At 72.5% G+C, this 95,194-nt stretch carries 73 protein-coding genes and 5 pseudogenes; 46 read left to right on the forward strand and 32 right to left on the reverse strand.

Going from position 1 to position 95,194, the window contains the following annotated elements; genetic code table 11:
* The 10 genes and pseudogenes from BBK14_RS15095 to BBK14_RS15140 form a co-directional block, all read right to left on the reverse strand.
* Positions 1-239: pseudogene (locus BBK14_RS15095) on the reverse strand (acyl-CoA dehydrogenase family protein); the annotation flags it as partial.
* Positions 240-241: 2 nt separating this feature from the next.
* Positions 242-1,339 carry an acyl-CoA dehydrogenase family protein gene (locus BBK14_RS15100; RefSeq protein ID WP_071063052.1) on the reverse strand — a complete coding sequence of 366 codons (1,098 nt, stop codon included), beginning with the start codon at positions 1,337-1,339 and terminating at the stop codon, positions 242-244.
* Positions 1,336-1,746, reverse strand: a complete 411-nt coding sequence (locus BBK14_RS15105; protein ID WP_071063054.1) for a nuclear transport factor 2 family protein — start codon at positions 1,744-1,746, stop codon at positions 1,336-1,338. The genes BBK14_RS15100 and BBK14_RS15105 overlap by 4 nt, the downstream gene beginning before the upstream one ends.
* Positions 1,736-2,944 carry a metal-dependent hydrolase family protein gene (locus BBK14_RS15110; protein WP_071063057.1) on the reverse strand — a complete coding sequence of 403 codons (1,209 nt, stop codon included), beginning with the start codon at positions 2,942-2,944 and terminating at the stop codon, positions 1,736-1,738. The genes BBK14_RS15105 and BBK14_RS15110 overlap by 11 nt, the downstream gene beginning before the upstream one ends.
* 1 nt (position 2,945) lies before the next feature.
* Positions 2,946-3,269: a hypothetical protein gene (locus BBK14_RS15115; protein ID WP_020461807.1), complete on the reverse strand. Its 324-nt coding sequence runs from the start codon at positions 3,267-3,269 to the stop codon at positions 2,946-2,948.
* The gene (locus BBK14_RS15120) at positions 3,253-4,524 is read right to left on the reverse strand and encodes an aromatic ring-hydroxylating oxygenase subunit alpha (protein WP_071063059.1); all 1,272 of its coding nucleotides are present in this window, start codon (positions 4,522-4,524) and stop codon (positions 3,253-3,255) included. Before BBK14_RS15120 ends, BBK14_RS15115 begins: the two co-directional genes overlap by 17 nt.
* Positions 4,525-5,133: 609 nt before the next feature.
* Positions 5,134-5,994 carry an NAD(P)-dependent oxidoreductase gene (locus tag BBK14_RS15125; RefSeq protein ID WP_071063061.1) on the reverse strand — a complete coding sequence of 287 codons (861 nt, stop codon included), beginning with the start codon at positions 5,992-5,994 and terminating at the stop codon, positions 5,134-5,136.
* Complete coding sequence (locus tag BBK14_RS15130) at positions 5,991-6,374, reverse strand: carboxymuconolactone decarboxylase family protein (protein ID WP_020461804.1); 384 nt, start codon at positions 6,372-6,374, stop codon at positions 5,991-5,993. Before BBK14_RS15130 ends, BBK14_RS15125 begins: the two co-directional genes overlap by 4 nt.
* 15 nt (positions 6,375-6,389) lie before the next feature.
* Positions 6,390-7,811 (reverse strand): aldehyde dehydrogenase family protein, encoded by a 1,422-nt coding sequence (locus BBK14_RS15135; RefSeq protein ID WP_071063064.1) that lies wholly within the window; start codon positions 7,809-7,811, stop codon positions 6,390-6,392.
* Positions 7,812-7,865: 54 nt separating this feature from the next.
* Positions 7,866-9,005 (reverse strand): acyl-CoA dehydrogenase family protein, encoded by a 1,140-nt coding sequence (locus BBK14_RS15140; RefSeq protein ID WP_071063066.1) that lies wholly within the window; start codon positions 9,003-9,005, stop codon positions 7,866-7,868.
* A 959-nt stretch (positions 9,006-9,964) separates the two neighbouring features.
* Between BBK14_RS15140 and BBK14_RS15145 the strand changes: the two genes are divergently transcribed.
* Positions 9,965-10,708 (forward strand): CoA transferase subunit A, encoded by a 744-nt coding sequence (locus BBK14_RS15145; protein WP_071063147.1) that lies wholly within the window; start codon positions 9,965-9,967, stop codon positions 10,706-10,708.
* Position 10,709: 1 nt separating this feature from the next.
* Positions 10,710-11,357: a CoA transferase subunit B gene (locus BBK14_RS15150; RefSeq protein ID WP_071063068.1), complete on the forward strand. Its 648-nt coding sequence runs from the start codon at positions 10,710-10,712 to the stop codon at positions 11,355-11,357.
* A 160-nt stretch (positions 11,358-11,517) separates the two neighbouring features.
* Here the strand turns inward: BBK14_RS15150 and BBK14_RS15155 are convergent, their stop codons facing one another.
* The gene (locus tag BBK14_RS15155; RefSeq protein ID WP_071063070.1) at positions 11,518-11,859 is read right to left on the reverse strand and encodes a MerR family transcriptional regulator; all 342 of its coding nucleotides are present in this window, start codon (positions 11,857-11,859) and stop codon (positions 11,518-11,520) included.
* A 150-nt stretch (positions 11,860-12,009) separates the two neighbouring features.
* Here BBK14_RS15155 and BBK14_RS15160 point away from each other — a divergent pair, with 150 nt between their 5' ends.
* Positions 12,010-12,888, forward strand: a complete 879-nt coding sequence (locus tag BBK14_RS15160) for an LLM class F420-dependent oxidoreductase (protein ID WP_071063072.1) — start codon at positions 12,010-12,012, stop codon at positions 12,886-12,888.
* A 104-nt stretch (positions 12,889-12,992) separates the two neighbouring features.
* Positions 12,993-13,217 (forward strand): annotated as a pseudogene (locus tag BBK14_RS40120) (amidohydrolase family protein); the annotation flags it as partial.
* 262 nt (positions 13,218-13,479) lie between these two features.
* Here the strand turns inward: BBK14_RS40120 and BBK14_RS15170 are convergent.
* Positions 13,480-14,601: a glycoside hydrolase family 43 protein gene (locus tag BBK14_RS15170; protein WP_071063076.1), complete on the reverse strand. Its 1,122-nt coding sequence runs from the start codon at positions 14,599-14,601 to the stop codon at positions 13,480-13,482.
* 497 nt (positions 14,602-15,098) lie between these two features.
* Between BBK14_RS15170 and BBK14_RS15175 the strand changes: the two genes are divergently transcribed.
* Positions 15,099-16,493, forward strand: coding sequence for a lamin tail domain-containing protein (locus BBK14_RS15175; RefSeq protein ID WP_198541295.1), 1,395 nt, complete (start codon positions 15,099-15,101; stop codon positions 16,491-16,493).
* 40 nt (positions 16,494-16,533) lie between these two features.
* Here the strand turns inward: BBK14_RS15175 and BBK14_RS15180 are convergent, their stop codons facing one another.
* The 3 genes from BBK14_RS15180 to BBK14_RS15190 all read right to left on the reverse strand — a co-directional run bounded on the left by BBK14_RS15180 (position 16,534) and on the right by BBK14_RS15190 (position 19,576).
* Positions 16,534-17,823 carry a sensor domain-containing phosphodiesterase gene (locus BBK14_RS15180; protein ID WP_071063078.1) on the reverse strand — a complete coding sequence of 430 codons (1,290 nt, stop codon included), beginning with the start codon at positions 17,821-17,823 and terminating at the stop codon, positions 16,534-16,536.
* Between the two features lie 98 nt (positions 17,824-17,921).
* Positions 17,922-19,166, reverse strand: coding sequence for a pentapeptide repeat-containing protein (locus tag BBK14_RS41310; RefSeq protein ID WP_083390969.1), 1,245 nt, complete (start codon positions 19,164-19,166; stop codon positions 17,922-17,924).
* A 23-nt stretch (positions 19,167-19,189) separates the two neighbouring features.
* Positions 19,190-19,576, reverse strand: coding sequence for a VOC family protein (locus BBK14_RS15190; RefSeq protein WP_071063080.1), 387 nt, complete (start codon positions 19,574-19,576; stop codon positions 19,190-19,192).
* Positions 19,577-19,840: 264 nt separating this feature from the next.
* On the opposite strand from BBK14_RS15190, the gene BBK14_RS15195 reads away from it, so the two are divergent.
* The 3 genes from BBK14_RS15195 (at position 19,841) to BBK14_RS15205 (ending at position 26,975) form a co-directional block, all read left to right on the forward strand.
* Positions 19,841-23,425 (forward strand): bifunctional proline dehydrogenase/L-glutamate gamma-semialdehyde dehydrogenase, encoded by a 3,585-nt coding sequence (locus BBK14_RS15195; protein WP_071063082.1) that lies wholly within the window; start codon positions 19,841-19,843, stop codon positions 23,423-23,425.
* 211 nt (positions 23,426-23,636) lie between these two features.
* The gene (locus BBK14_RS15200) at positions 23,637-24,524 is read left to right on the forward strand and encodes a siderophore-interacting protein (RefSeq protein WP_071063084.1); all 888 of its coding nucleotides are present in this window, start codon (positions 23,637-23,639) and stop codon (positions 24,522-24,524) included.
* Positions 24,525-24,755: 231 nt separating this feature from the next.
* The gene (locus tag BBK14_RS15205; RefSeq protein WP_071063086.1) at positions 24,756-26,975 is read left to right on the forward strand and encodes an NADP-dependent isocitrate dehydrogenase; all 2,220 of its coding nucleotides are present in this window, start codon (positions 24,756-24,758) and stop codon (positions 26,973-26,975) included.
* Between the two features lie 190 nt (positions 26,976-27,165).
* Here BBK14_RS15205 and BBK14_RS15210 read toward each other — a convergent pair whose 3' ends face one another.
* Positions 27,166-28,236 (reverse strand): aromatic ring-hydroxylating oxygenase subunit alpha, encoded by a 1,071-nt coding sequence (locus BBK14_RS15210; protein WP_071063088.1) that lies wholly within the window; start codon positions 28,234-28,236, stop codon positions 27,166-27,168.
* A 784-nt stretch (positions 28,237-29,020) separates the two neighbouring features.
* On the opposite strand from BBK14_RS15210, the gene BBK14_RS15215 reads away from it, so the two are divergent.
* Positions 29,021-29,260 (forward strand): hypothetical protein, encoded by a 240-nt coding sequence (locus BBK14_RS15215; protein WP_020461788.1) that lies wholly within the window; start codon positions 29,021-29,023, stop codon positions 29,258-29,260.
* A 103-nt stretch (positions 29,261-29,363) separates the two neighbouring features.
* On the opposite strand, the gene BBK14_RS15220 is transcribed toward BBK14_RS15215, so the two are convergent.
* Positions 29,364-30,389, reverse strand: coding sequence for an alpha/beta hydrolase fold domain-containing protein (locus BBK14_RS15220; RefSeq protein WP_071063090.1), 1,026 nt, complete (start codon positions 30,387-30,389; stop codon positions 29,364-29,366).
* A gap of 313 nt (positions 30,390-30,702) precedes the next feature.
* The gene (locus tag BBK14_RS15225; protein ID WP_071063092.1) at positions 30,703-32,139 is read right to left on the reverse strand and encodes a P-loop ATPase, Sll1717 family; all 1,437 of its coding nucleotides are present in this window, start codon (positions 32,137-32,139) and stop codon (positions 30,703-30,705) included.
* A 425-nt stretch (positions 32,140-32,564) separates the two neighbouring features.
* Between BBK14_RS15225 and BBK14_RS15230 the strand changes: the two genes are divergently transcribed.
* A complete protein-coding gene (locus tag BBK14_RS15230) occupies positions 32,565-33,611 on the forward strand; it encodes an NAD(P)H-dependent amine dehydrogenase family protein (protein WP_071063094.1) in 1,047 nt (348 codons plus the stop codon).
* 103 nt (positions 33,612-33,714) lie between these two features.
* Here the strand turns inward: BBK14_RS15230 and BBK14_RS15235 are convergent, their stop codons facing one another.
* A complete protein-coding gene (locus tag BBK14_RS15235; protein ID WP_071063096.1) occupies positions 33,715-39,795 on the reverse strand; it encodes a type I polyketide synthase in 6,081 nt (2,026 codons plus the stop codon).
* Positions 39,796-40,434: 639 nt separating this feature from the next.
* Between BBK14_RS15235 and BBK14_RS38940 the strand changes: the two genes are divergently transcribed.
* From BBK14_RS38940 to BBK14_RS41315, 7 genes and pseudogenes are all read left to right on the forward strand, one after another.
* Positions 40,435-40,956: a hypothetical protein gene (locus BBK14_RS38940; RefSeq protein WP_071063098.1), complete on the forward strand. Its 522-nt coding sequence runs from the start codon at positions 40,435-40,437 to the stop codon at positions 40,954-40,956.
* Positions 40,957-41,154: 198 nt separating this feature from the next.
* The gene (locus tag BBK14_RS15245; RefSeq protein ID WP_020461782.1) at positions 41,155-42,027 is read left to right on the forward strand and encodes a vWA domain-containing protein; all 873 of its coding nucleotides are present in this window, start codon (positions 41,155-41,157) and stop codon (positions 42,025-42,027) included.
* On the forward strand, positions 42,024-42,857 hold the full coding sequence (locus tag BBK14_RS15250; protein ID WP_071063100.1) for a protein phosphatase 2C domain-containing protein: 834 nt from the start codon (positions 42,024-42,026) through the stop codon (positions 42,855-42,857). The genes BBK14_RS15245 and BBK14_RS15250 overlap by 4 nt, the downstream gene beginning before the upstream one ends.
* 26 nt (positions 42,858-42,883) lie before the next feature.
* On the forward strand, positions 42,884-44,803 hold the full coding sequence (locus BBK14_RS40135; protein ID WP_071063102.1) for a protein kinase family protein: 1,920 nt from the start codon (positions 42,884-42,886) through the stop codon (positions 44,801-44,803).
* Between the two features lie 223 nt (positions 44,804-45,026).
* Positions 45,027-45,212 carry a hypothetical protein gene (locus BBK14_RS37800; protein WP_131802326.1) on the forward strand — a complete coding sequence of 62 codons (186 nt, stop codon included), beginning with the start codon at positions 45,027-45,029 and terminating at the stop codon, positions 45,210-45,212.
* 8 nt (positions 45,213-45,220) lie between these two features.
* Positions 45,221-46,417, forward strand: coding sequence for an FAD-dependent oxidoreductase (locus tag BBK14_RS15260; RefSeq protein WP_071063104.1), 1,197 nt, complete (start codon positions 45,221-45,223; stop codon positions 46,415-46,417).
* A gap of 1 nt (position 46,418) precedes the next feature.
* Positions 46,419-46,517: pseudogene (locus tag BBK14_RS41315) on the forward strand (hypothetical protein); the annotation flags it as partial.
* 42 nt (positions 46,518-46,559) lie between these two features.
* Here BBK14_RS41315 and BBK14_RS15265 read toward each other — a convergent pair.
* On the reverse strand, positions 46,560-47,837 hold the full coding sequence (locus BBK14_RS15265; RefSeq protein ID WP_071063106.1) for an MFS transporter: 1,278 nt from the start codon (positions 47,835-47,837) through the stop codon (positions 46,560-46,562).
* Between the two features lie 111 nt (positions 47,838-47,948).
* Complete coding sequence (locus BBK14_RS15270; protein WP_071063107.1) at positions 47,949-48,536, reverse strand: pyridoxamine 5'-phosphate oxidase family protein; 588 nt, start codon at positions 48,534-48,536, stop codon at positions 47,949-47,951.
* Positions 48,537-48,873: 337 nt separating this feature from the next.
* Between BBK14_RS15270 and BBK14_RS40145 the strand changes: the two genes are divergently transcribed.
* Positions 48,874-50,499 (forward strand): serine/threonine-protein kinase, encoded by a 1,626-nt coding sequence (locus BBK14_RS40145; RefSeq protein ID WP_071063109.1) that lies wholly within the window; start codon positions 48,874-48,876, stop codon positions 50,497-50,499.
* A gap of 215 nt (positions 50,500-50,714) precedes the next feature.
* On the forward strand, positions 50,715-53,234 hold the full coding sequence (locus tag BBK14_RS15280) for a TIR domain-containing protein (protein WP_071063111.1): 2,520 nt from the start codon (positions 50,715-50,717) through the stop codon (positions 53,232-53,234).
* Between the two features lie 63 nt (positions 53,235-53,297).
* Here BBK14_RS15280 and BBK14_RS15285 read toward each other — a convergent pair whose 3' ends face one another.
* Both BBK14_RS15285 and BBK14_RS15290 read right to left on the reverse strand, forming a co-directional pair.
* A complete protein-coding gene (locus BBK14_RS15285) occupies positions 53,298-54,704 on the reverse strand; it encodes a bifunctional o-acetylhomoserine/o-acetylserine sulfhydrylase (protein ID WP_083390972.1) in 1,407 nt (468 codons plus the stop codon).
* A complete protein-coding gene (locus tag BBK14_RS15290) occupies positions 54,701-55,906 on the reverse strand; it encodes an isopenicillin N synthase family dioxygenase (RefSeq protein ID WP_071063113.1) in 1,206 nt (401 codons plus the stop codon). Before BBK14_RS15290 ends, BBK14_RS15285 begins: the two co-directional genes overlap by 4 nt.
* Positions 55,907-56,103: 197 nt before the next feature.
* Between BBK14_RS15290 and BBK14_RS41690 the strand changes: the two genes are divergently transcribed.
* From BBK14_RS41690 to metX, 3 genes are all read left to right on the forward strand, one after another.
* Positions 56,104-56,196, forward strand: a complete 93-nt coding sequence (locus BBK14_RS41690) for a putative leader peptide (RefSeq protein WP_338045467.1) — start codon at positions 56,104-56,106, stop codon at positions 56,194-56,196.
* Between the two features lie 444 nt (positions 56,197-56,640).
* On the forward strand, positions 56,641-57,936 hold the full coding sequence (locus tag BBK14_RS15295) for a bifunctional o-acetylhomoserine/o-acetylserine sulfhydrylase (protein WP_071063115.1): 1,296 nt from the start codon (positions 56,641-56,643) through the stop codon (positions 57,934-57,936).
* The gene (gene metX / locus BBK14_RS15300; protein WP_071063117.1) at positions 57,933-59,162 is read left to right on the forward strand and encodes a homoserine O-acetyltransferase MetX; all 1,230 of its coding nucleotides are present in this window, start codon (positions 57,933-57,935) and stop codon (positions 59,160-59,162) included. Before BBK14_RS15295 ends, metX begins: the two co-directional genes overlap by 4 nt.
* A gap of 24 nt (positions 59,163-59,186) precedes the next feature.
* Here metX and BBK14_RS15305 read toward each other — a convergent pair whose 3' ends face one another.
* Entirely contained in the window at positions 59,187-60,293 is a 1,107-nt protein-coding gene (locus BBK14_RS15305; protein ID WP_071063119.1) for a cation diffusion facilitator family transporter, read from the reverse strand.
* Positions 60,294-60,577: 284 nt separating this feature from the next.
* Between BBK14_RS15305 and BBK14_RS15310 the strand changes: the two genes are divergently transcribed.
* From BBK14_RS15310 to BBK14_RS41320, 3 genes are read left to right on the forward strand one after another with little or no spacing between them, the layout of a single operon-like run.
* A complete protein-coding gene (locus BBK14_RS15310) occupies positions 60,578-61,519 on the forward strand; it encodes a histidine kinase (protein WP_241831499.1) in 942 nt (313 codons plus the stop codon).
* A 59-nt stretch (positions 61,520-61,578) separates the two neighbouring features.
* Positions 61,579-61,968: a hypothetical protein gene (locus tag BBK14_RS40150; RefSeq protein WP_241831501.1), complete on the forward strand. Its 390-nt coding sequence runs from the start codon at positions 61,579-61,581 to the stop codon at positions 61,966-61,968.
* Entirely contained in the window at positions 61,938-62,981 is a 1,044-nt protein-coding gene (locus BBK14_RS41320; RefSeq protein ID WP_275078490.1) for a histidine kinase, read from the forward strand. The genes BBK14_RS40150 and BBK14_RS41320 overlap by 31 nt, the downstream gene beginning before the upstream one ends.
* 68 nt (positions 62,982-63,049) lie before the next feature.
* Here BBK14_RS41320 and BBK14_RS15320 read toward each other — a convergent pair whose 3' ends face one another.
* A complete protein-coding gene (locus BBK14_RS15320; protein ID WP_071063121.1) occupies positions 63,050-64,564 on the reverse strand; it encodes an MFS transporter in 1,515 nt (504 codons plus the stop codon).
* Between the two features lie 152 nt (positions 64,565-64,716).
* Here BBK14_RS15320 and BBK14_RS15325 point away from each other — a divergent pair, with 152 nt between their 5' ends.
* The gene (locus tag BBK14_RS15325; RefSeq protein WP_071063123.1) at positions 64,717-65,235 is read left to right on the forward strand and encodes a MarR family winged helix-turn-helix transcriptional regulator; all 519 of its coding nucleotides are present in this window, start codon (positions 64,717-64,719) and stop codon (positions 65,233-65,235) included.
* Positions 65,236-65,270: 35 nt separating this feature from the next.
* Here BBK14_RS15325 and BBK14_RS15330 read toward each other — a convergent pair whose 3' ends face one another.
* Complete coding sequence (locus BBK14_RS15330) at positions 65,271-66,383, reverse strand: DUF2637 domain-containing protein (RefSeq protein ID WP_071063155.1); 1,113 nt, start codon at positions 66,381-66,383, stop codon at positions 65,271-65,273.
* 640 nt (positions 66,384-67,023) lie between these two features.
* On the opposite strand from BBK14_RS15330, the gene BBK14_RS42855 reads away from it, so the two are divergent.
* From BBK14_RS42855 to BBK14_RS15350, 5 genes are all read left to right on the forward strand, one after another.
* Positions 67,024-67,656 (forward strand): amidase family protein, encoded by a 633-nt coding sequence (locus BBK14_RS42855; RefSeq protein WP_275078491.1) that lies wholly within the window; start codon positions 67,024-67,026, stop codon positions 67,654-67,656.
* A complete protein-coding gene (locus BBK14_RS42860) occupies positions 67,635-68,444 on the forward strand; it encodes an amidase (RefSeq protein ID WP_275078492.1) in 810 nt (269 codons plus the stop codon). The genes BBK14_RS42855 and BBK14_RS42860 overlap by 22 nt, the downstream gene beginning before the upstream one ends.
* Positions 68,445-68,578: 134 nt before the next feature.
* Positions 68,579-69,850 carry an amidohydrolase gene (locus BBK14_RS15340; RefSeq protein ID WP_083390974.1) on the forward strand — a complete coding sequence of 424 codons (1,272 nt, stop codon included), beginning with the start codon at positions 68,579-68,581 and terminating at the stop codon, positions 69,848-69,850.
* A 26-nt stretch (positions 69,851-69,876) separates the two neighbouring features.
* A complete protein-coding gene (locus BBK14_RS15345) occupies positions 69,877-70,953 on the forward strand; it encodes an ArsR/SmtB family transcription factor (protein WP_071063125.1) in 1,077 nt (358 codons plus the stop codon).
* A gap of 164 nt (positions 70,954-71,117) precedes the next feature.
* Positions 71,118-71,264, forward strand: a complete 147-nt coding sequence (locus BBK14_RS15350) for a DUF1059 domain-containing protein (RefSeq protein WP_018500697.1) — start codon at positions 71,118-71,120, stop codon at positions 71,262-71,264.
* A gap of 32 nt (positions 71,265-71,296) precedes the next feature.
* Here the strand turns inward: BBK14_RS15350 and BBK14_RS15355 are convergent, their stop codons facing one another.
* Positions 71,297-71,656 carry a hypothetical protein gene (locus BBK14_RS15355; protein ID WP_071063127.1) on the reverse strand — a complete coding sequence of 120 codons (360 nt, stop codon included), beginning with the start codon at positions 71,654-71,656 and terminating at the stop codon, positions 71,297-71,299.
* A gap of 56 nt (positions 71,657-71,712) precedes the next feature.
* On the opposite strand from BBK14_RS15355, the gene BBK14_RS15360 reads away from it, so the two are divergent.
* From BBK14_RS15360 to BBK14_RS15370, 3 genes are all read left to right on the forward strand, one after another.
* Positions 71,713-72,957 carry a YihY/virulence factor BrkB family protein gene (locus tag BBK14_RS15360; protein WP_071063129.1) on the forward strand — a complete coding sequence of 415 codons (1,245 nt, stop codon included), beginning with the start codon at positions 71,713-71,715 and terminating at the stop codon, positions 72,955-72,957.
* Between the two features lie 329 nt (positions 72,958-73,286).
* Complete coding sequence (locus tag BBK14_RS15365; protein ID WP_241831507.1) at positions 73,287-74,672, forward strand: glycosyltransferase 87 family protein; 1,386 nt, start codon at positions 73,287-73,289, stop codon at positions 74,670-74,672.
* Between the two features lie 94 nt (positions 74,673-74,766).
* Positions 74,767-75,759 carry a ParA family protein gene (locus tag BBK14_RS15370; RefSeq protein WP_020461750.1) on the forward strand — a complete coding sequence of 331 codons (993 nt, stop codon included), beginning with the start codon at positions 74,767-74,769 and terminating at the stop codon, positions 75,757-75,759.
* Between the two features lie 52 nt (positions 75,760-75,811).
* On the opposite strand, the pseudogene BBK14_RS15375 reads toward BBK14_RS15370, so the two are convergent.
* A pseudogene (locus tag BBK14_RS15375) lies at positions 75,812-76,467 on the reverse strand (aldo/keto reductase); the annotation flags it as partial.
* Between the two features lie 323 nt (positions 76,468-76,790).
* Between BBK14_RS15375 and BBK14_RS15380 the strand changes: the two are divergent.
* From BBK14_RS15380 to BBK14_RS15425, 10 genes are all read left to right on the forward strand, one after another.
* Complete coding sequence (locus tag BBK14_RS15380; protein ID WP_071063131.1) at positions 76,791-77,597, forward strand: SDR family NAD(P)-dependent oxidoreductase; 807 nt, start codon at positions 76,791-76,793, stop codon at positions 77,595-77,597.
* Positions 77,588-78,859, forward strand: a complete 1,272-nt coding sequence (locus tag BBK14_RS15385; RefSeq protein ID WP_071063133.1) for a sulfotransferase family protein — start codon at positions 77,588-77,590, stop codon at positions 78,857-78,859. The genes BBK14_RS15380 and BBK14_RS15385 overlap by 10 nt, the downstream gene beginning before the upstream one ends.
* The gene (locus BBK14_RS15390) at positions 78,856-80,082 is read left to right on the forward strand and encodes an MBL fold metallo-hydrolase (protein WP_071063135.1); all 1,227 of its coding nucleotides are present in this window, start codon (positions 78,856-78,858) and stop codon (positions 80,080-80,082) included. The genes BBK14_RS15385 and BBK14_RS15390 overlap by 4 nt, the downstream gene beginning before the upstream one ends.
* Positions 80,079-80,885 carry a sugar phosphate isomerase/epimerase family protein gene (locus BBK14_RS15395; RefSeq protein WP_071063137.1) on the forward strand — a complete coding sequence of 269 codons (807 nt, stop codon included), beginning with the start codon at positions 80,079-80,081 and terminating at the stop codon, positions 80,883-80,885. The genes BBK14_RS15390 and BBK14_RS15395 overlap by 4 nt, the downstream gene beginning before the upstream one ends.
* Complete coding sequence (locus BBK14_RS15400; protein ID WP_071063139.1) at positions 80,882-81,916, forward strand: zinc-dependent alcohol dehydrogenase; 1,035 nt, start codon at positions 80,882-80,884, stop codon at positions 81,914-81,916. The genes BBK14_RS15395 and BBK14_RS15400 overlap by 4 nt, the downstream gene beginning before the upstream one ends.
* 67 nt (positions 81,917-81,983) lie before the next feature.
* The gene (gene cysD / locus BBK14_RS15405; RefSeq protein WP_071063140.1) at positions 81,984-82,886 is read left to right on the forward strand and encodes a sulfate adenylyltransferase subunit CysD; all 903 of its coding nucleotides are present in this window, start codon (positions 81,984-81,986) and stop codon (positions 82,884-82,886) included.
* Positions 82,886-84,829 carry a sulfate adenylyltransferase subunit CysN gene (cysN, locus tag BBK14_RS15410; protein ID WP_071063141.1) on the forward strand — a complete coding sequence of 648 codons (1,944 nt, stop codon included), beginning with the start codon at positions 82,886-82,888 and terminating at the stop codon, positions 84,827-84,829. The genes cysD and cysN overlap by 1 nt, the downstream gene beginning before the upstream one ends.
* A gap of 5 nt (positions 84,830-84,834) precedes the next feature.
* Positions 84,835-85,548 carry a 3'(2'),5'-bisphosphate nucleotidase CysQ gene (locus BBK14_RS15415; protein WP_071063142.1) on the forward strand — a complete coding sequence of 238 codons (714 nt, stop codon included), beginning with the start codon at positions 84,835-84,837 and terminating at the stop codon, positions 85,546-85,548.
* A gap of 65 nt (positions 85,549-85,613) precedes the next feature.
* Complete coding sequence (locus BBK14_RS15420; protein WP_083390976.1) at positions 85,614-87,179, forward strand: ABC transporter substrate-binding protein; 1,566 nt, start codon at positions 85,614-85,616, stop codon at positions 87,177-87,179.
* A 36-nt stretch (positions 87,180-87,215) separates the two neighbouring features.
* The gene (locus BBK14_RS15425; protein WP_241831508.1) at positions 87,216-88,139 is read left to right on the forward strand and encodes an NAD(P)-dependent oxidoreductase; all 924 of its coding nucleotides are present in this window, start codon (positions 87,216-87,218) and stop codon (positions 88,137-88,139) included.
* A 43-nt stretch (positions 88,140-88,182) separates the two neighbouring features.
* On the opposite strand, the gene BBK14_RS15430 is transcribed toward BBK14_RS15425, so the two are convergent.
* A complete protein-coding gene (locus tag BBK14_RS15430) occupies positions 88,183-89,103 on the reverse strand; it encodes an IclR family transcriptional regulator (RefSeq protein WP_071063143.1) in 921 nt (306 codons plus the stop codon).
* Between the two features lie 393 nt (positions 89,104-89,496).
* On the opposite strand from BBK14_RS15430, the gene BBK14_RS15435 reads away from it, so the two are divergent.
* The gene (locus BBK14_RS15435; protein ID WP_071063144.1) at positions 89,497-90,216 is read left to right on the forward strand and encodes a carboxymuconolactone decarboxylase family protein; all 720 of its coding nucleotides are present in this window, start codon (positions 89,497-89,499) and stop codon (positions 90,214-90,216) included.
* 125 nt (positions 90,217-90,341) lie between these two features.
* Here the strand turns inward: BBK14_RS15435 and BBK14_RS15440 are convergent, their stop codons facing one another.
* The 3 genes from BBK14_RS15440 to BBK14_RS41695 form a co-directional block, all read right to left on the reverse strand.
* Positions 90,342-91,529, reverse strand: coding sequence for a cytochrome P450 (locus BBK14_RS15440; RefSeq protein ID WP_071063145.1), 1,188 nt, complete (start codon positions 91,527-91,529; stop codon positions 90,342-90,344).
* 58 nt (positions 91,530-91,587) lie between these two features.
* The gene (locus BBK14_RS15445) at positions 91,588-92,637 is read right to left on the reverse strand and encodes a LacI family DNA-binding transcriptional regulator (protein ID WP_071063146.1); all 1,050 of its coding nucleotides are present in this window, start codon (positions 92,635-92,637) and stop codon (positions 91,588-91,590) included.
* Positions 92,638-92,743: 106 nt separating this feature from the next.
* The gene (locus tag BBK14_RS41695; RefSeq protein ID WP_083390978.1) at positions 92,744-93,238 is read right to left on the reverse strand and encodes an SDR family oxidoreductase; all 495 of its coding nucleotides are present in this window, start codon (positions 93,236-93,238) and stop codon (positions 92,744-92,746) included.
* A gap of 636 nt (positions 93,239-93,874) precedes the next feature.
* Here BBK14_RS41695 and BBK14_RS15450 point away from each other — a divergent pair.
* Positions 93,875-94,795, forward strand: a pseudogene (locus tag BBK14_RS15450) (ABC transporter substrate-binding protein); the annotation flags it as partial.
* Between the last annotated feature and the right edge of the window lie 399 nt (positions 94,796-95,194).

The following is a 95,194-nucleotide window of genomic DNA, read 5'->3' on the forward strand; positions in this document are numbered from 1 at the left end:
GGGAGGGTGCCACCGAGGGGTTGTCCGGTGGCGTGCAGGAGGACGTCGTTGAGGATGGGGGCGTGTGCGCCGGTTTCGCCGAGGAGGGTGAACACGACGGGGATGGCGGTGTCGGGTTCCTCGGTGAGGAGTTCGGGCCAGCCGAGGTCGGTGAGGGCGGTGTCGAGGGCGGCGCCGGTGGTGCCGGTCATGGCCTTGCGGAAGGTCTCGGTGAGGAGTTCGCGTTCGGCGGCGTCCATGGTTATTCCTTGCCGAGGTCGAGGAGTCGGCGGGCGATGATGTTCCGCTGGATCTCGGCGGTTCCGCCGTAGATGGTGGCGGCGCGGGAGTAGAGGTACTCGGAGCGCCAGCGGGTGTCGGTGAGTTCGATGGTGCCCGGGAGCAGGTCGCGGGCGGTGTCGTACAGGCGTTGCTCGGCGGTGGCGAGCAGCACCTTGTCGATCGACGTCTCCGGGCCTATCCGCCCGCCCTCGCCGAGACGGCGCTGGGTGGCGTGGGAGCGGCAGCGGATGGTGTGCAGCGCCAGGTAGGCCGCACCCAGATCCGCGTCGTCCGTGCTGTCCCTGCTGGTCGTCTCGTCCAGCAGGCGCTCGAGCCGTTCGTAGAGGAACGCGATCCGGTGCCAGAAGCAGGTGGAGCGCTCGTGGGGGAGCAGGTCCATCGCGAGCTGCCAGCCGTCGCCGGGCTTTCCGAGCATGCGGTCGCCGGGGACGACGACGTCGTCGAAGAACACCTCGGCGAACTCGTCGATGCCGTGCATGGTGCGCAGCGGGCGGACGGTGATGCCGGGGGTGTCCATGTCGACGAAGAACGCCGTGATCCCGCCGTGGCCCGGCGCGGTGCGGGTGAGCAGCACGCAGCGCTGGGAGTACTGGGCCAGGCTCGTCCAGACCTTCTGCCCGTTGACCACCCAGTCGTCGCCGCGGGGCTCCGCCCGGGTGGACAGCGACGCCAGGTCACTGCCCGACCCCGGCTCGGAGAACCCCTGGCACCACTGCTCGGCGCCGGACAGCAGCAGCGGCACCATCTCGGCCGCCAGCGCCGGGGGCGCGTACGAGATCATGGTCGGTGCCAGGACCTCGATCATCGAGTAGATGCCGGGCTCGGCGAGGTCCCGGGACGCGACCTCCTCGCCGAGCACGGCGCGCAGCACCGCCGGGCCGCCGAGGCCGCCGACCTCGGCGGGCCAGCCGTGACGCATCCAGCCCGCCTCGTACAGAGCTCGGCGCACCCGCGCGAGCTGGGCCACCTGCCCGTCAAGGGAGTGGTCGGGCCCCGGGGTCAGGTCGTTCTCGGCCAGCCAGGCCTGCACGTCCGACCGGAACTCCGCGATGTTCACGGGGTCGGTTCGTAGGCGTGCGGCCGCCCCGAGTCGTGCGCCCCGCTGCGCCGGATGAAGGTCATCTTGCGCGTGCGCAGCCGCCAGCCGTCCGGCGTGCGGCGGTAGGTGTCCGAGTAGTACCCGATCCGCATGTCGTGCTTCGAGTGCTCGATGAAGCACAGCGGCTGTGTTCCGGTCGCCTCGTCGCCGTCGATCTCGACGAGCGCCGTCCCGGTCAGGAACAGGCCCTTCGGCGCGGCCGCGACCATCTTCGGGAACAGGTCGAGGGTGAACACGTCACCGAAGGCGCTGTAGGTGCCGTCCGGAGTGAAGACCGAGAGCAGCCCCTCGACGTCACCCTGGGTGATGGTCACGGCGTACTTGGCCAGCATCTGCTGGATCGCGACGACGTCGTCAGTGGACAAAGGTCTTGCCGCCCTTCATCACGAATTTCACGTTCTGCAGCGTGCTGATGTCCCGCAGCGGATCTCCGGCGACGGCGATGACGTCGGCCAGCAGGCCCTCGGCGAGCCGGCCCCGGTCCGTGACGGCCAGCAGCTCGGCCCCGGTGGTGGTCGCCGCCCGGATCGCGCCGAGCGGGGTCATGCCGCGTTCGACCAGGGTCACCAGCTCGATCGCGTTCCTGCCGTGCGGGATCGCCGGGGCGTCGGTACCGACAGCGATCTTAACTCCGGCGGCCATCGCCTCCCGGATCGAGTTGCGGGCCCGGGGGAAGATCTGGCCCGCCTTCTCCCTCAGCTCGGGCGGCGCGTGGGAGACGTCCATGCCCTCGGTCAGGGCCTGGGTCGCCACGAGGAACGTCCCGTGCTTGACCATGAGCTCGATCGCCTCGTCGTCGATGAGGAAACCGTGCTCGATGCAGTCGATACCCGCCTCGACGGCCGAGCGCACCGCCTGGGCGCCGTGGGTGTGCGCGGCGACCCGCAGGCCGTGGCGGTGCGCCTCGTCGACGATCGCGCGCAGCTCCTCGTCGGAGTAGTGCTGCGCCCCGGGCAGGCCGGTGTGCGACATGACCCCACCCGACGCGCACACCTTGATCAGCTGGGCGCCGTGCTTGATCTGGTAGCGCACCGCCCTGCGCACCTCGGCGACGCCGTTGGCGATGCCCTCCTCGACCGTCAGGTCGAGGACGTGCGGGGCGAACGCGCCGAACATCGTCGGGTCGAGGTGGCCGCCGGTCGGGGTGATCGCGTGCCCGGCCGGCACGATCCGCGGGCCGTCGACCCAGCCGGCGTCGATCGCCTTCATCAGCGCGACGTCCAGCAGGTAACCGCCGGTCTTGCAGAACAGGCCGAGGTTGCGGACGGTGGTGAACCCCGCCCGCAACGTCCGGCGGGCGTTGCCGACGGCGCGCAGCATCCGCAGCGGGGGGTCGTCCCGGACGGGAGAGGTCACGGCATGCTCGCCGCGGCCGCCCATCAGCAGGTTGACCTCCATGTCCATGAGGCCGGGCAGGAGGACCAGATCGCCGAGGTCGATGATCTCGCCCTCCGGCGAGCCACCGACACCGACGATCCGGTCTCCGTCGATCTGGAGGATGCCGGGCCTGACGACCTCACCGAGGTCGACGTCGACAAGCCCGGCAGCCCTGATCGTGAGCACGTCAGACGACGGGCTCGACGATCACATCCAGGTAGGCCGCGCCGCTGTCGGGGACGCGGGGCTGCTTCCAGACCTCGACCGGGAAGGACACCATGACCAGGGACTGCATCAGGTGCATCAGGGTGCGGGCGTCCTCGGGCAGGTCGTCGATCGGGAACTTGTCGCAGTAGGCGATCGCGTCCTCGAGGAGCGGGAAGGCGACGTCGTAGAACTCCTGCATCTCGTCCATCGTGGACGCGAGGCGGCGGGCGTAGCGCTCGGGCTCGGTGGCCAGGTCCCAGGCCAGGTACGGCTCGAGGGCGGCGAACTCAGACGGCAGCGGCATCGCTGAACTCCTTCACGCGGTCGGCAACGGTCTTGTGCAGGTGCCGGAGCAGGATTTCCTGGTCGCACAGGGGGAACTCGGTGACCGTACGGGTACCGATCATCGTCTGGGTGGCCTCGAGGGTGTTGGCGTCCTGGAGCGCGTACTCCTTGAACGTCACCGCCGCCAGCTCCTGGGCCAGTCGCTCGCGGGCGTTCTTCGGCGGGGCGAAGTAGAGGCTCGCCTCGAACGTGTGCTTGTTCACCGCGGTCGGCCAGTAGTGGTACGTCAGGTACCAGCCCGGCTTCCAGAACAGCAGYGTGAAGTTGGGGAAGATCTCGAACGAGTCGGTGCCCCAGGACTTGTGCTTCACGGGGTTGATCCCGGTCGGGAGCTTCTCGACCTCAAGGCCGTCGATCTCGGGCGTGTCCCAGGGGCCGAACAGGCCGCTGCGCAGCACGCGCTCGATCGGCTTGACCATCGACGGGTCCTTCGGCGGGGCCATGCCGCCCCAGGAGGACACCATCGAGTGCGGGCTGAACAACTGGTAGTGCAGCGCCTCGAACCCGTAGCCGATGAGCTTCTCGGACTCGCCCTTGACGGCCTGCTTCTGGTGCAGGACGGGCGCGTGGTAGAACTCCGCGAAAGCGTCGATGAACAGCTTCCAGTTGGCGCCGACCTCGGCCCTGTAGGAGTAGACCTCGGTCAGCTCCGAGTACGGGTAGCCCTCGAGGCCCTTGACCATGTCACCGAGGTACTCGGTGAGGGTCTCCTGCGGGTTCAGGTTGATGAAGATGAAGCCTTCCCAGACGTCACAGGCGACCTCCTTGAKGCCGAACTGCTTCTTGTCCAGGTCGAAGAACTCGCCCTCCTGCTGGACGAAGGTCAGCTCGCCGGTGAGGTCGTAACGCCAGGCGTGGTACTTGCAGATGAACTGCCGGCAGCTGCCGGCGGTCTCCTCACCCGGGAAGTCGTTCCACACCAGCTTGTTGCCGCGGTGCCGGCACACGTTGTGGAACGCGCGCACCTTGCCGTCGCCACCCTTGACGATGATCAGCGACGTCCCGGCGGCGGGCAGCTCCTTGGTGAAGTAGCTGCCGGTGCGGGGCAGGCGCTCGACCCGGCCCACGTTCAGCCAGGTGCGCTTGAAGATCGCCTCGCGCTCCTGCTCGTAGAACGCCGGGTCGATCGAGTCGTTGTAGTCGACGGGCGCGGTGCCGAGCTCGGGATAGTTCTCGGTCCAGCTCCCCGCCGGGGGCTTGCTGAAGTGGGGCACAGGTCTACCTCTCGTTTGCGAGCGCCATGCCGATGGTGGTGCGGGCGATGATGTTGCGCGCGATGGCAGGCGCGCAACAGTCGCCGACGGTGCCGACCGGACCGTCACTCAGCCGGACCGTTACTCGGCCGGATCCGTCACTCGGCGTCCGTCGAGGCGTTCCAGCAGGTCCGCGGGTGGCCGGACCGGACGCGCGCGGCACCGTCCCGTCCCTCGGCCCGGCTGGCCGGCCGGGTCGGGGCGTCGACGGGGTGGTGACACGCATGATCGTCCGGTCTCTCCTCGTCCCTGTGAGAACTGCGTTCTCCATGTCGATAATTAGATTTCCATGGAGAGGCTTCCGCGTCAACGTCACCGAGCGCAATCGTGACAACGGGTGCCCAAGGCGGGACGCAGGGGCGCACCTCCCGCCGACCGGCAGTTCTCTGGAGCCGAGAAGTCGACTTCCTCACTTGGAGAGGAGGATGCCACATCCTGCCCCGAACGGCGGCCTTCGGGCGTGACAGCAACGCGCCCGCGCCGCGGCCGCGGGGTGCGGTCGCGACACAGGCGCGGGGCAGGTGCTGGGTCGAGGGTGAGCGGCGGCTCAGAAGTCCCGGACGAACAGGTTCAGGAGCCCTGGACGAACGGGTAGATCCGGGTGAAGTCGACGCCCGGCTCGGCCGCGGCGAACTCCTCCCACACCGACGACGTGACCGTGCCCAGCGACGTCGGCCCGTCCAGCTCGCGCACCTCCTGGAGATAGAGGCGCAGGTCCTTCGCCATCAGCGAGTTCGCGAAGCCGGCCGAGTAGCGCTCGGTGAGCACCTGCCGGGGGAACTTCTCGGCGGTGGCGTTGTTCTGCCCGCTCGCCGTGTTCAGCACATCGAGCATCGTGCCCATGTCGAGGCCGGCCGAGGTGCCGAACGCGACCGCCTCGCTGGTCGCGGCGAGCGCGACGGCGGCCAGGAAGTTGTTGGCCAGCTTGAGGGCCTGGGCGAGGCCGGGCCGGTCACCGACCCGGCGCCGACGGTCGCTCAGCGCGGCCAGCACGGGCTCCACCCGGGCGCAGGCGTCGTCCGTGCCCGCGTACATCACCGTCAGGGTGCGGGCACGGGCGCCCGTGACACCGCCGGAGACCGGCGCGTCCACGTAACCGATGCCGCTGGCGGCCAGCAGGTCGGTGACGCGCTGGGCCGCGCTCACCCCGATCGTCGAGGTGTCGACGACGTGGGTGAGCCTGCGGTCGGCCGTCTCGGCAAGCCCGCGGGCCACCTTCTCCGAGATCACGCCGTCGGGCAGGCTGAGCACGACCACCTCGGCGTGCCGGGCGACGGCTGCCAGGTCGTCGAGATGGGTGGTTCCCTCCGGGGCGCGCTCGGGGCCCGCTGCGTCGTGGACGACAAGGTCGAGGCCGAACTGCGCGACGTTGGCCGCGAGCGCCCCGCCCATGTTCCCGAGGCCGACGAAGCCGACACTGGGGGCCGTCATGCGTCGTCGCGTTCCGCCCGCACGGCCTTGACCGCCCGCCGGGCCGAGATCGCGGCCGGCGCGCCGCAGTACGCCGCCACCTGGAACAGCAGCTCGTCGATCTCCGCGTCGCTGACCCCGGTGCGCGACGACGAGCTCGCGTGCAGGCGGAACTCCTCCATCCGGCCCAGCGCCGCGGTCATCGCCATGACCAGCAGGCTGCGGTCCCGGGTGGACAGCACGCCCTCCCTGGTCCAGACGCCCCACGCCATCGACGTGATGTGGTCCTGGAACTGCTGGCTGGTTTCGTCGGTGTCGCCGGTCGCGCGGTCGACGTAGGCGTCGCCCAGCATGGCTCGGCGCATGGCGTAGGCGGCGCGTAGCTGCTCGGTCTGTTCCATGGGTCCTCCCGATCCTCAGTAGAGCGACAGGCTGACGGTCTTCACCCGGGCGTACTCGTGCAGGGCCTCGATGCCCTTCTCCCGGCCGTAACCGCTGGCCTTGTAGCCCCCGAACGGCGTCTCGACCGTGAGCGGGCCGCCGTTCACGGCAACCTGGCCGGCCTCGATCCGCTCCGCCAGCCGCAGGCCGCGCGCGACGTCCCCGCTCCAGACGCTGCCGACGAGGCCGTACTCGCTGTCGTTGGCGAGCGCGAGGGCCTCGTCCTCGCCCTCGAACGGCAGTGTCACCAGGACCGGGCCGAAGACCTCCTCGCGGGCCACCGGCAGGTGCGGCGCCACCCTGGCGTAGACGGTGGGCCGGATGTACAGGCCCTTCGCGCCCGGGCCGTCGGCGTAGGCGGTGCCCCCGGTGGCCGGCCGCAGCCCGGACGCCAGCGTCCGTGCGAAGAAGTCCAGCACCTTCCGGTACTGCGCCTCGGTGATGATCGGGCCGAAGTCCACGCCCGGGGTGAGCCGCTCCACCGCCGCGACCACCCGGGTGACCAGCTCGTCGTGCACGGACGCTTCGACGAGCAGCCGGGTCGTCGCCGAGCACACCTGCCCGGAGTTGGTCGCGACGGTCGAGACCGCGGCGGCGGCCGCCCGGTCCAGGTCGGCGTCCGCGAAGACCACCAGGGGAGACTTGCCGCCGAGCTCGAGGGTCGCCGGCACGAGCCGGTCGGCCGCGATCCGGGCCAGGTGCCGCCCGGTGGCGACCGAGCCGGTGAAGGTGACGCGCCCGACCCGCGGGTCGGCGGCCAGCGGGGTCCCGACTTCGGGCCCGGTTCCGGTCACGACGTTGAACAGGCCGTCCGGGAGCCCGGCCTCGCTCGCCAGCCGCGCGAGGCGGACGGTGGAGATCGACGTCAGCTCGGACGGCTTGACCACCACGGCGTTGCCCGCGGCCAGCGCCGGGGCCAGCGCCCGGCACGCCTGGTTCAGCGGCAGGTTCCACGGGGTGATCGCCGCGACGACCCCGTACGGCTCCAACCGGGTGTAGGTGTGGCTGCCCCCGCCCAGGTCGATCGTGCGCCCGTGGTGCGCGCGCACCACCCCGGCGTAGTACCGGAAGTAGGCGGCGGACTGCTCGACCTCGAACCGGAGCTGGGTGGCGATCTTGCCGGTGGCCACCCGCTCCAGCTCCATCAGCTCGGCCGCGTGCGTGTCGATGACGTCGGCGACCCGGTGGAGCAGCTCGCCGCGCTCCGCCCCCGACCGCCGCGCCCACTGTGGCTGGGCCGCCGCTGCGTCGGTGACGGCACGGTCGACGTCCACGGGGGAGCCGGCGGCGATCTCGTCACCGGGCTCGCGGGTCGAGGGGTCGAGCGTGGGCAGGTAGCTCCCGCCGGCCGGTGCCGCGGCCTTCCCGCCGATCCAGTGGTCGTGACGGACGGTCACGTCAGGTCACCTCCGGGGTGCGGCGGGCGGGCGCGGGGCGCGGCGGGCGCACCGTCACAGCCCGAGCGACTTCGCGATGATCGTCTTYATGATCTCGCTGGAACCGCCGTAGATCCGCCCGACCCGGGCGTCGGCCCAGGCCCGCGCCACCGGGTACTCGTTGATGTAGCCGTAGCCGCCGAAGAGCTGCAGGCAGGAGTCGATCACCCGGYCCTGCATCTCCGTGCAGAAGAGCTTGACCATCGCGGCGTCGGCCGGCGTCGCGTCGCCGGCCACGTGCGCGAGGAGCACCTGGTCCAGCAGGGCCTGGCCCGCCTCGACCTCGGTCGCGCACCCGGCCAGCACGAACTTGGTGTTCTGGAAGGTGTTGAGCGTCTTGCCGAACACCTTGCGGCCGTTGACGTAGGCGACGGTCTGTTCGACTATCGACGCGGCCGCGCCCTGGGCGTTGATCGCGATGGAGAGCCGCTCCTGCACGAGGTGCGAGGTCAGGTAGGTGAAACCCTGGCCCTCCTCGCCCAGCAGGTTCGCCGCCGGGACACGGACGTCGTCGAAGAAGATCTCGACTGCCTCCTGGATGTGCAGCCCGATCTTGTGTAGCGGGGCCCCGCGGCTGACGCCAGGAAGGTCACCGGGGATCAYCAGCAGCGACAGGCCGGCGTGGCGCTGGGTCGGGTCGGTTTTCACCGCGGTGAGGAAGAGGTCGGCGTTCAGGCCGCCGGTGATGAACGTCTTGGATCCGTTCACCACGTAGTGGTCACCCTCGCGGCGCGCGGTGGTGGTGAAACCGGCCAGGTCCGATCCCGCGCCCGGCTCGGTCAGCGCCAGCGCGGCGACCAGCTCGCCGCTGGCCAGGCCCGGCAGCCACCGAGTCTTCTGCTCCTCGTTGCCGTGGTCGACGAAGTACGGGACGGAGATGTCCGCGTGGATGCGCAGGGGGCCCAGCGCGTAGCCGCCCCGGGCGGCCTCCTCGGTGACGACGKCGTTGAACAGGAAGTCCGCCCCGCCGCCGCCGTACTCCTCCGGGATCCCGAGCCCGAGGATTCCAACGTCCCCCGCCTTGTTGTAGAAGTCGCGCGGCGGTAGGCCGGCTTCCTCCCACTCGCGGTAGTGCGCCCCGATCTCCTTTTCGAAGAAGGTGCGGACGGCTGCCCGAAAAGCGTCGTGCTCGGGACCGTAGACCGTGCGTCGCATCCGGTCGCCCCTCTCCGGCCGAGGCGGGGTGTCCCGCCGACGTCGTCGTCTGAGTCACGGGCTCCGCGCATGACGGGCCCGTCGGGTTTCGTGTGCCTGGTCGTGTGCGTGCTGGATATCGCGTGCGTGTCGGATATCGGTTTCGTGCGCCGGGGACCGGCCGGCCCGAGGACGGGCAGACCATGTTCAGGAGGAGACGGAGGTGGGCCGCCGCGCCCCGGAGCGGCCGGCGGACCCGTGACCGGGACGCCGTCGGTCGACGTGGTGACGGGTCGACCACACTGCCCCGCCAAGCGCCGCCGACCGTGGGAATGCCATCGATCCCACGGGCTCCGGTCGCCTCCAGGCCACCTCGGACGCGTCAGTCGCAGCCGAACCGCCTCGGCGGGATCGCCGGGAACGGGTCGCCTCGAACTGCATCGCCTCGAACTGGGGTGGTCCCGGGAGTTCGCGCGCGGCCACACGCGGCGCGAGACCGGGCCTTAACGTACCTTCGCTGCCCGGACGCAGTCCAGTGGGCGGCGGCGCCCGTCCTGTCTGGTACGTACCGCGAACAGCCGCGATGGCCGACCGATGGCGGACCGGTGACGGAAGGTGCCAGTCCGGGTACGTGGGCGTCGCGGAGGCAGTCGGGAAGATCTTCCGGACCCGTTCGGGTGAGCGTGTCCTCGGCCCAGTGAGTCTCTGCTAACGTGAACCGTCGGCCAACGTGATCAGTTGCGTGCACGTGAACCGTCGTGTGTCGGGTGGCGTGCATGCCGTCTCCCTGACCGCGCTCGCGGGTGTCGTGGCGCATCCGACACCGCGGGTTCCACCACCAGCCCCACCGGCGCGGCCGGTGGCCGCCCGGCTCGAGGGCGGTCGCGGGCGGGGCCGTCACACTGATTGAACGCTGTGACCTGTTGTTACCTGCTGGACGGACGAGACCGTCGCCGGTGCGGGAGTGAGGGGTGGACAGGTTGGACAAGGTGGTTCCGAGCGCGGAGCTCGCCGTGGCGGACATCCCCGACGGGGCCTCGCTGGCGGTGGGCGGATTCGGGCTCTGTGGCATCCCGAGTGGCCTCATCCGCGCGTTGCTCGCCGCCGGCCCCAAGGACCTCGAGACGGTCAGCAACAACTGCGGCGTGGACGACTGGGGCCTCGGCCTGCTGCTGCGGGCGGGGCGGATCCGGCGCACCACCGGCTCCTACGTCGGGGAGAACAAGGAGTTCGAGCGTCAGTTCCTCTCCGGTGAGCTCGAGGTCGAGCTCGTTCCGCAGGGCACCCTGGCCGAGCGGCTGCGCGCCGGCGGCGCCGGCATCCCGGCCTTCTACACCCCCGCGGGCGTCGGGACCCAGGTGGCCGAGGGCGGCCTGCCGTGGCTGTACGACGGCTCCGGCGGCATCGCGGTCGCCTCGCCGCCCAAGGAGACCCGGATCTTCGACGACCGGACCTACGTCCTCGAACGCGGCATAGTCTGCGACTTCGCCCTGGTCCATGCCTGGAAGGGCGACCGGCACGGCAACCTGGTCTACCGGGCGAGCGCCGCCAACTTCAACCCGCTGTGCGCGACGGCCGGGCGGGTCACCATCGCCGAGGTCGAGGAACTGGTCGAGCCCGGCGAGCTCGACCCGGCCCAGGTGCACACCCCGGGGATCTTCGTCCAGCGGGTCGTGCACGCGCCCGACACGGAGAAGCGGATCGAGAAGCGGACGGTGAGCTGAGATGGCCCTGACTCGTACCGAGCTCGCGGCCCGGGTCGCCCGCGAGCTCGAGAGCGGACAGTACGTGAACCTCGGTATCGGCCTGCCGACCCTGGTTCCGAACTATCTGCCCGACGGCGTGACCGTGGTCCTGCACAGCGAGAACGGCATCCTCGGCGTCGGCCCCTACCCGGCGGACGCCGCCGTCGACCCCGACCTGATCAACGCCGGCAAGGAGACCGTCACCGTCCTGCCCGGGGCGGCCTTCTTCGACTCGGCCACATCGTTCGGGATGATCCGCGGCGGTCATGTCGACGTCGCGGTGCTCGGGGCGATGCAGGTCTCCCGGGTCGGCGACCTGGCGAACTGGATGATCCCCGGCAAGATGGTCAAGGGCATGGGCGGCGCGATGGACCTCGTGCACGGCGCCCGGCACGTGATCGTGATGATGGAGCACGTCGCCCGCGACGGCAGTCACAAGATCCTCGACGAGTGCACGCTGCCGCTGACCGGCCGCGCCTGCGCTCAGCGGATCATCACCGACCTCGCGGTCATCGACGTCGTGCCCGGCGGCGTCCTGGCTCTGCGCGAGACCGCGCCCGGCGTGACCGTCGACGACGTCCGCGCCGCCACCGGCACCGAGCTCACCGTGGACCTGATCGCCGTCTAACCGGGCAGGTCACAGGCTCCGGTCACGGACTCCGTCCCGTGGCCGCCCGGATTCGCCCGGCGGCCGTCCTCAAGGCCAGGTGGCTGTGCCACCCGCGCACCCACCTGGCCGGATGGTTCTTCGCCGACCTCGGCTGAGGCGCGCATGGGTGCCGGCTGCCTCATCCGGCGAGCATCTTCGCGATCAGCTGGCGCGCGTGGTCCAGCCGGGTGATCTGCTCCTCCACCCGGGACAGCTCGCCGCGCAGCGTGGCGGAGAGCTCGGCACACGGGATGACTCGTGGTGTCGCGTCGACCGTACAGGGCAGCACCTGGCGGATCGTGGTGACCGACAACCCCGCGGCGAGCAGCGCGCGGATCCGGGCGACGGTCTGCACGGCGGAGTCGGGGAACTCCCGGTAGCCGTTCGAGCCCCGGCCGGCGGTGAGCAGACCGTTGTTCTCGTAGTGGCGCAGTGACCGGATGCTCGCGCCGGTGTGTTCGGCCAGCTCCCCGATCAGCATCCAGCCCGCCTCCTGCCCGTGACGGCGACGTCGTCTCCGACAGGCATATCGCCTCTGACAGGGGTTGAGCCTGCCGAACGTTGACCCTGACGAATGTTGACCCTGACGAATGTTGACCCTGACACTGATGTCAGACTTTACGTTACCCGCATGAACCTGGGCATCTTCACCGCGGTCACCGACGAACAGATCAGGCCGGCCCTGCTGGCGCGGGCGGTCGAGGAACGCGGTTTCGAGTCGTTGTTCGTCGCCGAGCACTCCCACATCCCGGTACGCAGGGAGACACCGCATCCCGAATCCGGCGACATACCGCGCGACTACTACCGCAATCTCGACCCGTTCGTCAGCCTTACCGCCGCCGCAACCGCCACTGTTCGTCTTCGGCTGGGCACGGCCGTGGCGCTGCTGGTGCAACGCGACCCGATCCTGCTCGCCAAGGAGTCCGCCAGTCTCGACCTGGTCAGCGACGGCCGCTTCGAGCTGGGCGTGGGTGCCGGCTGGCTGCGCGAGGAGATGCGCAACCACGGCACCGACCCGGCGACGAGGGTCGCGCTGCTACGGGAACGGCTCGCCGCGGTCAAAGAACTGTGGACGCGGGAGCAGGCGGAGTTCCATGGGCGTTTCGTCGACTTCGATCCGGTCTTCCAGTGGCCCAAGCCCGTGCAGCGCCCTCATCCGCCGGTATGGATCGGGGGGTGGGGGCCCACGACCTTTGACCGGATCGTGGCCGGTGGTGACGGGTGGCTCGCTCCCGCGGTCCCGGTCGACGAGCTGGCACGAGGTCTCGCGGAACTACAGGAGGTCGCGGCCACGGCCGAGGTGCGGACACCGCCGGTGGTCGCGACTCTGCTGCAACCCGACGAGGCCGCGATCGAAAAGACCGCCACGCTCGGCGTTCGCCGCATTCTGTTCGGTCTGCTCCCGCTCACCGACGCGAACACGACCCTACGCACCCTTGATCGTCTCGGTGCTCTGGCCGAGAGGGTCCGCGCGTCGGTCGATGTGAGCCTTGGCTGCCCCTCTCCCTAGCCTCGGGCTTTCATGCCGTCTGTCCGTGCTGCCGCTGCACGACGTCGACCAGAACAGGGCCTGGTGCCAGGTCGTCGCGCTCGCTCTCGACCTGGTCGCCTGGACCCAGCTTCCACAACGAGTACTGGGACCCGGTCTGGACGGCGTGCTGCGACACCGGGACGGTGCTGTCGATCCACCTCGGGTCCTCGGGCCGGCTGTCGATCCCGGCGGTCGACTCGCCGCCCGACGTCATGATGACGTTGCAGCCGATGAACATCCAGTCGGCTGCCGCCGACCTGCTGCCTTCACGCGCCTGCAGTCCCGCATCCCGGCCGATCCCGAGCCTGTCCGATGGCCCGTTGCCGACGTGCTGCCGGCGGCGGCGCGGTCACTGCTGACCGCGCTGGAGTCGCATCCGCAGACGAGGCTGATCGTGATCGGTGGCGCCGGAAGCCTGGAGGTGCGCCCCGGGCTCCATCTGGTCGACGTCGAGGGCTTCGCCGAGTGTCTGCCCGAAACGCTCGGCGTCCCGTCGGAGACCGGGGACGGTCCGCCCACGGCTTCCGCGCGGCGCGGCTACGACTGTGGCCCGCGATCAGCGGGCCAGGGTCAGCGGGCCAGGACGACGCGGCCGAGCTGGAAGCCGGGCCGTCCGGGCAGCGCGAGGGCGCCGGACGGGGCGAGCGGCGAGAGGACGAGCTGCCGGTCGGCGTGCGGCCAGTCCGCCGGCTCCCGTCGGTTCCAGGTGTGGAACGCCAGCCACCAGGTTCCGTCAGCCGCGCGGAAGGGCTCCGCTCCACCTGGGCCGACTCCGGCGGTGCCGGTGCGTAGCAGCGGGTCCGGCCGTGGCGTGCAGGGGCCGAGCGGGCCGGCGCAGTCCGCGGAGCCGGTCGCGTATTCGGGGCTGTGCCAGTCCCCGGCGGAATAGAGCAGCTCGTAGTGGTCGCCACGGGCCAGCATCGCCGGGCCTTCGACAACGCCGTGCTGCCATCCGAGGGTGGGCGTGAGCAGGCGGACCGGGGCGTCGAGCAGGGTGCCCCCGTCGGGGGAGAGGCGCTGCGCCCAGATCGCCGGGGTGGTGCCGGGCAGGATGCCCTCGCTCTTCCAGGTGAGGTAGCGGTCGGCGCCCACGGTGTACGGGCTCGGGTCGATGCTGCCGCCCTCGGACTCCTGGCAGATCAGCGGCGCGGCCGAGGTGTCGGCGAACGGGCCGGTCGGGCTGGCCGCGTGGGCCGTCGAGACACACTGGTGCCCGGTGGCGGCGACCCGGGTGGCGTAGTAGAGCACATACCCGTCGTCGACCCTGGCGACCGCGGGCGCCCAGGTGGTGAAGCCGGTGTCCTGCGCCCAGCCGGGCAGCCGCGGCAGCGCGTCGCCGGCCCGCGTCCAGGTTCGTAGCTCCGGATCGGTGCTGACGAGCACGGGGATGTTGGCGCCGTCCGCGTTGGTCCCGTAGGCGTAGCTGGTGGCGTCGGCGGCGAGCACGTAGGGGTCGGCGAGGTTCGATCCCCGGACGGCGACCACGCCGCGTTCGTCCGCCGGCGAGCCGGGCGATGAGCCGTCCGAGGGAGCGCCACCGGAACCACCCGGCGTGCCGCTCGCGCCACTCGTGCCGGTGCTCGGGACCGAGGCGGCGGACGGCGCCTGGGCGGAACCGCCCCGCGCGGCGATCGGTGCGGTGACCAGCACGGCGACGACCGCTCCGACGGCGATCAGGGCGCCGGCGGCCACGGCGGCCCGTCGCGGCGGTCGACCGCGCCGCCGCGTCGGCGGATCCGTCGGGGGGAGCGCCGGAGGCGGCGGGTGGGGCGCCGTGCCGGGACGGGGTTCGGCCGAAGTCGGCACGGCGGGCATCCTCCTGAGAACGGCGGGGGCAAAGCGGTACAGGACGGCGGGACGGCGGCGAAGCGAGCTGCGCGATGGCGGAGTGGCCGGGTGGCGGAGTGGCCGGATGGCGGGCCGGTCCGGCGTCGTCCGCAGTCTTGATGCCGTTGATGTGGGCCTCATGTGAGCCGCCAGGCGCTCGGATCCGGGCGCCAGCGCCGGCAGCGCTCACGGCGGACGTGGAACGTGCCTCAGCCGGCACGTCCACCCACGGATGGTGGCCATCTGTGTTGCCTGTGTTGTTGGTTGGGTGTTCAGCTTCCGGTCGACCGTGTGCTGAAGGCTTCGCCGGGGCGCGATTTCGCCGCTCTCCGTTGGTCACCCTGGGAGAAGGAGCCACTGCGTTGCGTTGGAATTTGCGTGGGAGGGGGCGGCTCGCTGTCGCCGCCGCCCTGGCCATGGTCGCGCTCGCCCTGTTCGGCGTGCCGACGGCGATGGCCGGGCCGACCGACGTGCGGATCAACGAGATCGAGTCGAACGGCGGTTCGCCGGGTGACTGGGTGGAGCTGGTGAACACCGGTACGGCCGCGGTGAACATCTCGGGTTGGGTGGTCAAGGACAACAACAACTCGCACGTGTTCACGGTCGCCTCAGGCACCTCGGTGGCCGCCGGCGGACGCGTGGTGCTCGACGTGGATCCGGTGTTCGGCCTGGGCAGCGCCGACTCGGTGCGGCTGTACCAGCCGGGCGGGACGACGCTGGTGGACTCGTACACCTGGACCTCGCATGCCACGACGACCTATGGGCGGTGCCCGGACGGCAGCGGCGCGTTCACCACGACCAGTGTGTCGACCCGGGGCGCCGCCAACTCCTGTTCAGGCGGCGGTACGGCCGCGGCGTGGCCCGGTGGCACCGCGGTCACCGTCGCCGACGCCGCGAACGCGTTCGGCACCAACCTGAGCGGGCTGTCCTTTCAGAGCGCCAGCGTGCTCTGGGCGGTGAAGAACGGCCCCGGCGCGCTCTACCGGCTCGTGCCCAGCGGCGCGACGTGGATTCCCGACACCTCCGGCGGCTGGACGTCCGGGAAGGCGCTGCACTACGCCAACGGGACCGGCGACCTCGACGCGGAAGGCGTGGTCGTCACCCCCGACGGCGTGATGGTCGCCACCGAACGCGACAACAACGGCAGCACCAGCCTGCCGAAGATCGCCCGGTTCGACGTGTCCTCCACGGCCACCGCGCTCAACGCGACCGCGGAGTGGGACCTCACCTCCGACCTGCCCGCGGTGGCGGCCAACAGCGGCCCCGAGGGCATCGCGTGGATCCCCGACTCGTTCCTCACCGCGCACGGCTTCCGGGACGAGCACACCAGCGCCGCGTACAACCCGGCCTCCTACCCCGGCCACGGCAGCGGCCTGTACTTCGTCGGCCTGGAGGCCAACGGCACGATCTACGCCTACGCCCTCGACCAGACAGGTGGCGGTTACACCCGGATCGCCACCGTGCCGAGCGGCTTTGCGGGCGTGATGGACCTCGAGTACGAGCCCAGCAGCGGCCACCTGTGGGCGGCCTGCGACGACACCTGCCAGGGCCGCACCGCGACGCTCGACGTCAACGCCCAGGGCCAGCTCGCCGTCACGGCCGTCTACGAGCGGCCCACCGGAATGGCGAACTACAACAACGAGGGATTCGCCATCGCGCCGCAGGAGACCTGCGCGTCCGGCCTGAAGCCGGTCCTGTGGTCCGACGACGCCAACGACGCCAGCCACGCGCTGCGTGCCGGAACGCTCAACTGCTGACGTCCCGCGCAATGCTGACATCCCACGCAATGCTGAGGTCCTAAGTACTGCTGACGTCCTGGGCCCCGGTGGCCGGGCGGTGGTCGGGTGGTCCCGGGCCGCCCGGCCACCGGGGCCGGTGGAAGACGGGCAGCATCGGGTCCGGGGCGCCGAGATGGTTCCCCTGGCCGTAGCCGATCCCGGTGTCGCGCACCGCGGTGAGCTCGGCGGCGGTCTCGATGCCCTCGGCGATGATCCGGCTGCCGATCTTCCCGGCGAGGTAGACCAGCGCGATGGCGGTCGCGCGGCGGACGGGATCGGTGTCGATGCCGTGGATCAGGCACCGGTCCATTTTGATTACGTCGGGGCGCAGCTGCACGAGCCGGGCGAGCCCGGCGTAGCCGGCGCCGACGTCGTCGACGGCGATCCGGGTCCCGCGGGCGCGCAGCTCCCGGGCCGCGCGCAGCACGGCCGGGTCGTCCAGGCTGCGTTCCTGCTCGGTGATCTCGACGACGAGCCGGGTCAGGTCGATGTTCGGGAGGACACCGAGCAGACCACAGGTGAGCGCGGTCGGGGAGGCGTTGACCGCCAGGCGGGCGTTGGCCGGGATGGCGGGCAGCACGCCCAGCGCCCGCCGGACGGCGGAGAGCTCCAGCTCGACGCCGAGCCCGACGCCGGCGGCCCGCGCGAACCACTGTTGGGGATCGGCCGGCGGGCCGGGAAACCGGGCGAGGGCCTCGGCCGCCACGGCCGACCCGGTGCGCAGGTCGACGACCGGCTGGAACACCAGACGCGGCCCGCCGCTGTCGAGGACCTCCCGGACGGCCCGCCAGGTCCGGCTGGAGTGCTCCCACATCCGGTGCAGATCCCGGACCGACACGCTGAGCAGGTCCGCGATCAACATCAGGATCTGGACGTGCCGTGAATCCAGGTCCGGCCGGGGAACGCGCCCGATACAGCCGACGACCCCGTAGACGCGGTCGCCGTCGCGGACGGGCGTCGCCGCGTAGGCGCGGACACCGAGCTCAGTGATGGTGGGTAGACCCGCCGTCCGGGGGTCCTCCAGCGTGTCGGGAATGATCGGCGGCAGCCGGCCGGTCAGCACCCGCCAGTAGAGCGTGCGCTCCCGCTCCTCGGGCGAGCCGAGCACGGTCGTGCCCGGGCCGACGCCGTAGGAGGCGCCGTCGCCGTTATGGGCCTGCAGGACCAGCCGGTCGCCGTCGAAGCGGCACAGCCAGCTGAGATCCATCCCCAGCTGGTTGCGCAGCACGCCGAGCAGGTGCACCACTGCCGTGTCCGGTTCCGGGACGTCCACCGGCGTCCCCAGGATCGACAGACCGCCGGCCGTCATGCGCCGTCACCTCCACCGTCAGGATCGACTCGATCCCCGCGGCGCGCACATCCACCGCGCCCGCCGCAGCGGCGGACGTCCCCCGGCCGGGCCCGGTTCTACTGCCCGGCCGGCCCTTCCGCGGTGTCCCACGACGCCGGCCGGGCCAGGCCCGCCGGCAGGTGGGTCCGCCGGTCGCCGCGCGCGGAGTCCACCTGCTTCTGGGCCAGGCCGGTGGCCGCGGTGAGGTCGGCGCCGTCCAGCCGGGCGTTGGTGAGGTTCGCCCCGGAGAGGACGGCGTCGGCGAGGATCGCCTCGTCCAGGACGGCGTTCGTGAGGTCGGCGCCGCCGAGCTGGGCGCCGGTGAGATCGGCCCGGCCCAGCTGGGCGCCGGTGAGGGTCGCCCGGAAGAGCAGGGCGCCGGCAAGGGTCGCGTCGGCGAGCCGGGCGCCGGTGAGGTCCGCGTCGACAAGCTCGGCGTCGGTGAGGTTCGCCCGGCGCAGGTCGGCGCGGGCGAGATCGGCGTCGTCCAGGCTGCCGCCGGTGAAGTCGACCCCGGCCAGCCGGGCGTCGGCCAGGGTGGCGTTGGTGAGCGTCAGGTGGGCGAGGCTGGGCGCACCGGGAAGATCTGCGTGGCTGGTGAGGCCGGTGAGCCCGGTGAGCCCGGTCAGGTCGGCGCCGGTGAGGTCCGCGGGGTGCGGGAGCCGGGCGAGGACGCCGACGGCGGCGCGGATGTCGACGGCGGGCGGCCGGGACGGCCCGCGCCGCCCGGGCCTGGCGGACGGCGCGGCGGGTGCGGCGGGTGCCGGGGCGCGCCGGGGATCGGTGCTGAGGGTGCGGACGAAGGCGGCGAGGACCTCGACGACGGCCCGCCGGTCGGCGGGGCTGTCGGCGACGATCCGTTCGAGGGCGTAGATGCCGCCCAGGCGGATCGTGTCGCTGTCCGAGCCGAGCTGGTCGATCGCCCGGGTGTAGAGCTCGCGGACGTGGGTGTTCGCGTAGGCCTGCCGCTCGCGTTCGTCGGCCGCCTCGTTCGCCCGCCGGGTCTCGGTGTTGGCCGCCCGGGTCTCGTCCAGGGCGACCAGGGCGCCGGCCACGGCGATGAGGGCCGAGGCCGCGGTCAGCAGGCCGCCCTGCAGGGCCGCCCGCGCGTCGGTGTCGCCCGGGTCCGGGTACATCCGCGGGGGGAGATGCCAGATCCCGACCGCGGCCGCCGCCGCGCCGGCCGCGGCCAGCCCGGCGACGATCCACAGCCAGCGCCGGCCCGCGGACCGTCGCGCGGCGCCGCTGGTGGCGACGCCGGCCGCGCCGCCGCAGGAGCAGGTTCCATGAGCGCCGGGGGTCACACCGGCGTTGTCGGTCATCTCCCGCCCCCGTCCTCCGGTCGCTACCCGTTGTTCCCGTAGGGGCGGGTGAGGATCTCCATCCAGTGCCCGGACGGGTCGAGGAAGTACAGGCCGCGCCCGCCGTGGTTGTGGTTGATCTCGCCCTTCTGTCGCCCCTGGGGATCGGCGTAGAAGGTGATGCCGGCCTGCCTGATCCGGGCGAACGCCGCGTCGAACTCCTCGTCCGACACCAGGAACGCGTAGTGCTGCGTGGCGATGGACTCCGCCGCGGTGGCGGCGAAGTCGAGGGCCACGCCGTTGGCCGTGACGACCGGCAGGAACCGGCCCGTCCGCGGCCCGACCTCGAGACCCAGGATGTGGGCCAGGAACCGGGCGGACTCCTCGTCGTTCCGGGCGTGGACGATCGTGTGGTTCAGCTCGACGGACATGGGTGAACGCCTCCGTGCGACACCTCGCGGCGCCTCCATCCCTCACCCGGCCGGTGACCGGAACGCGGCGCCGCAGCCAAGATCCTATGAAGCTTTCCCGTGCCGCGCCGGGTATCCCGGCAGACCCGTGGCCGCCCGGTGGGGGGCGGACGTGGACGGACCGCGCGCCGCGGGTACGACCGGTGTGTACCCCGCCGGTGGGGCCGTGTTGTCGGTGCTCGCGGCCACACTGTGAAAGACAGCCACACCGACCCGAGGACGGCGATGACCGCGGCAGTGAGCAGCAGCCCGCACGACCTGTCCGACCTGGGCGACGAGGCTGTCGCGCTGGTCCGCCGCTGGGTCGCCGAGGCGGCGTCCGAGCCGGTGGACCCGGCCGCCGCCCGGCTGGCCGCCGTCCTGCGGGAGCCGGGCGGGCTGGCGTTCACCGTGCGCTTCGTCGACGGGGTGATCCGTCCGGAGGACCCGCGGGTAGCGGCGCGCAACCTGGCCCGGCTCGCGCCGTCCGTGCCCGCCTTCCTGCCCTGGTACCTGCGTGGTGCGGTGCGGGCAGGGGGAGTGGCCGGGCCCGTGGTGCCGTGGGTCGTCGTCCCGGCCGCCCGGCGGGTGCTGCGCCGGATGGTCGGCCACCTCGTCGTCGATGCCACCGACCGCGGGCTCGGGCGGGCCATCGAGCGGCTGCGCCGGCCCGGCGTCCAGCTGAACATGAACCTGCTGGGGGAGGCCGTCCTCGGTGAGCGGGAGGCCGCGCGCCGGCTGGCGGGCACGACGGCGCTGCTCGCCCGGGACGACGTCGACCACGTGTCGATCAAGGTGTCGGCGAGCGTCGCGCCGCACGCCCCCTGGGCCTTCGAGGAGACCGTGGCGCATGTCGTGGAGACGCTGACACCGCTGTTCGAGCAGGCCACGACAGCGCGGCCGGCGGAGTCGCGGCCGGCCACGTTCGTCACGTTGGACATGGAGGAGTACCGCGACCTGGACCTGACGATCGAGGTGTTCACCACGCTGCTCGACCGGCCGGCCCTGCGGCGCCTGGCGGCCGGGATCGTCCTGCAGGCCTACCTGCCCGACGCGCTCGGCGCCCTTACCCGCCTGCAGGAGTGGAGCGCGTCCCGGCGGGCGGCCGGCGGCGCCCCGGTCACCGTACGGCTGGTGAAAGGCGCGAACCTGCCGATGGAACGGGCCGAGGCGTCCCTGCGCGGCTGGCCGCCGGCGCCGTACGACACCAAGCAGGACACCGACGCCAACTACAAACGGCTGCTGGACTACGCCCTGCATCCCGACCGGGTCGCCAACGTGCGCGTCGGGGTCGCCGGCCACAACCTGTTCGACCTGGCCTTCGCGTGGCTCCTCGCCGGCCGCCGCGGCGCCCGCGGCGGCCTCCGCTTCGAGATGCTGCTCGGGATGGCGCAGGCGCAGGCCCGGGTCGTCGCGCGGGAGGTGGGCGGCCTGCTCCTCTACACCCCGGTGGTGCGGCCGGCGGAGTTCGACGTCGCCATCGCCTACCTGGTCCGCCGGCTCGAGGAGGGCGCGAGCCGGGAGAACTTCATGTCGGCCGTGTTCGACCTCGCCACCGACGAGACGCTGTTCGCTCGTGAGGAGAAGCGGTTCCGCGCCTCGCTGGCCGACGTCGACGACACCGTCCCGTCCCCGCGCCGCACCCAGAACCGCCTGCGCGCCGCGCCTCCCATCGGCGCAGCGGGGCCGGCCGGGCCTGATGGCACAGGAGGCTTCCGGAACGCTCCGGACACCGACCCCTCCCTGGCAGCCAACCGGACGTGGGCACGGCGCGTCCTGGCCCGGGTGCCGGCGTCCACGCTGGGCGTCGACCTCGTCGCGGCCACCACGATCCGCTCGGCGGACGAGCTGGACGCGGTGCTGGCACGCGCGGTCGCCGCTGGCCCGGGTTGGGCGGCGCTGGGTGGGGCGGGCCGCGCGGCCGTTCTACGCCGGGCCGCCGAGGTGCTCGAACAGCGGCGCGGCGAGCTGGTCGAGGTCATGGCCACCGAGACCGCGAAGACCTTCGACCAGGCCGATCCGGAGGTCTCGGAGGCCGTCGACTTCGCCCGCTACTACGCCGAGCGGGGTGCCGGGCTCGACGACGTCGACGGGGCGCTGCTCGCGCCGGTGCGCCTCACCGTGGTCACGCCGCCGTGGAACTTCCCGGTCGCGATCCCCGCCGGGTCCACTCTCGCCGCCCTCGCCGCCGGCTCGCCGGTGGTGATCAAACCCGCTGGTCAGGCCCGCCGCTGCGGCGCCGTCCTGGTAAGGGCGCTGTGGGACGCCGGCATCCCCCGCGAGGTCCTCCAGCTCGTCAACGTGGACGAGGGCGATCTCGGCCGGGCGCTGGTCGGTGACCCTCGCGTCGATCGGGTCATCCTCACCGGCGCGTTCGAGACGGCGGAGCTGTTCCGGTCGTTCCGCCGCGACCTGCCGCTGCTCGCGGAGACGAGCGGCAAGAACGCGATCGTGGTGACGCCGAGCGCCGACCCAGACCTGGCCGTGCGCGACGTCGTTGCCTCCGCGTTCGGCCACGCCGGCCAGAAGTGCTCGGCGGCGTCGCTGCTCATCCTCGTCGGCTCCGCGGCGGCGTCCCGCCGGCTGCGCGACCAACTCGTCGACGCGGTCCGCTCGCTGGTCGTGGGGGAGTCGACCGAGCCGCGGACCCAGCTCGGGCCGCTCATCGAACCGGCTTCGGGCAAGCTGCTGCGCGCGCTGACCGAGCTCGGCCCGGGCGAGCGCTGGCTCGTCGAGCCGCGGCGCCTCGACGAACAGGGCCGGCTGTGGTCGCCCGGAGTGCGCGCAGGGGTGTCCCGCGGGTCGGAGTTCCACCGGACGGAGTACTTCGGCCCGGTCCTGGGGATCATGCCGGCGGCCGATCTCGCCGAGGCCGTGGAGATCCAGAACGAGGTCGACTTCGGCCTCACCGCGGGCCTGTACTCGCTCGACGCGGTGGAGCTCGACTACTGGCTGCGCCACGTCCAGGCGGGCAACCTCTACGTGAACCGCGGCATCACCGGCGCGATCGTGGGCCGCCAGCCGTTCGGCGGCTGGAAGCGCTCGGCGGTGGGCCCGGGAACCAAGACGGGCGGCCCGACCTACCTCTACGCCCTCGCCGGCTGGACCAGCAGACCCAGCTCCGCGACGGCCGAGCTCGGACCGGCCGCCCGCCGCCTGCTCGCCGCCGCCGCCGCTGCCGCCGACGGCGAGCCCAGTGACCGTGGCTCCGCTGATGGCGCTTCCACTGACGGTGCCGCGGCTGGTGGCGTGGCTGGTGGCGCGTCCGGTGGTGGCGGGGCTGGTGCGGTCGCGGATCTCGCTGGGCTGGAACGGGCGCTGCGCAGCGACGCGGCCGCCTGGGCCGGCGGGTACGGCGCCGCCCGCGAGCTCGCCGGGCTGTCCGCCGAGCGCAACATGCTGCGCTACCAGCCCGTTCCGGTCGAGATCCGCTTCGCGGGCGGCGGGATCCACCAGCTCGTCCGTGTGGTCGCGGCCGGGCTGCTGGCCGGCTCGCCGTTGCGGGTGAGCTCCGCGGTCGAGCTCCCGCGGTGGCTACGCGCGGAGCTCGCCGGGCTGGCGGTCGGTAACAGCCGCGAGTCCGACGACGAGTGGCTCGCTGACCTGGCCCGACGCCCGGCGAGCCGGGCCGGGCTGCGGGTTCGGCTGATCGGCGGGGACGCCGGCGCGCTGACGGCCGCGGTCGGTGACCGCCTGGAGATCGCCGTCCACGCGCGGCCGGTGACCGAGTCCGGGCGGCTGGAGTTGCTGCCGTTCCTGCGCGAGCAGGCGGTCAGCATCACCGCCCACCGCTTCGGTACCCCGGACGGCCTCTCCGCCGGCCTCCTCTGACAACCCGCGCCAATGCCGTGCGCTGAGAGCGGGGGCTCTGACCTGCCGGTGTGTGGCGTCGGCCGATCCGGCCAATGCGCCTCTTCCGACCGTTTCCTAGGTTAGGCTTACCTAAATTTCGGCGTTCGTGGGGCGGGAAGACCCGCGGTCCAGCTCCGCTCCCATCCTCGCTGAGCGTGCGCCGTGACGCAGCCGATCGAGGAGCTGAACCGTGGCCACTCTGCGTGAGTCCATTCGTGCCGCGTCCGCGCGGCGGGCCGGCCGCATGATCCAGTGTGAGGTGGCGGTCGAGGCCGTCGCCGTGGTCTCGCCGTCCTTCCGTCGGGTCACGGTGCGCGGCGACGGGCTGTCGGCCTACATCGACCCGCTGCCCGCCGACGCCTTCCGACTCTTCCTCCACCCGCCCGCCGCGGCCGGCACCGGCTCCGGGGCCGACGCGGGCGCGGCCGGGCCGGATGATCGGGCCGAACTGTCGAGGGCCTTCACTGTGCGCACGTTCGACCCGGCGGCGAACCGGCTCACCTTCGACGTGCACCGGCACGGCTCCGGGTCCGCCGCCGGCTGGCTCGACCGCCTGCGGCCCGGCGACACCGCGGACCTTCTCGGGATGCGGGTCGAGTTCGCCCCGCCGGAAGCCGGCGCGCCAGCGCGGACCAGCACCGCGATCCTCGTCGCCGACGGTAGCGGGCTTCCGGCGGTCGCGGCCATCCTCGCCGCGCTGCCCGCCGGGCAGCCGGCAGTGGTTCTCCTCAGCGGTCTCGTCGAGCAGGATCTCGGGCTTCTGCCGGAACGCCCGGGCGACGACCTGCGCCTGGTGCCCGCCGGCGGGCTGCCGGCCGCGGTGCGGGCCCTGACCAGGCCGGACGGTGGCGCGCTGGCCTTCGTCGCGGCGGAGGCGAGCGAGGTCCGGGTGATCCGCCGCCTGCTCGCGGAGGATCTCGGCGTGCCGCGCGGTGACCTGCGGGCCTCCGCCTACTGGAGGGCCGGTGAGACCATGGAGGAGGCCGACGCCGCCGCGGAGCTCCGGTACGCCGAGGCGGCGGCGCAGGGCCGCGACCTCTCCGACCCCGCCGTGCTCGAGGAACTGGCACTCGCGTAGCGCGCCGCCCAGCCGCACCGGCCACCCGGCCCGGTTCACCGCCCTGGCGGTGGGCGCCGGGTCGCGCAGGTCGCAAACGGTGGCACGGCGCACCCGCGGGCGGCGACAGTGGATGGCCGGGACGAGCGGCAACGCACGGTGCCACATGCCTCTGCGCAAGGATCAGAGGCTCGGGACGGGCAGGGCATACCTTGATACGACACGAAGTAGTAGACGTGAAGCGGAGTATCGGTGACTGATTCGGTGATCATCTACACCCAGACGGACGAGGCGCCGGCTCTGGCGACGTACTCGTTCCTGCCGGTGGTGCAGGCGTACGCGTCGACGGCCGGGGTCAGTGTCGTCAGTCGCGACATTTCCCTGGCCGGGCGGATCATCGCCAGCTTCCCGGAGTACCTCGAGCCGTCCCAGCGCATCGACGACGCGCTCGCCGAGCTCGGCGATCTGGCCCGCACGCCCGAGGCGAACATCATCAAGCTGCCGAACGTCTCGGCGTCGATCCCGCAGCTGCGGGCCGCGGTCGTCGAGCTGCAGCAGCAGGGCTACGCGCTGCCCGACTACCCCGACGACCCGAAGACCGACCAGGAGCGGGAGGTCCGCGCCCGCTACGACAAGATCAAGGGTAGTGCGGTCAACCCCGTGCTGCGCGAGGGCAACTCCGACCGCCGGGCGCCGGCGTCGGTGAAGGGCTACGCGAAGGCGCACCCGCACCGCATGGGCGCCTGGAGCGCCGAGTCGAAGACGAACGTCGCGACCATGGACGCCGACGACTTCCGTTCGACCGAGAAGTCCGCGGTGATCGCCGCGGACGGCGCCCTGCGCATCGAGCTGGTCGGCGACGACGGCACCACGACCGTCCTGCGCGAGTCGGTACCGGTGCTCGYGAGTGAGGTCGTCGACGCCTCCGTCATGCGGGTCGGGGCGCTGCGCGAGTTCCTCACCGCGCAGGTGGCCCGGGCCAAGGCCGAGGGCGTGCTGTTCTCGGTGCACCTGAAGGCCACGATGATGAAGGTCTCCGACCCGATCATCTTCGGCCACGTGGTGCGGGCCTTCTTCCCGGAGACGTTCGCCCGGCACGGCGCGGTGCTCGCCGCCGCCGGCCTGACCCCCAACGAGGGTCTCGGCGGCATCTTCAAGGGGCTGGAGGCGCTGCCCGAGGGCGCCGAGATCAAGGCCTCCTTCGCCGCCGAGCTCGCCGCCGGCCCGCCGCTGGCCATGGTCGACTCCGACCGGGGCATCACGAACCTGCACGTGCCCAGCGACGTCATCGTCGACGCGTCCATGCCGGCGATGATCCGCACCTCCGGCCACATGTGGGGGCCGGACGGTGCCGAGGCGGACACCCTCGCCGTCCTGCCCGACAGCAGCTATGCCGGCATCTACCAGGCCGTCATCGACGACTGCCGCGCGCACGGCGCCTACGACCCGGCGACGATGGGCTCGGTGCCCAACGTCGGCCTGATGGCGCAGAAGGCCGAGGAGTACGGCAGCCACGACAAGACCTTCGAGATCCCGACGACCGGCACCGTGCGGCTCGTCGACGGGGCGGGCACGGCGGTCCTCGAGCTGACCGTGAGCGCGGGTGACATCTTCCGCGCCTGCCAGACCAAGGACGCCCCGATCCGCGACTGGGTGAAGCTCGCCGTCACCCGGGCCCGCGCCACCGGTAACCCGGCCGTGTTCTGGCTCGACGAGACCCGCGCGCACGACGCCCAGCTCATCACCAAGGTCCGGACCTACCTGGCCGACCACGACACCACCGGGCTGCAGATCGAGATCAAGGCCCCGGTCGACGCGATCACCTTCTCGCTGGAGCGCATCCGCCGCGGCGAGGGCACCATCTCGGTGACCGGCAACGTGCTGCGTGACTACCTGACCGACCTGTTCCCGATCCTGGAGCTCGGCACGAGYGCGAAGATGCTCTCGGTCGTCCCGCTGATGAACGGCGGCGGCCTGTTCGAGACCGGTGCCGGCGGGTCGGCGCCCAAGCACGTGCAGCAGCTCGTCAAGGAGAACTACCTGCGCTGGGACAGCCTGGGCGAGTTCCTGGCGCTGGCGGTGAGCTTCGAGCACCTCGCGCAGCGCACGGGCAACGCCCGCGCCCAGGTGCTGGCCGACACCCTCGACCGGGCGACCGCGACGTTCCTCAACGAGGACAAGTCGCCCACCCGCCGGGTCGGTGGCATCGACAACCGGGGCAGCCACTTCTACCTGGCGATGTACTGGGCCCAGGAGCTGGCCGCGCAGACCACCGACGCCGCGCTCGCGCAGGCGTTCGCCGGCCTGGCCGAGAGCCTCGCGGCCCAGGAGAAGACCATCGTCGACGAGCTGCTCGCCGTGCAGGGCTCGCCGGCCGACATCGGTGGCTACTACCAGCCCGACCCGGCCAAGGCCGCGGCCGTGATGCGCCCGTCGAAGACCTTCAACGAGGCCATCGCGACGCTTGCCTGATCTGCCGGCCTGACCACGTGTCAGGAGCGGGACGTCAGGAGAACGTGGGTCAAGGGAAAGGGCCCGGGCTCCGCACGGGCCCTTTCCCTGATCGTTCCGACCTCCCGCGTGCGGGCTCGCCGCCGGACCGGCTTCCGCCGGTGCGAAGCGGCCGCCGCCGGCACGGGGCGGTTGTCGTCCGCGCGGGCCGCTAGCGGCCGAGCGCGTCCTCGAGAACCTCGTGCCGGTGGTGCAGGCCGGGCTCGTTGCGCCCGAAGACGAGGTCCGCGCGCGCGCCCGAGGCCATGCTCGCCTGCACCTGGGCCGCCAGCGCGTAGTCCTCGTCGCGGACGGCGTTGTGCGCGTAGTCGAAGATCGTCTCCGCGGTCTCCCGGGTCGCCTCGTCGGTGAGGTCCATCGGGGACGCGTTCTGGTGGTAGGTGATCGAATGGCCCGGGCGCTCGCCCGGGTACACCCGGAACACCTCGCCGTTCGCGACCGTCACGGACAGGACGATGTTGGGGAACAGGGCGTAGATCAACACGAAGTTGTTCAGCGGCTCCCACTCCTCCTCCGGCTTGTCCGCCAGGTCGGTGATGTGGTTCATCGGGAAGACCAGGCGGTGGTGCGGCCCGTAGGAGTCGAACAGCGCGCAGTTGCTCTTGTTGATCAGCGCGAACGTGTCCCGGTGCACCGACGCGAAGTGGTAGCTCTCGGCGAACGTGTCGAGCGCGAGCTTCCAGTTGACCGGTGAGTCGATGACCTTCTCGCCCACCGGCGCCCACGACCCGATGTTCCAGGACGCCAGCTCCGGGCCCAGCTCGCCCAGGTGCGCGTCGATGTCGAGCGGCCCGGCGGCCGGGTCCAGCCCGACCCACAGGAACCCCGCGTTCTCGGCGGCGGGCAGCTCGGTGAGCCGCGCCTGACCGTTGAGTGTCGCGGGGAAGCCCTCCCGCCCCGGACCACCGACGAACTCGCCGTGCGCGTCGTACGTCCACGCATGCCAGGGGCAGGTGAACCGCTGCGCCACGCCGCAGCCCTGGGCGACCTGAGCCTGCCGGTGGGCGCACACGTTCTGGAAAGCGCGCACCGTTCCGTCATCGCCGCGCGTCAACAGCACGGGGACGTCCATCACGGTCTTTGTGCAGTAGGTTCCGGCCTCGGGCAGCTCGGAGCTGTAGCCCACGAGCTGCGGTGAACGCCGGACGACTTCACGTTCCAGTTCGAAACGTTCCCGGCTGGTATAGGCCGTCGCCGCCACGCCGCCTTCCGTCGGCGTCATGTCGGTTGTATTGTCGGTCGCTATTTTCAGCGCCCGTCGCGTGAGGTCGACGAGCTCGTGGCGGTCGATGTGAGCCCTCCCAATTCGATGACGGCATCATCCCGCGCGCGGGGCGGCGGGATGGGATCAGGTAGACAGAATTGTATGTGCTCACCACCAACGGTCTTTACTCGGGCTAAGTCACCATCCCGACAGGAAGGGGTGCACTGCCGTGCGTCACGGCCAGGTGCGGCGAAAGTGGCCGGCGCGGGCCCGGTGCCGGCAGTCGGCACCTGGGTGGGGGTGACCCCGCCGGAGGTGATTGCTCCGTCGTGCCAGGCACTCCTACCCCCGGGTGTCCCGTTGAGCGGGACGTCAGCCGGTGTGCTGGCGGGTCCGCCGCCGCGGGGAGGGTCGGGGCGGCGGCGTCCCGACGGCCGCCGACGGGCCGCCCCGCCGGCCCTGACGGACGGCCCGGCCCGCCCCCGAGGCGGGGGAGAAACGCGGCCCCGCCCGTGGCGGGGATTCTCGATGGGATTCGGCGTCCCGTGACGTGGGTCACGACAATCGGCGGTGAGTGACCCGCGCCACCTCGGGGTGTCGGTTCCCCGACGCTTCCGTCGGGGTTGTGTCCCACGGCATAGACGTGGCCCACATTGTAGTGCGTCCGACCCCCGAAGGTGCGGCCGAGGTCACGTCCTCAGTATGGATTATCGCGCCGTCGCGGCGGCATTATTAATAGCGACGGCCGAAATCCAGCCGCCCGAAATCCAGCCGCCACTGAGGATGCTTCAGGGGGATTGACGTGAACCTCACCAGCTCCGACCGTCCGGGCCTCTACCAGAAGCTTGCCGCCCGCCGTGCCGTCCGCCGTATGCGCCACGAGTTCGATCTCGTCATCAGCTCGACCGAGACGCCCGCGGCGCGGCAGGAGATCCAGGCGATCTACACCCGGCACAACGCGGCCAGCGGCCCGTCGGTCGTCCCCGGCCAGCGCAAGGTGGATGACTCCGAGGTCAGTGCCGACGCGACCGAGCGCGACTGACCAGGTAGCCACGCCCCAGCTCCAACTACCCACTCCCACCACCAACCCTGGACGGCCCCCGTCGCTGCGTGAGCCGGCGGTCCGTCCTCGGGCCCCCGGCGCCTCAGTCGCGGCCGTGCAGGGCGGCGCGGAGGGCGGCCACCGTCTCGGGTGAGGCGGCGCGCCGCCTGGGCGCCGGCTCGGGGGCCGAGCCGGCGACGACCTGCAGCCGCGCCGGGACACCGGCGGAACGCAGCGCGTCGGCGTAGGCGACTCCCTGCTCGCGCAGGCGGTCCCGCTCCTGGACGCAGACGTACGCCGGCGGCAGCCCACGCAGGTCCTCGGCCCGCGCGGGCGCCGCGTACAGCGGTACGCCGTCGGTTCCCGCCCGGCCCTCACCGAGGTACGCGTCCCAGTGCACGGCGGTGTCGGCCCGCCGCGCCGCACCGACGGAGCCGCCGTCCGCCCCGGCGCTGTCTGTTCCGGCACCGGTCGTTCCGGGACGGTGCTCGTGGCCGCCGCCGAGCGCGTCGCCGAGGCCTACGGGGGCCGCCGCCAGGCTCGGCACCGCGCGCCGGTCGTCGAGCTCGGGGAAGTCCAGGCACTGGAAGCACAGTGCGGGCCCGCCCCGGTCACGGGTGAGCAGCGCCAGCGCCGCGGCCAGGCCCCCGCCGGCGTGCGCCCCGTGCACGGCGATCCGGTTCGGATCGACGCCGAGCCGGTCAGCGCGGGCCGCCATCCAGCACAGGGCCGCGTAGCAGTCCTCGAGCGCGGACGGATAGGGATGCTCGGGGGCCAGCCGGTAGTCCACCGCGACGACGACGGCACCGACGGCCCGGCTCAGCCCGATGTTGGCGCGGTGCTCCGTCCCGAGGCCGCCTGCGACGAAGCCGCCGCCGGGCAGGTGCAGGACGGCCGGGGTGGGTCGGGCGACACCGACCGGCGTGTAGATGCGCACCGCCACGTCGGGGGCGTCCGGTGGGCCGGGTACGCAGGTGTCGGTGATGTTGACCCCGRTCAGGTCGATCTCACGCGTGGCGGCGAGCATCAACTCGGCCGCGCGGGCGCGCGTCGCGGTGATGTCGTCGACGGTGACGTGCGGCGTGATCTCGACCAGCGAGGCGAGTTCGGGATCGAAGCGGTACGGCATCGCATCCTCCAGCACACGTGTCGGGCACTCGCGGTCTGACGCGCCCCCCGCTCGTCCAAACCACGCCCAATGTTCACCCCTGGAAGCCCCTCAGGATGCCCTTAGTGCCGTTGTTTTGACGGATCGGCATTCCGCGCACCGCCCGGACGGACATCTTCAGGTGGTGCGTGCCGTGCTGCGCGTAACTGGTCGCCGACGGCCTGGTCGCGGCTGGGCCGCCGGGTGGGCACTACTCAGCCGTGCCGGCGCGGCACGGTGGGCCACCCGTGGTGCTCCGTGCTCGGATCGATCTTCACCCGGCCGGGGCCGACCTTCAGTCCAGGGTTCCCACGTACTGCCGGAACATCGGATGCACGGCGAAGGTCGAGACACCCCTGGTCGAGGTGAGGGAGTCAGCGCGATCGCTCCCCGCCCACGATGCGGACAGCACTGAGTGGTCGCGGATGAAACCCACGTTCCACAGTGTCTCCAGCAGATGGTCGGGATCCCGGTCGGAGATCCACTTCGTGGCCTCCCTGCTGGTCCGCACGGCTCCCGTCGCGATGTCCAGCAGCAGGTACTCGAGGTCGTCCCGGGCCCAGACCGCCGGGCGACCGCGGAACGCCTCGAACACGCTGAGCAGGCCCGGGTGCTGGAACCGGTACTCGGCGGCGATGTCGCGGGTCCGCTCGCCGGAGTAGGTGGCTTCCACGGCGAGGATGTCGCGCCGCGCGATCCGCTGGCCACCGGCGGACCGGTTCTGGCGCGCGTGTTCGAGCGCGTGGCTGCAGTACTGGATGATCTCGCGTGGGCGGCGCAGCGAGCGGTCGACGATGTAGCGGAACGACCAGCGCGGATCGCGGAACACCGCCGCCCAGCACTCGTCGTCGCCCACACCGCTCAGCCCGGGCACGGTGTGCCGGATACGGCAGGCGATCAGCTGCCACAGGTGCGGCTCGTCCCACCGCACCACCTCGATCAGGTCGCGGAACTTCTGCGCGTCGTCGTAGAGGGCGGGAATGTTGTCGTAGAGCTCCTGGCGCAGCGACATGAAGACGTGCAGGTGCGGCGAGAGGTCGTTCAGCGACATACATGCCTGGAAGAGACCGGCGACGAAGGCCTGCGCGTCCTCGCTCGCGTCCCAGCCGCGGTCCAGTTCGTCGACCAGGACGGTGACCCCCGAGCGCGCGCACAGACGGCTCAACGGCTGGATCAGGTGTTCCAGCTCCTGGAGTTTGTAGAGGCGCTGGAGCTCCGTCGTGCGGATACCGGCTTCGAAGCTTCCCAGCTTCACCGACTCGATGCGGCGCAGATAGGAGACGAACGAATCCAGCGGGGTTACTGCGGCGCCGCGGTGATTGTCGCGCAGGTAGGCGTATATCTGGCTCTCGGCGCCGCGTCTTATCCGGCCGTGCCGTTTCGTCAGCTCCTTCATGATGAGCACGAGCAGCAGGTATTTCCAGGCCACGGCGTACGCGCCGAGCTTGGCCCACGCGCCGTCGGCCTCGCGGGTCATCGCCCCGCTGAGGAATTCGTACGAGTAGTCCTCGGGCGCGAGCTCGATGACCGAGGCCCCGCGGTCGCGGTGCCGGCGGGCCATGGTCTTGAGGATCGCGCTCTTGCCGGCACCCCGGTTCGCGACCAGGATCGTCTTCGTTCCGGTGTTCATGTTGCGGTACGCGGCCGACTCGATGAAGTAGGCGTCGAGCCCGCGCCTGATGTCGCGTTCGGCGGCCGGCGCACCGAAACTGAGGTGGCTGAAGTCGGGCACGCGGCCTCCCGTGCTTCCGTCGGTTCCCGCTACGAGAGCCTAGACGGGCGAGGGCCGCTTCAGTAGTGAAATATCCAGAGGGGCGACAATCGTGGACGGCTGCGGCACAGTGGCCGGGTGGAGACCGATGCCCGGGGGACGGCCCGGTCGTCGGGCTGGACGGGCTCTTGTGGGTGCCACGCCGCCACCGGACGTACCGGCCCGTCCGGTGGCCAGGACCAGGGTCTGCGGAAGCTTGTACGGTCCGTGCCCCGCTGTTATACAAGTGTTCAGCGGCGGGGCTGGTGGATCAGGAGTTTCCGGTGACGTGAGACGGAGCGGATGTCCCGCTCCCGGTGTCGGCGGCGTCGAAGGTGCGGCCGGCCGCGGGTCCGACGCCCGTATCGGGGCGGCAGGGCGCTTCGACCGAGAGGACGGGCAGGCGTATGGAAAGGCTTCGTGTCATCCAGTGGACCACCGGAAAAGTGGGCAAGCTGACGTTACGGGCGATACTTGATGATCCGCGTCTGGACCTTGTGGGTGTGTACGCCTGGTCGGCGGACAAGGCCGGCACCGATGCGGGAACGCTGTGCGATCGGCCGCCGTGTGGCGTCGCGGCGACCAACGACATCGACGCCTTGATCGCGCTCAAGGCGGACACCGTCGTCTACACCCCTTTCATGGCCGATCTCGACCATGTCCTGCCGCTGCTTGAGGCGGGAATGGACGTGGTCAGCACCAACCTGTTCTTCAACGTCGGCGGAGTCAAGGGGGAGACGAAGGAGCGGCTGGAGGCCGCCTGCGCCCGCGGGAACAGCTCGCTCTACATCACGGGCATAAGCCCCGGGTGGATCAACACGATGGTGACGGCCATGACCGGCGTGTGCCGGGACGTACGGAAGATCTCCATCCTGGAGGCCGCCGACTGCTCCGTCTACGAGTCGAAGGAGACCTGGGAGGCCATGGGCATCTCCCTGACCGGCACCACACCGCAGATCGCCGACATGGCGAAGCTGTGGATGATGCCGGCCGAGGAAGCGGTGCAGCGCATGGCGCACGCCCTGGAATACACGCTCGACAGCGTCGAGTTCTTCCTCGGCTACGCCACCGCCTCCCAGACGGTCGACCTGGGCTACATGACCATCGAGAAGGGCACGAACGCCGCTGTGGAGGTCGGCTGGAACGGCAACCTGAGCGGCAGCACGGTCATCCAGATGAAGTTCCGCTGGTACCTGACCAAGCATCTGAACGAGGACTGGGAGTTCAACGACGACCAGTACCGCGTGGTCATCGACGGGGAGCCGGGGATCGACACCCGGATCCGCTTCATCCCGCCCGAGCACTGGGGCAACCACGAGTGGGACACCATGACCGCCCTGCCCGCGGTCAACGCCGCCTTCAACGTCAAGGCCGCAAGGCCCGGGATCCTGCACCTGACCGACGTCGGCCTGCCCCGCGCGCCAGCCGGGCAATGGCATGCGGCACGGGAGTGAAACCCGGCGGACGGTGTGACGGATGGTCCAGGCCGGGGGCCCGACAACACCCCCGGCCTGGACCGGGTTCGGGCCGGCGTGGGGGCATGGGGCTTTGGCGGCGTCAGCGGACAGCCGTCCCGCTGGCGACAGTACGGGCCGGGGACCGGCGTGCGTGGAGGTCGCCGAGCCAGGCGTGGACCGTGCGCGCTGTGGAGCCGGCGTGCTCGTTCATCATCGACTGGTGGTCGCCGGCGGTGTCCCTCGTGTCGAAGGCCAGGTCCCATTCGTCCGCCCAGCCGGTCACCGGGCCCGCGGGGTCCGGGTCGGCCCGCTGCCCCGGCATGCGCTGGACCGCGCGGACGAGGACGATCGGCGCACGCACCGACGTGGGTTTCCATCCTTCGAACAGGTCGAGGTAGGCGCCCTGCGCGGTCACCTGGGACTCGGTCATCAGCGCGAACGCCTGGTCGTTGACGGCGATGCCGCGCAGCTCCTCGGCGATGTCGGCCTCGGGGATCCGGTCGCCGGGCAGCCAGGTGTCGAGCAGGACCACGGCGCTCGGGTGGATGCCGCGTGCCTCCAGCCGCGCCGCGACGGCGTGTGCCAGCCAGCCGCCGGACGAGTAGCCCGCGAGCGCGACCGGTGTGTCGGGGAAGTGCGCGGCCACCGTCTCGGCGTGCAGGTCGACCACGAGATCGGCGGTGGCGGGCAGAAGCTCGCCGTCGCCGAAGCCGGGGTGTGCCAGCGCGTGCACGGCGCGGCGGCCGTGCAGGTGCAGGGCGAGCCGGGCGAAGGTGTGCGGCCCGGACGGCGCGACCATCGACGGCAGGCAGACCAGCGCCGGCCCGGCCGGGCCGGACGCGAGGGTGACCGGACGTGGCCGCCTGGCCAGCTCGCTCGGCGCGGTGAACGTCGACCGCAGCTTTGCGGCGGCGCGCAGCACCCCGACCCCTTCGGCGAACTTGCCGTCGGCGCACGCCTGCCGGTAGAGCCCACGGACGCCGACCGGCTCCGCGCCGCCTACGGCGGGGACGCCGGCGGCACTGGCACTGGTCGAGGTCCAGCCGGTCCCGGTTCGGGTGCCGCTCCCGACCGCACCGACCGCGCCGGTGGCGCCGGTGGCGCCGGGCGCGGGCCGGCTGGCGAGCAGGGCGTGGAGGTGGTCGGCGAGGTCGGCGACGGTGGGGTGCTCGAAGACCGCGGCGGTGGCGAGCGCGACCCCGGTCGCACCCGCCAGCCGGCGGCTGAGCTGCACGGAGGCCAGCGAGTCGAAGCCCAGCTCGAGGAAGCGGCGTCCCGTCTCGACCTCGTCGGCCTCACGGTGGCCCAGCACCGCCGCGGCCTCGGCCCGGACGAGCTCGCGCAGCGCCCGGCCCCGCTCCGCCGCGGGCAGCGCCGCGAGATCATCACCCGGCTCCGCGCCATCACCGCGCGGCGCCCCGGTGAGATCCGCGGGCTGCGTTCCGGCGGCGGCCGGGGAGGCGGCTTCGTCGGCGGTGGCGCGTAGCTCGTCGAACAGGCGTGAGGGCCGGGCGGCGGTGTAGGCGGGCAGGAACCGCGCCCAGTCGACATCGGCGACGGTGACCGGGCCGGGACGTCCGGTGCCAACCGCCTGGGCCAGGGCATCGATGGCCCGGTCGGGGGTGAGTGGGTTCAGGCCGCGGCGGTGCAGGTAGTCACGGCGGGCCGGCTCGGCGCCCATGCCGGCCTCGGCCCACGGGCCGAACGCGACCGAGATGGCCGGGTGCCCGCTGGCGTGCCGGAACGCGGCCAGCGCGTCGAGGTAGGCGTTCGCCGCGCTGTACGGGGCCTGGCCGCCGCTGCCCCAGGTCGCCGAGACCGACGACAGGAACACGAGCGGGATGGTCCCAGCGGCCTCGTGCAGGAGCTCGGCGGCGCCGGCCTTGGGCGCGAGCACGGCCGCGATCTGGCCCAGGTCGAGCTCGGGCAGCGCGGCCATGGGGCCGTCGACGCCCGCGGCGTGGACGATCGCGGTGAGCGGGGCCTCGGGATCGGCGGCGAGCTCGCGGACGAGCGCGGCCAGCTGACCTGTGCCCGTGCCCGTGCCCGTGCCGGCGGCCGCGGCGGTGCCCGCGTCGGCGGCGGAGGCGTCGCAGCGACGGACGACGGCCTGGACGCCGAGGGCGGTCAGCTCGGCGCACAGCTCGGCCGCCCCGGGCGCGTCCGGGCCGCGGCGGCTGGCCAGGATCAGCCGGCGGGCTCCGTCGCGGGCGAGACGGCGGGCGATCCGGGTGCCGAGAGCGCCGGTGCCTCCGGTGATGAGCACAACCGCTCCGCGGACGTCCCACGGTGCGGTGGTGACGGGCGTGGTCTCCCGGACCAGGCGAGGTACCAGCAGCCCCGCCGGGCGGGCGGCGAACTGGTCCTCGCCGTCCGGTGCGGTCAGTGCGGCGCCGAGCCAGCCGAGCGTGGTGTCGTCCAGCTCGGCGGGGATGTCGACGAGACCGCCCCAGGCACCTGGCCGCTCGAGGGCGAGGGACCGCCCCAGCCCCCAGAGCAGCGCCCCGGCCGGATCCAGAATCCGGTCGCTGGCCGCCGTCGCGGCTGCGGCCCCGGTCCGGACGGCGCCACGGGTGAGCGTCCACAGCGGCGCGTCCAGCTCGACGTCGTGCAGGGCCTGCGCGAGCGCGCAGGTGAGGGCGAAACCGGTCGTGAGCGCGGGGTGGTCGGGGTGGCGCGTCGTGTCGAGGCCGAGCAGTGACAGCACGCCGCCCCGGCCCGCGATCGCACCGGGCCGGCCGAGGGCGCGCAGGCGGGCGGCGAGGCGGGCCCGGTCGGCGTCCTCGTGGCGCAGTGGCACGCGGAGCACGGTGCCGCCGAGGCGCTCGACGATCCACGAGACGCGGGAGATCTCCTCGCCGGTGACGCCCGCGGGCGGGAGCGGCAGGAGCCAGCGGCCCGTGAGCGGCGGCGGGGTGCCGTCCGTCCCGGGCAGGGCGCCGGTGCTGGGGACGGGCCGGGAGCGCCAGCTGATGCGGTAGCGCCACCCGTCCGGGCCGGGCGCGCCGGGCGGGGCGGATCGGCGGATCGGGTCCGTCCAGTGGTGGCGGCGCTGGAACGGGTAGGTGGGCAGGTGGCGGTGGGCGGGCCGGCGGCTGGCGGCGTGCGGGTTGTTGGCCGCCCGCCACGCGATCGGGGTGCCGTGCGTGTGCAGCTCGGCGAGGCCGATGTGCAGAGCGGTGGTCTCGGGCTGCCCGCGGCGTGCCGCGGTGACCACGCGGGCGTCGCCGAGGTACGGCGTCAGCGTGGGCTTCGGCCCGATCTCCAGGTAGGTGGTGATGTTCTCGGCGTCGGCGCGGGTGACGGCCTGGTGGAACCGGACGGTTTCGCGGATGTGGCGGACCCAGTACGCCGGGTCGGTGAGGTCGACCGGGGCATCCGGGTCGGTGCTCAGACGTCCGGTGAGGGCGGAGGCGATCGGGACGGCGGGCGGGCGGTAGGCGAGCGTGCGGGCGACGGCGGCGAAGCGGTCGAGGACGGGATCCATGTGCGCGGAGTGGAAGGCGTGACTGACGGCGAGGCCGCGGGTCGGGCGCCCCTGCTCGGCCCAGTGCGCCGCGAGCGTGCCGACGGMGTCGTAGTCACCGGCCACGACGACGGCGGTGGGGCCGTTGACGGCGGCGATGTCGACCCGGCCCCCGTACTCGTCGAGGCACCGACGGACCTCGTCCTCGGTCGCGCCGACGGCGGCCATGGCGCCGGGCGCACAGCTCTGCATGAGACGGCCGCGGGCGGCGACCAGCGCGGCCGTGTCAGACAGGGTCCAGACGCCGGCGACGTGCGCCGCGGTGAGCTCGCCCACGGAGTGGCCGAGCAGCAGGTGCGGGGTGACCCCGAAGCTCTCCAACAGCCGGAACAGGGCGCTCTGGTAGGCGAAGAGCGCGCACTGGGTGTACAGCGTCTGGTCCAGCAGGACGGCGGGCGGGGTGTCCGGGGCGGCGAACATGACGTCGCGCAGCGGCTCGTCGAGATGCGGCTCGAAGCGGTCGCACGCGGCGTCGAGCGCGCGGGCGAAGGCCGGGTAGGCGGCGTGCAGCCGCCGTCCCATGCCGTGGAGCTGGCTGCCCTGGCCGGTGAACACCATCGCGATCCGGGCGCCGGCGAGGTCCGCGGGGGTGCTGCCGCGGATGAGAGCGGGCGCCGCCCGCCCGGCGGCCAGCGTGGTCAGCGCCCGAACCAGGTGGGACGCCCGTTCCGTCGGCGGCCCGTCCAGGACGACGGCGGCGCGCGTGGGGAACTGGGCACGCGCGCCCAGGGTGTGGGCGGCGTCGTCGACGGTGACGTCCGGATGGCCGGCGAGGTGGTCGGCGAGGCGGGCGGCGTGCGCGCGCAGCGCCTCGTCACCGCGGGCGGAGAGGATCACCGTCGTGGGCAGGTTGGCCGCCCACTCGGGAGTGTCCCCGCCGCGGACGGCGTCCCGGTCCTCGGCGGCGCCGGTGGGCGCGGCGGTAGGCGCGGCCTGCGCGGGGATGCGGGCCGGGCCGGGGGGCTCCTCGAGGATGAGGTGGGCGTTGGTGCCCGAGACGCCGAAGGCGGAGACGGCGGCGCGGCGCGGCCGCGCGGTGGCGGGCCACGCCGTGGGCTGTGTCAGGAGGGTGAGGGCGCCGGTCGCCCAGTCCACGTGGGGGGTGGGGACGGTGATGTGCAGGCTGGCGGGCAGCGTCTCGTGGCGCAGTGCCTCGATCATCTTGATCATGCCGGCGGTGCCCGCGGCGGCCTGGGCATGGCCGATGTTGGACTTGAGGGAGCCCAGGTACAGCGGCCGGTCCGGAGACCGGCCGGCGCCGTAGGTAGCGAGCAGCGCGCGGGCCTCGATGGGGTCGCCGAGCGGGGTGCCGGTGCCGTGCGCCTCGACCGCGTCGACGTCGCCGGCGCGCAGGCCGGCGTTGGCCAGGGCCTGCTGGATGAGCCGCTGCTGGGACAGGCCGTTGGGGGCGGTCAGGCCGTTGCTGGCGCCGTCCTGGTTCACGGCGCTGCCCGCGACGACGGCCAGCACCGGCAGCTGCCGCGCGCGGGCGTGGGAGAGCCGGGTGAGGACGACCACGGTGGCGCCCTCGGCCCATCCGGTGCCGTCGGCGTCGGCGGAGAACGCCTTGCACCGGCCGTCGGGCGCCAGCCCGCGCTTGCGGCTGAACTCCATCAGCATGGACGGCGTGCTCATCACGGTGACGCCGCCGGCGAGGGCGAGGTCGCACTCCCCGGCGTACAGGGCCGCGGTCGCCAGGTGGACGGCGACGAGCGAGGCGGAGCACTGGGTGTCCACCGTCAGCGCGGGGCCCTCGAAGCCGAAGGTGTAGGAGACCCGGCCGGCGACCACGCCCAGCGCGTTGCCGGTCAGCAGGTGACCCTGCAGTTCGGCGGGGGCGTCGTGCCAGGGCGGGCCGTAGTCCTGCAGGGAGACACCGGTGAACACCCCGGTGCGGCTGCCGCGCAGCCGGTGCGGGTCGATGCCCGCGTGCTCGAACGCCTCCCAGGACACCTCGAGCATGAGCCGTTGCTGTGGGTCCATCGCGGTGGCCTCGCGGGGTCCGATCCCGAAGAAGCCGGCGTCGAACAGGCCGACCCCGGGGAGGAAGCCGCCCTGGCGGGTGTAGGCGGTGCCCGGGTGCTCGGGGTCCGGGTGGTACAGGCCGTCCAGGTCCCAGCCGCGGTCCGTCGGCAGGCCGGCGACGACGTCACGGCCCTGCGCCACCAGCTCCCACAGGGCCTCCGGCGAGTCGGCGCCGGGCAGCCGGCAGCCCATGCCCACCACGACCACGGGATCGGCGCCGCGCCCGCCCCCCTCTGCCGGTGCGGCCGGCGTGGGCGCGGGCGCGGCGTCGGCTGCCTCCTCGCGCACGCCCAGGATCTCGGCGTGCAGGAACGAGGCCACCGCCTTCGGTGTGGGGCGCTCGAAGAGCACCGTCGCCGGCAGCCGCACCCCGGTCGCCGCGGTGAGCTTCGCCCGCAGGACGTCCGCGATGCGCCGGTAGACCCCCAGCGCGCGCCAGGGGGCACCGCGGTCGACGCCCGCCGAGCCGCCGTGGCTGCCGGTGACCACGACCACGTGGTCGACGACGAGGTCGAGCAGCGCCTCGATCTGGGCGGGTGGCGACAGCTCGGCGAGCCGGGCCCGCCACGCGTCGCGGGCCCGGTCCGCGGTCGCCCCGGAGCGGCCCTGCTCTGGGCGGGTGCTGTCCATCCGAACACTCCTGACGTGCGCAGGCGGGGCGGCTGGGCGCCGCGCCGGGGCGATTTCCCGTGACCTTTTCGGCGGTTCTCGGTCCGTCCGGTGGAGGGAACACGGGCGGGAGAACCGGCTCGGCCCGCGCGTGGAAGTCATCGGGCGGCGCCCGGCGGATATCGGGCCCGGTCGGGACCGCGCACCCCGGCCGGCGAAGAAGCCGACGGAGCGACCACGGGCGAATCGTGCCCCACGTCGGGTATGGGCTCAAAATAGGGATGGCGCCATCGGGCTACGCTAAACGGGGTAACGGGCAGTACTCCGACCCCGCAGCGGCGGGTCATTCCACCCCGCGCCCGGGTGCCGAGATGAGGACGTGCGACCCGAACGCGTGAGACGTTCGGGCCATTGGCTGGCACCGACGGATTGTCGATATCACCATCGATCCGTAGTGTCGCTTTCCGCTGACGCCGGGCGTATCTCTGACTGGCGGCGTCCCGCGCCGGCGGCCGCTGGCGGCTGCTGGGCGGTCCCTCGCCGGCCGGCCCGACGCCGGCGGCCGGGGCCGGTGCGGCCGGTGACCGAAGCCGGTGCGGGAGGCCGGTGAGCGAGGCCGGGACATCACCGCCATCGCCCGACAGAGGAGCGAGGACGCGCATGCGAGAGACCACGCCGCCGGGCGCCCCGGCGGGCACGGTGGGCCCGGCGGGCACGGCGGGCACGGCGGGCGACCAGGCGGCCCGGGGCGGCTGGCCGCGCCCGGCCCGGCGGCTGGCCAGGGCCCTCGGGCGCGGCGGTGCCGGGCGCCTCGCCCACCAGCGATCGCGCATCGAGGTGGGGGACGACTGGCGCCGCTGCGGAGCAGGTGACGGTGGCTGTGGCGTGCTGCTGCCCCTGAGCCAGCAGACCTGCCCCCGCTGTGGCCGGACGAACCGCGAGGACCTGGCGCCGCTGAACGTTCGCAGGCTGCTGCCCACCCACGACGCCTACGAGCACGCCCTGGCGGTCCTGCGGGGAGCCCCGCCGGGACGGGACCCGACAGCCGGCGCGGCACCCGACGCGACGCCCCCGGCCGACGCGACGCCCCCGGCCGACGAGGCGGCCCCGGCAGGTAAGGCGTCCCGCGAGCCGGCGCCGGGCGTGCCGGGATCGACGGACCGCCCCGGAGCACCGCGCTGACCGGTGCTCCGGGGCGGCGCCGCAGGCCGCGCCGAGCCCGCGGGCACCGCTCCCGCGCCGGCGCGGCCCGTTGTTGTCGGGCAGCCCGGACGAGATTCCGGCGCGCATTCATCAAAAGGTGTTACCGGGCCGGGCGCGGACTGTTGTCGAGCGCCACCGGAGCGTCGGAATGGCCAGGAGATATGAAACGATAAGGACATGTACTCCGCCGAGATCAATCGCAAGCAGCCGGCCTGTCTGCTGCTCGTCATCGATCACTCGACGTCGATGGCCGAGACCTGGGCCGGTGGCGCGATGAGCAAGGCAGACCAGCTCGCGCTCGCCGTCAATCGGCTTCTCGGCAACGCCGTGTTGCTCTGCAGTAAAGGTGACGACCGCGTCTACGACTATTTCGAGGTAGGAATTCTGGGCTATGGGCGCGGTGTGTCGCCCGTCCTGTACGGCTCGAGCGCGAGCCGGCCGCTGCTGCCCATCAGCGAGGTCGCGCTGAACCCGAACCGGGTCGACCATGTGCTGCGCCGGATCTCCGACGGCGCCGGTGGCCTGGTCGAGGTGCAGACGCCGATCCCGGCCTGGGTCGACCCGGTCGCGGACGGCTGGACCCCGATGGCAGAGGCGCTGACGACGGCCGCCTGGATCGTCGACGAGTGGTGCCGGGGGCACGCCTCCAGCTTCCCGCCGATCGTGGTCAACGTCACCGACGGTCAGAGCACGGACGGTGACCCGCGGATCGCCGCCGCCCGGGTGCGGGCCGCCGGCACGGCGGACGGCGACGCGCTGCTGTTCAACGCCCACCTGTCGGCCACGGCGCGCAACGCCGTCACCTTTCCCGACGACCGGGCCGATCTGCCCGACGACTTCGCCCGCGCGCTGTTCGACATGTCGAGCGCGCTGCCCCCCACGATGGTGGCGGCGGCCGGCAGCCTGGGATATCCCGCCGGCACGGGCTCGCGGGGATTCCTCTACAACGCCGACGTCACCGCGTTGATCGAGTTCCTCGACATCGGGACCCGCGCGGTCACGCCGACCGGCCTGCGTGACCTCACCGTCGGGCCGCGGTCGGCGGGATGACCCCGCTGCCCGCCACGGCGACGTCCGCGCGCCCGGCGACGTCCGCGCGCCCGGCGACCGCCTCGCCGGCGCCGTCGCAGCCGGCACCGCCGCCCGCGCCGAAACCCACGCCCATGCCCTCGGGAGCGGCCGTTGTTCTGGCGGCTACAGCCCACTCGGTGGCGAGGCTCGGCCGGTCGCCGGCGGAGAACGAGGACAGCTGCGCGATCCGGCCGGAGCTCGGCCGGTTCGCCGTGGCCGACGGGGCGTCGACCTCGGCCCGACCGGAGGTGTGGAGCCGGCTGCTGGTCGACGCCTACGCCCACGACGGGCTCGACCCGCTCGCTCCCGACGTCCTGCGTGCGCTGCGCGAGCGCTGGTGGGCGCAGGTGAGCCGGCCGGGGCTGCCCTGGTTCGCGCGGGCGAAGCTGCAGTCGGGCGCAGACGCGTCTTTCCTCGGGCTTTCCGTCGACGTCGCGAACCAGAGTTGGACAGCGACGTGTGTCGGTGACTCGTGCGTGTTCCACCTACGCGACGGGGAGACGCGCTCGGTGGGCCCGGTCGGGCGGTCCAGCGACTTCACCCGGTTCGCGGAGCTGGTCGGCAGCCACGGCCCGTCCGCCCCGGAGCCGACCCTGCTGACCGGTGAGCTGCGGCCTGGCGACGTGCTCGTCCTCGCCACCGACGCGCTCGCCCGGCTCCTGCTGCACGCGGCCGAGACCCGCGGCCGGATGCCGTCGCCCTGCTGGCTCGCGCAGACCGCCGGCCGGTTCTCCCGCGCCGTCGCCGCCTACCGGCACCACGGGTACCTCGCCGACGACGACACGACGATCTGCGTGGTGCAAGCGTGAGCCCGCGCCGGCCCGAGGGCATGTGAATGAAACTGCCAACCCTGCTCGACTACCAGCAGGCCGTCCAGATCCCGCGGCTGTCCTTCCTGGACGACCAGCTGCGGGAGAGCGTGCCGCGGCTGACCCCGCTGGGCATGCCGGCGGTCGCCACCGGCGGGTTCGCCCTGACCTTCGACGTCAGCCTGGACGGCCGGCGCCACGCCGTGCGCTGCTTCCACCGGCACAGCGACAACCTGGAGCTGCGCTACGCCTGCATCGCCGAGTTCGTCCGCTCGGCCGCGCTGGACTTCCTGGTCGGCGTGGACTACCAGCCGGCCGGGATCCGGGTGCGCGGCCACTGCTGGCCGATCGTGCGGATGGAGTGGATCGACGGCGCGCGGCTCGACGACTGGGTCCAGGAGAACCTGGACCGGCCCGCGCACCTCGACCGGGCCCGGCTCGGCCTGGGTTTCGCCGTCGCCGAGCTGCGCCGCCGCGGTGCCGCGCACGGCGACCTGCAGCACGGCAACATCCTCGTGCTGCCGGACACGTCCGTGCGGCTCGTCGACTACGACGGGATGTACCTGCCGGGGCTGAGCGGGCTCGGCGCCTCCGAGCGGGGCCACCGCAACTACCAGCATCCGGACCGCTCGAACCAGTACGACGTCACGCTCGACCGCTTCGCCGAAGAGGTGATCACGGTGTCGCTCGCCGCCCTCGCCCGGAATCCGGGCCTGTGGCGTGAGTTCAACACCGGCGAGAACCTGATCTTCTCGGCCGCGGACTTCGCCGACCCGTCCGCCTCGGCCCTGTTCGCCCGCCTCGAGCGGATGCCCGGGGTCGCGGCCGCCGCGCGCCGGCTGCGGGACGCCTGCCTGGTCGACTTCCAGGACGTGCCGGCGGTGCTCGACGCCGACGCGCTCGCTCCGTACCGGTCGGGCGCTCCGTACCGGTCGGGCGCGGTGGGCGGGGCCGGCTGCGCCGGGGTGACCGGCCCGGCACTCGCGGCCGGCCCGGCGCCCGCGGGCCGCGCGGCGCCCGCGGACCGTTCAGCGCTTCCGCCGCATCCGGTGCGACCTGTGCGGCCGGCGCGGCCGGCTGGTCCGGTGCCGGTGGGCGGGCACGAGGCGGTGACACGGCACCCGCGTCCGGCCGGCGCCGTGGGTGTGGTCAGCACGGTGAGCGCGGCGCGTTACCTGCGCACCCGGCCGCTGCGGCCGGCCCCGGTGCCCGTCGGTGGGCCCGGGGTGCTCTCCGCTCTCGACCGGGCCGGTCTGCTCGCCCGCCGGGGGGAGGAGATCACCGTCGTCGGTCGGGTCGTCCGGGTCCGGCAGCTGGAACGCACCGGCATGATCACGGTCCTGGAGTTCGGGGACGACCGTGGCGGCGGCTTCAGCGTCGTCGGGTGGGACCGGGTCAGCAGGGAGCTCGTCGCGACCCACGGCGACCCTGCGCGGCTCGCGGGCACCTGGGTGCGGGTGATCGGGCAGTTGGCCGTGGACGACCGGGGGAGCTCGTTTCACGGGCCCACCGCGACGTCGCCGGCGCGGCTCGTTCGGCCGACCGGGCCGAGCTGGTCCAGCCAGTCCAGCGGCTCGGGCCGCGACGGCCGCGACGGCCGGGGGAGCCGCGACGGCCGGGGGAGCCGCGACGGCCGGGGGAGCCGCGACGGCCGGGGGAGCCGCGCCGGCAGCGGGAGCCGGGACAGCCGGGGGGGCCGATCCGACGCTGCCGCCGGGCGGCCGCCCGCGCCCCGGATCGAGCTGCGCAGGGGGAGCCTGCTGCGGGTGCTGACCGAGCGCCAGGCCGAGAGCCTGCTGAACCGGCCCGGGACGGTGCCCGCCGCGCCCGCGACCCGCTCGGCCTACGGATCGGGGCCGGTCCTGCCGCCCCGCCGGCCGATCCCTCCGCCGCCGGTGCCGGGGCCGACGCTGACCCGTTCGCCGGCGTGGCGCGGGTGGAGCTGACGGCACCGCGGGCCCCCGCGATCGTGGTGCCCCTGGCCCGGACGGGCGGTGTCCGTATAGCCCGGGACTAGTCCCTCCCCGGGACTCGAGAAACCCCTGCCACCAGGGAAAACACACCCCGATCGGCGTACCGCCCGGGGCCTGTCGGGCCCCCCACGAGGCGGTGCCGAGAGCGCTGCGGCGATCTGTTCGCGGGCCGGCCCCGGCCGGCGGCGAATTCCTGATGACGGCCGTCCCTGACCCGACGGCCGTTGCCGCGCAGAGCGGCCCCGCCGCCCTGACCCCCGCGGCGGGGCCGCACCCCCCGCCCGCTCTGACCCCCGCGGCGGAGCTGCACCCCGCCGCCCTGACCATCGCGGCGGGGCCCCACCCCCGCCCCGTCCGAGTGGTCACCTATTCGTGCGGATAATTAAGCGCATGGGGATGGCTGGTCGGCGGGCGCTGGTGATCGGTGGGGGCATCGCGGGACCCGCGGCGGCGATAGCGCTGGCCCGGGCCGGCATTCTTCCCACGGTCTTCGAGGCCGACGCCGACCCGGAGTCCGCCGGCAGCCTGCTGCTCGGCGTCGCCCCGAACGGCCTGCGCGGCCTGGAGCTTCTCGGTGTCCAGGGCCTCGACGAGGCCGGGCACCTCTCGGCGGGAAACCATTTCGTCGACGTCCACGGCCGCCACCTCGGCACGATCGAGGCGCCTGCCCGGGTGATCCGCCGCAGCGAGCTGCGGCGGGTGCTGCTGCGGGAGCTCGACCGGCGCGGGATCCCGGTCGTTCCGGCGAGCAGGTTCGACTCGGTCGACGACCGGGGCGAGGCCGGCGTCCGCGCCTACTTCGCCGACGGCTCCAGCGCCGTGGGCGACTTCCTGCTCGGCTGCGACGGCCTGCGCTCCCGGGTGCGCCGCCACGTCGCGCCCGAGACGCCCTGGCCGACCTTCGCCGGCCTGGTGACCGTCGGCGGGTTCGCGGACCGCGTCGGCCGCTCGTACAAGACCGGCATGCTCGAGTTCACCGTCGTCGGCACCGGGACGTTCATCCACTACGGCACGGCGGGCGGTGAGGTGATGTGGGCGATGTCGATGGTGTCCGTCGACCCGTGGCCCTCACCGCGCACCGACGCCGGTCAGGAGCAGGTGCGACGCCGGCTGCTCACCCAGCTCGAGCACGCCCCCGCCCACCTGCGGTCGGTCGTGGAGGCGACCGACCGGCTCGAGCGGCTCCCGCTGTCGGTCCTGGAGCCGGTCGGGACCTGGTACCGCCGCAACGTCTGCCTGCTCGGGGACGCCGCCCACGCCATGCTCCCGCACGCCGGCCAGGGGGCGTCCATGGCGATCGAGGACGCGATCGTGCTTGGCCGCTGCCTGCGCGACGCCCCGACGGCCCCCATCGGCTTCGCCGCCTACCGGGCGGCCCGCGCCGAGCGGGTGGCGCACGTCCACCGGCTGGCCCGACGCAACCGGCCGCGCACCCCGCCGCYGAACGCCCCCGCCCGCTGGATGCGCGACCACATCGTCCCGGTGGTGATGAAGGTCGGCCTGCGCCAGATGGCCGCCATGTACGACTACCGGATCGCCTGGGACGAGCCGTCCCCCGGCCGCGACCCGCTCTCAACCGTCTTCTGACATCCAGCCACCCGCTGTCTACTCGATCATCGCGTTGCGGCTGCTCGGCTACGACCTGGACCATCCGGTGATCAGGACGACCCTGGAGACACTCGACGCCTACACCGTGACGCTCCCCGACGAGCGGGCCCGCGGGCGGCCGTCAACGCGGTCGGTCGGTGCCCCTGGTGAACAGGGCGACGCACAGGACGAGCAGCGGGCCGCAGACCAGCAGCCCGGCCTCGGGCCCGACGAGCGTCCACAGCCCGCCGGCGGTGATCGTCGCGACGACCCGGCCGGCGCTCTGCAGCCCGGACAGCGCGCCGAACACGGCCCGGTGCGTCTCCGGCGGGGTGAGCCGCCCGGCGCCGGTGTACTCGGCGGCGTCGACCGCGCCCGCGGCCGTCCCGGCGAGCAGGAAACAGACCGTCATCGCGGTCAGGTCACCCTCGCCGGCGAAGGCGAAGCCGGCGTAGGCGCCGAGCAGGAAGGCCGCGCCGGTCGCGATCACCCGACCGGCCCCGAACCGGTCGGCGAGCCGGCCGCCCCACACCGCCGCGGCGGCCGAGGACAGGTGGAACAGGCCGTAGAGCACGGCGACCACCTGGAGCTGGCTGAGCCGTCCGGAGCCGTCGGGCAGCAACTTGCTGGCGCGCAGCAGCAGGAGCACGGCCGCGATGTTGGACGCCTCGTAGCAGGTGATGCCGAGGGCGAGCCGGCGCAGCGGCGGCTGGCGCAGCAGCGAGAGCTGGGGTCGGGTCTGGGCTGGGATGCCGTGGTCGAGCGTGTCCCGCCCGCGCAGGGTGCCGTGCGCGCTCACGGCGACCGCGGCGACCACCGGGACCAGCGCGAGCAGGATCACCGTCCGCACCTCGACGAACGCCAGCAGCAGCGCCGCCGCGAGCGCGCCGAAGGCGGCGCCGAGGGCCCCCACCGAGCGCTCGAGGCCGAGCCGGGCACCGAGCTCGCGCGGCGCGGAGGTCGAGCTCGCCACCTCCAGCAGCGGCGGGGTGCCCAGGCCGCGTGCCACCCACGACCCCGACCGGCACGCCCCGGCCTGCCAGACGGCGTTGCTTCCGGCCAGGAAGGCGGCGGCGAGCGCCAGCCCGGCGTTCCCGGCGACGGTGAACGGCCCGCGCAGCCCGGGCCGGCGGTCGGCGAGCTTCGTCGCGCCGGCACGGGCCGCGCTGCCGCCGGCACGCCCCGCCGCCTCGATCCCGGCGAGCGCGATCGGCGCGGCTCCCAGCGTCCCGGCGATGAACGGTGCGACCACCGCCGTCGTGCTCTCCAGCCCGACGGCGGAGAACAGCAGCGGCAGCCGGGCATGGGTGAGCGAGGCTGCCCGCCCGCCGGCCGGGGCGACGGGCGGGGCCGTCGCGGGGGAGGCGGGAGACCCGTCGTCTGCGCGGCCTCGCGGCGCGGCGGGAGGCGAAACCGACACGCCGGGATCGTACGGTGCTTTCCGTTCGCAGGTGACAGGACCTGCGATGTAGTCGCAGGCCGGGCAGGCGCGGGCCGGCTCAGCCGGTGGCTCGGTCGGTAGGAGAGCGGCTCAGCCGGTGCGGGGCGGCAGGGGGAGCGGGAGGGCGGGCAGGCCGTCGATGCTCGCGCCGTTGTACGGGGCCCGATCGCAGTAGGCGCCGAACTCGGGGTCCGTCCTGCGGTCGAAGTACTGGGCGTGCAGCGGGCGCTCGTCCCGGTAGTCCATGAAGGGGACGGCGTAGCCGCAGCTGTCGCTGATCCGCCGCGCGGAGATCAGGATGACCGCCCGAAGCCCGCCCGCGGCCGCCTGGCCGGGCGGGAAGCGGGCGATCAGCTCCGGCCACCGCGGGTCGTCGCGGAACACCGGCTCGCCGGTCCCGTGCACCCGGACGATCTTCGGTGGCCCGTCGAAGGCGCACCACATGAGGGTGATCCGGCCGTTCTCGCGCAGGTGCGCGATCGTCTCCGCGTGGCTGCCGCCGAAGTCGAGGTAGGCGACCGTCCGCTCGTCGAGCACGGTGAGCGAGCCGTCGCGGCCCTTCGGCGAGAGGTTGACGTGGCCGTCGGCGGAGAGCGGCGCCGACGCCACGAAGAAGATCTTCTGATCCTCGATGAACGACCGCAGTCGGTCGTCGATCCGGTCATAGGTGCGCCCCATTCCCGGAGTATCCGCGACCGGACGGCCCGCCCACCGGCCTTCGGCGCCGGTGCCCGGAACCCGGTCCTGAACCCGACTCCGAACCTGGCTCGGGGCCGTTCGGGTGGCTGCGCTGATGTGGCACGTGGGTAGCCGGGTGGTCACCGCGTATCTACCTGTGGACGGGCTCGAGCCCGGTGGTCGCCGTGCGCGCGGCGGTGGGCCGCCAACCGGGTGCCGAGCCCGTCGGGCACGTCCGCCCGATGCCCGATGTCCGATGTCCGATCACGAGTGATCCGGTGGTGACCGTGAACCCGTCCGACGCAGCGGCCCAGGAACCTGGCGGTCGGAGGAGCTGGTGGCGTTGAAGCCGCTGCGGGCCGGTGACCCGCTCGTCGTGGGGCCCTACCGGCTGGCGGCCCGGCTGGGCAGCGGCGGCATGGGCGTTGTGTACCTCGGCGTGGACGGCGCCGGTTGCCAGGCCGCCGTCAAGGTGCTGCGCGACGAGTACCTCGACGACGAGGGCTTCCGCCGCCGGTTCACCCGGGAGGCCGCCGCGATCGCCGTCATCGACAGCCCGCGGGTCGCCCGCCTCCTGGACGCCGAACCGGCCGGTGACCCGCCGTGGATCGCCACCGAATACGTCTACGGCCCCACCCTGCTCGGCGCCGTCACGGCGGACGGCCCCGCCGGGCAGGAGGCCCTGCGCACCCTCGCGACCGGTCTCGCCGAGGCGCTGCGCGCGATCCACGACGTCGACGTGGTGCACCGCGACCTCAAGCCCAGCAACGTCATCCTCGCCGTGGACGGCCCGAAGGTGATCGACTTCGGCATCGCCGCGGGGCTGCCGGGGACGATGACGGCCTCCGGTGTGGTGCTGGGCAGCGTCGGCTACATGGCGCCCGAGCTGATCGCCGGTGACAACCGGCCGGGCCCGGCCGCCGACGTCTTCGGCTGGGCGCTGACGGTCGCGTTCGCGGCGACCGGGCGGGCGCCGTTCGGTGACGGGCCGCTGCAGGCGCTCGTGCTGCGTACGGTGCAGGGAGACGCCGACATCGACGGCGTCCCCGCCGACCTGCGCCCGGTGGTGACCACGGCGCTGCGCAAGCGGCCGGAGCTGCGCCCGGGTGCGGCGGACCTGCTGCGCTGGCTGGTCTCCGGTGACGTGCCGGCCGGCATCGACCCGCGAGCGGACGCCGACCGGGTCCTCGAGGTCGTCACGGGCCTGGGCGCTCCGGCGGGTGCGGGCGCTCCGACGGGCGGGGACGCTCCGGCCAGCGGAGGTGCCGCCGGGGACGGCGCGCAGGGCCGGCCGGGTCTGCGTCGCCGGGTGCCGGCGGCGGGCCGCCGACTGGTTCCGGCCGCCGGGGTCGTCGCGATCCTCGCCGCGGCGGCCGGGATGAACGTCGTCCCGGGGGACGCGCTGACCGCCGCGCGGTCCAGCCGGGCCGAGCAGGCGGCGCTGCCCGTGGTGAGTGCGGCCGGGGCCGGCCCGGCGGCGGGGTCGCCCGCGACGCGCGACGGGCGGGACCGGGTGGCCGTGCCGGTGGACCCGCCACCCCCGCCCCCGCCCGTCGAGCCGCCCGTGGTGGTCGTCACCGGAGCCATCGGTGGAGTCACCGCCGCGGCCGGTCGTCCGGCGCCGGCCCCCGTGCGGCGCGCGTGGGCCGGGCACCCGGCGGCCGCGGGCGCCGGGACCGCGGCGGAGTCGGCGCTGGCCGGCTTCGCCGGCCTCGACCGGCTGCTCGCCCCGTGGCGGCCGACGGTGGGGGAGGTGGCGACCCCCCGGGTGCCGGACCTGCCCGACGTGTCGGGGGTGTCCGTCGAGGTCCCGGGAGCGCGGCCGGTTCTGGTGCTCTCCCGCCGCCTGCCCGATGTCTTCTCCCGGACACCCGTGCCGTCGGTGGAACTGCTCCGGACGCTGTCCTGGATGCGGTCGGAGCCGCGGGAACGTGCTGGTCGGGGCACCTCGCGGGGGCATTGACCCGGCTGCGTCGACATACCGGCCCGCATACCGGCCGCCGGCACGACAAATCGTTTCCCCATGCCAGGGGGCGGGGYCGTCCCAGGCGAGTCCCGCCAGATGCCGGCGTTGCTCCGTGCGCGGCCTGTTCTGCCGGCGCGGAACGGCACCGGTTATTCCCCCACTGTGTGCGAGCAGGTGATACTGACGTGTTCGCACGAGGGGGGAGACGTTGAATGGCGCCGCGGGCCGTGGTGGAGCCGGTTGCCTTCCTGAGCTATGCGCACACGGACGACACCGGTCGCGGTCGTCTCACCAGGCTCAGGACGGATCTGGAACACGAGCTCTGCGAGCGCTCCGGCCGGGATATCAAGATCTTCCAGGATCGCAGCGACGTCGTAGCGGGTGACCTCTGGCGATCCACACTCGAGACCGGGCTGGGCAGGGTTCTGTTCCTGCTGCCGGTGGTGTCCCCCGCCTTCGTGGCCAGTGACGAGTGCCTCCGCGAGTTCACCCAGTTCCTGGCCCTGGAACGCGCCGAGCAGTCCAGGCGCGGCGCGCGCCGCCGGATAATCCCGATCTACTGGTCCGAGGTGGACCTGGCCGGGCTGCTCGCCGCCGCCGAGGAGAGCAGCGATTATCAGCGCGCCGCCATGCTCCGGGTGCTGCGCGACCGCCAGCACCATGCCATCAGGCCACTGCGCACCCTGCGCCCGAGCAGCGGGACGTACGTGCGGGAGATCGGCCGCCTGGCGCAGGTCATGGCGGACCGGCTGCCCCCGCCGCCGAGCCTCGGGAGCCGGCTGGCCGGGTCGGTATCCGTCCTCGCCCGCCGCCGGGGCGGCCGGTTGCGGACCGCCCTCGTCGGCCTGGTCACCGTCCTTGCGGTGCTGGTCTCGTTCGTGCTCTGGAACATCCTCGGATCCGGTGGCGGTGATGGCACCGCCGCCGGCCCGGGCACCGGCGGCCCCTGCGGCACGGCGGCGTTGGAGGCGGTGCGGTCGCGCCAGGGCGAGGCCATCCTGGGAAAGCTGCAGTGCATCGGTCTCCGTACCGGCGCGGACGGGGCCTTTACCGTCGCCGATCCGAACGCCGGTGACGKCGCGCCGGCCGGCCAGGGCGTGCCGGCGGGCGGGGAGGTGCCCAGCGACACCGAGCGGAGCATCGAGGCGGCCTGGCAGCAGATCGTGGCCGAGAACGAGCGGACCGAGCGGGCGGACCGCGAGCGCGGCGCATCGCCCGACTACCTGACGGTCGTGCTGGCCGGCCACCTGAGCTCCGGGGAACAGACGGACGGGCTCGACAACGTCGAGCTGCTTACCGCGCTGACCGGGATGCGGCAGTTCAATGCCGCGCACCGTGACGACCTGCGGATGCGGGTGTGGGCCGCGAACCTCGGCGGGGACGCGGAGTTCGCCGCGCAGGCCGGGGACAAGATCAGCGAGGCCGCCAGGGATGTCGGGCCGGTGATCGTCGTGGGGCTCGGCCAGACCCGTGACGACTCCGAGAAGATGATCAATAATGTCGGCCAGATGGACCTCGCCGGCAACACGGACGCCTTCTCAGGCGTGCCGATGATCGCAGCCACCCAGTCCGGGACGGATCTGACCGGGGAGCCCGGTTACTTCCGGATCGGCGGATCCGACGACCGGCAGGCCGAGATGGGGCTGTCCTGGGCGCCGCGGGGCCTGCTCCACCGGGTCGTTCCGTTCATCGTCTACGACGACGCGGATCGCTGGGGCCGGAGCATGCTCGATGCCTACAACCGGAAGCTGACCAGCCCCGAGTACAAGTCCCGGTTCGACGGCACCGCGTTCGAGACCCTGCTCGAGCAGCGGGTGATCGCCTACTCGACGGATCCCGACACCCCGAGACCGCTGGGTGACGTGCTGGCGGAACCGCAGGACAGGATCTGCGGGGACAACCCCGAGATAAACGGAACGGTGGTGACCGACGCACCCCGGCTCATCATCTACGCCGGGCGGACGGCAGAACTCCCCGAGCTGCTCAGCCTTCTCATGACCCTGCCCGCGAAGTGCCGGAGCAACGTCCACGTGCTGGGTGGCGACGCGCTTTCCGACCTGCGCGACGGGGATGCCTGGGACACCGTCCGGGAAATTCTCGAGAAGGACCCCATCACCAGGCCGAAGCTCCTGTTCTCGGCTTTCGGCCCGGAGGAGCCGAATTCGGCGCGAAGGCTGCTCGAGAACGGTCTCATCGCCGACTTCGGCCCGGCCGAGAGCGAATTCCGCAGGGTCCGGGACCTTCTCCCGGAGGAGGACCGGCCCAGATTCGCGGAGTTTCCCGACTCGGCMGCCTGGGCCCTGTACGACGCCGTCACGCTCGCCGGGCAGGTCGGGCTGCGTGCCGGGTCGTGCCGGCGCGAACCGGCCGGGGACGGGTGCCGCGAGCTGCTGGACCGGGCGGACGCCGTCCGCGAGACGTCGCACCGCCGGCTCACCACCGGTTTCGACGGCTTCGACCTGTATGTCGCGCTCCGCGAGGTCTACCAGGGCAGACGCGGCTTCGTGGGGGTCACCGGGGTCGTGCACGACCCCGAGCCCGACCGCGCGCTCGACGTGCCCGACCAGGGCGGCGGCCTGGACCCGGCCGGGAAGCTGATGGTGGTCTACGAGCTCTCCGCGGAACCGTCGCGCGCGGTCATCACCGTCAGCTGTGCCATCCCGGACCCGCGCGCCGCGGCAGCGGCGAGCACGCGCTGCGACGGTCGGGAGGTCGGCCTCGGAGCGCCCTGACCCGCCCCGCCCGGGCGCCGTCGGGACGCCAGCCGACCGCGGGCGTCCCGACCGCCGGAGGTCTCAGACGGGGCCCGTGATCGCGCGGAACGCCCCGTCGAGGTCGGCGAGGATGTCGTCCACGCCCTCGAGGCCGACGCAGAGCCTGACCAGGTCGGCGGACACCCCGCTGGTGAGCCGTTCGTCCTCGCGCAGCTGCGCGTGCGTGGTGGACGCCGGGTGGATGGCCAGCGAGCGGACGTCGCCGACGTTCGCCAGGTGGCTGTGCAGCTCCAGCGCCTCGATGAACGCGGGCCCGGCCGCCGCCCCGCCGCGCAGGCCGAACGCGACCACCGCCCCGGTGCCGCGCGGCAGGTAACGCGCCGCCGCGGCGTGCCACGGGCTGGAGCGCAGCCCCGGGTAGGCCACCCAGCCGACCTCGTCGCGCGCGGCCAGCCACTCGGCGACGCGCAGCGCGTTGGCGCTGTGCCGCTCCATCCGCAGCGACAGCGTCTCCAGGCCCTGCAACAGCAGGAACGCGTTCATCGGCGCCAGCGCGGGGCCGAGGTCGCGCAGCAGCCGCGCGCGGGCCCGCAGGATGAAGGCCGTCTCGGGGAAGGCGTCGAGGAACACCAGGCCGTCGTAGGCCGGGTCCGGTTCGGTGAACCGCGGGTAGCGCCCGTTGCCCCAGTCGAACCGGCCGCCGTCGACGATGATCCCGCCGATGGACGTCCCGTGCCCGCCGATGAACTTCGTGGCCGAGTGCAGCACGACGTCAGCCCCATGCTCAAGCGGGCGGGCCAGGTAGGGCGAGGCCAGCGTGTTGTCGACGAGCAGCGGTATCCCGGCCTCGTGCGCGACCCCCGCGACGCCGGCGATGTCGAGGACGTTCCCGCGCGGGTTGCCGATCGTCTCGCCGTAGAACGCCGCGGTGTTYGGCCGGATCGCCGCGCGCCAGGCGTCGAGGTCGTCCGGGTCGTCGACGAACGTGGTCTCGATGCCCAGGTCGGCCAGGGTGTGGCGGAACAGGGCGTACGTTCCGCCGTAGAGCGACGCGGACGACACCAGGTGGTCGCCGGCGGAGGCGAGGTTGAGGACGGCCAGGGTCTGCGCGGCCTGCCCGCTGGCTGTCGCCAGGGCGGCGACACCGCCCTCGAGGTCGGCGACGCGCTGCTCGAGGGCGTCCTGCGTCGGGTTCACCACCCGCGTGTAGGTGAAACCCGTCTCGGTGAGGGCGAACAGACCGGCGGCGTAGGCCGCGTCCGGGAACACGAACGAGGTGCTCTGGTAGATCGGCACCGCGCGGGCCCCGGTCGTGGGATCGGGGCGGGTCCCGGCGTGGATCTGCCGGGTCTCGAACGACCAGTCCGGCGTGCCCGCCGCCGGCCGCCCCGGCTCGCCTCTCTCGCGGGGCGCCGGCGTGACGGCCTTCTGGCCTGCCGGCGCGGCGGTGTTCTGGCGGGCCGGGGAGGCGCCGATGGTGTCGGTCACGCGCCGCCTCCGGCCGCCGGCGCCACGCCCGCCGGGGGTGCCACGTCGGCGTAGTGGCGGCGGGCCACCTCGGGATGGCTGCGCAGCCAGCTCTTCAGGGTGTTCGTCCCGTGCTGGGCGAAGATCGGGTTCTCCGGGTCGGGTGGTTCGGCGTCGGGGATCTCCGCGAGGAGGGCGTCGGGCAGCGGCATGGGTTCGAGGGTGGCCGACAGCCGTGGCCCGAAGAAGAACGCCACGGACACCCGCTCGTGGCCTGGTGGTGGGCTCACGACCCGGTGGACGGTTGCCCGGTAGTAACGCCGGGTGGCCAGCTCGAACATCTCGCCGATGTTCACCACGAACGCGCCAGGCACTGCGGCGGCCTCGATCCACCCGCCCGCGCCGTCGGCGACCTGTAGGCCGGACGGGCCCGTGGGGGAGCGGGGGTCCGGGTGGGCGCCGTCCTGGCGGGCTGAGCGGACGCCGTCCTGCAGGACGAAGGTCAGGAAGCCGCCGTCCTTGTGCGCGCCGACGCCCTGGCCGATGCCTTGGTCGACGTTCTGGCCGTCCGCGGCGGCGTTGGGCTCGGCAGCGTCGTGTCCGGTGGTGCTGCCGGCGGGGGTCGGCAGGTAGCGCAGCAGCTTCAGATGGGAGCGGGGCTCGGCGGAGAAGGTCGGGTCCAGGTGGTCGGGCGGCAGCCCCAGCGATTCGGCGAGCGCGCGCACCAGCACCCGCGCGACGCGCCCAAGCTCGGCCAGGTAGGCGAGGGCGGCCACGCGCAGCTCCGGCAGCGCCGCCGGCCACTGGTTGGGCCCGTCCAGACGCAGGTAGGGCGGGTCGTCCGGCCCGAGGACGCGGGCCGGCCGCTCGTCGGAGATGTCGATCTGCTCGCGAAGGTCCGGCCTGCCCCGGGTTATCTCGTGCCCGAGGCGGGTGTAGCCGCGGAAGTGCGGGGAGTGGACGTTCTCGATCTCGAGTTTGGCAGCGAGCGGCAGGTCGAAGAACGCGCGGCTCACCGCGATGATCCGCTCCGTGAGGCCGGAAGGTACGCCGTGCCCGGTCAGCTGGAGAAAGCCCGGATCGCGGCAGGCCGCGCGCAGTGCGTCGAGGAAGTCCCGGCGGTCGGCACGGCCGTCCGGCGCGGTGTAGTCGCGCAGGTCGAGGACGGGGAGTCTCGCGGCACCCGCGCTCGCGGCGCGCGGACGAGCGGGGGAGTCGGGCATGCGAGCCTCCCTGCTCCGGGCGGGACGCGTCGGCGGGACTTTACTAGCTTTCTCGATCGGAGAAGTAGTTTTCCGTGAAGGGCGAGGTCGTGGGTCCACGGGACGTTCGGTATTGGGTTGATGACACATGGGAGTGTGGCGTGGGACACGTTGGACGCGTGTTGTCGGCCCGGTATCCGGCGTGTTTCGGTTCGGGCATGTCGACTCCGCTGATGCTGGTGCGTCGGGAGTACATCGATCTGCTCCGCGTCACCTCGGCCGCCTGTACCGGCGGCCGGCCGCTCGGCTAGTTCCCGTCGGGCGAGCGCGACACCTCGCTCCCACGGTCCCACGCTCGCGCTGCTCCTGCGCTCCCACGCTCGCGCTGCTCCCGCAAGCCGCACGCATCCGTCCGGTGGCGCCCGCCGTCCCGTACATGTGGTCCGGCACCGCTGTGACCCGCACTGCGAGCGGGGCCGTTCGGCCGACGCGCTGCCAGGCCATGACCCGGCGGAGTGGTGCCGGTGCGGCGTGTATCCGCGCCATTCCGCTCCGGGCGGGGCATCCTTCTTCCGGCCCCGGGCCGAGGTGCCGAACGGCCACCCGGCCGCGACCAACGGATGTGCGCCGGGGGGCCGGCCAGGCCATGAGATGGGCGTGGCGCACCCCGTGAGGCCCCCCGTCCACGCCGCCGTCCGAGAACCACCCCGAACCAGGCTCCGCCGTGCCACCACCGCCAGAGGGGGACTTCCGCCATGACCGAGTCGAACTGGTCGTTCGAGACGCAGCAGATCCACGCGGGCGCCCAGCCCGATCCGACGACCGGTGCGCGAGCCGTCCCGATCTACCAGACGACGAGCTTCGTCTTCCGCGACACCGACCACGCGGCCGCGCTGTTCGCGCTCGGCGAGCCGGGCAACATCTACACCCGGATCATGAACCCCACCCAGGACGTCTTCGAGCAGCGCGTCGCCGCCCTCGAAGGCGGGATCGGCGCGCTCGCCACGGCATCGGGGCAGGCGGCGGAGACGCTGGCGATCCTCAACCTGGCCGAGGCCGGCGACCACATCGTCAGCTCCGCGAACCTCTACGGCGGCACCTACAACCTGTTCCACTACACGCTGCCCAAGTTCGGCGTCTCGGTGTCGTTCGTCGACAACCCGGACGACCTTGACGCCTGGCGGGCCGTGGTACGCCCCGAGACGCGGGCCTTCTACGGCGAGACGATCGGCAACCCGCGCGGGGACGTCTTCGACACCGAGGGCGTCGCGGCCGTCGCGCACGAGGCCGGGATACCTCTGATCATCGACAACACCCTGGCGACGCCCTACCTGTACCGGCCGTTCGAGCACGGCGCCGACATCGTCGTGCACTCGGCGACCAAGTTCATCGGCGGCCACGGCACCTCGATCGGCGGGATCATCGTCGACAGTGGCCGGTTCGACTACGGCGCCAGCGGGCGGTTCGCGAACTTCACCACCCCCGACCCGAGCTACCACGGCCTGGTCTACTGGGACGCCCTCGGCCACGGCAGCTACATCGCCAAGGCCCGGGTGCAGCTCCTGCGCGACCTCGGCCCGGCCGTCGCGCCGCTCAACTCCTTCCTGTTCCTGCAGGGCCTGGAGACGCTGTCACTGCGGATGGAGCGGCACAGCGCCAACGCCCAGCGGGTCGCCGAGTGGCTGCGGGCGCGCGACGAGGTGAGCTGGGTCGCCTACCCGAAGCTGGCCGGCTCGCCGTGGTACGAGCGGGCGAGCCGGGTCCTGCCCCGCGGCGCGGGCGCCGTGCTGGCGTTCGGTATCGAGGGCGGTGCGGCGGCGGGCCGGCGGTTCGTCGAGGGTCTGGAGCTGTTCAGCCACCTCGCCAACATCGGCGACGTCCGTTCGCTGGTCATCCACCCGGCGACGACCACCCACTCGCAGCTCACCGACGCCGAGCAGGCGGCGACCGGGGTCACCCCCGACCTGATCCGGCTGTCGGTGGGCATCGAGGGCATCGACGACATCCTCGCCGACCTCGACGCTGGCTTCCGGGCCGCGAAGTCCGGATGACCGACCAGCGTCGGGACGCCGCACCCGCCAGCCAGCCGGCGCCGCCACCCCGGCCACCGTCGGGTCTGCGGCCGGTACCGGTACCGGTACCGGCACCGCCGTCGCCGTCGCCGTCGGCGCCGCCGGCGTCGGCCGCGTGGCGCCCCGGCGACCCGGTGGGAGACCGCCGGTTCGTCAGGTCGGCCGGCCCGCTGACCCTGGAACGCGGTGGTTCGCTGCCCGAGGTGACGATCGCCTACGAGACGTGGGGCACGCTCGCGCCCGACGCGGGTAACGCCGTGCTGGTGCTGCACGCGCTCACCGGCGACAGTCACGCCGCCGGCGGCGCCGGGCCGGGGCATCCGACCCCGGGCTGGTGGGGTGGGCTGGTGGGGCCGGGCGCCGTCCTCGACACCGACCGGTTCTTCGTCGTCTGCCCGAACGTCCTCGGTGGCTGTCAGGGCACGACGGGCCCGGCCTCCGCCGCATCCGACGGACGCCCCTGGGGCGGCCGCTGGCCGGAGATCACCGTCGGCGACCAGGTCAGGGCGGAGGCCCTGCTGGCCGACGAGCTCGGCGTGGGCCGGTGGGCGGCCGTCATCGGCGGCTCGATGGGCGGGATGCGGGCGCTGGAATGGGCGCTGGCGTTCCCCGCCCGGGTGCGGCGCGCCGTCGTGATCGCCTGCGGAGCGGCGGCGACCGCCGAACAGATCGCGCTCTACGCCACCCAGCTCGCGATGATCCGCGCCGACCCGAACTGGCGTGGCGGTGACTACCACGACCGCCCGCCCGGGGCCGGGCCGCACGTCGGGCTGGGCCTGGCCCGGCAGATGGGGCAGGTCAGCTACCGCAGTGAGCGCGAGCTGGCCCACCGGTTCGGCAACGCGGTGCAGGCGGACGGCCGCTACGCCGCCGCGTCCTACGTCGAGCATCACGGGGCGAAGCTGGCGCACCGTTTCGACGCCGGCAGCTACCTCACGCTGACCGCGGCGATGATGAGCCAGGACGCCGGCCGCGGCCGTGGCGGCGTGCCGGCGGCGCTGCGGGCCTGCCCCGTCCCGGTGACGGTCGCCGGCATCGACAGCGACCGCCTCTACCCGCCGCGCCTGCAGGCCGAGCTCGCCCGCCACCTGGGCACCGAGCTGCGCCTCGTCCCATCCGCGTCGGGTCACGACGGCTTCCTGCTCGAGACGGCCGCCGTCGGCAGGGTCGTCCGCGACGCGCTCGCCCCCGCCGCGACGTGCTGATCGCCCCGGGCGGCCTTCGTGCCGCTATCCGGCGGGTCCGACCTGATGGAGGTGGTGGGCCAAAGCCCCGTGCCTGCCGCCCGACGACGCGGTGGACGCGTGATCCGTGTGGACCGTCGCCGCGGTCAGTCGGGAGACGGCGTGGATCATGGAGTGCTCGGCCTCCACCGCGATCGCGTGCGCGTCGACGACGGTCAGGTGCTCGTCCACGAGGATGTCGGCCTCGGCGCGGAGCTGGTGGCCGATCCACCGCAGCCGCAGCGCGCCGACCCCGCGTACCCCGGCCGTCGCGGCCAGCGCGGCCTCCGCCGCGTCGACCAACCCGGGATCAACGGCATCCATCAGGCGCTCGTAGACCTCCCGGACCGCGTCCCGCAGCACCGCGAGGATCGCGACCGTGACCATGAGGCCGATCAGCGGGTCCGTCAGCTGCCAGCCCAGCCCGACCCCGCCGGCGCCGATCAGCACGGCCAGCGAGGTGAATCCGTCCGTGCGGGCGTGCAGCCCGTCGGCGACCAGTGCCGCAGACCCGATTCTCCGGCCTGTTTCGATCCGGTAGCGGGCGACCCATTCATTGCCGATGAATCCGAGCAGGCCGGCCACCGCCACCGCCGGCAGATGCGACACGTCCCGCGGATGGATCAGCCGGTCCACCGCCTCGTATGCGGCCACCCCCGCGGACGTGGCGATGACGAGCACCACCGCGATGCCGGCCAGGTCCTCCGCACGGCCGTACCCGTAGGTGAACCGGCGGGTCGCCGGCCGCCGGCCCAGCCAGAACGCGACCGCGAGGGGAAGCGCGGTCAGCGCGTCCGCGGCGTTGTGGATGGTGTCTCCGAGCAGGGCCACCGACCCGGAGAGCAGGACAACGACGAACTGACAGACGGCCGTGACACCGAGGATCACCAGGGAGTTCCGCAGCGCCCGTATCCCCTCCGCGGACGCGGCCTCCGCGTCCATCCGGCCGGACAGGCCGTGCGAGTGGCGGTGGGGGTGCGGGAGACGCAGCCGCTCCCAGCCGCGGTGCCCGTGCCCGTGCCCGTGCCCGTGGACGGCGCCGCGCGAATGGTGTGCCCGATCGTCGTTCGCCGCATTTTCCGGAGCTGGATTCGGCGGGCTGAAGTCCTTCACGCGAATACCGTGACACGAAAACAATATTGCGGCTACAAGGCGGAAAGCCCGATGTCGCAGGTGCAAGCATTTCGCTTCTGCGACCATTCCTCTGGTGCGTCGGGGGTGGGCTCCGGGTGAGCGTCGTTGTGACCCCCAGTTGGTCGATCAGTCGTCCCCCGGCCGGGCGGTGCGTGATCCCCGGCGGCCGTGGCTGTCCGTGAGCGTGCGACGATCGCCACGCAGAGCGGCGGCTCCGGTGACCGTGCTGTGACCGCGCAACTGCACAGCCGTCCGCCGAGGCCGTGTTCGGGTTCGTCAGCGACCTCTACACGGTCGTCAACCCGGTGCTCGCGGTGGTGTTCGTCGGCCTGCTCGTGCGGCGCTGCGCCCGGCTCTACGGGCTGGAGCGCTCGCTGATCGCGCCCGCGCTCGCCGTGCTGGGCGTCGTCGTGCTCTGCCTGGCGGCGCTGTCACCCACGCTGGAGAACCACCGGCCTGGGCACGTCGCCGACGGTATCGCCGCGCAGGGCGCCGCGCTGGCGGTGTTCCCGCTCGCGCTGCTCGTCGCGATGGTGCGGCGCGCCGTCGCCGCGGCGACGGCGGCCGATCGCATGCTGCGTCTCGGCGGCGGCCCGGCGACGGTCGGCGCCGTCCGGGACGCGCTGCGCAGCGTGCTGCGCGACGGCACGGTGGACGTCTTCTTCTGGCTGCCCGAGGAGCATCGTTTCGTCGACGTCGACGGGGAGGCGACCGACCCGGACGGGCGGCCGCAGGCCTGGCGCCAGGAGGTGACGGCGACCTCGGGGGAGCGGCTCGCGGTGGTGACCGGCGGGCCGCTGCTGCTTCGGCACGCACCGTTCACCGAGGCCGCGCTGCGGGCCGCGCGGCTGGCGCTGCAGAACGCGCAGCTCCAGGTCGCCATCCAGGCGCAGCTGGTGGAGACCCGGGCTGCCCAGCGGCGCGTCGAGGAGGCCGAGGCCGCCGAGCGCAACCGCATCGCGCGTGACCTGCACGACGGTGTGCAGCAGCGCCTGCTCGCGCTGGCGATGTCGGCGAGCGCGGCGGAGTGGTCCACCGACGACGATCCGGACAGCACGGTATCGGTGTTCCGGGACATCCGGGCGGGGCTGCTGGCGGCGAACGCGGAGGTCCGCAACGCCGCGGGCGGCAGCATGCTGCTGACCAGCCCGCCCGGTGCAGGGACGACGGTACTCGTCAGCGTCCCCGTCGGCGGTGCGCGCTGACGCCGCGCCCGGGGCACGTGGCGCACCCGTTGGCACGGTTGGTCCGGCGGGGGTGGGCGGTGGCGCGTCCGCTGCTGCCGGCGGTGGGCGCCGGTGCCGCGGTCGCCGCGGGGACGCTCTGCGCCGGCTGGCCCTACCTGCGTCACGAGCCCGCGCTGGCGGCGTTGAACATTCTCGTCGCCGGCTCGCTGACCACCGCCGGCGTCCTGCTGGCCGGGTCGGCGCTGCTGCGGCGCACCGGCGTCCTGCTCGCCGGGGCCGGTCTCGCCTGGCTCACGACGTGGACGATGAGCTGGGACACCGGCGTGCTGCCGCTGCTGGGCATCGCCGGCAGCTGCCAGTTCTATCTGCTGTTCGGCACCGCGCTGCTGCTCTACCCGACGGGCGGTTCATCGGGCGGGCCGACCGGGCGATCCTGGTGCTGGCGGCGATCGTGCTCGGGCCGCTGATGCTGTGGAGCATCCTCGCCTCGCGGCCCGAGTGGAACGGGTACGCCCCGGACGTCTGGTGGCCCGCGCCCCTGGCCGACGAGGACGTCTTCGGTGCGATCAGCGACGCGTACCAGGTGGTCAACCCGCTGCTCGCGGTCGGTTTCGCGGTTCTGCTGATCCGACGGCTCCGGCGGGTGCGCGGCCCGGAGCGCGCCGTCGCGCCGCTGGTGCTGCTCGGGGTGGGCGTGGCGATGGCCGGCGCGGCCCTGCTGGCACCGGCCATCGAGGCCGATGACCTGAGCCGGGTGCTGGGGGCGGTCGCGTCGCAGGGCGCTGTTCTGGCGGTGTTCCCGGCGATGCTGGTGGTCGCCACCGGCCGCCGCGTGCTCGGCGTGGCCACCGCCGCCGACCGGGTGCTCCGTCTCGCCGCGCCGGCGACCGTGCGCAGCGTCCGCGACGCGCTGCGTGCCGTCCTGCACGACCCGACGGTCGAGGTGTACTTCCGGTTGCCCGGCGGCGCGGGGTATGTCGACGTGGACGGCCGGCCGGCCGTCGCCCCCATGGAACCGCGCGGTCCCCGCTGGACGCGCGACGTCCGCACCCGGGCCGGCGAGCCGCTCGCCGTGGTGACGGGTGATCCCGCGCTCGGCCATCACGGTGCGTTCACCGACGCGGCGCTGCGGGCCGGGCGCCTCGCGCTGGAGAACGCCCAGCTGCAGGTCGCCGTCCGGGCCCGGCTGGTCGAGACGCGGGAGGCGCACCTGCGTGAGGCCGACGCGCAGGCCGCGCAGCGCCGCCGGATGGCCCGCGACCTCCACGACGGGATGCAGCGGCGGCTCGCCGAGCTCGAGCGGGCCGCCGCCGCGGCCGAGGACGCTGCGGCGGCCGACCCGGTCGCGGCGCGGACCGTGCTGCGGTGGCTGCACGAGGGCCTGCTCGCCGCGAACCAGGAGGTCCGCGACCTGGGGCGTGGCCTGAGCCCGCGGGACGGCACCCACGCGGCCCCGGCGCGCTCCCGCTCCGCCGGCTGATCAGCCCGGCCAGCCGGAGCCGATCAGCCGGCCGGCCAGCCGAAGGGCTGATCGGCCGGCAGACGCGATCAGCCCGCGTGGACGGGCACCCCGTCGACCGCGGGGACGTCGTCCCGGCCCGCACGGACCAGCAGGATCACCGCGACCAGGGCGATCCCCACGAGCCCGGCGCTCCATACGAACGACGTGGTGTAGCCCTCGATGGCCGCCTGCCGCTGCGCGGCCGCGCCGGTGCCGTGCGAGCCCAGGTAGTCCGAGACCGCCGTCGCGTACACGGTGTTCAGCAGCGCGACGCCGAGTGACCCGCCGACCTGCTGGGTGGTGTTGACCAGCGCGCTCGCCACACCGGCGTCGTGGTCGGCGACCCCCAGCAGGGAGACGCTGGACATCGGGACGAACGCGAGGCCCATCCCGAGGCTGATCAGGATCTCGGCGGGCAGGACGTGGCCCGCGTAGCTGGAGTCCGCCCCGATCTGGCTGAGCAGGACCAGCCCGCCGGCGGCCAGCGCGGTGCCGATGATCATCAGTATCGTCGGCCCCACCCGGGGGAGGAACTGGCTGGCCAGACCGGCCGAGAGGATGATGCCCGCGCTGAACGGCAGGAAGGCGAAGCCGCTGCGCAGCGCGCTGTACCCGAGCGTCGACTGGAAGTAGAAGGTGAGGAACAGGAACATCGCGAACAGGCCGCCGCCGATGAGTAGCGACGCCAGGAAGGAGCCGCCTCGGTTGCGTTCCAGCGGCACGCGCATCGGCAGCAGCGGGGCGGCCGTGCGTGTCTCGATCACGACGAACACCGCGAGCAGCGCCACCGCGCCGGCGAGCAGGCCGATCGTGGTCGCCGAGCCCCAGCCGTCGTCGGCCGCGACGGTGAACCCGTACACGAGCGCGAGCAGGCCGGCGGTGACGGTCACCGCGCCGGGGATGTCGTAGCTCGGTGTGCCCTCGGCCTTGCTCTCCCGCACGATGGGCAGCGCGGCCGCGGCGGTGGCGAGGGCGATCGGGACGTTGACCAACAGGCACCAGCGCCAGGACGCGTACTCGGTGAGCAGCCCGCCGACGATGAGCCCGATCGCCGCGCCGCCACCGGAGATCCCGCCGTAGACGCCGAAGGCGCGGGCGCGCTCCTTGCCCTCGGTGAACGTCACGGTGATCAGGGAGAGTGCCGCCGGGGCGAGGAGTGCCGCGCAGGCACCCTGCAGGGCCCGGGCCGCGAAAAGGAACTCGGCGTTGGGAGCGGCGCCGCCCAGCGCCGAGGCGGCCGCGAAGCCGACCAGGCCCCAGATGAAGATCCTCTTGCGTCCGAGGAAGTCGGCGATGCGTCCGCCGAGCAGGAGCAGGCCGCCGAACGCCAGGGTGTAGGCGGTCATGACCCACTGCCGGTTGGCGGTGGAGATGCCCAGGTCGCTCTGGGCGTGCGGGAGGGCGATCGTCACGATCGACGCGTCGAGCACGACCATGAGCTGGGCGACCGCGATGATGCTGAGCGCCAGCCAGCGTCGCGGGTCGAGCTGGCTACTCGCCCCTGGTGACCCGACCGCGGCGGGCGGGTGCCCGTCGCCGACGACGTCGGTGGAAACGGTCACGGAAGATCTCCTCGTGTCCGGTGGTTGCTGTCAGTCGAGGTGGTCACCGGGAGTGGCCCGGCATCTGGTTCGCTGTCGAATAGTACGCGGCCTGATAGTACAGGCTCGAATTATTTCTGGTCGAACCATCGATGATCAAATAAGCTCGGTGCATGGACGGCGGTACGGACGCGTGCATCAGTGGGGCGGAGCCCGACCAGATCGACGGCATCGTCGAGCAGTGGCAGAGCGAGCGCCCCGACCTTGATCTGAGCGCGATGGGGATGTTCGCCCGGATGAAGATGTTCATCGCCGGGCTCACCGCGAGCATGGACGACGAGCTGGACAAGCACGGCCTGACTCCCGGCGAGTTCGACGTGCTCTCCACGCTGCGCCGCACCGGCCCGCCGTGCGTGCTGATCCCCTCGCAGCTCTCCGCGTCGCTGATGATGTCGCGGGCCGGCATCACGAACCGGCTCGACCGGCTGGAGGCCGCCGGCCTGGTGAAGCGCAACCTGGATCCCGACGACCGGCGCAGCTTCCGGGTCGGGCTGACCGACAAGGGCCTCGCCGTCATCGACGACGCGCTCACCGGGCACGCCGCCAACATCGCGCGGCTGGCGAACCACCTCACGGCTGAGCAGCGGGAGCAGTTCGACCAGGCGTTGCGCGTGCTGCTGCGCGCCCTCTAGGTACTCCGGAGCACGGGGCCGGCGAAGGGCGGGCGTCAGCCCCTGGTCGTCGTCGGTGCCACGAGCGGCCGGTCGGGCGCCATGCCTCGCCGCCGCCCACGGCTGGCAGGGTGGGCACGGTGCGTGGGCATGAGCAGCGGGCCGGTCTGCACGTCGGCGTGCCGGGTCTCCTTGCGCACCTGGTACACCCAGCTCTTGCTCACCGTGATGCCCCACCGGCCGAGCAGGGTGACCGCCGCGGTCGCCGAACCGCCGGTCTCGTCCAGCGCGCGAATGATCGCCTCGCGCTTCACCGAGGAGTCCGCGGTGTCCACTCCGCCGGCGGAGCCGGCCCCGGCCGTGGACGCCGGCCCGTCTGCCGGGACGGTTGCCGAGGCGCCTGTCGGGACGGCCGGGCCCGGCGCAGGCGTCCGCCCGGGTGCCGGGTCGAGGGCCTGGGCCGTCGCGGGGGCGGGCGTGACCATGGGTGCGGTCACCGAGAGGTCGACCACCGCCACCGCGCTGTCGGTCGCCGCGGGAGCTGTCGCGGCGGGAGCGGGGGTGCCAGCCGGGAAGTCGCCGCCGACGGCGGGCATCCGCTGCCGCTGCGGCGGAATGGACCCCGGCGCCGGAACCGGCTGCCCACCGCCCGGCTGCCCACCGGCAGCTGGGCCATCAGCCTGGGGAGCGACAGCCGGGACGTCGGCCGGCGCCGCGGCGGCGGCCTGCTGGCGGGCTGTCCGCCGGCTGGTCGGGTGGATCTGGCGCATGAGCAGCTCGTACGAGCCGAGCAGCGCCAGCGGAGGCCAGCCGGCGATGATCCGGGCTGCGGTGGTCGGCTCGGCGTGCAGGACGTTCGCCGCCAGTGACGCGCACGCCCCCAGCATCAGCAGTGTGTAGGACAGCCAGGACCGCCGCCGGCCGGCCCGCCGGTCGGCCAGCATCGTCATCGACGCGGCCACGATCAGCCCGTCCACGCTGAACGGGAGAACGGCCGAGGTCATCGCGTCCTCGCCGTACTGCAGGGCGACGCCGCGCATGTGGCGGTAGGAGACGAAACCCGCCACGGCCGCGACCGTGGCCACCGCGATCACGGTGGTGATCCGGATGGCCCGTTCCGCCCGGCCTCCGGCCCGCCGAGCCTCCTGCGCCGGACGTCCGTCGACCACACCGATCACCTTTTCAGCCCGTCAATAACAGCCTGGAACCTCTCGACACAAACCATCGCACACGAGACGGAAGTCGCGAACGGCGCGTACGGTTCTTATGCACCGTGGTGCCGGTGTGGGGCTCCAAAGGGTGACCGTCAGGTTTCCCTGCRGAACTCCGCGGGAGTACCTGTTCCAGCGACCGCCCGCGGCGTCTCCCGCGAGCCTGTACGAGCATCGTGACCAGCAGGTTTCCGTGCGGGGTCCGGGCGGCCGGGCCGCACTCGCCGACGCTGGGGACGTGGGGTCGAACGCCCGCTGTCGCGCCGGCGCCCGCTCGATGAACGGCCGTCCGAACACCGCGCCGCCGGCCCGGAATGCCGGCGAGCGCATACCGGCGACGTTTTCCCGGGATTTCCACCCGGTGTTTCCTGACGTTCCGCGTGCTGACGAAGTACTCCGGGTGACGTACTCCGGGTAGCGCCGTCCGAGTGGGCCCGCAGCCCCGCTGCCAGCCGGAAACCCAATGGACGCCGGCCGGYCGGAGGGGGGATGCTGCGCCGCATGCGAGCCTGAGTCGCCATCGAAACGATCAACCTCGCGGCCGGTGCCCGGACGGGGCCGGCCGCCGATGTCCCCTGCCTCCGAACAGGAAAGATCGATGGAGACTCACGAGTACGCATGCCATGACGGGGTCGGCCTGAGCGGGCTGATCCGCCGGGGCGAGGTCAGCGCCGCCGAGGTCGAACAGGCCGCCCGGCGGGCCCTGGAGACGGTGAACGGGAAGATCAACGGGCTGGCCGCGCCGCTGTTCACCCCGGCGCTCGATCACGGGGACGGCCCGTTCACTGGAGTGCCGTTCCTGATCAAGGACATCGGCCCGATGGCCCGGGGAGTTCCCTTCTACTGCGGCAGCCGCGCCCTCGGCCCGGGTGTGCCGGCCCAGGAGGACCACGAGCTCATGGCCCGCTTCCGGGCGGCCGGGCTGGTCACGATGGGCCTGACGACCACGCCGGAGCTGGGCCTCAACTTCGCCACCGAGGCGGTCCGGTACGGACCGACCCGCAACCCCTGGAACCTCGACCGCGGGGTCGGCGGCTCCAGCGGCGGCGCCGCGGGCCTTGTCGCGGCCGGCGCGGTTCCGCTGGCCCACGGCAACGACGGCGCGGGCTCGCTGCGCGTCCCCGCGTCGTGCTGCGGGCTGGTCGGGCTGAAGCCGAGCCGCGGGCGCACCCCCGTCGGTGCCGACACCGGGATGGGGGCCTGCTCGGGATGCTCTCCGAGTTCGCCCTGACCAGAACGGTCCGCGACACCGCCCGGCTCCTGGACGTCGTCGCCGGCCCGGGGCTCGGCGACGCGTTCACCGCCCCGCCGCCCACCGGCCGCTACGCCGACGAGGTCACCGCCGACCCGGGGCGGCTGCGGGTGGCCGTCACCACCCGGGCGTGGTCCGGTGCCGCGGTCGACGGCGAGGTCGCCCAGGCGGCCGTGCGGGCCGCCGAGTGCCTCGCCGGGCTCGGCCATCACGTCGATGTCGCCAGCCCCGTCCTGGACTGGGAGAGCGTGGTGAGCGCCGTGGCGGCGGAGGCGGTGGCCTCCGCGGCGCCCTTCCTGCTCGCCCCACGGCAGCCGCCGGCCGAGCGGCTCGAGGCGGTCTCCCGGGTGATGATCGCCGCCGCCCGGGAGCGCCGTGCCGTCGACCTGGTGGCCGGGCTGAACGCGGCCGGACGGGTGAGTCGGGCGGTCGCCCGGTTCTTCGCGGACACCGACCTGCTGGTCACGCCAACCCTGGCACGGCCGCCCGCGCCGCACGGCACGCTCGACTACGACGAGGACGGCCACACCGTCGAGGGCTGGCTGCGGACCCTGTTCGACCACGGGCCCTTCACCGCCGTGTTCAACATCGCCGGCCAGCCCGCGATCAGCCTGCCGCTCGGGGAGAGCGCCCACGGGCTGCCGATCGGGGTGCAGCTCGTCGCCGCGCACGGCCGGGAGGACCTGCTGCTGAGGGTCGCCGGCCAGCTCGAACAGGCGCTGCCCTGGGCGCACCGCACCCCGGCGGTGCACGCCGGCCACGGCTGAGCTGTCCCGTGCCGGGGTTACCGGGGCCGCGGCAACGTGGGGCTGGCCGGGTCCGGGCGGGCGCAGTCTCGACGAGCACGACGAATCGTCACCACCCGTGGCGTGTCGGCTCGTGCCCGACGAGGGGAGTCCTCATGCCCGCCACGTCTGCCTCACCCACCGCGCGCACCGCGCCGGCCGGGCCCGCCGCGCCGGCCGGGCCCGCCGGGCCCGCGATCGAGTCCGTGCTGGAGAGCATCTCGGCCGCGCTGGCCGTGCTGCGGCCCCGGATGGACGCGGTGAGCCTGGCCATCCACGCCCGGCCGGAGCTGAAGTTCGCCGAGTTTCACGCCCGGGACGTGCTGACCGGCTGGCTCGGGGAGTCCGGTTTCACCGTCCGGGTGCCGGCGGGCGGCCTGGACACCGCCTTCGTGGCCGTGCACGAGGGGGCGGAGCCCGGCCCGTGCGTCGCCGTCCTCGCCGAGTACGACGCGCTGCCTGGTGTCGGGCACGGCTGCGGGCACAACCTCATCGCGGCCGGGGGCGCGGGCGCGGCGATCGCGGCCGTCCGCGCGCTGCCCGCCCACCCCGGCACGATCGCCGTCATCGGCACGCCCGGTGAGGAGATGGGCGGCGCGGGCAAGATCCGGCTCGCCGAGGCCGGGGTCTTCGACGGCGTCGACGCGGCGGTGATGTTCCATCCCGGCGACCGGTCGCTGACCGGCCGGCCCGGGCTGGCCGCGGCCCACCTGCGGGTCGCGTTCGCGGGGACGAGCGCGCACGCGGCCCTCTCGCCCTGGTCGGGGCGCAGCGCGCTGGCGGGAGCCCAGCTGTTCCTCAACGCACTCGACACGATGCGCCAGTTCGTCCCGCCGAGCGCCCGGCTGCACGGCATCATCTCGGACGGCGGCCAGGCCCCGAACGTCGTCCCGGCCCACGCCGCGGTGGACCTGTACGTCCGGGACGGCACGGCAGCCTCGGTCGAGGAACTGGTCGAGCGGGTCCGCGCGGCGGCCGCGGGCGCGGCGCTCGCCACCGGGACGGCGGCGGAGGTCACCGAGACCGGCCCGCTGTACGCGGAGCGCCGCGACAACACGGTGCTCGCCGAGCGGTTCGCGGCGGCGGTGCGCGCGCTGGGTGTGGACATCGCGCCCGGGGACCCGCGCGGCCCCGCCGGCTCCTCCGACATCGGTAACCTCTCCCAGCTGCTGCCGGTCATCCACCCGTACATCCAGATCGCCGAGGTCGGTACGCCCGGTCACTCCGACGCACTGCGCGAGGCGGCGGCCACGGCGTTCGCCCACGACCGCACCCAGGTCGCGGCGGCCGGGCTGGCCTGGGTGGTCACCGGCCTGCTCACCGACCCGGGCCTGCTGGCGGCGGCACGGGCGGAGTTCACGACGGTGTCCACGGGTGGCACGGACTGATCGACCAGCCTCCGTACAGTCAGCCCATGTCGGTCGTGATCGTGTTGGACGGCGCCGCCCCCGGCCGGTTCAGCGTCGCCGTCTCGCCGCTCGCGGAGCTGGCCGCCTGCCTGCATGTGCTGACCGGGTCCGCGCACCACACCGAGCACGCGGCCTGGGCCGACCAGGTCACCCGCACCGCCCCGCCCGCCTTCCGCGCCGGGCTGGGCCGCTTCGCGCCGCTGTGGACGGCGCTGCGGTGGCGCGCCTTCTACCCGGGGCTCGACGGTCCATCCCCGGTCGCCGCGCCGCTGGCCGGCCTCGGGATCGACCGGTTCGCCGAGCTCACCGCATACGCCTGCGCCAGCGGGTACCACGGCTTCGATTTCAGCCAGGTCTGCCACGACCCGGGGCAGGCCGCCGTGCTGCGTCATGCCGCCGCCCGGCTGCCGGAGCCGCACCTCGGCCTGGCCGAGGACCTGCTGCGCGACCCGGAGGCGCTGCGCGCGGACATCCTCCGCTTTCTCGACCTGTGCGGGCGGGTGTTCTTCGGCGGGCTCTGGGCGCAGACCGCGCCCGTGCTCGACCGGGCCGCCCACCTGGTGCGGCGCCGGCTCGCCGACGGTGGGCCCGCGCCGGCCCTGGTCTCGCTCAGCCCGTCGAGCGCGCGTCTCGTCACGCCGTCGGCCGGCCCCGCCCGGGTCGTCTTCGACAAGGTGCACCACGCGGTGATCAACCCGGCCCGGACCCCGCTGCTGCTCATCCCCACCCGCTACGGTGCCCCGCACCTGCTGGTGAAGAACGAGCCAGGCCTGCCCCCCGTCGTCCACTTCCCGGTCGAGGCGCCGGAGGTCGGCGTCACCCTGGCCCGCGCCCGTCTGCTGGCACTCACCGATCCGAGCCGGGTGCGGCTGTGCCGGCTGATCGCGCGGCAGGCCATGACCACCGCAGACCTGGCGGACCGGTTGACGATGACCCGCCCCCAGGTCTCCCGCCATCTGCGTGCCCTGCGCGAGCTGGGGCTGGTGCGGATGGAGCGCCACGGGCGGCACGTCCTCTACGAGCTCGACGTCGGCGCGGTCGGCCGCATCGGGCGGGATCTGGCGACGGCCCTGCAGTACTGAGGCACCCACGGCCGCTGGGACGTCCCGCCGGGACGGCCGTGGTTCACCAGCTGTTCCGGCGCGAGCCGGTCCGCGGACCGCACACGTGACCCGCCCGGAAGCGACAATAGGTGCGACAGCAACGGCGGTGACGGGCGCGACGCGCCCGCCGGAGAGGAGGAGCGGTGAAGCGGCGTCTCAGCTGCCCGTGCGGAGCGTTCATCGAGGGCGAGGACGAGGACGACCTGGTCGAGAAGACGCAGGCGCATCTCGCCGAGAAGCACCCGGACCACCAGTACTCGCGGGACGAGATCCTGTTCCTCGCCTACTGAGCCGGCTCGTGCGGGCGGGCCCCGGTGGTGGGTCAGCCGTGGGTCAGCCGTTCGGCGTGCGCGGACTCCGAGGCGGCCAGGTCGCCGCGCTGGCTGGTGCGCAGCTGCCAGCGGATGGGGCCGTTGGGTCCGTGCAGCCGACCAGTGGCCAGCGCCGCCTCGATCCGGCGCCGAACCGTGTGCTCCTGCTCCGGTTCGGTGGCGAAGAGGATCCGCAGCCGTACCCCGCGGTGGCCCGTCCGCGTCGCGTGTGTGTGGTGCGCGGCGAGGGGGCAGGGAGGCTGATGCTCCCAGTGCCCGCAGAGAGCGACGGTGACCGCGGCGCCGGGCGCCGCCACGTCGGCGTCGGGGCTCATGTCGATCACGGCGTCGTGGGCGAACGCTTGGCGCATGGGGCCCAGTATGTCGACTACCTGTCCACGGCGCCGGTTCGTCCGGTCTGGCCGCGGTGGGGCTCGTCCCGCCCGGGTTGGTCCCGCGACGGCCCCGCTCGGCGGGATTTGCGAACCGTCCGGGCGGCAACAACATCGTCATGGTGGGGATGCGCGGGAAGCGCGCCGGTATGGGGGACAAACGGGGCGGCGAGCCGGCGGACGAGGTGCCCGCGCCGCGCCCGGCGGATGACACGACAGGTGCCGTGGCCAGCGGCGGTGCGGCCCGTGGCGGTGCGGCAGGGGACGCGGCCACCGCACCGGCCCGGCTCGGGCTGCGTTCGTGGTTCTGGGTGCTGGTCCGCACCGTCCGCGAGTTCCGCCGGGACGATCTCCCGGACCGGGCCGCCGCGCTCACCTACTACGGGGTGCTCGCGATCTTCCCCGCGCTTCTCGTGCTGGTCTCGCTGCTCGGCGTCGTCGGGCGGCAGGCGACCGACAGCGTCCTGGAGAACCTGCAGGAACTGACACCGGGGTCGGCCCGCGACATCGTGCACGACGCCGTCACCGGGCTGCGGGACGCCCCCGGCACGAGCGGGCTGCTCGCCGTGCTGGGTCTCGCGGCGGCCCTGTGGTCGGCATCCGGGTACATCGCGGCCTTCATCCGAGCCGCCAACGCCATCTACGACATGCCCGAGGGACGTCCCGTCTGGAAGGTCGCCCCGCTCCGGCTGGCCGTCACGGTGCTGCTGATGGTCCTGCTGGCCGGGAGCGCCGTGATCGTCGTGTTCAGCGGCGGGCTGGCGCGGCAGGTCGGCCGGATGATCGGCCTCGACGACGCGATGATCACTCTGTGGTCGGTGGCGAAGTGGCCGGTCCTGGTCCTGTTCGTCGTGGTCATGATCGCGCTGCTGTACTGGAGTACCCCCAACGCCCGGGTTCGCGGCTTCCGCTGGATGACGCCCGGCAGCCTGCTGGCCGTCCTGATCTGGCTGGCGGCGTCCGCGGCGTTCGCCTTCTACGTGTCGAACTTCGGCTCGTACAACAAGACCTACGGGGCACTCGCCGGAGTGATCGTCTTTCTGGTGTGGCTGTGGCTGTCGAACCTGGCGATCCTGCTCGGCCTGGAGTTCGACACCGAGATCGCCCGGGGACGGGCGATCTCGGTGGGCCACCCGGAGGATCTCGAGCCCTACGTCGAACCCCGTGACACCCGTGCCTGGCCCAAGGAGATGAAGGCGTCCCTGCCGGCGGGGCGGCGCCGGTCCTGGCTGCCCGGCCGGCGGTCGCGCCGCCGCATGGCTGGCGCTGCCGAGAGCTGACGACCTGCAGTCACAGCGAGACACGCTCGCCGAGTATCTCACCGCCCGGCGCGGAGTAATCCCCTATCGGAATCCGGGGGCGTCGGCCGGAATCGGTGAATGCGATGCGGGCAGCACTGTCCGCCGGCGGTCCAGGCCGGCCCGGTGGGCCCTGAGCGGTGGGGCCGCAGCGGTGGCGGCGGGGCCGCGGCGGTGCGGTAACGTCTGAGCCCGCACGGATCCCGCGCCCGCGGACCTCGTTTTCCCGGCGTCGGCCCGTTGATGTCCAGTGCGTCGCGGGTAATGGGAGCCCGCAGCACGTTCGGCTTTCGGTGGATGGAAGTGCGTCCTTGAACCTGGCGCCACAACCGCGGCGCCTTCGGGCTGCCGCTCGAACAACGGGAACCGCCACCGGGCTCGGTTTCGCGGTTCTTTTCCTCACCTTCGCGGTGACCAGCCGGCTGACCGACCTCGTCGTCTACCGGTTGGGCGGGAACGTCCTGCTGCACGGCGGGGACCTCTACTCGGCGGTGGAACCCGCCTCGGGGCTGCCGTTCACCTACACCCCCTTCGCGGCGGCGGTGTTCACGCCGCTCGCACTGCCGCCGCGGCCGGTCGCGCAACTGGTCTGGACGCTGCTCCTGCTGGTCTCGCTGTACTTCTTCTGCGCCACCTCGCTGGCGGCGACCCGGCCGTCCCCGGCCGGCCGCTGGCCCGGGGTCCGCGCCGTCGGCCCGGTCGTCGGCCTGGCGATGCTGGCCGAGCCGATCCGGCGGAACTTCGACCTGGGCCAGATCAACATCGCGCTGGGGCTGCTCGTCGCGCTGGACCTGTTCGGCCGGCGCGGGCCGCTGCCGCGGGGTGTGCTCATCGGGATCGCCGCCGGGATCAAGCTCACCCCACTGATCTTCGTGCCGCATCTGCTTCTCACCGGCCGCCACCGCGCCGCCCTGACCGCGGTGGCGACGTTCGGCGTGACGATCGGCGTCGGCTTCGCGGCGAGCCCCGGCTCGTCGGCGACGTACTGGTCCGAGACGTTCCTCGACACCGGCCACGTGGGTGGCGTCCCGTTCGCCGGGAACCAGTCACTGCTCGGCGTCCTGGCCCGCCTCATATCCGGTGCGGACAACGCGCGGCCGCTCTATCTCCCGCTGGCCGCGGTGGTCGCCGCCGTCGGCCTGGCGACGGCGGCGCGGCTGTTCCGCTCGGGTGCGCGGCTGCCCGGGGACGTCACCTGCGCTCTGACCGGCCTGCTGGTGTCGCCGATCTCGTGGAGCCATCACTGGGTGTGGGCGGTCCCCGCGCTGCTCTGGATGTCCGCGGCCCCCGGCCGGCCGCGGTGGGGACGGGGCGCCGCGGTGGCCGGCTACGGGCTGCTCGTGGCCGCTCCGATCTGGTGGGTTCCGAACACGGGCGACGCCGAGTTCTCCCACCACGGCTGGCAGCTGCTGGCCGGGAACTGCTACTTCCTCGCCGCGCTGCTCCTTCTCGGGGCGCTGGCGGCGTGGGCGCTGACGGGGGCCCGCGGCGGGCCGCGGGCCCCCGTGCCACGGCTGTCCGAGCAGCGGATCGTCGGGCGGCGTGTGCCCGGGCCGCGGGCCCCCGACCCGCGGCGGCCGGCGGGACGTCCGGCACCTCGCCTGAGCAGGGACTTCTCGGCCCGGCCCACACCATCGGGCCGGGTAGGCGTCCCCTCTGCCCCGGTCTGGGTGGGCCGGTCCCGTCGATCGCCGTAATCTGCTCGTAAGCCGGACGGGGGAGCCCGACAGTACGGCCGAGCGGAAGCCGGTCCGTCATCGAACGGAGCGTGCGACTGGGAGCGAGGACGCGGTGAAGGTCGTGGCGATCGCCAGTTACAAGGGCGGCGTGGGCAAGACCACGCTGACCGCCAACATCGGCGCGGCCATCGCCAGCCTGGGCCGGCGGGTCCTGCTGATCGACCTGGACCCGCAGGCGAACCTCACCCTCAACTTCTACCGCGCCGACACCTGGCACACGGAGCTCGCCGACCAGCGCAGGACGGTCAAGGCCTGGTTCGAGTCGTGGCGGCCGGAGGCCATCCCGCCGCCACTGGCCGGGTACGTGACCACCCCGCCGGTCGTGGCCGCCGCCATCGCCGCCCGCGGCGGGACGCTGGACCTGCTCGCCTCGCACCTGGCGCTCGGCGACATCGAGATGGACCTCGTCGCCCGGCTCGGCGGCGCGCAGGCGCACCGGTCCACCCGCCACTACTTCGACGTCTACCAGCGGCTGGCGACCGGCCTGGCCTCCTTCTCGCCGAACGACTACGACCTCGTCCTGATCGACTGCCCGTCGAACTTCGGGGTGATCACCCGGGCCGCGGTCGCCGCCTGCGACCACCTGCTCGTCCCGTCCCGGCCCGACAACCAGTCGACGACGGGCATCGAGCACCTGATGGGCAAGCTGGGCCGGTTCGTCTGGGAGTACAACCGGGTGGCGGAGCTGCAGTTCGGAATCCGCCCGGCGGTGAAACGGCTCGAGCCGCGCCTGCTCGGCGTCGTACTCACCATGGTGCAGTACTACCGCGGCCGGCCGACGAGCTTCCTGCGCCCGCACATCGACCGGGCCGGCAGCCTCGGCATCCCGGTGTTCGAGTCGATGCTCCGCCTCAGCAACCGGAGCTTCGTCGGCACGGCCGGCGCCCAGCTGCCGGCCGTGCTCTCCCCGGACCTCTCTCCGGACCTGGCCCGGGACATGCTCGCCCTGGTCGAGGAGTTCCTGCGGCGCATCAGGCCGGCCGGCGCCGCGACCACCCGCTCCGTTGATCCCTCAGTGCTCGTCGACCCGGCCTGGATGTCGTGACGCCGTCCGCGCTCAGCGCGTCGGACGCCGGCGCCGCGGCGTCCGCGCCGGCGCTGTAGCGGCCCGAGAGCCAGCCCCGGCGAGCGGGCTGTACGGGATCACACCCATCCCGTACCGGGCACAGGTCGGCAGGACGTCGACCTCGATCCGACGGGTGAGGATCGAGTACGGCGGCTGCTCGCAGACGAAACGCTCCCGGCCGCGTTCCCGCGCCGTCCACTGGGCCTCGACGATCGCGGAGACCGGAAACGTCGAGTGGCCGACGTAGCGGACCTTCCCGGCCCGGACCAGGTCGGTGAGCGCGCCGAGCGTCTCGTCGAGATCGGTGCCGGGGTCGTAGCGATGGATCTGGTACAGGTCGATCCAGTCGGTCCCGAGCCGCCGCAGCGAGTCCTCGACCTCGCGGATGATCCAGCGGCGCGAGTTGCCCCGCTGGTTGGGATCGTCGCCCATCGGCATGTGGACCTTGCTGGCGAGGATGACGTCCTCGCGCCGACCACCGGCCAGCGCCTTCCCGACGATGGTCTCCGACTCGCCTCGCGAGTAGACGTCCGCGGTGTCGATGAAGGTGATGCCGGCATCGAGCGCACGATGGATGATCCGGATGCTCTCGTCGTGATCCTCGGTTCCCCAACGCCCGAACATCATGGCTCCGAGGCACAGATTGCTGACTGAGACACCGGTACGGCCGAGAGATCGATGCTCCATGTCTGTCCTGTCCGAACACCGGCACGAACGCCGTGCGTCGGTGTTCATGTCGTCGCTTCCACGGCTGCGTCACAGCGCAGGCTAGGCCGGTCGGCGCCCGGCAGGGAGGCCCTGGCGGGCCCTGGCAGTCCACCCCGCGAAGCCGGGCACGGGACCGGCACGGGACCGGACCGGGTCCGGGCGCGGTTGCGGAACGTGACCGTCCGGCGTGGTCAGGCGGTGTACGAGGACATCCTTTTCGATCACGGCATCCGCCCTCCCGGGAGCAGTCGCAGTCGAGTGGAGGCTTGACAGCGATTTACGTTTTGCTATAGCAATATCTCGTGTTCGACTTAACGGGACGTGTGGTCCTGATCAGCGGGGGGAACGCCGGGATCGGTCTGGCCTTCGCCCGTGGCATCGCCCGGGCTGGCGGTGACGTCGTCATCTGGGGCCGCCGGGCGGAGAAGAACGCCGAGGCGGCCAGGGCGCTGTCCGGGTTCGGCCACCGGGTCCTGGCGCAGGAGGTCGACGTCAGCGACGAGGACCGCGTGGTGCGGGCGATGGCGGAGGCGGTCGAGGAGATGGGCCGGGTCGACGGCGTCATCGCCAACGCGGGGGTGATGCGCAACGAGCGCAGCTTCCTTGACATGACGACCGAGGCATGGCACAGCCTGCTGGCGGTGAACCAGCACGGCGCCTACCTCACCGTGCGCGAGGGCGCGCGGCACATGAAGGCCCGGTACGACGCCGGTGACGCCGGTGGGTCGCTGCTGTTCTGCGCCAGCCTCTCAGCGTTGACCGGCAGCCCCGGCATGCAGCACTACAACGCCTCCAAGGGCGCCATGGTCGCCATGTCGCGGGGCATCGCCGTCGAGGCGGGCCGCTACGGCGTCCGCTGCAACGTCGTGTGCCCCGGGCACACGACGAGCGAGACGGTCCAGATCCCGGCGGGCAGCCCGTTGTCCGAGCGCATCCTCGCCTACAACCCCTCGGGCCGGATCGGTACCCCGGACGACTTCGAGGGCATCGGCGTCTACTTCATGAGCGACTGGTCGCGCTTCCACACGGGCGATCTCGTGGTCGTCGACGGCGGGTGGATGGCGAACGCCGGCAAGACCAACATCAGGGAGCTTCCGCAGTGGCCGTGAAAGTGCTCCGCGTCGAGGGCATGCGTGAGGACACCCGCAGTGCCGAGGAGAGAACAGCTCTGGAGTCGGCCGAGCGGCGTCCGGTCGACATGAGCGTCGACCGCGTTCTCCGGATTGCGAGAACCCAGACCGGCCTGGACGACTTCGGGCCCATGGACTTCACCGAACGGCTCGGCCGGCTGCTGGCCGAGGTGGCGGCCGACGACAACGTGTGGCGGGCCCACAAGGCGATCTTCGTCGACCACTGTGTCAAGGCCGCGGTCAACCGCCTGCTCATCCAGGACTACTGGACCCGTCACCCCGATGCGCTCGACGTGCGGATCACGCGGCCGATCAACGTCGTCGCGCTGCCCCGCTCGGGCAGCACCCACCTGGAGAACCTGGTCGCCGCGGACCGCAGGCTCCGTCACCTTCCGGTCTACCTGGCGGCCCAACCCGCACCGCGACCGGACGACACGCCCGCGCCCGGTGCCCCGGACCCCCGCTGGGCCCGTTCTGAGGCGCGATGGCAGAACGTCAGCAAGAACGAGATCATGGCCGCGATGCACGAGCACTCGCCCGACCACGCGTGCGGCGAGAACGAGCTGCAGCTCCCCGACTTCGCCAGCTACCAGTGGGAGTGGCTGGCCCAGGTGCCCGGTTTCCGTGACCACTACCTGAGCCACGACCAGACACCGCACTACCGGTACATGCGCGACGTACTGAAGACCATCACGTATCAGTTCCCGGACGAGCGGCGCTGGATGGTCAAGTCGAACCAGCACAGCGAGCAGCTGGTCCCGCTGCTGGCCGTCTACCCGGACGTCACGGTCGTGATGATCCACCGGGATCCCGTGGCGACGTTGCAGTCCCTGCTCACCATGCGCGGCCTCGCGCTCAAGAACAGCCAGAAGCAGCCGGACATCGACGCGCACGTCGAGTACTGGGTGAACCGCATCGAGCAGATGCTGCGTAGATATATGCGCGACCGGGAGCTGGTACCGAACGGGCAGCTCGTCGAGCTGCAGTTCGCCGACATCATCGCCGACGACGTCCGGTCCGCGACGCACGTGCTCGAGTGGGCCGGCCTGCCGGTGACCGACGAGAGCGTCGCCGACATCCGCGCCTACATAGCCTCCCACCCGCGCGGAAAGCGCGGCCGAGTGGTCTACGACCTGGAAGGCGACTTCGGTCTCGCCGCGGACGAGCTGCGGGAACGGTTCGCCTTCTACACCGACGCCTTCGCCGTCGCGGCCGAGGCGGGAAAGGGCGGCGCCCGGTGAAGCAGCCCCTGAACGCTCTCATCGTCAAGGAGGGGGAGGGCCAGCAGGACGCCGTCCCCGTCAACGACCGCATCTTCACCTCGAAGGGCATCTCCAACAGCTACCTGGTCACCACCCCCGACGGCGACGTGCTGATCAACACCGGCATGTACACCGAGGCGGAGCAGATCAAGGCCCGCTTCGGCCGGGTGAGCTCCGGCCCGCTGCGGGTCATCGTCTTCACCCAGGGCCACCCCGATCATGTGGGCGGCTGGTCCCAGATCACCGCGCCGGGCGTCGAGACGATCGCCCAGGCCAACCACGCGGACGTCCGCGAGTACTGGCGACGGTTGCAGCCGTTCTACTCCAGCCGCAGCACCCACCTGTGGAAGCGCGACGTCACGGGCGTCGACCGCGCCTACCAGCCGCCCGAGGCCGTGGTCACCACCACCTTCCTGGACAGCCACGCCTTCACCCTGGGCGGGCGCCGCTTCGAGCTCTACTCGACTCCGGGCGGCGAGACGACGGACTCCCTGGTCGTGTGGCTCCCCGACGAGCGCACCGTGTTCACCGGCAACCTCACCGGGCCGCTGTTCGGGCACGTCCCCAACCTGTACACGATCCGCGGCGACAAGATCCGCGGCTCGCTGTCGTACATCCACTCCGTCGACCGGGTCATCGGACTCGGACCCGAGGTCCTCATCGCCGGGCACGGCGAGCCGGTGCGCGGGGCCGAGGAGATCCGCCGCCGCCTCACCCAGCTGCGCGACGCCACCGAGTACCTGCGCGACCGCACCATCGAGGGCATGAACGCGGGCGTCGACCTGTGGACCCTGATGGGCCAGATCACGCTGCCGCCCGAGCTGGCCATCCCGCAGGGACACGGCAAGGTGCCCTGGATCGTCCGGGCGATCTGGGAGGAGCACACCGGCTGGTTCCGCTACGAGTCGACCACAGAGCTCTACGACGTGCCCGCCTCCGCCGTCTGGGCCGACCTGCTGGACATGGCCGGCGGGACCGGCCCCCTGGTCGACCGGGCCCGGGCCCACCTGGACGCCGGGCGGCCGGTCGAGGCACTGCACCTGATCGACATGGTGCTCTCCCGGGAACCGAAGGATCCCGAGGCCCTGCGGATCAGGCTCGGGGCCCACGAACTGCTGCTCGAGCGCAGCGGCCGGGAGAACTTCAGCGAGGTCCGCTGGCTCGAAGCCGAGATCCGTGACCTCCGGGACATGCTGCCGTGACCCATCCCCGGCTCTCGGTCAGCGAGATGTGCACCTACCCGCAGCCCTTCACCGACGAGCTCGCGCTGTGGGACGAGCTCGGCCTGCGCCACGTGGGCCTCGTCGTCGCCAAACCCGACGACTACGGGCGCGCCGCCGCGGTCGACGCGTTGCGGGCACGTTCCCTGACGGCCACCACCGTGATCACCGGCAACTTCGACCTCTCCGCCCCCGAAAGCTGGGACGCGACCCGCGAGCGGATCAACAGCGCCGTGGACCTCGCGGCCCAGGTGGGCGGCTGTACCTACTTCACCCCGGGACGGCGCGACGGCCGTTCGTTCGACGAACTCGCGGCGGCGTTGGCACGGGCGGTCGAACCCTGCGCGTCCTACGCCGAGTCCCGCGGGGTCCGGCTGGCGATCGAGCCCTCGCTGCGCACCGACCAGTCCTTCGTCCACACCCTGCGCGACGGCATCGACGTCGCCGACCGCGCCGGGATCGGCCTGATCGCCGACATCGGGAACTGCTGGACGGAACGCGACGTCGAGGACACCGTCCGCCGGGCCGGACCGCGCMTGGCGGCGGTCCAGATCTGCGACGCCGTCTACGGCACACCCTCGAAGCCCTCCCCCGGCGGCCGCGTCGTCCCCGGTGACGGAGACCTCGACCTCGCGTCGTTCGTCGAGGCTGCGATCGACGCCGGATACACCGGCGCCTTCGAACTCGAACTCGTCGGCCCCACCATCGAGGCCGAAGGGCACATCAGCGCCACCCGGCGCGCGGTGGAGCGCGCGAGCGGGCTGCTCGAGGAGGTCCTGACGTGAGCCGTGCCATCGTCTTCAACGGCGACGAGACCTGGGAGGAACGCGACATCCCCGTCCCCGACCCCCAGCCCGGCGGCGCCGTCCTGCGCGTCGAGGCCACCGGCCTGTGCCACAGCGACATCGACCACTTCCGTGGCCACGTCCACACCTCCTGGGGCGGTGCCTTCCCCTCCATCGCCGGCCACGAGATCGTCGGCCGCGTCGAGAAGATCGATTCGGCCACGGCCGAGGCGTGGGGGGTGGCGGAAGGCGACCGGGTCGCCGTCCGTGAGCTCCTCGTCACGTCCGAGGGGTACCGGATCTACGGCCACGACTTCTCGGTGGACGAGGGCTCGGGCCTGTACGGCGGCTTCGCCGAACACCTCGAACTGCTGCCCGGCTCCCAGGTCTACCGCCTGCGCGAGGACCTCCCCGCCGACCAGCTCACGGTCTTCGAACCGCTGAGCTGCGCGGTCACCTGGGTGGCGCCGGTCAGGAAGGACGACGTCGTCGTCATCGAGGGGCCGGGCCACATGGGGATGGCGACCATCGTCGCCGCCCGTGCGGCCGGCGCCTCGACCATCATCGTCACCGGCACGGCCAGGGACCGCTTCCGCCTCGACTGGGCACTGCGCGTCGGCGCCGACCACACCGTCGACGTCGACTCCGAGGACCCCCTCGAACGGGTCCGCGAGCTCACCGACGGCCGCCTGGCCGACGTCGTCATCGACGCCGCCGCCGGTAATCCGGTCACCGTCAACCTCGCCATGGACCTCGTCCGCAAGGGTGGGCACGTCGTCATCGCCGGGATGAAGGACCGCCCCCTCGAAGGCTTCCACAGCGACTGGATCCCCACCCGACGGATCACCCTGCACCCCGGCGCGGGCCTCGACACCGAGGCGGCCGTCGACCTCATCAACGCGGGCAAGGTACCGACCGGCGAGCTGCTCGGCGACACCTTCCCCCTCGAACATTTCGAGGACGCCTTCGCGCTCCTGACCCGCAGGACACCCGGCCGAGACTCGATCCGGATCGCCCTGCGCCTCACCTAGTCTCCCGCCGCGGTATCCGGGGGTGCGTCCCTTGATGGAAAGAAGTCCATTCATGAGAACTCCACTGATGCCGAGGATGACGCATCTGCAGCGGCTGGAGGCGGAGAGCATCCAGATCTTCCGGGAGGCGGCATCCGAGAGCGAGCGGCCGGTGATGCTGTACTCGGTCGGCAAGGACAGCTCGGTGATGCTGCACCTGGCGACGAAGGCGTTCTACCCGTCGAAGCCGCCGTTCTCCCTGCTGCACGTGGACACGACCTGGAAGTTCCGGGAGATGTACGAGTTCCGCGACAGTGTCGTCGACCAGCTCGGCGTCGAGCTGCTGGTGCACCAGAACCCGGAGTGCGTCGAGCGGGGGATCAATCCGTTCGACCACGGTTCGGCGACGCATACCGACCTGTGGAAGACCGAGGGTCTCAAGCAGGCGCTGGACAGGTACGGCTTCGACCTGGCGTTCGGGGGTGCGCGCCGCGACGAGGAGAAGTCCCGGGCGAAGGAGCGGGTGTTCTCCATCCGGTCCGCCCAGCACCGGTGGGATCCCAAGGCACAGCGGCCGGAGCTGTGGCGTCTCTACAACGCGCGCACGCAGCCCGGGCAGAGCGTCYGCGTGTTCCCGCTGTCCAACTGGACCGAACTGGACGTGTGGCAGTACATCCACCGCGAGCGGATCCCGATCGTTCCCCTCTACTTCGCCGCGTACCGCCCCGTCGTCGAACGGGACGGCGCGCTGATCATGGTCGACGACGACCGCATGCCGCTGCGTCCCGGCGAGGTGCCGGCCCGACGCAGCGTCCGTTTCCGCACGCTGGGGTGCTACCCGCTGACCGGCGCGGTGGAGAGCACCGCCGGCACTCTCCCGCAGATCATCCAGGAGATGTTGCTGACGACGAGCTCGGAACGCCAGGGCCGGGTGATCGACCATGACTCGTCCGGGTCGATGGAGAAGAAGAAGCAGGAGGGGTACTTCTGATGGCGCACGCGACCAACGACCTCGTCGCGGACGACATCGAGGCCTACCTGTCGGCGCACGAGCACAAGTCGATGCTGCGGTTCATCACCTGCGGCAGTGTCGACGACGGGAAGTCCACGCTGATCGGGCGGCTGCTCTACGACTCGAAGCTGGTGTTCTCGGACCACCTCGCCGCGCTGGAGACCGATTCGAAGAAGATCGGTACGCAGGGCGACGGCCTGGATTTCGCGTTGCTGGTGGACGGGTTGGCCGCCGAGCGGGAACAGGGCATCACGATCGACGTGGCGTACCGGTTCTTCTCCACCGAGCGGCGGAAGTTCATCGTCGCGGACACCCCCGGGCACGAGCAGTACACCCGGAACATGGTCACCGGGGCGTCCACCGCGGATCTGGCGGTGATTCTCGTCGACGCCCGCAAGGGTGTGCTCACCCAGACCCGGCGACACAGCTACCTCGTCTCCTTACTCGGGATCCGCAACATAGTCCTGGCGATCAACAAGCTGGACCTCGTCGACTACTCCCGGGACGTGTTCGCCGGCATCGAGGCGGACTACCGGGCGTTCGCGGCCGAGATCGGACTGAGCGACATCGTCGCGATCCCGTTGTCCGCGCTGGCCGGGGACAACATCACCGAGCCGAGCCCGAACACCCCCTGGTACAGCGGGCCCACCCTCGTCGGTCACCTGGAGTCCGTCGAGATCGCCGACGACCTGCACACCGGCCCGTTCCGCCTGCCCGTGCAGTGGGTCAACCGGCCCAACCTGGACTTCCGTGGCTTCTCCGGGCAGATCGTCGGCGGTGCCGTGCGCCCCGGAGACCGCGTTCGAGTGCTGCCGTCCGGTCAGGAAAGCACCGTCGCACGGATCGTCACCGCCGACGGCGACCTCGACGAGGCGGCCGCGGGCCAGTCGGTCACTCTCACGCTCACGGACGAGATCGACGTCAGCCGCGGCGACGTCCTCGCCGCGGCCTCGGATCCGCCCGCAGTCGCGGACCAGTTCGAATGCCACCTCGTCTGGATGGCCGAGGAACCCATGCTTCCCGGCCGTCCCTACCTGCTCAAGATCGGGAGCCGCACTGTCGGGGCGACGGTCACGCAGCCGAAGTACAAGGTCAACGTCAACACCCTCGAGCACACCGCCGCCCGCACCCTCGATCTCAACGAGATCGGCGTGTGCAACATCAGCCTCGACCGGCAGCTCCCGTTCGACCCCTACACCGCCAACCGGGACCTGGGCGGGTTCATCCTCATCGACCGCTTCACCCAGGCCACCGTGGCCGCCGGGCTGCTGCACTTCGCGCTGCGGCGCGCCGACAACGTGCACTGGYAGGCGGTCGAGGTGGACAAGGACGCCCGCGCCCGGCTGAAAGGCCAGCGCCCGGCGGTCGTCTGGTTCACCGGCCTGTCCGGCGCCGGGAAGTCGACCATCGCGAACCTGGTCGAGAAACGGCTCCACGAGCAGGGCTACCACACCTATCTGCTGGACGGTGACAACGTCCGGCACGGCCTCAACAAGGATCTCGGATTCACCGACGCAGACCGGGTCGAGAACATCCGCCGCGTGGCGGAGGTGGCCCGGCTCATGGTCGACGCGGGCGTCATCGTGCTGGCCTCGTTCATCTCCCCGTTCCGCGCCGAACGTGCACTGGCCCGCGACCTGCTCGGCGCCGGCGAGTTCGTCGAGGTCCACGTGGACGCGCCCCTGGCGGTGGCCGAGGCCCGGGACCGCAAGGGGCTCTACGCCAAGGCCCGGCGCGGAGAACTGATCCACTTCACCGGCATCGACTCCCCGTACGAGCCCCCCGAGAACCCCGAACTGCGCCTCGATGCCAGCGACACCCATCCGGCCGCGGCCGCCGCCGACCTGGTCGTCGACCACCTGCGTCAGGCCGGTGTGCTCGCACCGCCCGCGCCTCGCCCGACCCCGCCCGCCCGAGCATGAACAGCATGGACGATCACGCACTCGCCGCGGCCCTCGCCGAGCAGGCGGGGTCCCTCCTCCTCGACATCCGCGGGCAGGGTGGGGCCGAGGGGGATCGGCAGTCCAACGAGCTGCTGCTGCGCCTGCTCGCGCAGGCACGTCCGGACGACGCCGTTCTGTCCGAGGAGAGCGCCGACGATCCCGTCCGCCTCACCCGCGGCCGTGTCTGGATCATCGACCCGCTCGACGGCACCCGCGAGTACGGCGAGCCGCCGCGAGACGACTGGGCCGTCCACGTCGCCCTCGCCGTCAACGGGACACCCACCGCGGGCGCGGTCGGACTGCCCGCCGCCGGCCTCGTGCTGCACACCGGCGAACCACCGGCCCTCGCCGCCCCGACCTCCGGCCCGGTCCGCCTCGCCGTCTCGCGCACCCGCCCACCCGCCTGCGTCGACCAGCTTGTCGCCCGCCTGGACGCGGCCCTGGTCCCCATGGGTTCCGCCGGCGCCAAGGCGATGGCGGTCGTCCGCGGCGACGTCGACGTCTACGCCCACTCCGGCGGGCAGTACGAATGGGATTCCGCCGCCCCCGTCGCCGTCGCCCACGCCGCGGGCCTGCACACCTCCCGCCTCGACGGCGGCCCCCTCCGCTACAACGAGCCCAACGCCTACCTCCCCGACCTGCTCATCTGCCGCCCCGAACTCGCCGACACCGTCCTGCGAGCACTCCATGACGCCTGACCGGGCCCCCGCAGCTGTCGGTGGCGCGAGGTGGTCTCCTGAWATCAATCGCGAGGGAAAAATTCATGATGTTCAGTAGGCCTCGATTAATCGTTACGGCCGTTGTGTGCGGTGCGGTACTKGCTCTGGGGGCCTGTGGTGGTGCTGATCCCGCGTCGTCGACGGGCGGCGCCACCGGCGAGCCGGTCGCGGGTGGTCATGGCCGCATCCTGATGCTCAGCGACCCCCGTAGCCTGGACCCGGCGACGCTCGGCAACGCCTACGCGACCACCGGCGCCCTCGGTAACGCCCTGTACGGCACCTTGATGACGACCGACGACGCCGGTGAGATCCAGTACACGATGGCTGAGTCGTTCACCACCACCGACGGCGGCGCGACCTTCACCCTGAAACTGCGCCCCGGCCTGACGTTCTCCGACGGCACTCCGCTGGACGCCGAAGCGGTGAAGTTCGACTGGGACCGCCTCAAGGACCCCGCCACCCGTGCGACCAACCTGTCCGAAGCATCGATGATCTCCTCGACCGAGGTCGTCGACAGCACCACACTGAAGATCACCATGGTGGCGCCCGCACCGAAGTACGCCCACTCGGTCATCACCTCCACCCTGAACTGGATCGCCTCACCCGCGGCTCTGCAGAAGGGCGCGCAGGCCTTCGACGCGGCCCCGGTCGGTGCCGGGCCGTTCACCCTGACGAGCTGGACCCGCCAGGCAGCCATCGAACTGGCCAGGAACCCCCGCTACTGGGACGCACCCAGGCCCTACCTCGACCGTCTCACCCTGCGCACCACCTCCGACACCAGCCAGCGCTTCAACACGGTGCTCACCGGTGGCGCGGACGTGGCCATCGAGTCGAACCCGGTCAACATCGAAAAGGCCACCGACGCCGGCCTGCCCACCACCGTCATGGCCCTCAGCGGTGGCACCTTCATCGCGCTGAACACCCGCCGGGCACCCTTCGACGACGTCCGCGCCCGCCAGGCCATCGCCGCCGCCCTCGACATGGACGCGCTGAACCTCGCCGTCTACAACGGCAAGGGCGAACCTGTCGACACCCTGTTCAACGACACCTCGCCGTTCCACTCGGACACACCACTGCRCACGACGGACAAGGCGACCGCCCAACGGCTCTTCGACGAACTCGCCGCCGAAGGCAAGCCGGTGACCTTCACCTACTCCAGCGCTCCCACCACCGAGAACAGGAACACAGCCGAGAACATTCAGGCCCAGCTCGGCGCTTTCAAAAACGTCAAAGTCAACGTCAAGGTCATCGAAGTGACCGAACTCGCCGCGCTACGCACGACCCACGACTTCGACGCCGCCACCTCGTCGGCGTTCTTCCAGGACCCCGAGCCACGGCTGTGGACGGCCTTCGCCGCCGGTTCGGCCGCGAACCTGTCCGGGATCAACGACCAGGAACTCAACGACGCCCTCCTCGCCGGCCGGACCGGTACGTCGGAACAGGAACGCGCAGCCGCCTACAAGACGGTGCAGCAGCGACTCACCGAGCTGTCCCCGGCGGTCTTCCTCACTCGAGCCGAACCCAGCGCCATCGCGGGAAAGAACGTGGGCGGCCTCATCCAGTACGGGCTCGGATCTCTGCTGCCCGACCAGATCTGGATCCAGAAGTAGCGGTCGTTCCCGATCCGGGCGCCGACCCGACGACAGATGCGCTCCGACCCGTCGGAGATCACCCAGGGGGTACTTGTGGACACTCCGCCGATTTCCCTCGTTCCGCCGGGCGTCGGGGGAACGAGAGTCGGTTTCATCGGGCTGGGCAGCCAGGGCGGGCCGATGGCCCGGAGTATCGCGGACGAGGGCTACCCTCTGACGGTCTGGGCTCGCCGCGCGGCGTCCGTGGAGCCGTTCGCGGGGGTCGCCGCCGTAGCTTCCACGCCTGCGGAGGTCGGCGAGTCGAGTGACGTGGTCGGCATCTGTGTGGTCGCGGATGCCGACGTGGAGGACGTGCTGCTACGGGCCGACGGTGTCCTGGCCGGTATGGCGGCCGGGGGAGTCGTCGTCATCCACTCTACGATCCGTCCGGAGACCTGCCAGCGCCTTGCTACCGAGGCGGCGAAGCAGGAGATCTCGATCATCGACGCGCCGGTCAGCGGCGGAGGCGATGCGGCCGCGCAGCGCAGGCTGCTGGTCATGGTCGGTGGTGAGGACGACGCCGTCGCGCGGTGCCGCCCCGTCCTCGAGGCCTTCGCCCGCCCGGTGATTCATCTCGGTCCGCTCGGAAGCGGTCAGGTGGCGAAGCTGGTGAACAACTTCGTCTTCACCGCACAGGTGGGCCTTGCCCTCGAGACGTTCTCGTTCGCGCAGCGACTGGGCATGGATCGCGCCGCGGCGGCCCAGGTGTTGGCACACGGCAGCGGCGGTACCCGCGCCAACGCGATCCTGGCCGCTTCCGGCTTCGACACCACGGGGCTGCGTCAGGCTGAGCCGCTGCTGCGCAAGGACGTCGGCATCGTTCTTGACGTCGCCCGGGCCGCCGGTGTTCCGGAACCGGCCGCTCTGGTCGAACTCGCCCGAAACACCTTGAGCGCTCTGGGAAACGGCCCGAAGGCCCAGGTATCCCCGAATGCCTAGGTAACGACGTCCGTCGGCGAGGCTGGACCCTCTCCCCTCGCCGTCAGCGGCGTCCTGGGGGTCTGCCTTCCTGGCTCTGGGCGGGTGGGCGACCGCGTGCCTGACGGGTGGCGATGGTCGCGGCACTGGTGAGTCGTCGGCCGAGGTCCAGGACGGTGGTGACGGGGACTGGTTGGCCGGGGCCGGTGATGCTGAGTGAGAGCAGGACGCGTCCGATGGGATCGAAGATCGGCGCTGCGACGGTCTTGAAGGTGATTTCGTCGGAGTCGGTCAGCGTGTCGAGGGAGAGCAGCATTTCGTCGGTCTGGCTCATTGCCTTGGCGAGGTGCTGTTCGGCGTCGTCGTCGGTTGGTTCGTTGCGCACTCGGCTCATCGCCTTCATAACCGCGGGTGCGGAGATCGCGGGCAGGGGGACGCTGAAGCCTCGGGCGCGGGTCTCGGCGAGGACGTTGCGGTAGAAGTCGGCGAGCGCCGGGGGGAGGGCGGCGCGTTCGAGCCAGGTGCTGATGGCCGTGTCGTCGGCCCAGGCCATGAACACGGCGCCGATCGGTGCGAGTAGGGGCGAGCGGTCGCCGGGGTAGCCCAGGCTCGGGGTGGGTGGTTGCGGTCCGCGCCGTGCCAGGAAGATGACATCTCTCCCTGCGATCGCGCTCACTCCCGTCTCGGTGCCGAGTTCGTCCGCGAGTATGTCGGCCTGCTCGATGGCGGCCTCGATCGCCGGGTGCTGTTCGAGGGCGGCGAAGCCGGTCACCGCGAGTGCCGGTCCCAGGACATAGGTGCGGTGGGCGGGGTCGCGTACCACGAACCCGCAGTCGGTCAGCACCGCGAGGGTGGCGTGCGCGGAGGCGATGTTCATCCCCAGGTGCCCGACCAGCTCGCTGATCGTGAAGCCGCGGGACGGGTGCGCGGTGAGGAACGAGACGATGTCCGCGGCGCGGGCGGAGGCGGGTGCGGCACGGGCCATGGAGCGACCGTAGCGGATCAGGCCCCTTGACAGCAATCTGCGTTTTGCTATAGCAATGTCTCTATGTGGCGACGGTGTCGCCTGTTCGTGAATCCCACCCCGTCGGCCGGATCGCAATGTTGTGTGATCTGACCGTACGTCACCCGCTCCAGACGGCTTCGAGCAGCCTGAGGAACCAGACCGGCGCCGTCCTGCTGTCGTTCATCGACCTGCTCTGCGAAAAGCATGAACTCCGGGGCTGTCAGTGGCCTGTGGAATGCGTGGGAGCGTATGCGATCTGTCGTGGCCCCGCAGATCCGATCAGATTTCTCGGCCTTCAACTGGACGACTGTGCGTGATCGGAGGGCTCATCCCGTGGGTAACACAGCCGCAGAGCAATGCTTCCGTGAGGTCATGACCGTCGAGCCACCTGATGTGGCGACGCCCTTCGAGGTGGCGACCCGCGACTTCGTGTTCGGGGAGGTGTGGCGCCGGCCCGGTCTGAGTCGGCGCGACCGGCGGTGGGTCACCCTGACCTGTGTGGCCGCCGCCGACGCGCCCGAGCCGATCGACGCCCACGTCTACGCGGCGCTCAACAGCAGTGACATCGAGCTCGAGGCCATGCTGGAGTTCGTCCTCCATTTCGCCGTGTACTGCGGGTGGCCCAAGGCCTCTCATCTCGAGGGCGTGATAGTCCGGCAGTGGGCTCGCATCCAGCAGGAACAGGGCAGGTCAGTGGCCCCGTGGCCGTCGCTCGACAACAGCGGGCTCGGGCCCAACGACTGGGAAGAGCGGCTGGAGCGAGGGGTCAAGGAGTTCACCGACGTGAATCTGACGCCGGCGCCGCGGCCCGAGACACCCTACCGTCACGCCGGAATCCTCAACTTCGTGTTCGGTCATGTCTGGCAGCGGCCGGGCCTCACTCGTCGCGAGCGCCGCATCATCACCGTCGCCTGCGTCGCCATCGACGACTCGCCCATGCCGTTGAAGACGCACGTCACCTCCGCCCTGCACTCCGGCGACCTCACGAAGGTGGAGATGGACGAGATCGTTCTACAGTTCTCCGCCTACTACGGCTTCGCCAAGGGCGCGGCGCTGGGCGACACCGTGGAGGCGGCCGGGCTATCGGCGTAGACGAGGCGGCAGGGGTGCAGACAAGGGGTGGCGTCAGGCGGAGAACAACCTGGCGGGTCTCCCGACTACGGCGATGCCCTGACCTGGGTCGGGCATCGCCGAAGGCGTGGGGCCCGGCGTGACGCCTAGACGATGATCGGCAGCTCCTCGTAGCCGCGCACAGTGCTGGTGTGCAGGCGCACCGTGTTGTCGTGGTCGACGTCCCAGGTCGGGAAGCGGCGCAGGGTCTCCTCCAGCGCGATGCGTCCCTCCATGCGGGCGAGGGAGGCACCGAGGCAGAAGTGGACGCCGCGGCCGAGGGAGAGGTGCCTGTCGAACGTGCGCCGGATGTCGTAGCGGTCCGGGTCGTCGTACTTGCGATCGTCGCGCCCGGCGGAACCGGTGAGCAGCAGGACCTTGGACTTGGCGGGGATCTCGGTGCCGTGTACCTCGACGTCGCGGGTGGTGACGCGGCCCTGGACGGGGGACGGCGCCTCGTAGCGCAGCGTCTCCTCGACGGCGCCGCCCAGCAGCGACGGGTCGGTGGCCAGGTCGGCCCGCTGGTCGGGGTGGGCGGCCAGCAGGACGCAGGCCCAGCCGAGCAGCCGGGCGACGGTCTCCGTGCCCGCCGAGACGAGCAGCGCGGTGAAGTCCGTGGCCTCGCTGAGGCTGAGCCGACGGGTGCCGTCGTCGGTGGTGATCTCCGCCTGGGTGAGCGCGGTCATCATGTCGTCCCGGGGGTTCTTGACCCGCTCCTGGATCTGTCCGTTGAGGTAGCCGTGGAACTTGGCCGTGGCGGCCATGGCCGTCTCGTTGAACATGCCCTTCTCCGGGTCCAGGTAGAACGTCCCGTCGATCATCTTGCGGACGTCCTCCCGGTCGGCGGGGTCGACGCCGATGAGCTGGGAGATGACCAGCGAGGGGAGCTGGGCGGCGAAGTCCTGCACGAAGTCGAACCCGCCGCTGCCGACCTGGGGGTCGAGCAGCTCGGCGCACAGGTCGCGGATGACGCCCTCGAGACCGCCGACGCGGCGCGGGGTGAAGGCCCGGGAGACCAGGACGCGCAGGAGGGTGTGCGTGGGCGGGTCCATGAAGATGATCTGGCCGGTGTCCCATGGTTCCGGCTTCATGAGCTCGAGGACCGTGCCGTACTTGGAGCTGTAGGTCGCGGGATCGAGGTGGGCCGCATCGACGTCGGCGAAGCGGGAGAGCGCGTAGAAGTCGAACTTCTCGTTGTGGTGGACCGGCGCCTCGTCGCGCATCCGCTTCCACAGCGGGTGCGGGTCGACGTCGATCTCCTTGTCGAACGGGTCCCAGTACAGATCGTCCGTCACAGGGTGGATCCTTTCGTCGTCGGTCCCGGGACGCGCTGGTCGCGCGCGGGAAAGATCCTCATCCGGACTCCCTGCTGATCAGGTGTGGTCGCAGGGCGACCGCCATGTCCGGGTCCAGGTCCTGTCCGTCGAGAAGCCGGCGGATCGAGGACGCGACCACCCGCGCTATCGCCGGCACGTCGAAGGTGGTGGTGGTGATCGCGGGCCRCAGCGCGGCGCCCAGCGGGTGGTCGCCGGAACCGACCACCGCGATGTCCCGGGGAACCTCCAGGCCGGCATCGCGCAGCTTGTCGATGAGCAGGATGGCGAACTGGTCGCTGTTGGCGTACACCGCGTCCGGTCGGTGCTCCGGATCGCGCCATCGGTCCACCACGGTCGCGATGCTGTCCGGGGACAACTCGCAGTCCACCCGTTCGACCGGCACGTTCCCGGCTGTCGCGACCTCCACGACCGCGTCGTAACGCCGCTCGGGCACCTCCGCCAGCGCCCCGCGGGGCACCAGGCAGGCGAGGCGCCGGCAGCCCCGGGTGAGCAGGTGCCGTGTCGCGAGGCTGGCCACCGCGGCGGGATCGAGGGGCACGGTGGGCGCGTAGGTCACGCTCGGCACGCCGGTGAGCAGGATCGCCCGCACGCCCGCACGCCGCAGCAGCTCCACGGCGGTCCGGGTACCGCGGGACACGTTGACGTACACCGCGGCGGGCCGAAGCTCGGCCCATGCGTAGGCTCCGCTCATCCCGGTGGTGGTGCGGTCGCCGTGCATCAGCAGGACCAGGTCACGCTTCGCGAGCTCCCGGTCGAAATTCTCGAGGAACCTGTCCTGGCCGGGGACGGTCGTCGACCGCGACATGGGCACCAGGACGATGTTGCTGCGCCCGGCGCGCAGCGCCCGCGCCGACGCGTTCGGGGCGTACTGAAGCTCCCGCGCCGCCGCCAGGACCCGCTGCCGGGTCTGCTCGCTGACCGGGTGGTCGGTGCCGTTGAGGACGTGGGAGACCGTCGCCCGCGACACACCGGCGCGCCGGGCCACATCCGCGCTGGTGGGCCGGGCCGGCTCCGGCGCCGCGGCCGGGCCCGGCAGCCCTTCGCCCCGTCGATCCTCGAGCGGCACAGCTCGACCACCCTTCCTCGTCCCGCGGTCCTGGCGGTCCGCGGGCGTGATCGATTTACACGTGTAACTATGCCGTACGTTACACGTGTCACCTCTCCGTCGTGGGCTATCGGCCGGGTGTTCCGAGGAGGGCGGCACGAACGCCTCCGTCGAGGAGAACGTCGATCCCGTTGACGGAGCTCGCCGCGTCCGAGGGCAGGAACGCCGCCGCGGCGGCGACTTCCTCCGCGCGGCCCTCACGGCCCAGCGGGGTCAGCCGCACGAGCCTGTCGTTGGTCCCGCGCGCCGCGGCCTCCTTGTGGCGTCTTCTCCGGGCTCTTCGTTGAGGTGGGGGACCGTGCGGCGGGAACCCTTCGGGGCCAGCCAGCGATACTTCGGCGGCGCGAATCGGAGGGCCCGCGTCGGGAGAAGGCATGACGCTTGTCTGGTCGGTCGTGCGGATGGCGGGCGCGTCATTCTCGGTGCGATTGCGCGGCGCCGAGGTGGGAGGGGCATCGGCCGAGCTGCCCGACATCCCGGGTGGGCCGATCGGCGACGGAGCGGGCCGGCTCATGCGGCTGGGGGTGCAGCGGCAGCGCCGGTCGCGGGATTGTGCCAGCATCCTGGGCCGGCGGTCAGGACCGTGCCAGCGGGCACCGGATGGTCGAGGCGGTAATCGTGGCCGCACACCCCCTCCTTATGCGACTAGTGGTCGCTCATCAGTCGGTGAGTATGCGGGCGATGCTCGCATACTGTCAAGATGGAACGGGGCGGTCCTGTGACTTCTCTGTCACCTTTTGTGGCCGCCCACCGGTCGCCGTTCGTGGCGATGGGGCAGCCGAGCTGGCTCCGCGACGCCCGCCTGCGCCTGCGGTCGGCCGGCTGACCGCAGGCGCAGGCGGTTGACGTCGCCCAGTCCCGGGTGCTTTGATCCCGTCCTCAACGGGTGAGGGGCGTCGGCCAAGCCGATCTCACTTCCTGACAGCGCTCGTCAGCCAGGGGATGTGGCTGGCGAACCAACCGTGCTCGTCCTCGAGGGGACGCCGCGCCGCGTGGCGCTCGCTGTTGCGCGGCTGCAATCGGGGTCCGGGGTCTGTCGGTCAGTAATTCTGTCGGATTTTCCTGTGTCGTGGTTCCGCTTCGCGGATCACGCTCTGAAAAGCTCGCCGCGACCGCGAGAAGGAATCACCCGCCGGCAGTCCTATATTTTCTCATTCCACTTCCATGCCACCTTTGAACGCCGACGGAAGGTCCGACCATGCGTCGCAGGACACGATTACTGGCCACGGCTGTTACATGTTGCGCCGCCCTTCTGGTAGGGGCCTGTGGCGGAGGTGGCGATTCCACCAGCCCGTCCGCGGGTGCCTCCGGCAAGCCGGTGGCGGGCGGCCACGGGCGAATCCTGACACTGAGCGATCTGCGCAGCCTGGACCCGGGGACGATCGGCAACGCCTACGCGAGCACAGGTGTCGTGGGTAACGCCCTGTACGGAACGTTGATGACCAACGACGAGGCGGGCGAGATCCGCTACCAGATGGCCGAGTCCTTCACCACGACGGACAACGGCCGCACCTTCACCCTGAAGCTGCGGCCCGGGCTGGTCTTCTCCGACGGCACTCCGCTCAATGCCGAAGCGGTGAAGTTCAACTGGGATCGGGTCAAGGACCCGGCCACCGGCTCACCCCACCGCTCGGAGGCGTCGATGATCGCCTCGACCGAGGTGGTGGACGATGTCACGCTGACGGCCACGATGGTCACCCAGGTGCCCAAGTATGCCCAGTCCGTCGTCACCTCGTCGCTGAACTGGATCGCCTCGCCCGCGGCCCTGCGGAAGGGCGCCGCGGCCTTCGACGCCGGCCCGTTCACGCTGAAGAGCTGGACCCGCCAGGCCGCCATGGAGCTGGTCAAGAACCCCCGCTACTGGGACGCCCCCAAGCCGTACCTGGACACCCTCACCTTCCAGGCCGCGCTCGACTCCAACCAGCGTTACAACACCCTGCAGACCGGGGGCGCGGACGTCGCCGTCGAGTCGAACCCCGTCAACTTCGACAAGGCCGACAAGTCCGGCCTGCCGAACACCGTGCTGGAGCTCAGCGGCGGGCTCTTCATGGCCATGAACACCCGCAGGGCGCCGTTCGACGACGTCCGCGCACGGCAGGCCGTCGCCGCGGCACTTGACCCAATGCCGTGAAGCGTATTTCGATCTTGTAGGTAGCTGATCACGTTGTGTGTGGGGCGAGTGGGTGGAGGCGGATCGTGGCGGGGCCTGGGTGGCGGATCGAGGCGGGTTCGTCGGGTTTCTTGACGCGATAGCTGTTGTGTCGGGCGCGTTTGACGACCCTGGGGCAGGTGCGGTGGCGCCGGGGTGGGTTGAGCCTGTGGGTGATCTCGGTGTGGAAGGCGGGGAGCTGGGCTTCCCAGTCCTCAGGGGGGAATGTCCGCCGTCCCGGTGGCGGAACGGCGGACCAGACGCAGCGTGCGGGCGAAGCCGACCCGGTCGGGGTCGATCTCGGCGGCCTCCGCGGCATGGGTGATCAGGGCCGTGAGCGTGTACTGGACGATCAGCCAGGCCCACATC

The sequence above is a fragment of the Parafrankia soli genome (assembly GCF_001854695.1).
Classification (GTDB): Bacteria; Actinomycetota; Actinomycetes; order Frankiales; family Frankiaceae; genus Parafrankia; species Parafrankia soli.

Bases quoted from the DNA above. Each gene is read 5' to 3' on its own strand.
- BBK14_RS15415 (WP_071063142.1), top strand. From the start codon at position 84,835: ATGGACGATCACGCACTCGCCGCGGCCCTCGCCGAGCAGGCGGGGTCC.
- BBK14_RS15115 (WP_020461807.1), bottom strand. From the start codon at position 3,269: ATGCCGCTGCCGTCTGAGTTCGCCGCCCTCGAGCCGTACCTGGCCTGG.
- BBK14_RS15150 (WP_071063068.1), top strand. From the start codon at position 10,710: ATGGCCCTGACTCGTACCGAGCTCGCGGCCCGGGTCGCCCGCGAGCTC.
- BBK14_RS15430 (WP_071063143.1), bottom strand. From the start codon at position 89,103: ATGGCCCGTGCCGCACCCGCCTCCGCCCGCGCCGCGGACATCGTCTCG.
- BBK14_RS15425 (WP_241831508.1), top strand. From the start codon at position 87,216: ATGCGCTCCGACCCGTCGGAGATCACCCAGGGGGTACTTGTGGACACT.
- BBK14_RS15340 (WP_083390974.1), top strand. From the start codon at position 68,579: ATGCCCGCCACGTCTGCCTCACCCACCGCGCGCACCGCGCCGGCCGGG.
- BBK14_RS15325 (WP_071063123.1), top strand. From the start codon at position 64,717: ATGGACGGCGGTACGGACGCGTGCATCAGTGGGGCGGAGCCCGACCAG.
- BBK14_RS15155 (WP_071063070.1), bottom strand. From the start codon at position 11,859: ATGCTGATCGGGGAGCTGGCCGAACACACCGGCGCGAGCATCCGGTCA.
- BBK14_RS15295 (WP_071063115.1), top strand. From the start codon at position 56,641: ATGACCGAGTCGAACTGGTCGTTCGAGACGCAGCAGATCCACGCGGGC.
- BBK14_RS15245 (WP_020461782.1), top strand. From the start codon at position 41,155: ATGTACTCCGCCGAGATCAATCGCAAGCAGCCGGCCTGTCTGCTGCTC.
- BBK14_RS42860 (WP_275078492.1), top strand. From the start codon at position 67,635: ATGCTCTCCGAGTTCGCCCTGACCAGAACGGTCCGCGACACCGCCCGG.
- BBK14_RS41690 (WP_338045467.1), top strand. From the start codon at position 56,104: ATGTCGACTCCGCTGATGCTGGTGCGTCGGGAGTACATCGATCTGCTC.
- metX (WP_071063117.1), top strand. From the start codon at position 57,933: ATGACCGACCAGCGTCGGGACGCCGCACCCGCCAGCCAGCCGGCGCCG.
- BBK14_RS15210 (WP_071063088.1), bottom strand. From the start codon at position 28,236: ATGACGCCGACGGAAGGCGGCGTGGCGGCGACGGCCTATACCAGCCGG.
- BBK14_RS15355 (WP_071063127.1), bottom strand. From the start codon at position 71,656: ATGCGCCAAGCGTTCGCCCACGACGCCGTGATCGACATGAGCCCCGAC.
- BBK14_RS15190 (WP_071063080.1), bottom strand. From the start codon at position 19,576: ATGTCCGTCGAGCTGAACCACACGATCGTCCACGCCCGGAACGACGAG.
- BBK14_RS15130 (WP_020461804.1), bottom strand. From the start codon at position 6,374: ATGGAACAGACCGAGCAGCTACGCGCCGCCTACGCCATGCGCCGAGCC.
- BBK14_RS15160 (WP_071063072.1), top strand. From the start codon at position 12,010: ATGAACCTGGGCATCTTCACCGCGGTCACCGACGAACAGATCAGGCCG.
- BBK14_RS15290 (WP_071063113.1), bottom strand. From the start codon at position 55,906: ATGCCCGACTCCCCCGCTCGTCCGCGCGCCGCGAGCGCGGGTGCCGCG.
- BBK14_RS40135 (WP_071063102.1), top strand. From the start codon at position 42,884: ATGAAACTGCCAACCCTGCTCGACTACCAGCAGGCCGTCCAGATCCCG.
- BBK14_RS41310 (WP_083390969.1), bottom strand. From the start codon at position 19,166: ATGACCGACAACGCCGGTGTGACCCCCGGCGCTCATGGAACCTGCTCC.
- BBK14_RS15435 (WP_071063144.1), top strand. From the start codon at position 89,497: ATGACCGTCGAGCCACCTGATGTGGCGACGCCCTTCGAGGTGGCGACC.
- BBK14_RS15345 (WP_071063125.1), top strand. From the start codon at position 69,877: ATGTCGGTCGTGATCGTGTTGGACGGCGCCGCCCCCGGCCGGTTCAGC.
- BBK14_RS38940 (WP_071063098.1), top strand. From the start codon at position 40,435: ATGCGAGAGACCACGCCGCCGGGCGCCCCGGCGGGCACGGTGGGCCCG.
- BBK14_RS37800 (WP_131802326.1), top strand. From the start codon at position 45,027: ATGACGGCCGTCCCTGACCCGACGGCCGTTGCCGCGCAGAGCGGCCCC.
- BBK14_RS15125 (WP_071063061.1), bottom strand. From the start codon at position 5,994: ATGACGGCCCCCAGTGTCGGCTTCGTCGGCCTCGGGAACATGGGCGGG.
- BBK14_RS42855 (WP_275078491.1), top strand. From the start codon at position 67,024: ATGGAGACTCACGAGTACGCATGCCATGACGGGGTCGGCCTGAGCGGG.
- BBK14_RS15230 (WP_071063094.1), top strand. From the start codon at position 32,565: ATGGAAAGGCTTCGTGTCATCCAGTGGACCACCGGAAAAGTGGGCAAG.
- BBK14_RS15270 (WP_071063107.1), bottom strand. From the start codon at position 48,536: ATGGGGCGCACCTATGACCGGATCGACGACCGACTGCGGTCGTTCATC.
- BBK14_RS15180 (WP_071063078.1), bottom strand. From the start codon at position 17,823: ATGACGGCCGGCGGTCTGTCGATCCTGGGGACGCCGGTGGACGTCCCG.
- BBK14_RS41695 (WP_083390978.1), bottom strand. From the start codon at position 93,238: ATGCTGGCACAATCCCGCGACCGGCGCTGCCGCTGCACCCCCAGCCGC.
- BBK14_RS15195 (WP_071063082.1), top strand. From the start codon at position 19,841: ATGACCGCGGCAGTGAGCAGCAGCCCGCACGACCTGTCCGACCTGGGC.
- BBK14_RS15250 (WP_071063100.1), top strand. From the start codon at position 42,024: ATGACCCCGCTGCCCGCCACGGCGACGTCCGCGCGCCCGGCGACGTCC.